The 114084-nt window shown below is 71.0% G+C and carries 93 protein-coding genes, 1 tRNA gene and 20 pseudogenes (1 of these 114 cut by a window edge); 51 read left to right on the forward strand and 63 right to left on the reverse strand.

Going from position 1 to position 114084, the window contains the following annotated elements; all coding sequences use genetic code 11:
• The 11 genes and pseudogenes from WJ438_RS04225 to wrbA form a co-directional block, all read right to left on the reverse strand.
• On the reverse strand, positions 1–620 hold the 5' portion of the coding sequence (locus tag WJ438_RS04225; protein WP_406724011.1) for a glucose/sorbosone family PQQ-dependent dehydrogenase. 883 nt of this gene lie to the left of the window's left edge; only the first 620 of its 1503 coding nucleotides appear in the window; it begins with the start codon at positions 618–620; its stop codon lies off the left edge, out of view.
• 298 nt (positions 621–918) lie between these two features.
• Positions 919–2009: pseudogene (pqqE, locus tag WJ438_RS04230) on the reverse strand (pyrroloquinoline quinone biosynthesis protein PqqE).
• Between the two features lie 21 nt (positions 2010–2030).
• A complete protein-coding gene (pqqD, locus tag WJ438_RS04235; RefSeq protein ID WP_406724012.1) occupies positions 2031–2306 on the reverse strand; it encodes a pyrroloquinoline quinone biosynthesis peptide chaperone PqqD in 276 nt (91 codons plus the stop codon).
• Positions 2303–3027: pseudogene (pqqC, locus tag WJ438_RS04240) on the reverse strand (pyrroloquinoline-quinone synthase PqqC). Before pqqC ends, pqqD begins: the two are co-directional and overlap by 4 nt.
• On the reverse strand, positions 3024–3929 hold the full coding sequence (pqqB, locus tag WJ438_RS04245; protein ID WP_406724013.1) for a pyrroloquinoline quinone biosynthesis protein PqqB: 906 nt from the start codon (positions 3927–3929) through the stop codon (positions 3024–3026). The pseudogene pqqC and the gene pqqB overlap by 4 nt, the downstream one beginning before the upstream one ends.
• 9 nt (positions 3930–3938) lie before the next feature.
• Complete coding sequence (pqqA, locus tag WJ438_RS04250; RefSeq protein ID WP_406724014.1) at positions 3939–4061, reverse strand: pyrroloquinoline quinone precursor peptide PqqA; 123 nt, start codon at positions 4059–4061, stop codon at positions 3939–3941.
• Between the two features lie 238 nt (positions 4062–4299).
• Positions 4300–5706 (reverse strand): dihydrolipoyl dehydrogenase family protein, encoded by a 1407-nt coding sequence (locus tag WJ438_RS04255; protein WP_406724015.1) that lies wholly within the window; start codon positions 5704–5706, stop codon positions 4300–4302.
• A 53-nt stretch (positions 5707–5759) separates the two neighbouring features.
• Positions 5760–6086 (reverse strand): GNAT family N-acetyltransferase, encoded by a 327-nt coding sequence (locus WJ438_RS04260; protein ID WP_406724016.1) that lies wholly within the window; start codon positions 6084–6086, stop codon positions 5760–5762.
• Positions 6083–6606, reverse strand: a pseudogene (locus WJ438_RS04265) (carboxymuconolactone decarboxylase family protein). The gene WJ438_RS04260 and the pseudogene WJ438_RS04265 overlap by 4 nt, the downstream one beginning before the upstream one ends.
• Positions 6603–7556, reverse strand: a complete 954-nt coding sequence (locus WJ438_RS04270) for a pirin family protein (RefSeq protein WP_406724017.1) — start codon at positions 7554–7556, stop codon at positions 6603–6605. Before WJ438_RS04270 ends, WJ438_RS04265 begins: the two are co-directional and overlap by 4 nt.
• 253 nt (positions 7557–7809) lie before the next feature.
• Positions 7810–8430 carry an NAD(P)H:quinone oxidoreductase gene (wrbA, locus tag WJ438_RS04275; protein WP_406729586.1) on the reverse strand — a complete coding sequence of 207 codons (621 nt, stop codon included), beginning with the start codon at positions 8428–8430 and terminating at the stop codon, positions 7810–7812.
• A gap of 593 nt (positions 8431–9023) precedes the next feature.
• Between wrbA and WJ438_RS04280 the strand changes: the two genes are divergently transcribed.
• Positions 9024–9434 (forward strand): hypothetical protein, encoded by a 411-nt coding sequence (locus WJ438_RS04280; protein ID WP_406724018.1) that lies wholly within the window; start codon positions 9024–9026, stop codon positions 9432–9434.
• A gap of 320 nt (positions 9435–9754) precedes the next feature.
• Here WJ438_RS04280 and WJ438_RS04285 read toward each other — a convergent pair.
• From WJ438_RS04285 to WJ438_RS04310, 6 genes and pseudogenes are all read right to left on the reverse strand, one after another.
• Positions 9755–9886, reverse strand: a pseudogene (locus WJ438_RS04285) (XRE family transcriptional regulator); the annotation flags it as partial.
• Between the two features lie 422 nt (positions 9887–10308).
• The gene (locus WJ438_RS04290) at positions 10309–10815 is read right to left on the reverse strand and encodes an alpha/beta hydrolase family protein (RefSeq protein WP_406724019.1); all 507 of its coding nucleotides are present in this window, start codon (positions 10813–10815) and stop codon (positions 10309–10311) included.
• Positions 10815–11090, reverse strand: coding sequence for an alpha/beta hydrolase family protein (locus WJ438_RS04295; protein WP_406724020.1), 276 nt, complete (start codon positions 11088–11090; stop codon positions 10815–10817). Before WJ438_RS04295 ends, WJ438_RS04290 begins: the two co-directional genes overlap by 1 nt.
• 122 nt (positions 11091–11212) lie before the next feature.
• Positions 11213–12757 (reverse strand): FMN-binding glutamate synthase family protein, encoded by a 1545-nt coding sequence (locus WJ438_RS04300; RefSeq protein WP_406724021.1) that lies wholly within the window; start codon positions 12755–12757, stop codon positions 11213–11215.
• Between the two features lie 553 nt (positions 12758–13310).
• Positions 13311–13727, reverse strand: a complete 417-nt coding sequence (locus WJ438_RS04305) for an SsgA family sporulation/cell division regulator (protein ID WP_406724022.1) — start codon at positions 13725–13727, stop codon at positions 13311–13313.
• Positions 13728–14035: 308 nt separating this feature from the next.
• Positions 14036–14299, reverse strand: a complete 264-nt coding sequence (locus WJ438_RS04310; RefSeq protein WP_406724023.1) for a hypothetical protein — start codon at positions 14297–14299, stop codon at positions 14036–14038.
• Between the two features lie 496 nt (positions 14300–14795).
• On the opposite strand from WJ438_RS04310, the gene WJ438_RS04315 reads away from it, so the two are divergent.
• From WJ438_RS04315 to WJ438_RS04325, 3 genes are all read left to right on the forward strand, one after another.
• Positions 14796–15941, forward strand: a complete 1146-nt coding sequence (locus WJ438_RS04315) for a hypothetical protein (RefSeq protein ID WP_406724024.1) — start codon at positions 14796–14798, stop codon at positions 15939–15941.
• A 163-nt stretch (positions 15942–16104) separates the two neighbouring features.
• On the forward strand, positions 16105–16524 hold the full coding sequence (locus tag WJ438_RS04320) for an ATP-binding protein (protein WP_406724025.1): 420 nt from the start codon (positions 16105–16107) through the stop codon (positions 16522–16524).
• 278 nt (positions 16525–16802) lie between these two features.
• Complete coding sequence (locus WJ438_RS04325; protein ID WP_406724026.1) at positions 16803–17939, forward strand: PP2C family protein-serine/threonine phosphatase; 1137 nt, start codon at positions 16803–16805, stop codon at positions 17937–17939.
• Positions 17940–18091: 152 nt separating this feature from the next.
• Here the strand turns inward: WJ438_RS04325 and WJ438_RS04330 are convergent.
• Positions 18092–18720: pseudogene (locus WJ438_RS04330) on the reverse strand (IS6 family transposase); the annotation flags it as partial.
• Positions 18721–18965: 245 nt separating this feature from the next.
• Between WJ438_RS04330 and WJ438_RS04335 the strand changes: the two are divergent.
• The 5 genes and pseudogenes from WJ438_RS04335 (at position 18966) to WJ438_RS04355 (ending at position 23897) form a co-directional block, all read left to right on the forward strand.
• Complete coding sequence (locus tag WJ438_RS04335) at positions 18966–19820, forward strand: SCO6745 family protein (protein WP_406724027.1); 855 nt, start codon at positions 18966–18968, stop codon at positions 19818–19820.
• Between the two features lie 73 nt (positions 19821–19893).
• Positions 19894–20359, forward strand: a pseudogene (locus WJ438_RS04340) (hypothetical protein); the annotation flags it as partial.
• 492 nt (positions 20360–20851) lie between these two features.
• A complete protein-coding gene (locus WJ438_RS04345; RefSeq protein WP_406724028.1) occupies positions 20852–21421 on the forward strand; it encodes a histidine kinase in 570 nt (189 codons plus the stop codon).
• A 104-nt stretch (positions 21422–21525) separates the two neighbouring features.
• Positions 21526–22155, forward strand: a complete 630-nt coding sequence (locus WJ438_RS04350) for a hypothetical protein (protein WP_406724029.1) — start codon at positions 21526–21528, stop codon at positions 22153–22155.
• 524 nt (positions 22156–22679) lie between these two features.
• Entirely contained in the window at positions 22680–23897 is a 1218-nt protein-coding gene (locus tag WJ438_RS04355; protein ID WP_406724030.1) for an IS110 family transposase, read from the forward strand.
• Here the strand turns inward: WJ438_RS04355 and WJ438_RS04360 are convergent.
• Complete coding sequence (locus WJ438_RS04360; protein ID WP_406724031.1) at positions 23881–24201, reverse strand: transposase; 321 nt, start codon at positions 24199–24201, stop codon at positions 23881–23883. The two genes, WJ438_RS04355 and WJ438_RS04360, sit on opposite strands and share 17 nt — an antisense overlap.
• A 149-nt stretch (positions 24202–24350) precedes the next feature.
• Here WJ438_RS04360 and WJ438_RS04365 point away from each other — a divergent pair, with 149 nt between their 5' ends.
• The gene (locus tag WJ438_RS04365; protein WP_406724032.1) at positions 24351–24830 is read left to right on the forward strand and encodes a general stress protein; all 480 of its coding nucleotides are present in this window, start codon (positions 24351–24353) and stop codon (positions 24828–24830) included.
• Positions 24831–25186: 356 nt separating this feature from the next.
• On the opposite strand, the gene WJ438_RS04370 is transcribed toward WJ438_RS04365, so the two are convergent.
• Positions 25187–25600, reverse strand: a complete 414-nt coding sequence (locus WJ438_RS04370; RefSeq protein ID WP_406724033.1) for a hypothetical protein — start codon at positions 25598–25600, stop codon at positions 25187–25189.
• Positions 25601–25953: 353 nt separating this feature from the next.
• Between WJ438_RS04370 and WJ438_RS04375 the strand changes: the two genes are divergently transcribed.
• On the forward strand, positions 25954–26961 hold the full coding sequence (locus WJ438_RS04375; protein WP_406724034.1) for a TerC family protein: 1008 nt from the start codon (positions 25954–25956) through the stop codon (positions 26959–26961).
• Between the two features lie 394 nt (positions 26962–27355).
• On the opposite strand, the gene WJ438_RS04380 is transcribed toward WJ438_RS04375, so the two are convergent.
• From WJ438_RS04380 to WJ438_RS04390, 3 genes are all read right to left on the reverse strand, one after another.
• Complete coding sequence (locus WJ438_RS04380; protein ID WP_406724035.1) at positions 27356–28078, reverse strand: potassium channel family protein; 723 nt, start codon at positions 28076–28078, stop codon at positions 27356–27358.
• Positions 28071–29423, reverse strand: a complete 1353-nt coding sequence (locus tag WJ438_RS04385) for a TrkH family potassium uptake protein (protein WP_406724036.1) — start codon at positions 29421–29423, stop codon at positions 28071–28073. Before WJ438_RS04385 ends, WJ438_RS04380 begins: the two co-directional genes overlap by 8 nt.
• A gap of 248 nt (positions 29424–29671) precedes the next feature.
• A complete protein-coding gene (locus WJ438_RS04390; protein ID WP_406724037.1) occupies positions 29672–30868 on the reverse strand; it encodes a PP2C family protein-serine/threonine phosphatase in 1197 nt (398 codons plus the stop codon).
• Positions 30869–31405: 537 nt separating this feature from the next.
• On the opposite strand from WJ438_RS04390, the gene WJ438_RS04395 reads away from it, so the two are divergent.
• Positions 31406–31774, forward strand: a complete 369-nt coding sequence (locus WJ438_RS04395; protein ID WP_406724038.1) for a VOC family protein — start codon at positions 31406–31408, stop codon at positions 31772–31774.
• Between the two features lie 49 nt (positions 31775–31823).
• Here WJ438_RS04395 and WJ438_RS04400 read toward each other — a convergent pair.
• Positions 31824–33055, reverse strand: a protein-coding gene (locus WJ438_RS04400) for an IS3 family transposase (RefSeq protein WP_406724039.1) whose coding sequence is annotated in 2 segments (ribosomal slippage) — positions 31824–32791 and positions 32791–33055 — 1233 coding nt in all. Because the reading frame shifts where the segments join, the coding sequence is not laid out codon by codon here.
• A gap of 250 nt (positions 33056–33305) precedes the next feature.
• Between WJ438_RS04400 and gndA (WJ438_RS04405) the strand changes: the two genes are divergently transcribed.
• Positions 33306–34757 carry an NADP-dependent phosphogluconate dehydrogenase gene (gene gndA / locus WJ438_RS04405; protein ID WP_406724040.1) on the forward strand — a complete coding sequence of 484 codons (1452 nt, stop codon included), beginning with the start codon at positions 33306–33308 and terminating at the stop codon, positions 34755–34757.
• A 587-nt stretch (positions 34758–35344) separates the two neighbouring features.
• Positions 35345–36235 (forward strand): annotated as a pseudogene (gndA, locus tag WJ438_RS04410) (NADP-dependent phosphogluconate dehydrogenase); the annotation flags it as partial.
• A 464-nt stretch (positions 36236–36699) separates the two neighbouring features.
• On the opposite strand, the gene WJ438_RS04415 reads toward gndA (WJ438_RS04410), so the two are convergent.
• From WJ438_RS04415 to WJ438_RS04430, 4 genes are all read right to left on the reverse strand, one after another.
• Positions 36700–37338, reverse strand: coding sequence for an aspartate/glutamate racemase family protein (locus WJ438_RS04415; RefSeq protein ID WP_406724041.1), 639 nt, complete (start codon positions 37336–37338; stop codon positions 36700–36702).
• A 17-nt stretch (positions 37339–37355) separates the two neighbouring features.
• A complete protein-coding gene (locus tag WJ438_RS04420; protein ID WP_406724042.1) occupies positions 37356–37703 on the reverse strand; it encodes a GNAT family N-acetyltransferase in 348 nt (115 codons plus the stop codon).
• 44 nt (positions 37704–37747) lie between these two features.
• Positions 37748–38167: an aspartate 1-decarboxylase gene (gene panD / locus WJ438_RS04425; protein ID WP_406724043.1), complete on the reverse strand. Its 420-nt coding sequence runs from the start codon at positions 38165–38167 to the stop codon at positions 37748–37750.
• Between the two features lie 105 nt (positions 38168–38272).
• The gene (locus tag WJ438_RS04430) at positions 38273–38548 is read right to left on the reverse strand and encodes a lysoplasmalogenase family protein (protein ID WP_406724044.1); all 276 of its coding nucleotides are present in this window, start codon (positions 38546–38548) and stop codon (positions 38273–38275) included.
• Between the two features lie 8 nt (positions 38549–38556).
• Between WJ438_RS04430 and WJ438_RS04435 the strand changes: the two genes are divergently transcribed.
• Positions 38557–38763: a hypothetical protein gene (locus tag WJ438_RS04435; protein WP_406724045.1), complete on the forward strand. Its 207-nt coding sequence runs from the start codon at positions 38557–38559 to the stop codon at positions 38761–38763.
• Positions 38760–39377: a hypothetical protein gene (locus tag WJ438_RS04440; protein WP_406724046.1), complete on the forward strand. Its 618-nt coding sequence runs from the start codon at positions 38760–38762 to the stop codon at positions 39375–39377. Before WJ438_RS04435 ends, WJ438_RS04440 begins: the two co-directional genes overlap by 4 nt.
• Before the next feature lie 156 nt (positions 39378–39533).
• Here WJ438_RS04440 and WJ438_RS04445 read toward each other — a convergent pair whose 3' ends face one another.
• Positions 39534–40907: a mucin-1 gene (locus tag WJ438_RS04445; RefSeq protein WP_406724047.1), complete on the reverse strand. Its 1374-nt coding sequence runs from the start codon at positions 40905–40907 to the stop codon at positions 39534–39536.
• A 207-nt stretch (positions 40908–41114) separates the two neighbouring features.
• Here WJ438_RS04445 and WJ438_RS04450 point away from each other — a divergent pair, with 207 nt between their 5' ends.
• The 4 genes from WJ438_RS04450 (at position 41115) to WJ438_RS04465 (ending at position 45498) form a co-directional block, all read left to right on the forward strand.
• Positions 41115–42137: a LacI family DNA-binding transcriptional regulator gene (locus WJ438_RS04450; protein WP_406724048.1), complete on the forward strand. Its 1023-nt coding sequence runs from the start codon at positions 41115–41117 to the stop codon at positions 42135–42137.
• 96 nt (positions 42138–42233) lie between these two features.
• The gene (locus WJ438_RS04455) at positions 42234–43577 is read left to right on the forward strand and encodes an ABC transporter substrate-binding protein (RefSeq protein ID WP_406724049.1); all 1344 of its coding nucleotides are present in this window, start codon (positions 42234–42236) and stop codon (positions 43575–43577) included.
• A gap of 78 nt (positions 43578–43655) precedes the next feature.
• Positions 43656–44648 (forward strand): carbohydrate ABC transporter permease, encoded by a 993-nt coding sequence (locus tag WJ438_RS04460; RefSeq protein WP_406724050.1) that lies wholly within the window; start codon positions 43656–43658, stop codon positions 44646–44648.
• Positions 44649–44655: 7 nt separating this feature from the next.
• Complete coding sequence (locus WJ438_RS04465) at positions 44656–45498, forward strand: carbohydrate ABC transporter permease (protein ID WP_406724051.1); 843 nt, start codon at positions 44656–44658, stop codon at positions 45496–45498.
• Positions 45499–45632: 134 nt separating this feature from the next.
• Here WJ438_RS04465 and WJ438_RS04470 read toward each other — a convergent pair.
• The 4 genes and pseudogenes from WJ438_RS04470 to WJ438_RS04485 all read right to left on the reverse strand — a co-directional run.
• Positions 45633–45898 (reverse strand): annotated as a pseudogene (locus tag WJ438_RS04470) (glycoside hydrolase family 6 protein); the annotation flags it as partial.
• Positions 45899–46427: 529 nt separating this feature from the next.
• A pseudogene (locus WJ438_RS04475) lies at positions 46428–46870 on the reverse strand (GNAT family N-acetyltransferase); the annotation flags it as partial.
• On the reverse strand, positions 46867–47034 hold the full coding sequence (locus tag WJ438_RS04480) for a hypothetical protein (protein WP_406724052.1): 168 nt from the start codon (positions 47032–47034) through the stop codon (positions 46867–46869). The gene WJ438_RS04480 and the pseudogene WJ438_RS04475, both read right to left, overlap by 4 nt.
• A gap of 388 nt (positions 47035–47422) precedes the next feature.
• Positions 47423–47860, reverse strand: a pseudogene (locus WJ438_RS04485) (transposase); the annotation flags it as partial.
• Positions 47861–47985: 125 nt separating this feature from the next.
• On the opposite strand from WJ438_RS04485, the gene WJ438_RS04490 reads away from it, so the two are divergent.
• Positions 47986–48279, forward strand: coding sequence for a hypothetical protein (locus WJ438_RS04490; RefSeq protein WP_406724053.1), 294 nt, complete (start codon positions 47986–47988; stop codon positions 48277–48279).
• A gap of 700 nt (positions 48280–48979) precedes the next feature.
• Here the strand turns inward: WJ438_RS04490 and WJ438_RS04495 are convergent.
• The 6 genes from WJ438_RS04495 to WJ438_RS04520 form a co-directional block, all read right to left on the reverse strand.
• On the reverse strand, positions 48980–50065 hold the full coding sequence (locus tag WJ438_RS04495) for a DUF6461 domain-containing protein (RefSeq protein WP_406724054.1): 1086 nt from the start codon (positions 50063–50065) through the stop codon (positions 48980–48982).
• A gap of 349 nt (positions 50066–50414) precedes the next feature.
• Positions 50415–50798, reverse strand: a complete 384-nt coding sequence (locus tag WJ438_RS04500) for a hypothetical protein (protein ID WP_406724055.1) — start codon at positions 50796–50798, stop codon at positions 50415–50417.
• Positions 50799–50865: 67 nt separating this feature from the next.
• On the reverse strand, positions 50866–51255 hold the full coding sequence (locus tag WJ438_RS04505) for a hypothetical protein (RefSeq protein ID WP_406724056.1): 390 nt from the start codon (positions 51253–51255) through the stop codon (positions 50866–50868).
• Positions 51252–51536 carry a hypothetical protein gene (locus WJ438_RS04510; RefSeq protein ID WP_406724057.1) on the reverse strand — a complete coding sequence of 95 codons (285 nt, stop codon included), beginning with the start codon at positions 51534–51536 and terminating at the stop codon, positions 51252–51254. The genes WJ438_RS04505 and WJ438_RS04510 overlap by 4 nt, the downstream gene beginning before the upstream one ends.
• Positions 51537–51757: 221 nt before the next feature.
• Positions 51758–52147: a hypothetical protein gene (locus tag WJ438_RS04515; RefSeq protein WP_406724058.1), complete on the reverse strand. Its 390-nt coding sequence runs from the start codon at positions 52145–52147 to the stop codon at positions 51758–51760.
• 118 nt (positions 52148–52265) lie between these two features.
• Positions 52266–53843, reverse strand: a complete 1578-nt coding sequence (locus tag WJ438_RS04520) for a S8 family peptidase (RefSeq protein ID WP_406724059.1) — start codon at positions 53841–53843, stop codon at positions 52266–52268.
• A gap of 817 nt (positions 53844–54660) precedes the next feature.
• Between WJ438_RS04520 and WJ438_RS04525 the strand changes: the two genes are divergently transcribed.
• Positions 54661–55251, forward strand: coding sequence for an SMI1/KNR4 family protein (locus WJ438_RS04525; protein ID WP_406724060.1), 591 nt, complete (start codon positions 54661–54663; stop codon positions 55249–55251).
• An 84-nt stretch (positions 55252–55335) separates the two neighbouring features.
• Here WJ438_RS04525 and WJ438_RS04530 read toward each other — a convergent pair.
• Both WJ438_RS04530 and WJ438_RS04535 read right to left on the reverse strand, forming a co-directional pair.
• Positions 55336–55760: pseudogene (locus WJ438_RS04530) on the reverse strand (transposase); the annotation flags it as partial.
• Positions 55761–56151: 391 nt separating this feature from the next.
• A pseudogene (locus WJ438_RS04535) lies at positions 56152–57134 on the reverse strand (LuxR family transcriptional regulator).
• 238 nt (positions 57135–57372) lie between these two features.
• Here WJ438_RS04535 and WJ438_RS04540 point away from each other — a divergent pair.
• The 3 genes from WJ438_RS04540 to WJ438_RS04550 all read left to right on the forward strand — a co-directional run bounded on the left by WJ438_RS04540 (position 57373) and on the right by WJ438_RS04550 (position 60420).
• Positions 57373–58785, forward strand: a complete 1413-nt coding sequence (locus WJ438_RS04540; RefSeq protein ID WP_406724061.1) for an aminopeptidase P family protein — start codon at positions 57373–57375, stop codon at positions 58783–58785.
• A gap of 902 nt (positions 58786–59687) precedes the next feature.
• Positions 59688–60023 carry a hypothetical protein gene (locus WJ438_RS04545; RefSeq protein WP_406724062.1) on the forward strand — a complete coding sequence of 112 codons (336 nt, stop codon included), beginning with the start codon at positions 59688–59690 and terminating at the stop codon, positions 60021–60023.
• 322 nt (positions 60024–60345) lie between these two features.
• Positions 60346–60420, forward strand: a tRNA-Trp gene (locus WJ438_RS04550).
• A gap of 182 nt (positions 60421–60602) precedes the next feature.
• Here WJ438_RS04550 and WJ438_RS04555 read toward each other — a convergent pair.
• Positions 60603–60920 carry a hypothetical protein gene (locus WJ438_RS04555; RefSeq protein ID WP_406724063.1) on the reverse strand — a complete coding sequence of 106 codons (318 nt, stop codon included), beginning with the start codon at positions 60918–60920 and terminating at the stop codon, positions 60603–60605.
• A 20-nt stretch (positions 60921–60940) separates the two neighbouring features.
• On the opposite strand from WJ438_RS04555, the gene WJ438_RS04560 reads away from it, so the two are divergent.
• Both WJ438_RS04560 and WJ438_RS04565 read left to right on the forward strand, forming a co-directional pair.
• A complete protein-coding gene (locus WJ438_RS04560; RefSeq protein WP_406724064.1) occupies positions 60941–61171 on the forward strand; it encodes a hypothetical protein in 231 nt (76 codons plus the stop codon).
• Positions 61172–62723: 1552 nt separating this feature from the next.
• Positions 62724–64289: an SMI1/KNR4 family protein gene (locus WJ438_RS04565; RefSeq protein WP_406724065.1), complete on the forward strand. Its 1566-nt coding sequence runs from the start codon at positions 62724–62726 to the stop codon at positions 64287–64289.
• Positions 64290–64546: 257 nt separating this feature from the next.
• Here the strand turns inward: WJ438_RS04565 and WJ438_RS04570 are convergent, their stop codons facing one another.
• Together WJ438_RS04570 and WJ438_RS04575 are read right to left on the reverse strand one after the other, a co-directional pair.
• Entirely contained in the window at positions 64547–64789 is a 243-nt protein-coding gene (locus WJ438_RS04570) for a DUF5302 domain-containing protein (protein ID WP_406724066.1), read from the reverse strand.
• Positions 64790–65003: 214 nt separating this feature from the next.
• Positions 65004–65438: pseudogene (locus WJ438_RS04575) on the reverse strand (RNA helicase); the annotation flags it as partial.
• Between WJ438_RS04575 and WJ438_RS04580 the strand changes: the two are divergent.
• A complete protein-coding gene (locus WJ438_RS04580; RefSeq protein ID WP_406724067.1) occupies positions 65437–65829 on the forward strand; it encodes a transposase in 393 nt (130 codons plus the stop codon). The pseudogene WJ438_RS04575 and the gene WJ438_RS04580 sit on opposite strands and share 2 nt — an antisense overlap.
• Positions 65830–66471: 642 nt before the next feature.
• Here the strand turns inward: WJ438_RS04580 and WJ438_RS04585 are convergent.
• Positions 66472–66883: pseudogene (locus WJ438_RS04585) on the reverse strand (transposase family protein); the annotation flags it as partial.
• A 593-nt stretch (positions 66884–67476) separates the two neighbouring features.
• On the opposite strand from WJ438_RS04585, the gene ltrA reads away from it, so the two are divergent.
• Entirely contained in the window at positions 67477–68940 is a 1464-nt protein-coding gene (ltrA, locus tag WJ438_RS04590) for a group II intron reverse transcriptase/maturase (RefSeq protein WP_406723623.1), read from the forward strand.
• 167 nt (positions 68941–69107) lie between these two features.
• Here ltrA and WJ438_RS04595 read toward each other — a convergent pair.
• A pseudogene (locus tag WJ438_RS04595) lies at positions 69108–69442 on the reverse strand (transposase family protein); the annotation flags it as partial.
• A 31-nt stretch (positions 69443–69473) separates the two neighbouring features.
• Positions 69474–69596: pseudogene (locus tag WJ438_RS04600) on the reverse strand (hypothetical protein); the annotation flags it as partial.
• 53 nt (positions 69597–69649) lie between these two features.
• Between WJ438_RS04600 and WJ438_RS04605 the strand changes: the two are divergent.
• Positions 69650–69862 (forward strand): annotated as a pseudogene (locus WJ438_RS04605) (hypothetical protein); the annotation flags it as partial.
• A gap of 62 nt (positions 69863–69924) precedes the next feature.
• Here WJ438_RS04605 and WJ438_RS04610 read toward each other — a convergent pair.
• Genes WJ438_RS04610 through WJ438_RS04620 form a run of 3 tightly spaced genes read right to left on the reverse strand, consistent with a single transcriptional unit; the run spans position 69925 to position 73458 of the window.
• Positions 69925–71112, reverse strand: a complete 1188-nt coding sequence (locus WJ438_RS04610; protein WP_406724069.1) for an MFS transporter — start codon at positions 71110–71112, stop codon at positions 69925–69927.
• Entirely contained in the window at positions 71102–72409 is a 1308-nt protein-coding gene (locus tag WJ438_RS04615; protein ID WP_406724070.1) for a DegT/DnrJ/EryC1/StrS family aminotransferase, read from the reverse strand. The genes WJ438_RS04610 and WJ438_RS04615 overlap by 11 nt, the downstream gene beginning before the upstream one ends.
• Positions 72403–73458: an NAD-dependent epimerase/dehydratase family protein gene (locus WJ438_RS04620; RefSeq protein WP_406724071.1), complete on the reverse strand. Its 1056-nt coding sequence runs from the start codon at positions 73456–73458 to the stop codon at positions 72403–72405. Before WJ438_RS04620 ends, WJ438_RS04615 begins: the two co-directional genes overlap by 7 nt.
• A gap of 346 nt (positions 73459–73804) precedes the next feature.
• On the opposite strand from WJ438_RS04620, the gene WJ438_RS04625 reads away from it, so the two are divergent.
• Positions 73805–74998 carry an FAD-dependent oxidoreductase gene (locus tag WJ438_RS04625; RefSeq protein WP_406724072.1) on the forward strand — a complete coding sequence of 398 codons (1194 nt, stop codon included), beginning with the start codon at positions 73805–73807 and terminating at the stop codon, positions 74996–74998.
• 35 nt (positions 74999–75033) lie between these two features.
• Here the strand turns inward: WJ438_RS04625 and WJ438_RS04630 are convergent, their stop codons facing one another.
• Positions 75034–75417 (reverse strand): VOC family protein, encoded by a 384-nt coding sequence (locus WJ438_RS04630; RefSeq protein ID WP_406724073.1) that lies wholly within the window; start codon positions 75415–75417, stop codon positions 75034–75036.
• A 103-nt stretch (positions 75418–75520) separates the two neighbouring features.
• Here WJ438_RS04630 and WJ438_RS04635 point away from each other — a divergent pair, with 103 nt between their 5' ends.
• Positions 75521–75904 carry a VOC family protein gene (locus tag WJ438_RS04635; RefSeq protein ID WP_406724074.1) on the forward strand — a complete coding sequence of 128 codons (384 nt, stop codon included), beginning with the start codon at positions 75521–75523 and terminating at the stop codon, positions 75902–75904.
• An 86-nt stretch (positions 75905–75990) separates the two neighbouring features.
• Here WJ438_RS04635 and WJ438_RS04640 read toward each other — a convergent pair whose 3' ends face one another.
• On the reverse strand, positions 75991–77370 hold the full coding sequence (locus WJ438_RS04640) for an FAD-binding oxidoreductase (RefSeq protein ID WP_406724075.1): 1380 nt from the start codon (positions 77368–77370) through the stop codon (positions 75991–75993).
• A gap of 95 nt (positions 77371–77465) precedes the next feature.
• A complete protein-coding gene (locus tag WJ438_RS04645; RefSeq protein WP_406724076.1) occupies positions 77466–78686 on the reverse strand; it encodes a cytochrome P450 in 1221 nt (406 codons plus the stop codon).
• 143 nt (positions 78687–78829) lie between these two features.
• Between WJ438_RS04645 and WJ438_RS04650 the strand changes: the two genes are divergently transcribed.
• A complete protein-coding gene (locus WJ438_RS04650) occupies positions 78830–80023 on the forward strand; it encodes a cytochrome P450 (protein ID WP_406724077.1) in 1194 nt (397 codons plus the stop codon).
• Positions 80024–80476: 453 nt separating this feature from the next.
• Positions 80477–80989: a winged helix-turn-helix domain-containing protein gene (locus WJ438_RS04655; RefSeq protein WP_406724078.1), complete on the forward strand. Its 513-nt coding sequence runs from the start codon at positions 80477–80479 to the stop codon at positions 80987–80989.
• A 38-nt stretch (positions 80990–81027) separates the two neighbouring features.
• Here WJ438_RS04655 and WJ438_RS04660 read toward each other — a convergent pair whose 3' ends face one another.
• Genes WJ438_RS04660 through WJ438_RS04675 form a run of 4 tightly spaced genes read right to left on the reverse strand, consistent with a single transcriptional unit; the run spans position 81028 to position 84647 of the window.
• Positions 81028–81774 carry a tryptophan 2,3-dioxygenase family protein gene (locus tag WJ438_RS04660; protein ID WP_406724079.1) on the reverse strand — a complete coding sequence of 249 codons (747 nt, stop codon included), beginning with the start codon at positions 81772–81774 and terminating at the stop codon, positions 81028–81030.
• 4 nt (positions 81775–81778) lie between these two features.
• Positions 81779–83020, reverse strand: a complete 1242-nt coding sequence (locus tag WJ438_RS04665) for a pyridoxal phosphate-dependent aminotransferase (RefSeq protein WP_406724080.1) — start codon at positions 83018–83020, stop codon at positions 81779–81781.
• Positions 83021–83055: 35 nt separating this feature from the next.
• A complete protein-coding gene (locus WJ438_RS04670; RefSeq protein WP_406724081.1) occupies positions 83056–83802 on the reverse strand; it encodes an SDR family NAD(P)-dependent oxidoreductase in 747 nt (248 codons plus the stop codon).
• On the reverse strand, positions 83799–84647 hold the full coding sequence (locus tag WJ438_RS04675) for a thioesterase II family protein (RefSeq protein ID WP_406724082.1): 849 nt from the start codon (positions 84645–84647) through the stop codon (positions 83799–83801). Before WJ438_RS04675 ends, WJ438_RS04670 begins: the two co-directional genes overlap by 4 nt.
• A gap of 173 nt (positions 84648–84820) precedes the next feature.
• Between WJ438_RS04675 and WJ438_RS04680 the strand changes: the two genes are divergently transcribed.
• Complete coding sequence (locus tag WJ438_RS04680) at positions 84821–86026, forward strand: cytochrome P450 (RefSeq protein ID WP_406724083.1); 1206 nt, start codon at positions 84821–84823, stop codon at positions 86024–86026.
• 2 nt (positions 86027–86028) lie between these two features.
• Here the strand turns inward: WJ438_RS04680 and WJ438_RS04685 are convergent, their stop codons facing one another.
• Positions 86029–87990 carry an amino acid adenylation domain-containing protein gene (locus tag WJ438_RS04685; protein ID WP_406724084.1) on the reverse strand — a complete coding sequence of 654 codons (1962 nt, stop codon included), beginning with the start codon at positions 87988–87990 and terminating at the stop codon, positions 86029–86031.
• 206 nt (positions 87991–88196) lie between these two features.
• Here WJ438_RS04685 and WJ438_RS04690 point away from each other — a divergent pair, with 206 nt between their 5' ends.
• The 10 genes and pseudogenes from WJ438_RS04690 (at position 88197) to WJ438_RS04735 (ending at position 104473) form a co-directional block, all read left to right on the forward strand.
• Positions 88197–88793 carry a condensation domain-containing protein gene (locus WJ438_RS04690; protein ID WP_406724085.1) on the forward strand — a complete coding sequence of 199 codons (597 nt, stop codon included), beginning with the start codon at positions 88197–88199 and terminating at the stop codon, positions 88791–88793.
• Positions 88694–89455: a condensation domain-containing protein gene (locus tag WJ438_RS04695; protein WP_406724086.1), complete on the forward strand. Its 762-nt coding sequence runs from the start codon at positions 88694–88696 to the stop codon at positions 89453–89455. Before WJ438_RS04690 ends, WJ438_RS04695 begins: the two co-directional genes overlap by 100 nt.
• Before the next feature lie 13 nt (positions 89456–89468).
• Positions 89469–92909 (forward strand): amino acid adenylation domain-containing protein, encoded by a 3441-nt coding sequence (locus tag WJ438_RS04700; protein ID WP_406724088.1) that lies wholly within the window; start codon positions 89469–89471, stop codon positions 92907–92909.
• Between the two features lie 19 nt (positions 92910–92928).
• On the forward strand, positions 92929–96033 hold the full coding sequence (locus WJ438_RS04705) for a non-ribosomal peptide synthetase (RefSeq protein WP_406724089.1): 3105 nt from the start codon (positions 92929–92931) through the stop codon (positions 96031–96033).
• Positions 96030–96176, forward strand: a pseudogene (locus tag WJ438_RS04710) (hypothetical protein); the annotation flags it as partial. The gene WJ438_RS04705 and the pseudogene WJ438_RS04710, both read left to right, overlap by 4 nt.
• 222 nt (positions 96177–96398) lie before the next feature.
• Positions 96399–99846, forward strand: a pseudogene (locus WJ438_RS04715) (condensation domain-containing protein); the annotation flags it as partial.
• A 330-nt stretch (positions 99847–100176) separates the two neighbouring features.
• Positions 100177–101535 (forward strand): phosphopantetheine-binding protein, encoded by a 1359-nt coding sequence (locus WJ438_RS04720; RefSeq protein ID WP_406729587.1) that lies wholly within the window; start codon positions 100177–100179, stop codon positions 101533–101535.
• Positions 101420–102550 carry a saccharopine dehydrogenase NADP-binding domain-containing protein gene (locus tag WJ438_RS04725; protein ID WP_406724090.1) on the forward strand — a complete coding sequence of 377 codons (1131 nt, stop codon included), beginning with the start codon at positions 101420–101422 and terminating at the stop codon, positions 102548–102550. Before WJ438_RS04720 ends, WJ438_RS04725 begins: the two co-directional genes overlap by 116 nt.
• Positions 102547–103662, forward strand: a complete 1116-nt coding sequence (locus WJ438_RS04730; RefSeq protein ID WP_406724091.1) for a Gfo/Idh/MocA family oxidoreductase — start codon at positions 102547–102549, stop codon at positions 103660–103662. Before WJ438_RS04725 ends, WJ438_RS04730 begins: the two co-directional genes overlap by 4 nt.
• Positions 103663–103690: 28 nt before the next feature.
• Positions 103691–104473, forward strand: coding sequence for a thioesterase II family protein (locus WJ438_RS04735; protein ID WP_406724092.1), 783 nt, complete (start codon positions 103691–103693; stop codon positions 104471–104473).
• On the opposite strand, the gene WJ438_RS04740 is transcribed toward WJ438_RS04735, so the two are convergent.
• Both WJ438_RS04740 and WJ438_RS04745 read right to left on the reverse strand, forming a co-directional pair.
• The gene (locus WJ438_RS04740; RefSeq protein WP_406724093.1) at positions 104450–105169 is read right to left on the reverse strand and encodes a 4'-phosphopantetheinyl transferase; all 720 of its coding nucleotides are present in this window, start codon (positions 105167–105169) and stop codon (positions 104450–104452) included. The genes WJ438_RS04735 and WJ438_RS04740 overlap by 24 nt on opposite strands.
• A 13-nt stretch (positions 105170–105182) precedes the next feature.
• Complete coding sequence (locus WJ438_RS04745) at positions 105183–106808, reverse strand: (2,3-dihydroxybenzoyl)adenylate synthase (RefSeq protein WP_406724094.1); 1626 nt, start codon at positions 106806–106808, stop codon at positions 105183–105185.
• A gap of 220 nt (positions 106809–107028) precedes the next feature.
• Between WJ438_RS04745 and WJ438_RS04750 the strand changes: the two genes are divergently transcribed.
• Genes WJ438_RS04750 through WJ438_RS04765 form a run of 4 tightly spaced genes read left to right on the forward strand, consistent with a single transcriptional unit; the run spans position 107029 to position 109903 of the window.
• Positions 107029–108444, forward strand: coding sequence for an AMP-binding protein (locus WJ438_RS04750; RefSeq protein ID WP_406724095.1), 1416 nt, complete (start codon positions 107029–107031; stop codon positions 108442–108444).
• Positions 108342–108683, forward strand: coding sequence for a hypothetical protein (locus WJ438_RS04755; protein ID WP_406724096.1), 342 nt, complete (start codon positions 108342–108344; stop codon positions 108681–108683). Before WJ438_RS04750 ends, WJ438_RS04755 begins: the two co-directional genes overlap by 103 nt.
• A 26-nt stretch (positions 108684–108709) precedes the next feature.
• Complete coding sequence (locus WJ438_RS04760) at positions 108710–108988, forward strand: hypothetical protein (protein ID WP_406724097.1); 279 nt, start codon at positions 108710–108712, stop codon at positions 108986–108988.
• Between the two features lie 33 nt (positions 108989–109021).
• Complete coding sequence (locus WJ438_RS04765) at positions 109022–109903, forward strand: alpha/beta fold hydrolase (protein WP_406724098.1); 882 nt, start codon at positions 109022–109024, stop codon at positions 109901–109903.
• Between the two features lie 76 nt (positions 109904–109979).
• Here WJ438_RS04765 and WJ438_RS04770 read toward each other — a convergent pair whose 3' ends face one another.
• Both WJ438_RS04770 and WJ438_RS04775 read right to left on the reverse strand, forming a co-directional pair.
• Entirely contained in the window at positions 109980–110990 is a 1011-nt protein-coding gene (locus WJ438_RS04770; protein ID WP_406724099.1) for a methyltransferase domain-containing protein, read from the reverse strand.
• Positions 110991–111183: 193 nt separating this feature from the next.
• Positions 111184–111534, reverse strand: coding sequence for a VOC family protein (locus WJ438_RS04775; RefSeq protein WP_406724100.1), 351 nt, complete (start codon positions 111532–111534; stop codon positions 111184–111186).
• 179 nt (positions 111535–111713) lie between these two features.
• On the opposite strand from WJ438_RS04775, the gene WJ438_RS04780 reads away from it, so the two are divergent.
• Positions 111714–113270: an MFS transporter gene (locus tag WJ438_RS04780; RefSeq protein ID WP_406724101.1), complete on the forward strand. Its 1557-nt coding sequence runs from the start codon at positions 111714–111716 to the stop codon at positions 113268–113270.
• A gap of 63 nt (positions 113271–113333) precedes the next feature.
• Here the strand turns inward: WJ438_RS04780 and WJ438_RS04785 are convergent.
• Positions 113334–113474, reverse strand: a pseudogene (locus tag WJ438_RS04785) (multicopper oxidase domain-containing protein); the annotation flags it as partial.
• Between the two features lie 319 nt (positions 113475–113793).
• Here WJ438_RS04785 and WJ438_RS04790 point away from each other — a divergent pair.
• Entirely contained in the window at positions 113794–113991 is a 198-nt protein-coding gene (locus WJ438_RS04790) for a DUF397 domain-containing protein (RefSeq protein WP_406729588.1), read from the forward strand.
• Positions 113992–114084: the final 93 nt, after the last annotated feature.

The raw sequence follows: 114084 nt of genomic DNA on the forward strand, positions 1-114084 counted from the left end.
CCGAGCTGGTTCGCGCCCTGATCGCCGATGGTGTAGTACAGCTTGCCGTCCGGGCCCAGGCGCAGCCGCGCCGACTGGTGGTCGTTGCCGGACGGCAGGCCGGCGATGACCGCCTTCGGGCTGTGCAGCCGCTTCCGGTCGGGGTCGTAGGTGTACCGCTCGATCTTGGTGCGGGCCTGCACGACCGGGCCGGGGTCGATGTCGTAGCTGTAGGAGATGTACGCGTACACCTCACCGCTCTTGCCCGCTTTCTCGATGGCGAGGCCGAGCACGCCGTCCTGCCCTGCCTCGGTGTGGACGGCCTGCGGCAGGCTGAGCAGGGTGGTCTTGGCGCCGGACTTCGGGTCGACACGGGTGACCTTCTTGCCGGTCTTCTCGGTGGCCCACAGGGCCCCGTCGGGAGCCCGGAGGACCTCGTAGGGGTTGTTCAGCCCGGTGGCCACGACGCGCTTGGCGAACGTGCCCGAGGCGGGCGGCATGCTCGTGTCGGCGGGAGGGGAGACGGCGTCGGAGTCGGAGGTTCCGGAGGGGTCTCCACCGGTGACAGCGGCGCCGGTGAGGGAGGCGCCGAGGGCCAGGACGACTGCGGTCGTCACCGGCCCGCGCAGTATGCGGTGCATGCGATTCCTTCCGAAGTCGTGTCCCCCCCGTCAGAGCATTGCGCTCGGTGAGTGATTCGGCACTCTGAGTACTGTGGCGCTGTGCCATTCAGGTGAAAGAAGGGCCGTGACCGGGAAGCGGGACACGCGCGGACAACCGCCCCGACGGCGTCAGGAAAGGCATGAAGCACCTTTTAGGACTGAGGAGTTGAGGGAAGCAGCATTGCTTTTCCGGGCGGGGGTCACAAGGTCGCCCGCATGGCTGCGTGCCTGCGGCCCGCGGTCCGCGGCCTTGCCGTACCCCGTACGGTGTGCTCGGTCACCCCGTAGGGCCGGGGCGCCGCCGTGCGCGGCGGCCCGCCCGGCGGTAGACCCCCGGCTCCGGAGCCCCCTCCTCGGAGTGTTTGACCAGTGAGCGGACCAGGCCGTGGTCGGGGAGAGCCGGCATGCCGGATCGGTGCGGGTGACGTCGCCGATGAGCGCGTACGCCTGGCAGCGGCAGCCGCCGAAGTCCTGCGTGCGCCTGTCGCAGCTGCGACAGAGCTCGGCCATCCAGCCGGTGCCGCGGGAACGGTTGAACGCCGGGGAACGATGCCAGATCCAGTCCAGCGTGTGGTCACGGACGTTCGGCGGATCGAGGCCCGGCAGGGAGGCCGCCGCCGGGCAGGGCAGGACGGTGCCGTCGGGGGTGACGGTGAGGGAGACGGCTCCCCATCCGCCCATGCAGGGCTTCGCCACGCCGTCGAAGTGGTCGGGAACGACCCAGACCAGTTCCGGCCGTCCGGACAGTCCGGCCCGCCGGCGTGCGACGGTGTCCCGGGCACGGGCGAGCTGGCCGGGGGTGGGCAGCAGCGCGGTGCGGTTGAGCAGGCCCCAGCCGTAGAACTGGGTGTTGGCCAGCTCGATCCGGTCCGCGTCCCAGGCCACACCCAGGTCGACGATGGCGTCGATCGCGTCGAGGTTCTCGCGGTGCAGGACGACGTTGAGGCCCAGCGGCAGCCCCGCGTCGCGGACGAGGGCGGCGGCCTTCTCCTTGGCGGCGAACGACGACGGGCGTCCGGCGATCCGGTCGTTGGTCCGCGGGTCGGCGGCCTGCACGGACAGCTGGACACTGCGCAGCCCGGCGTCGGCCAGGGCCGCCAGCCGGTCCGCGTCCAGGCCGACGCCGCTGGTCACCAGCTGGGTGTAGATTCCGGCGGTTTCCGCGGCGGTGGTGATCTGCTCGAGGTTGGGGCGCAGCAGTGGCTCACCACCTGACAAGTGGGTGTGGACGACGCCGAGTTCACCGGCCTGGCACATCACCCCGGCCCACTGGGCGGTCTCCAGCTCGCGAGAGCGACGCGTCAGTTCCACCGGGTTCGAGCAGTACGGGCAGTGGAGCGGGCAGGCGTGGGTGAGCTCGTCCAGCAGGGCCCAGGGGCGCGGGGACGCTCACCGCAGACACCCTTCCCGGCGCAGGCCGTCGAGGAAGACCGGGACCTCGTCGGCGACCGGTGCCCCGGGAAAGCGGACGGTCAACTCCTCGACGATGGCCCGCACGGTGCGGGTGCCGTCGCACAGACCGACCACCGCCCCGCCGCGGCCCTGCAGGACGACGACGCGTTCGGGCAGGACCAGCAGGTCCGCGCCGCGCGCGGGATCGTGCCGCAGCACCGCGGCCGGGACCAGGGCGGGGTGCCAGTCGGCCACCGCCGGCTGCGTGCTCATCCCCGCTCCCGCTGTCCGGCGGTGTGCACGGCGTCCAGCAGCGCCCCCAGGACGTCGCACTTGAAGGCGAGTGCGGCCACGGCCCGCTCCTGCTCGGCCGGGGTGCGGGCCCACTCCAGGACCAGACCGAGCGCCTCGGAACTGTCCCGCCGCCCCTGGTGGACGCGGCTTCGGAAGTAGGCGAGGCCGTCCGGTTCGATCCACCGGTAGTGGCGTTCGAAGGCGTCGATACGGGTGCGCATGAGGTCCGGGGCGGCCAGTTCGGTGAGCGAGGCCGCCACGGCCTCCAACGGCGTACGCAGCCGGCAGAAGTTGACGTATCCCTCCACCGCCAGCCGTACGCCGGGCAGCACCGTCCGTCCGCCCAGCAGCGTGCCGCGGTCCAGGCCGGCCGCCTCACCCAGCCGCAGCCACCGCTCGATTCCGCCCTGGCTCCCGCTGTCCGTCGTGGTCCTCGATGCGGCGCATCCACATCCGGCGCAGCTGCGGAGAGTCCAGCTTGGCGAGGATCAGGGCGTCCTTGACCGGGATGTGGCGCTGGTAGTGGAAGCGGTTGGTGATCCAGCGGTTCCTCGGGGCCGAGGTCACCGTTGTGCATGCGGACGTTGAAGGGATGGCGGTCGTGGTAGCGGTCCCGCGCCACCTCGCGCAGGCGGCCCTCGAGCTCCGCCGGACTCCAGGGCTCCGTGTGCTCGGTGAGCGATGTGGTCCCGGTCGTCACAGCTGGATCACCATTCCGTCGTGCGCCACTTCCAGGCCCAGCCGCGCGAGCTGCTTGTGCTGCGGCGCGTCGGGGTCCACGAGCGGGTTCGTGTTGTTGAGGTGTGTGTACAGACAGCGGGCGGTCAGCGGGGCGAGGAGCGCGGCGGTGCCGCCCGGCCCGGCCACCGGCAGATGCCCCATGCCGGTGGCCGTATGGTCACAGACGCCCGCACGGCGGGGTTCCTCCTCGTCCCAGAAGGTGCCGTCGACGATGACGCAGTCCGCCTCGGCGGCGGCCCGGTGAAGGTGGTCGGGCCAGGCGGCCAGGGCGGGAGCGTAGAGCACGGACGCGCCCGTGGCCGGGTCGTACAGGCGCAGCGCGACGGCCCACTCCTCGTCGTCCGGCTCCTCGGCCGCGTACCGCGGCCGTTTGCCGGACACCGGAAGGGCACTGCCCCGCAGGCCCTCGCCGCCGTCCGCGGCACCCAGCGGGGCCGATCCCCGGACCGGCAGATCATGCCAGGCCACATCGGTGTACGGGGCCAGCACCGTGTCCAGGCGCAGCCGGTCCCGGATCGCCTGCCGGACCGGAGCGGTCGCGAACACCTCCAGCCCGTCGTGCGCCTCGCGCAGCCGGGTGAGGCCCGTGGTGTGGTCGAGTTCGGCGTCGGTGAGAACCAGCCCGGCCACCGGGGTCTGCCGCCGCCCCGGGCCCGGGTGCAGAGCCGGGTACGCCTCGATCTGGTCGCCGAGGTCGGGCGTGGCGTTCACCAGGTACCAGCGGCCCTCGCCGGTCCGGACGGCGAGCGAGGCATGACGACGGCGCCAGTGGAACTGCGCGTGCCCCGGAGCATCCGGGGCACGCGCAGTTCCACTGGGGATTCCGCTGCCCGCCGCGGTGCCGAGCACCTGCAGCAGCATGGCGGCGGGCTAACGGGTTGCGAGGGAGTAGGCGGTGACCTCGAGTGCGGTCTCGACGATCACGAACTCGGGTGTCTGCCAGCCGGTCTCCTCCACGGGACACGGCGGGGCCTGCTCGGTGTGCTCGGCCATGAGGCGTACCTCGCTTTTCACTACGACGGCCGGGACGGCCGTACCAAGGAGACCTCCCTTTCCGGAAGGGAGGTTCCAGACGTCGGAGAGAGCTGCCCGACCTCCCCTTGGGGTTTCGGTGGCGCCCCCCGGGGCGCGCCACTGGCGTTTACTCGATCGGAGTACAAGGGGCGCGCCCGCCTCGTGGCTCGCCCGGTCGGCGGGACCCGTGGGAGGCCTGGCATCGGACCCCGTTCGGTCACCCGTGAGCTGTGTCGTCGTCCAGGGTGTCGAAGAGCAGGTTGAGGCCCTCCCCCATGGTGGGGTGGGTGAAAACGGCGTCGCGGACCTGCTGGTAGGGCAGCCGGCCGAGCATGGCCATCTGCACGGCGGAGAGAACCTCCCCGGCATGGTGGCCCAGCAGGGCGACGCCGAGGATCTGGTCCGTCCCGGCGTCGACGACGGCCTTCCAGATGCCGGCCTTGTCGTGCAGGGTCTTGGCGCGCGGGATGGCGGCGACCCGGAGCCGGGCCACCTTCACGTCGTGCCCCTGCGCACGGGCCTCGGTCTCCGTGAGTCCGATGCGGGCGAGTTCGGGGGTGATGAAGACGGTGTAGGGCACGGTCCGGCCGCTGGTGACGGCGTCGCCGCCGGTGAGGTTGGCCCGCAGGATGCGGAAGTCGTGCCAGGAGGCGTGGGTGAACTGCGGACTGCCGGCGACGTCCCCGGCGGCCCAGACATGGTCGGCGGTGGTGCGCAGGTGGTCGTCGACGGCGACGAACCCGCGGTCGGTCAGCCGCACGCCCGCCGCCTCCAGCCCGAGGCCGGCGGTGACCGGTGTCCGGCCGGTGGCCACGAGCAGCTCCTGCCCGCAGACCTCGGAGCCGTCGTCGAGGGTGACGACGACGTCACCGCGGCCCTCCTCGCGGCGCACGGCACTCGCGCGCGCCCCGAGCCGCACGTCGACGCCCTGGTCGGTGAGCACTCGGGCCACCTCGTCGGCGACGTCCCGGTCCTCGCGCGGCAGCAGCCGGTCGCGGCCCTGCAGCAACGTCACGCGCGTGCCGAAGACGGCGAACATCGAGGCGAACTCGCAACCGACGTACCCTCCGCCCAGGATCAGCAGCGTCTCGGGCAGCCGCTCCAGGTGCAGGATCGTCTCCGAGTCCCACACCTGCGCGTCGGCGATGCCGGGCAGGTCCGGCACGGCCGGGGTGGTTCCGGTGTTGATGACGACGTCCCGGCCGCGCACCGTCCGGGTGGCACCGTCGGCGGTGGTGATCTCGACGGTCCGTTCCCCCGTGAACCGGGCGGTCCCCAGGACGAAGTCCATGCCGGAGTCGGCGAACAGCTTCGTGTGGGCCTCCACCATCCCGCCCACCACGTCCTCCTTGTGCGCACGGAGCGCTGCCAGGTCGACGGCGGGCTCGGAGCCGATCTCGACGCCCATCCGGGCGGCGTGGCGTGCGGCGAGCAGGGTGCGGGCCGAGCCGACGAGCGCCTTCGTGGGGATGCAGGCGACGTTGATGCACGTGCCGCCGATCTTGTCCCGCTCCACCATGGTGACCTTCCAGCCTGCCTTGGCGCGGTCCATCGCCAGCGACTTCCCCGCCTTGCCGCCGCCGATCACCAGCAGGTCGACGTCCTGGACGTCCTTCTCACTCATGGGGCCTCCCTCTGATGATCGGCATGGCTTCTTCCGCGCGGCGACGCACAGAGTTACACCGTCTCTGCGGAAGGAAGCCCGACACGGGCCCGGTCCTTCTCGGGGACGAGGTCCAGGTATGTGTCGGTGTCCCGGGCGATGACCTTGCGGACGTAGGGGCAGTACGGCAGGACGGCGAGGTTGCGGCGCCGGGCGTCGTCGAGGGCCTCGGCGACCAGCTGCCCGGCCAGGCCCCGGCCGCCGAACTCGGGAAGGGTCTCGGTGTGGGTGAACGAGATGCTGCCGTGGGCGAGTTCGTAGACGGCGAAGCCCGCGAGACGGCCATCGTCGTGGATCTCGTAGCGGTGCTCGGCGGGGTTGTCGCGGGTGGCGGTGCTCATGTCAGGCCCTCCTGTGCGGTGGCCGCCCGGGAGGTGCGCGGTGCGGTGGCCGTCTGGGGCGGTACGGGGTGGCGGCTGACGATCGACACGCGGTTGAAGGCGTTCATGGTGAGGGCGACCCAGGCGACGGCGGAGATCTCCTCCGGTGTCAGGTGCCGGGCGGCTTCGGCGTAGTCCTGGTCCTGGACGCGGGCGTCCGGGAGCACGGTGACGGACTCGGCGAGGGTGAGCGCGGCCCGTTCCCGGTCGGTGAACAGGCCGGCGTCGCGCCACGCGGGCAGGACGGCGAGGCGCTGCGTGGTCTCCCCCGGCGCAGGGCGGCACGCACGTGCAGGTGCAGGCAGGAGGCGCAGCCGTTGATCTGGGAGACACGGATGTTCACCAGCTCGACCAGGGTGCGGTCGAGTCCGGCCGCGCGGGCGGTCTCCCGTACCGCCTTCGCGGTCTCGCGCAGGGCCCGGTACGCCTGAGGGCTCTGCCGGTCGATCCACACCCGGTCCCCGGGCGGTGTCGTGCTCAGCGGGTCCCCGGGGCCTGCTGCCAGAAGGGGGCCTCGGCCGGAATGAGGGGGAGCGCGGAGTCCACGCGGCCGAAACGGTCGTCCTGGCGGGCCCAGGAGGCATAGGCGGCGTCGATCTCCTCGCGGTCGCGGCCGACGAAGTTCCACCACATGAGGATCGGCTCGGGGAAGGGCTCACCGCCCAGGAGCATGACCCGGGCGGGCTCGCGGACCTCCAGGGGGAGCTCGTCGCGTCCCTCGCCGAGGTAGCCCAGGCGCCCGGGGCGCAGGGGCTGGTCGCGGACGGCCACGGCCCCCTGAAGGACGACGAGTGCGTACTCCCAGTCCGGGCGCAGGGAAATGGTGGCCGGGGCCCGCAGGTCCAGCTCGACGCCGACGAGCGGGGTGTCGTGCCGGGCCGGGCTGCTCAGGCCGCCGAAGTCGCCGATCAGGACGGTCGCGGCGCCGGCCTGGCCGTCGAGGTCGGCCCGCGGCAGTTCCGCATGGTGCTCGAACGCGGGTGCGCCGTGCCGGGTGCTGTCCGGGAGGGCGGTCCACATCTGGATGCCCTCCAGGGTGCCGCGGTAGTGGCCGGTGGCCTCCTCCGCGTGGGAGACGGCGCGGCCGGAGGTCATCAGGTTGAGCTGGCCCGGCTTGATGACCTGCTCGGAGCCGAGGCTGTCGCGGTGCAGGACCTGGCCGTCGGTCAGCCAGGTGACGGTCTGCAGGCCGATGTGGGGGTGCGGCCCGATGTCCAGGCCGCTGTTCTCGGTGACGTCGGCCGGCCCCATGTGATCGGCGAAGCACCAGGCCCCCACCGTGCGCCGGCCCCGGCGCGGCAGGGCCCGGCGCACCCGGATCGCGCCGACGGTCGCCTCCCGGCTGTCGCTCACCTCCAGGCAGGGCGGTTCGGGATGGCCGGTCTCGGCCTGATCGGCGGGCGCATCGACCGTACTGACCGGTCCGCTCATCACAGGACCTCTTTCCTCGTGTGCCGGTGTCTTCTGGTGACCGGACCGCCAGGGGACGCGGCTTACTTCCGGCGTGTCCACGGGCGCTTGTGTCCACCATGACGTGCAGTCCACGGTGGAAGTACCCGTTTGCGCGTGCGACAAAAGGCGACCCCCGCCAGGCGGGGGTCGCTCGGACCAGCGACGGTCCGTCGGCCGCACCCCGGGGTGCGGCCGACGGACCGTCGCTGGTCCCCTCCTGGACAGGGCCGGGTCAGGCGGCGGCGAGGCCGGCCCTGAGGCCGGACGCGATCCTGACCACGCGCTCGGCCTGGATCCGGGCGGCGGTGCGGGTGGTGTCGTCGACCGGGTTGTTGCCCTGGGCGTCGACGTGGGAGGTGCCGTAGGGGTTGCCGTCGGCGAACTTGGCGGGGTCGGTGTAGCCGGGGGCCACGAGGATGCCGCCGAAGTGGTGGACGGAGTGGTACAGCGCCAGCAGGGTGGACTCCTGGCCGCCGTGGGCGGTGGAGGTGGCGGTGAAGCCGCTGTAGACCTTGTCGGCCAGCTTGCCCTGGGCCCACAGGCCGCCCAGGGTGTCGATGAACTGCTTGAGCTGCGAGGCGATGTTGCCGAAGCGGGTGGGCGAGCCGAAGATCACGGCGTCGGCCCACTCGATGTCGGCCGGGGTGGCGACGGGGATGTCGGCGGTGGCGGCGGCGTGGGCGGCCCAGGCCGGGTTGGAGTCGATGGCGGCCTGCGGGGCCAGCTCGGCGGCCTTGAGCAGGCGGACCTCGGCGCCGGCCTTCTCCGCGGCCTGGGCGATCTCCTTACCGATCTCGGCGACGATGCCGGTGGAGGAGTAGTAGACGACGGCGAGCTTGGTCGGGGTGCGCACGGCTGCGGTCTCCGTTCGGTTGGTGTCGGGGGTGCGGTGACGGCTGAAGATGCCCATGACAGCTTTCGTTCTGGTGCTGAACACCCATCGACGGGTGTTGGTTGAACCGTAAACCATCATGTGGGCGTCTGTACTTCCAGGGGTGGGTGGCAGGTCAGCGCATGACCGCAGCGCAGGCTGGCCAGACCCCGCGTGCAGCCCGGCTCGTCTGCCACTCTGCAGCCACCGTTCAGGGAACCGGCGCCGTCGGGATGACCGGATCGCCGTCGCCGACGGCCCGCAGCTCGCCCTCCTCGCTGCCGACGCACACGCATGAGGTGCGGTTTCGCCCAACGTGGCTGCGGGCCGGCCGGGTTGCTGCCCGCGAGATAGAGCGAGGGGGGCGGATGTCTCGACCTGCCGCTCGAGAACCGGCTCCCAACGGCGGGTCTCGGAGGAATATTCCGACGCACCGACTTTTGCCGGGTGGCGGACCTCACGCCCCAGGTAGTTCAACGCTCAACCAAATGGGCTACTGTCTCAAGTGCCCGAAGGCAGGCGAATATCCGCGAAGCGATCCATTCGCATCGCCGGATGAGCAGGGAGGAGGAATCATGTCAAACCAGACTGCGCGCCGGGCCGCCGCCGCGATCACTTCTGCTGCCGTCGCGGCAGCCGGCCTTCTCGCCGGTGGCGGCGCCGCCTCGGCGGCGGCGTACCCGAGCAGCAGCCACTCGGGCGCCGTATCCGCCGTCCGAATCTCCGACCATCACAACGGATACCGGCACCCCCACAGCGGGGACCGACGCAGCGCATTCGACGGCCGGGGCGGTGACGATTACGGCTACGGGAAGCGGGATCACGACGGAGGCCGCTCCTGGATCCGGTACGACGACCGCGACGGTTACCAGGCGCGGATCGACGAAGGCCGTCGTCAGTGGGTCCTCGACCAGCTCCGCTGGGCCGAGGAGCACGGACACGCCCACCAGGGCAGCCCGCAGCACCACGACCGGTCACACGGCTGAGGACCGCGGGCACCGAGGCCGCCACCGCTCGGGCTGCCGTATACCGGTGGGCAAGTGACGCGGCCTGAGCCGCCCCCTGCACCACATGCGGGCGGGCGTCACAGGGCAGCGGGGGTGGTATGCGGTGGCATGACCGCTTAAGGGACAGCAGCGGTCATGCCACCGCATACCACCCCCGCGACCCGCACCCCGCGCGGAAGTTCCGCAGCCGCCGCTGTGGCTTCGTTCCCTTCTACCCTCGTGAAAAAAGCCACCTCTCGCCCTCGGCGGCCGTGACCTCCACCACCGCAAATCCCGGCTCCACCACATGTGCGCCGTTGCGGGGCCGGCCGGATCCGGCCCTTCACGTACCGCTCCACGGTGCGCTGCGAGACGCCCAGCGCGCCAGCCACCGCCCGGGTGCCCTTGAACTGCCTGACCAGATACCACATCTGCGCGCCAGCTGCTGACGGAGTATGAGGAGAGCGGGGAGGAACCGGTGCTGTCGCTGGCCGCGACGATTTTGGAGTCCGAGGAGCCCGAAGTACGGCGGTATCCGATGCTGCACCATCATTTCAGGGCTTACAAGCCGCTGGACAACGCGCTGGCTGTGCTGCGCAGTGCCGGTCTGGCGGCCCACCGACGACGAGAAGGTGCGAACCCACCGCTGCCTCTACCGCGGCAACAAGATCCCCTCGCCCTGGCCCAATGGGACCACGATCGCAGCGGCCGTCTGAGAGGGCTTGTGGAGAGCCGGATGCCTGGAGAGCGGGCACGTCGGTTCGGGAGGCGGGCCGGGGAAACCCACCGACGGCAACGCCGGCAAGGCGCCCCGGCCCGACCTCACCAACTGTCCGAGTACGCGGGCGACATGGCCCCGTGGCCATACCCTGATTCATGACACTCCCACTCCGGGCCGTGACGCGTGGATGTACTGGTCGGCCCAGGCGCTGATGATGTGGGCGGCTCGCTGTGCTTGTCCTCGGGCGGTCAGGAGGTGGTCTGCTCCGTCGAGCGCGACGAAACTACGCGGGTGTCGTGCCTCGTAGAAGATCTCCCCGGCGTTGGCGATGTCGACGGTGTTGTCGGTAGGCGAATGCAGGACGAGTAGTGGTAGGCGCAACTCGCGTATCCCGGCGCGCAGGCTGGCATGGTGGACGTCCTCGACGAAGGCACGCTTGAGGACCAGGGTCCTCCCGCCGACGAACCACTCGTGCGACCCTTCACTGAGAACGCGATCTATGACCGCGTCGTACTGTCCCTCGACGTGGCTGGGGTCGACAGGCGCCCCGATCGTGGCGACCGCGCGGACGCCGGTTGCCTCGGCCGCCGCGGCGATGGCGGCGGCGCCTCCCCACGAGTGCCCCACCAGCAGGTCTGCTGGAGTCCCTCGCTCCGCCATCAGAGTTGCTGCACGGACGGTGTCCTGGACCTTGATGGTGAAGGAACCGTCCCCCAGTCGCCGTCGGAGCCTCCGATCCCGAGGTTGTCGTAGCGCAGCATTCCGATCCCCTCGCTTGCCAGTTGCTTGCTGACGCGCGAAGCGGCCGGCGAGTTCTTGCCGAGTGTGAATCCGTGGACGAAGATTCCCCAGCCCCGGATCTCGCCGTCTGGCAGGTCAATTACTCCGGCCAGTTCGGGGCCGACGATGCTCTTGAATCTCACTTCCTCAGTCATGTTGTGATCACCTCGGCATGGGCTGTTCGTGGGGTCGGGGAGGTGAGGGCGACACCGGCTGTTGCCACGCGCGGGCTCCGCGCAGGAGAGCGGTGAGCGCGGTGCCTGTCGCTGTCGGCGTGTCAGGCGGTCGGCTTCTGGACGAAGGTCGGCTTGATGGCGAGTAGCGCAGTGATCTCATCGGCGAGGCGCGGGCCGAGCCTGCCCCAGCCGTCCTTGTAGCCGTAGACGCCGGCCAGGGTGCGGGCGTCATAGTCGCCGCTCATGATCTCGATGTCGGTGGCTGTGATGAGTGCCGGGTGGGCGACGCCGATGGCCGACGAGACCTTCATCAGCTCCTTGCGCAGGGTGCGCAGGTAGGCAGCGGCCCGGGTGGCCTTCGAGGTCGGGTCGAGGCCGCGGGCCAGCCACGGGTTCTGGGTGGCGACGCCGGTGGGGCACCTGTCGGTGTGGCACTTCTGCGACTGGATGCAGCCGATCGACAGCATCGCCTCACGACCCACGTTGATCATGTCGGCACCCAGAGCGAAGGCGACTGCGGCGTTCTCGGGCAGGCCGAGCTTGCCGGAGCCGATGAAGGTCAGCTCGTCGGTCAGCCCCAGCTCGGCGAAGGCGCCATAGACCCGGGAGAAGCCCATCCGGAACGGCAGCGACACCGAGTCGGTGAAGATCAGCGGCGCCGCCCCGGTGCCGCCCTCGCCGCCGTCGACGGTCACGAAGTCGACACCACGGTCACCACGCGCCATCAGCGCGGCCAGCTCCTGCCAGAAGTCCAGCTCGCCCACCGCGCTCTTGACCCCGACCGGCAGACCGGTCTCGGTGGCGAGCAACTCGACGAAGTCGAGCATGGAGTCGACGTCGCTGAACGCGGTGTGCCGCGACGGGGAGGCGCAGTCCTTGCCGGGCGGGATGCCGCGGATCTCGGCGATCTCCGGGGTCACCTTCGCGCCCGGCAGCATTCCGCCCAGCCCCGGCTTGGCGCCCTGGGAGAGCTTGATCTCTATCGCCTTGACCGGGGCGCTGGCGACCACATCCTTGAGCTTGTCGAGATTGAAGGTGCCGTCCTCGTTGCGGCAGCCGAAGTACGCCGTACCGATCTGAAGGACGAGGTCGCCACCGTTGCGGTGGTACGGCGAGATGCCGCCCTCGCCCGTATTCTGCATCGTGCCCGCCAGCGCCGCCCCTTTGTTGAGCGCCGTGATCGCCGCGCCGGAGAGCGATCCGAAGCTCATCGCCGAGATGTTCACCACGCTCGCCGGTCGGAACGCCTTGGCGCGCCCGCGCGGCCCGCCCAGCACCTTGGCCGAGGGCAGTGGGGCCTGCGGGTCCTGCGCGTCGGGCAGCGTGTCGGCGAACGTGCGCTGCTTCAGGTATGCGTGCCCCTGCACGTGCTCGACGTCGACGTCAGTTCCGAACCCGAAGTAGTTGTTCTCCTCCTTCGCCGACGCGTAGATCCAGGTGCGCTGGTCACGACTGAACGGGCGCTCCTCCTCATTGGTGGTCACGATGTACTGCCGCAGCTCCGGCCCGATCGTCTCCAACAGGTACCGGGCGTGCCCGATCACCGGGAAGTTCCGGAGCAGTGCGTGCTTCTTCTGGAAGAGATCGCGGGCGGCCATCAGTGCCAATCCTGTTGCGGCGGCCGCGCCGATACTCCGGGCGTTCATGAACGTTCCTCTCCTCGATGCTCGACTCCACCGCTATGCGGTGGAGTCGACGTGTCGTGTTGGGCGTTGGGCGACGGGCACGGCCCAGCGGGGGTGAAGAAATCGAGAACATCGTCCGGGCGAACCGCCCCACCGACCCCGGCCAGGCAGCCGAACGCACAGCCCGACCGTAAACTCGCGCTCCGCACAACCACCGACGCGAACCACCGACGGGCCCACCGCGCCTTCCACCTGCGCGCCGCGGGTGCCAGAGCCAGGGGTCCGGTACGGGTGGACGGCGATGAGCACCCGGGCAACGCGGCGTGTTGCACTCGCGGCGGGGCGTAGTCCTCCGCCGTCTGCGCGGCGGCCTCCGCGCGGCCCTCTCCCGGGCGGTCGCGGCTGCGGCGAGCGCCTCGGCGGCCCGCTGCTCATCGAATGCACGCCGCGTGGCGGGACGTCTGCGTCTGCGCCTTGAGGCGCCTCGCCTCCGCCCCCAGCGGCCTCGTCGCGGGCCCGGGGCGCGGCCGGGTGTTCGCCGGCGGTCTTGATGTTCACCCGGTGCATGCGGACCTCAGGCGCTTTCGCCGAGCAGTCCGCACAGTTCTTGTTCCACATCGAGCAGCCGCGTCTCGTGGCCCGGGGGCACCAGTCGGTAGGTCCGCTGCAGCCACCGCTCCACCACGGCGGACGGGGCCTGGAGCAGGGCCTGCCCGTCCGGGGCGGCCAAGGCAAGACACAGCATGCGGCGCGCCCCGGTACCGGCAGGCCAGGTCCGCACGTCGCCCTGCCCACAGGGCCCGAACGCGCCCTGGGCCAGCAGTTCGCGGGCGAACACCCAGGTCACCGGGGCGTGCAAGCCGGTGTGGAAGTCGACCTGGACGGCGTAGGGGTCGCGCGGGTCGTAGGACAGTCGGGTCGCTACACCGATGCTGCACCCCGGCGCGACCAGCAGGCGCATCTCGCACTCCTGCTCGACGAAGTTCTTCACGGGCTTTCTCTTGTCTCTCGATCCGGACGGCGCCCGCGGGAGGCTCTCCGGACGGTTCTTTCGGCGACCTTGATGCGGGTGCCGTGTTCCGGCCGCCGCCCGGCGTCGGACGACGACATGCCCGGGGCGGGGTGCGGCGCGCCTGCAGTCGCACTGCACCCCGCCCCCGGTGATATGGGCGCACCCCGTCCGGTCACCTGCTGCCGGTCTCGGCCGCGGTCGCTCATACGCGACGTCGTTGTCGGACATGAGCCATGCGGACGGTGCGTACGTCTGATCAGCGGACCGGTGGTTCCGGCCCCCCGCCGTCAGCGGCGATCGTCCCCGCGGTCACGGTCATGCCGGTCACGGTCACGGTCCCGGTCGTACCGGTCACGGTCCCGGCCCCGGTCGTACCGGTCACGGTCCCGGTCGTGCCGGTCGTTGTCCGTGGCGTAGGAGCCGGTGACAACGCGCTGGGCGTCGGAGTGGGGCGATGCCGAGGCTGTACCGCCCGCGGCGAGCACAGCGCCCGCGGCGACAGCCACCGAGGCGGCCGCAGTGGCGATCCGCCTTCCGAATATGCGACTCATGATCACTCCTCCTTGAATGCCATGCCGACGTTCCGCCCCGCGGGACGTCGGACGGTGCCCCGAGGTGGTGGGACACCGCCGAAACTACCCCGAGATGGTTGAAGGATAAACTTTCCGCTGTGTGGGCTATTTCACCGACATCGCCCCCCGCAGAGGGAAATAATCTGACCTCCCCCGACCTTCGCGCGGCCGGGATCAACCGCATCGACGGGCACGGAGAAACCACCACCGGCCGGGGCGGAACGGCAGCCCGCCCCGCCGGCAGGGACGCCAGCACGCGCCGACGACCGCCCCCGAGCACATCGACCCGCCGACACACCGCTCGCGGCGCCGCGCCCGGCCCACCGCGACCCGTCCTGCCGGACCGCGGGGACACGACTGGTCAAACCCGGCGGAAAATGGCATTCTCCATTTTGTGCAAGATTCAACTAATTCGGAGGAGAGGCCGCCCACCCCGCCTCCCGGATGGCCGGCGCTGGCGCGTCTGGTCAAATCCGTGGCCGCCCGCCAGGGCAGGCACATCCTGTCCCACGGCGGCAAGAATCTGACCGCCGCACTGCTCGCCTGGCAGGCGAGCGCCCCGTGGGGGCCGGGACGACCCCAGTTCCTGGCCGTCGCCACCGCCCTGCTCGTGGTCAACACCTCGACGGTGCACCACTCGGTGACCGAGGCCGCGCGCCGGATCGCCGTCCAGGCGGCGGGGGCCGCCCTGGCCATCGCCACGGCCTGGTGGCTGGGCCCCACCGCCGGAAGCATCATGGTGGTCCTCGCCGTCGTCCTGGCCACCCGCGGACGCCGGATGTTCGACGACCAACTCCAGGTCGCCTCGACCGCGCTGCTCACCCTGGCCGTCGTAGCGGCGATGCCGGTGCGCGACCTCGTCCTCCTGGCGCTGGCCACCGCGGCCGGGGCCATCGTAGGGACGGCGGTCAACGCCCTGATCCTGCCCCCGGTGTACGTGGACGACTCCCGTGCCGCGGTGCGCCGGCTGGCCCGGGCCACCAGCGCGCTGCTGCGCGACATGGGCCGCGGCCTGCACCAGCACCAGCGGCCCAGCCACGCGCGGGTCTGGCTGTCGAGAGCGCGGCAACTCGAGGAGGAGATCGCCGAGGCGCAGGACCAGGTGCGGCTGGCCGAGGACAGCCTGCGCTGGAACCTCCGCTGCTCCGTGCACGGGCCCCGGCGGCCCGGAACCGGCGGCCATGCGCTCCTCGTCCTGCACGGGATATCACTGCAGGTGCGAGGGATCGCCCGGACCCTGGCCGATACCCTGGACGCCCCCCGGGACGACTTCCGTCTGGGGCGGTTGTTCACCGACCAGTACGCCCGGACGCTCGAGCTGGCCGGACAGGCCGTGGAGGACTTCACCGCAGGGAGCCGGGCCGCCGAGCCGGAGCACACCGCCGCCGGCAAACGGCTGTGCACCGCGCTTGACCAGGCCCAGAGCTGGCATGACCGCATGACCGAACTCGTGGCACGCGGCGCCCTGACCGAACCCGGAGCCTGGCACATCTACGGATCGCTGGTCACCGACGCGGAACGGCTCCTGTCCGACCTGGACCGCGCCGGGACCTCGGAGCCGATGGCACCGGTGACGCCGCTGGCGAAGAGCGCGCCCACTGCCCGGTTCCCCCGCTCCTGACCGCCCGGCCCGCCGCCGGCCCAACCCGTCGAGCGCCTTCTCGAACACAGCCCACGAGTGCCGCCGTCCCCACCAGTCGAGTATGTTGAATATTGAACAAATATCCCGGGTCGTCCGCGCCGCCCGCCGCGGCGGGCGGCGCTCCTCGCGAAAGGCCCTCCCCATGACCACTGCCATGACGCTCTCGCCGGCCCGCTCCCTCACCTGGTCGCTGCCCTGCACCGCCGACGCCCCCGCCCGGGCCCGACAAATCACCCGCCGGCTCCTGCACGACTGGGGCCTGACCGGCGAGTACACCTGCCGCACCGAGGTCGTCGTCGCCGAACTGGTCGGCAACGCGCTCACCCACGCCCGGCCCGGCGTCCGCGTCACCTGGCGGCTCGTCCGCGACACCGAACAGCCCGCGGTCCGCGTGGAGGTCACCGACGGGGGCCCCACCCGCTCCCCCGCCGACACCGACCGCGACACCGACGAACACGGCCGAGGACGCCTGATCGTGGCCTCCCTCGCCTCCCGGTGGGGCACCTACCGGCGCCCCGACCGGCACGGACGCACCTACTGGGCGCAGATCGCTCCAAACTGATCCGGCGGCGCGGAACGCCCCCTGAAGACATCACGTCCGCCGGACGGCCGGCCACCGAAGTCCTCGCCCCCGCAAGGCCGCGACCGCCCGGCGGCGGCCCCCTGCCCCGTACGCCTCCACCGCGGAAGCGGCCCCCCACCGGACCCCGCGAGCACAGGCCGGCCCACCCGCATGGAGGCGGGCAGGGCCCTCTCTGCCGATCGGTTATGCGATCGCCCTCGCGAAGGCTGCGACGAAGACCGGGAACCGGCCCTTCGATTGATCCTTAGAGGAACGCGGTGAAACGCAACCGTGATGCTCCGTACTTCTCGGCAGACCGGCGCCGGCCGTTGCCCGCCGCGCTGATCGCCTGCGCACCCCTCATCGCATACGCCACCTCGAACACCATCAGCGTGTTTCCCCTGCTGGCAGCCACCCCGATGGTGGCCGCGCCCCTGCTCTCCCTGACGGGCACCATCGCCACCGGAGCAGCAGCAATGCTCATGGGGCCGCTCCTGGTTCTTCTGTACGGCGGCCCGTACACCATCACTCACCACGTCGCACTGCCGAGCATGGCCCTCCTGACCGCCCTGGCCGCTGGCATCAACCGGATACTGGCCCACGAGCGGCAGCAGCTGAAGTCGGCCCGCGACGTTGCGGAGACCGTCCAACGCGCCGTGCTCCCGGACCCACCCAGCCGCATCGGCCCCCTGGCCGTGGCCGCCCGGTACCAGGCCGCCGAGAGGAAAGCAGCCATCGGCGGTGATCTCCACGCGGTCCAGGAGAGCCGGTACGGCACCCGGCTGCTGATCGCGGATGTCCGCGGCAAGGGAGTGGGCGCGGTCAGGACCGTCAACGGACTGCTCGGCGCCTTCTACAAAGCCGCCGTCCGGGTGCCGGACCTGCCGGATGTGGTGAACCGCCTGGAGGAGAAGATGCAGCGGATCAACACCGACCAGAGCGGTCCGGGAGCATCCGAGGCGTTCGCCACGGCCGTCATTGTCGAGATCCCGACCGACTGCCGCACCATACGCGTGGCGAACCGGGGACATCCGGCACCCCTGCTGGTCGACGACGGCCGGGCGCGGCTCCTGGAACCGAAGTCGCCGTCGCTGCCACTGGGCCTGGCCGATCTCCCCGCCCTGAACACTCCCGTCCCCGTCGACCTGTTCAAGCTTCCCCCAGATGCCACCCTGGTGCTGTTCACCGACGGCGTCACCGCGGCCCGCGATCCGCGCGGCCTCTTCTACGACCCCGTCCCACAGCTGTCACGCCCCACCCCGCCCGGGCCCGACGGCCTGCTGGACGCCCTCATCGCTGATCTGTCCCGGTACACCAGGGGGCGCCAGGACGACGACGTCGCACTGCTCGCCGTGACCCGTACCGCAGGAGCAGACCGTCAGCCCGCCCCGGGCCCGGGAACCCGGGAGCGATAGAGCCCGAACGGTCCGGGGCGGTGAGGGAGCGAGCGATGGGCGGTCGTGATTCTTTCCTGATCGGGTGGAGGTGGCCGCTGCCGTCGGTGCCGGGGCTGCCGGAAGCGAAGGAGCCGGCCGCACGGGAGACGGTCGAGCCGGTCCGGGAGGCGGTGGCGTCGGGGGCGGAGGTGGGGTGAGATGCCGCTGAACGCGGACAGGAACCGCTGCGCGTGGCCCGGCGAGGTGAAGCGTTTCATCGCCCATTCGCGCCGGCGGGTCGGCTGGTGCCAGTTCTCGGCCCGGTTGTTGATGTACTTCGAGGTACGGTGCTCCACGCCCGGCATAACCCGGCGGTGGGCCGCGCCGCAGGAGCGGGGCTTGCCGGTGACCACCACCCGCGGCATGTACTCCAAAACCTTCAGGAGCCGGCGAAAAAACCGGACAGCCGCCTGCATGTCGCGTCGGGGCTGGACCAGGATGTCGAGGACGGTGCCGCCAGCGTCGACGGCCCGCCACGGTACGTCAGCTCCCCGTTGATCCTGACGAACACCTCGTCCGGGTGCCACGTGTCCCCGGGCCGGGGCCGCCGGCGGCGCAGGAGGTTGGCGTACTGCTGCCCGCACTTGCCGCACCAGCGGCGGACCGTCTCATGGGAGACGATCACACTGCGCTGCAGCATCAGCTCTTCGACCTCGCGGAAGCTGAGTGGGAAGCGGAAGTACCGCCACACGCAGTGGGAGATCACCTCGGCCGGATACCGATGCCCCCTGTACGACGGCGGCGCACTCTCTACGGTGATCTCCTCCCCGCACGGCCAACCCCAAGATCATCCCACGCGCCAGCCAACGTGACAGCGCCCGCGTGGCTGGCCGACAACACCATCGAGAGCCGGGTGGCCCCGGTGGCCAACGGCGTGATCACCGCATGGGAGGCGTGGCCTCCTCGCTTTCCGCTCCCCCACCCGAGGTTTGGCGTCCGCCCCACCGCGGGCAGCACCCGAAGGAATGTCCCTGAACAGCCGAAGCCCGGCGAGGAGGTGGCGCCGTGGAGGACCCCGAGCGGACGGCCCGCACGCTGTGGGCCCTGATCGAGCCGGTGCACGCGGTGACCTACTTCGCACCGCAGGCCCGGGCCGCCTTCGCCGAGGCGGGGCTGCGCGGCTTCTGGCGAGGGTACTTCGCCGGACGCGCCGCGCCGCTGGGGGCGGTCGGCCCCGGGCCGGTCACGGCCGCGTTCTTCGGCTTCGCCCTGGCCATGGTCGCCCGGGCCGTGCCCGATATCTGGACCAGGGCGGCGCCCGAACGTGCCCTGCGGGCCCGGCAGAACGGCGCCGGCGCGGCCCTGAAACACTTGCTGTCCGGCCACGGCCGGCAGGTGGAGGAGGCCGCCGCCCTCTTGGCACCCGTGGCCGAAGGGTTGGACTGCGCCGGCCGGGTGCTGGCCGCCGCCAACCAGGACCTCCCGACACCACAGGGTGCCGTCGACCGGCTGTGGCACGCGGCGACCGTCCTGCGGGAGCACCGTGGCGACGGCCACGTCGCGGCCTGGGTCGCGGCCGGGCTGGACGGCTGCGAGACCCTGGTGCTGCGGTCGGGCATCGACCTGCCGCGTACCGAGCTCCAGCCCCACCGGGGGTGGAGCGACGACCAGTGGCAAGCCGCCCGGGCCCGGCTGATCGCCCACGGATGGCTCGCGCCCGACGGGACGGCCACCTCGGAGGGGCGCCGAGTGCACCGCACGGTGGAGGAGGCCACCGACCGGGCCGCCGCACGCCCCTGGCAGGCCCTGAACCCCGCCGCGGTCGACCGGCTGCATCGGCTGCTCGCCCCACTGGCCCACGCCTGCGCCACCACGCTGCGCTTCCCCAACCCGATGGGACTCCCGGCCCCGACCGAATGAACTCCGCCGTCTTCCACCGCCCCTGTGCCGCTCGAAAAGTCATCGCCGCTGGCGGCAGCGATGATGTGGCGCCGGCCCCAGCATGGCCTGTCAGACGTGCGGGCCGAGCAGGATCGACGACTGCTCGCTCTGGCAGGCGGTGTGGCTCGCTCCAGACGCCGTGCGCCGCCTCCTCGTTGACGATGTCGCGCAACACCACTGTCCTGGGAGGAGCTGTTGGAGGAAGGGAAGAGCACGGCCCCGTTCGAGCCGATCGCCACATGGGGGCCAAGGCTTGGGTCGAGTCACTACTGGTCGTGGAGCTCGCAATGGGAGGCAGCGGCCGGCCAAGCGCTCGCCCACCTGCTGGCAGCTTCCGAAAGGCGGCCGGTGAGGGTCCCGAACGGCCTGATCGAGGACGTGTTCCAACGCGCCCTCGATGCTCTGCTGGCCGTGGGACCGCCGGAACGGCACGCCGTCCTTGCCGGGCCGGGACAGCCTGCCCCGACGCAGACGTGGACATCCTGCTCGTGCCGGTCCATCCGCAGACGGGGCGGACTCGCACGGTCTTCCACCTCCACCCGGTCAGACGGCGCCTCGTGGCGCACCCAGCTGTTCTTGCGGCCGACCGGGCCGAGCAGGCCGCGTACGTAGTCCCGCATCCGCCGGCGTGGCTTCACCCGCGCGAAGCGGGCTCCGGTCCGCAGGAAGAGTTCTTCGAGCTCCAGGTCCCAGGCGTTCGTCGGCACATCGTGGATCACGACAACGAACTGCTCGTCGCGCTGTCATGACATGCGGCGCGGGCACCCGTTGGTGGGACGGCCCGCCCAAGACCGTCCTACGCATGCCACGCCCCCGCTACACTCCCCACCGCCAGGCCGTTGACCAGGGAAAATACAGAAGTCCGGCTGGAGTACTAACGGCCGCCGCCCCGCGTGGCCATGCGGAGGCATACGGCCCACTGTAGGTTTGCGGTGGTTTCTCCTGTCGCCAGAACTCGGCGGGCCCGCGCCACCGGGCCCGGCCCACCGCAGTCATGTAAGGAGTCCGCCATGGCCTGGAACGCCAAGGTCATGTTCTTCCGCTTCCCCGACCCCGCCCGCACCTACCAGGCCTTCTCCGAGGTCAGGCAACTGCCATCGGTGGGCCGGGCGGCGATCCTGGAGCGCGCGGAGGACGGCACCCTGTCCGTGCCCGAGAGCTACGAACCCGGCGCCGGCAGCACCACGGCGGTCGGCGGCGTCGTCGGCGCGCTGGTCGGGGTGCTCGGCGGGCCCATGGGCATCTTTCTCGGCTGGGGTGCTGGAACGCTCGTCGGCATGGCCTCCGACGCCGACGACGCGGCCGAGTCGGTGGACGCACTGACCGTGCTCAGCCGCGGCGTGGACGAAGGCAGCAACGTCCTGATCGCCGGGGCGGAGGAGGACGACCCCGGGCCCGCGGACGCCATCGCCGAGCGACTGGGCGGGACGATCGTGCGGGTGCCGGCTGGGGAGGTCGAGGCCGAGGTCCGCTCGGCGCAGAAGGCCGCGGAAGAGGCCGTGGCCCAGGCTCGGCGACAGCACCGCGCCGAGCGGCGGCAGGAGTTCTCCGACAAGCTCGGAACCCTGTTCCACCGCTAGCCCGCGGCCGGACCGGCGGGGGCGGGCCCGCACGCAGCGGGGGCACGCCGATGAGGCAGGCGCTGGGACTGCGGTGATGCGGCGGACCGCGAGAGGAGCCGACGATGGGCGAGGGGGACCGGGGCGACCGGGCACTCGATCGTGTGCGCCCCGCCGGCCTGGTGGACGTCCCGGCCCTGGTGCGCCTGATCACCTCGCGCGCCGCCGACACGCCACCGGCCATCGACCGCGATGCTGAGCAGGTCCAGGCCGTCCTGCGGCTGCTGCTGGCCCACCATGCCCTTGAGGAGGGTCACCTCTGGGTGGCAGAGCAGCATACCGACGAGCTCATCGCCGCCGCCGTGTGGTTGCCGCCGGAAGCCGATCGGGACGTCAGCCGCTTCCACGGCCTGATCGCCCGAGAACTGGAGGTTCCGCCCGGCCTGCTGGCACTGGGCAGGGCAGACGGTGAGGCGCTGGAGGCCGCTCGGGCAGGTACCCGGGACTGGCTCCTGCTGGTGGCGAGTCGCGACGGCGACTTCTCGCACGCGCTGCTCGACCGCGTCCTGGCACCAGGTCTTCAGGCCGTGGACCGGCAGAGCGGCACGGTGGTCGCATGGACCGCATCCATCCCCGAGGCCGGTCGGCTGGAGACGTTCGGCTTTCGAGACACCCGCAAAGTGACGCTGCCGTCCGGCGGGCATGTCTGGCTGACCCGGCGTCCTCCGGCGACGGCTGGTCAGCCCCGCCCCTGACCGCCTCGGCAGCAGCCTCGCACTCCCTGCCCGCCGACGGCGTTGCCACGTCGGCGGACCGGCCTGGGACGATCTTGGAGTTGATCGCGCCGAACAGGGGTTCGCTCGTGTCGTCCGCGCCGCCGTCGTACCCGGGCCACCGGTACCCGGTCGAGGTGATCGCGCACCGTGTGCGGCGGTACGTCCGCTTCCCGCTCGGCCTCCGCGAGGCCGGGGAGCCGATGCCCGGGCGCGGCGTGCTCGTCTCCCACGGGACGATCCGGCGTTGGTGTGCGACGTCCGAGCAGGTGTACGCCAGCGGCCTGCGCTTGCAGACATCGCGCCCTACCTTCTTCTCGGGTCTGAACTGGTCATTCGTAGGATCGGTGGACCCAGGGGCTCCGGGTATGGCTCACATCGCGCTGCGCCGTCGGATGGTTCATGGAGCCTGGCCGCCCGGAGCCCCGCGACGACTCGACCGCCAATTGGGAACTGCGACTCGATCGCTGCGTAGGGCAACGCCGGCGAGGTCGTCTGCGGGATCGATGTACGACGTACTGACGGAGGTGACCGTGCCTGAGACATGGGCCGGGGTGGACATCGGTAAGACGCACCACCACTGCGTGGTGATCAACGCGGAGGGTGCGCGACTGCTGTCCCGCCGGATCCCAAACGACGAGAGCGAACTCCTGGCCTTGATCGGGGAGGTCCTGGAAATATCGCGTGACGTGCTGTGGGCCGTCGACCTCAACCACGGCGGCGCCGCCTTGCTGATCGGGCTGCTGGCCAGCCATGAGCAGCCCGTCGCCTACCTCACCGGACTCGCGGTGCACCGTGCCTCAAGCACCTACCGGGGCGAGGGCAAGACGGACGCCAAGGATGCCTTCGTCATCGCCGACCAGGCCCGTCTCCGCCGGGACCTCGGCCTGCTCCGGCCCGGCGACGAAATCGCCGTCGACCTGCGCACCCTCACCAACCGCCGCCTGGACCTGGTCTTCGACCGCACGCGGCAGATCAACCGACTGCGCGCACAACTACTGGAAGTCTTCCCCGCCTTGGAGCGGGTCCTGGACCTGACGGACAAGGGCCCGCTGATGCTGCTGAGCGGATACCAGACTCCGGCAGCCATCCGTCGCTCCGGGGTGAAACGGATCGAGACCTGGCTGAAGAACCGCAAGGTCCATGGCGCCGCCACACTCGCCAAGACCGCCCTGGACGCTGCCCAGGCCCAGCACACGGCGTTGCCGGGCGAGAAACTAGCCGCCGCTATGGCGGCCCGCCTCACAAAGGGAGTGATGGCCCTCGACGAGGAGATCGCCGAGCTCGACGCCCAGATCGAGGCCCGGTTTCGCGAGCATCCGCATGCCCAGGTGATCAGCACCCTGCCTGGGATGGGGCCCAAGCTCGGCGCCGAGTTCCTCGCCGCGCCCGGCGGCGACATGGATGCCTTCGGCACCGCGGACCGGCTGGCCGGCTTGGCCGGGCCGGCGCCGCAGCCACGCGACTCCGGCCGCGTCAGCGGCAATCTCCGCCGGCCCCGGCGCTGCCATCGCGGCCTCCTGCGGGTGATGTACCTCTCGGCCATGGTCAGCCTGCGCTGCTGTCCGGCCTCCAAGGCGTACTACGACCGCAAACGAAGCGAGGGGAAGGGGCACAAGCAGGCCCTCCTGGCCCTCGCCCGCCGACGCATCAACGTCCTATGGGCCATGATTCGTGACGGAGAGTTCTACAAAACGCCACCCTCTGTCACTGCCGCGGCTTGACCTCCTGATTGGGAAGCTCCATCTCCAACTTCCGGATGCGCTTGCCCTTCTCCCGCGCCTGCGCCCGCAGGCGCTCCAGCTCGCCTCGCTCCGTCTCCCGCGACCGGCCCGTGCCGGAGGCGACCGGGACCCGATCCGAAGTCGGCGAACCCGTCCGGCGAGCCCTCGACACCCAGCTGTGCAGCGCCCCCGGATTGATCCCCAACTCCCGTGTGACCTCCGGGATCGGCTTCCCGGCCTCGGTCACGATGCGTACAGCCCCCTCCCGGAACTCAGCATCGAACCTCCGCTTCCCCGACGCCATGACGCCCCACTTCCCCTTCCGCCACGGTGTCTCCACGGTACGAGGGGGCCATGCCGCTGCTCCTGTGTCGCCTGGCCGTTCACTGCCCGGGCCTGTTGCCCGACACGTGGCGCGGGTACAGGCTGCTGAAAGACGAAAGGAGTCCTTCGATGAGCCAGCACCCGCCCACCCCGCAGGTCGACCGTCCGATTGTCGGCTCGTATTCGTCATACGACGGCGCCCAGCGCGCGGTCGATCACCTGTCCGACAACAGGTTCCCGGTGGAACGCACCGCGATCATCGGTTCCGACCTGCGCATGGTCGAGACCGTGCTCGGCCGGCTCACCCGCGGCCGGGCCGCCCTGGCCGGGGCGGGCAGCGGAGCCTGGTTCGGACTGCTGATCGGGCTGCTGCTGTCGGTGTTCGCCGCCGGTGACCACGACGTCCTGGTCCTGATGCTGAGCGGACTGGCCTACGGCGCCCTCTTCGGTGCGGTCTTCGGCTTCGTCGGCCATGCCCTCAGCGGCGGCCGCCGCGACTTCGCCTCCCGCAGCCAGATCGTGGCCGGCCGCTACGACGTGGTGGCCGACACCGAGGTCGCCGACGAAGCCAAGAACCTGCTGATCAAGCTTGCCTGGCGGGAAGACTGACCGCAGCCTGCCCCGCCCAGGCGGGCAGGGCGTGGATGCCGCCGTCCGAGCACACACGGACGGGGCGTAATTACGGCCCGTGAAACCCGACTTCATCAGTAGGCAGGCACACGTAGTCGGCGGATTCGTGGGGTGGTCTGTTGACCCGGAGGTTGTCGCGCACGTCCTGGTAGCGGCCCTGCCGGCGAATGCGGTAGCGGCCTTCTTGCTGGTCTCGCGCATCTTCACGCTGGTGAGGCAGTGGCCGCCGACGCGGGTGAGGTAGGCGAGGTCGGCCTCGGAGGAGAAGCCGGAGTCGGCGACGGTGACCACCCGGCCCAGCCGCCAGGAGCGTAGATCGTCTTTGACCTGCTCGATCACGGGGGTGTCGGAGGCGTTGCCGGGCCAGCCCCAGCAGCGGACCGGGATGCCTTCGCGGGTGACCGCGAGCCCGATGATGATCTGCTGCAGGCCTTGGAGTGCCCGAACCGGCGAAACGCCTCATCGCCCGCCTCTTCGTCCTCGCCGTCACGCTCGAAGCAGGTGCTGGTGATATCGAAGAAGCGCAGGTCGACTTCGAGGTTGAGCACGTGGGCGGCGGCGAAGAACACGCACTCCTGCGCGGCGCCTTCCGCCTCGCTCTCGACGAGCAGGCCCAGCGCCCGCAGGGCCTGGCTGCTGCCGTCGAGTCCGGGCAGATCGGGCACGACCACGTCGCGGCTGGCCCACTCGCCCGCGGCGAGTTTGGAACCCGACGCGATGGCGCGGGTGGCGACCAGCGCGAACAGCACTCACTCGACTGCAAAACCGGCGCCCGTCCAGGACCTGGGCGAGCGCGGTGTCGATGCCGAGCAGCTTCCACAGCTGATCCAGCAGCCAGCCCCCGCCCATCGGACGGGAGGATTCCACCCGCAGCGGGCCGGCCTTGGCACCCAGAGGCGTGGTGACGTCGTCGTCCTCGCCGAGGTAGCGGTTGACCGAGGCGCCCAACCGGCGCAGGGCCTCAAGGCCGAGCCGGTCCTCGGCGGGCGAGCCGGCGCCTTCCCACACAACACCGGAGGTCGAACCGTCCTGATCGTGCGCGTTTCCGCGGCCCCTGCCAGTACAGTCGCCGCAAGGTGCGGCTGGAGAGGCAGGTGCGGGAATGCTCGAGATCAGCGGGGGCACCTGGGCGGCGACGCTCGCGGTCATCGTGGGACTGCTGGCCCTGGACCTGACGCTGGGATGGGTGAAACCGCACCGCGTCGGCTTCCGGGAGGCCGCCGCCTGGTCCGTGTTCTACGTCGCGGCCGCTGTCGTCTTCGGCGTGTGGTTCATGAGCGCCCACGGGGGCACGTACGGCACCGAGTACTTCGCCGGTTATCTGGTGGAGAAGAGCCTCTCGGTCGACAACCTGTTCGTGTTCGTCATCATCATGACGACGTTCACCGTGCCGGAGGAGCACCAGCAGAAGGTGCTCTCCTTCGGCATCGTGCTCGCGCTCGCCATGCGTGCCGTCTTCATTGCACTCGGAGCCGCGCTGATCTCCGCGTTCTCCTTCATGTTCCTGCTGTTCGGCCTGCTGCTGATCTACACGGCCGTCCAGCTCTACCGGCACCGGGACGAGGATCCGGACGTCGAGGACAACGGCGTGGTGAGGGCGGCCCGGCGACTGCTCCCGGTCACCGAGGGCTACGTCGACGGCCGGATCCTCACCCGGGTGGAGGGGCGACGGATGGTGACGCCGCTGCTGATCGTGCTCATCGCGATCGGCAGCGTCGACCTCCTGTTCGCGCTCGACTCCATCCCCGCGGTCTTCGGCGTGACCGAGGAGCCCTACATCGTCTTCGTGGCCAACGCGTTCGCCCTGCTCGGCCTCAGGGCGCTGTTCTTCCTCGTCAAGGGGCTGCTGGACCGGCTCGTCTACCTGTCGACGGGCCTCGCGGTGATCCTGGCCTTCATCGGGGCGAAGCTCGTCCTCCACTGGGCGCACGAGGACATCTCGCACGGCGTTCCGGAAATCTCCACTCCGCTCAGCCTCGTCGTCATCGGGGTCGTGCTCGCCGTCGCCACGGTGGCCAGCCTGGTCAAGACCCGCCGTGACCCCACCAGCAAGGCGCACGCCGGATCGCTCAGGGCCCACCGGCCCCGGCCGGAGCAGGACAAGGACTGAGGCCGCCGGCACCCGCCACGAAGATTGCGCCGCATGCCGGGCTGACCGTTCAGGGTGCCCGGCCCGCGCCCCGGCACCGAACATCCTGCGGTTCAGCCTCCCCAAGGTCGCCGGCCTCTCCGCCTGGGAGCTCGGTCGCCCTCACCCGCCGCGCGAAGCCGCAGGTGCCCGCCGTGCAGGCCATGCCCGCGTTCCGGCACCGCGGCATCGCCCGCGAGCCGGTCGTGGTGATCGACTCCACCGCGGCCCACACCGGCCGCCCGGTCGAACTCGACGCCGCGGCCGACGCCGCCTGCATCCGCGTACCCGACACCTGCGGGCCGGCCACCTTCACCACCGAGGTTGACCCGGTTGCGGAAGCAGAGACGGCAGACCACCACGTCCTGGGGGCGGTTCAGGGCAGTTCGGCGAAGCGTTCCACGGCTTGGGTGCGGCCGGTGACGACGAGGATGTCGCCGAGCTGGACGACGGTGTCGGCGGTGGCGTGGGTGAAGGCCTCGCCGGCGCGTTTGACGCCGACGACGGTCACGCCGTGGCGGGCCCGCAGCTGGCTCTGGCCCAGCGGTTTGCCGACGGCTTCCTGCGGGGCGACGGTCTTGATCAGGGCGTAGTCGTCGTCGAACTCGATGAAGTCCAGCATCCGGCCGGTCACCAGGTGCGCGACGCGCTCGCCCATCTCGTACTCGGGCAGCACTACGTGGTGGGCGCCGAGGCGTTCGAGGATCCGGCCGTGCTGGCGGCTGATCGCCTTGGCCCAGATGTGGGGGATGCCGGCGTCGACGAGGTTGGTGGTGATCAGGATGCTGGCCTCCAGGTCGGTGCCGATGCCCACGACCACGCGGGGGTACTCGGTGACACCGAGCTGCTCCAGCACCTGGGGGGCGGTGCAGTCGGCCACGACGGCGTGGGTGAAATCCTCGCTGAGCTGCTGCACGAGGTCCGGATCGGTGTCCACGCCGAGGACCTCCCAGCCGTGACGCATCAGTTCCAGCCCGAGAGAGCGGCCGAAGCGGCCCAGCCCGATCACGGCGATCCGGGTGTCGCCGCTCGATCGCCCGACCGGGGCGGAGAGTGGGCGCGTGAGGCGCCGGCGCAGGGGGGTGAAGTGGTCAGCCAATGACGGGTCGCTCCTCGGGCAGTCGGTAGCGTCGCGCAGGTTCGTGCAGGGCCAGCGCGGACGCGAGGATGACCGGCCCCACCCGGCCGGTGAACATCAAAGCGATCAGCACCAGGTGGCCGCCGGTGGGCAGGCCGGCGGTGATACCGGTACTCAGTCCCACCGTGGCGAACGCCGACACCGCCTCGAACAGCACCGCCTCCAACGATGCGTCGCTCACGGTCAGCAGGACAAGCGTGCCGGCCATGACCAGGCCCACGCCGAGCAGCGCCACGGCCAGGGCCTGCCGCAGGGCGGCCTGCGGGATCCGACGGCCCATGACCTCGGCCGCGGGGCGGCCGCGCACCTCGGCGAAAATGGCGACGGCCAGCACGGCGAAAGTAGTGATCTTGATGCCGCCCGCGGTACCGGCGCTGCCTCCGCCGATGAACATCAGCACGCAGCTGCCGAGCACGGTGGAAGAATCGAGCGCGGCCACATCGACGGCGTTGAAGCCGGCGCTACGGGTCATGGCCGAGTAGAAGAAGCCGTTGAGGAGTTTGCCGCCGACGCCCATGGGGCCGAGGGTGCCGGGGTTGCGCCACTCCAGGAGGCAGGTCATCGCGGTGCCCGCGGCCAGCAGGACCAGGGTGCCCAGCGCGGTGAGCCGGGTGTGCAGGCTGTAGGGTCGCCGACCGGTGGTGCGGGTGCGGCGGTGGTGGCGCAGGATCTCGAGCAGGACGGGAAAGCCCAGGCCGCCCAGGATCACCGCGGCCGCCACCGGCAGGGTCACCCAGGGATCGTGGGCGTAGCCGACGAGGCTGTCCGCGCGCAGGCCGAAGCCTGCGTTGTTGAAGGCCGATACCGCGTGGAAGACGCCGCCGTACACGGCATCCTGGAGGTCCTGCCCGTAACCGAGCCGGAACCGCAGCACCAGCAGGGCGGCGGTCACCACCTCCACGGCCACCGAGGTGGTCACGATGCCGAGCAGCACCTGGCGCACCTCACCCATGCCCAGGCTCTTGGTCTCCGCCTGCGCGGTCAGCCGCAGCCGCAGCCGCAGCCGTCCCGACACCAGCAGGGCCAGCAGCGAGGCGAGAGACATGATGCCGAAGCCGCCGACCTGGATCAGGGACAGGAGCACGCCCTGGCCGAAACCGCTCCACTGGGCCCCGGTGTCCACCACCACCAGCCCGGTCACGCACACCGCCGACGTCGCGGTGAACAACGCCTCCACCACGCCGGAGCCGGTGCCGTCCCGCGAGGCGGCGGGGAGCATGAGCAGCAACGTCCCCACCGCCACCGCCACCGCGAAGGCCGCCACGACGGCCCGCGCCGGGTGCAGGGCGAGTCTCTTCCACTCCACCCGGCCAGCAGCCACCACAAGCGTTCCCTTCCACTTCCACGGCCGGTGTCTGGCCGGCTGCAGCCGGCGAGAGACCGGGACGGCCAGCGCGCGGATACCAGGAGACGAAGTCCTCGTCGTCCCAGAGCCCGTCGAGGTGGTCACGTACCCACACGGCCGTGCTCCCGCGGGGATTCCGGCCCGCGCCATCCGAGCCGTGAGTTCTGGCCCTACCGCACCGGACAGGGGACGAACTGACACTGACCACCCTAGGAAGACAGGACTGCACCGAACCACCCAGAGCGTCCCGTAACGACCAGCAGCCCTGTCCCTGGAACCTCAAGATTCCCGGCAGAGTCCCTTCCTGACTCGGTCGTTGAGGCTCCGCCGCCGTCGCTTCTATGCTCCACCGGCCTGCGGTGCGGCAGCCGGGTTTCGTCCCACGTCGCCGGCCGGGACATGTGTGATCGCGAGGGCCGCGGCATCGTCGTCGAGTACTTCGGCGTGCCGGGACAGAGCGGTGAGCATGGCGTCCAGTACGGCCCCCGGGTCTGGGGGGAGGGGCCGGCCAGCGAGGGGATGGGATCGAAGAAGACACCATTTCGGTCACGGGCCTCGATGATGCCGTCGGTGAACATCACGAGCGTGGCACCGGGGGGCCACTCGAACCGGTCCACCGGGACTTCAGGCCCGGCCAGGTCCCCCAGGCCCAGCGGCAGTGCCGGCTCCTCCGGTTCCAGGACGGTCACTGTGCCTTCGTGGACCATCAGCGGCGCCGGGTGGCCCCGGTTCGCCGTGCGCAGCACGGAACGCTCGGGGCAGATCTCGGCGATGACGGCGGTGACGAAGCCTTCGTCCGGCGCGTCGGTCCGGCGGCTCTTGACGTCCTGCAACTGCACTTCCACGCCGCGGACGACGTCGGGCAGCTCCGGCAGCTGAAGGGCCGCCGCGTGGAAGGTGCCCAGCAGGGTGTTGACCATGCTGACCGCCTGCATACCTTTGCCGCGGACGTCGCCGATGACCATGCGGAGGCCGTAGGGGGTGTCGTGGACCGCATAGAGGTCGCCGCCGATCAGGGCCTCTTCCTGGGCCGCCCGGTAGCGGGTGGCGACGGCCAGCCCCCGGACACGGTCGGGCACGGCCGGCAGCACCGCGTACTGGACGGCCTCCGCCACCTGGCGGGCCGTTCTCAGTTGTTCCCGCTCGCGGGCGAACATCCGGTTGAGGAACGCCGCGACGGCGGTCAGGACGGCGATGGTCGCGAGCCCGAGGAAATCCGAGCGGGTGGAAAGAGCCTGGCCTTCGCGGAGGGCCAGGAGCGCCCCGACCAGGCAGGCCGCCGCCCCACTGGCGATCGTCCAGGCCAAAGAGAGCATCGGGGCCGCGATCACGGAGACCGCCGCCAGGAGGGGAAAGGTGTTGACTTCTGGCCAGGCGAGGTCTATGCCGACCGCGGCGAGGAGCACGGCGGCAGGCAGGCACCGGGACCACCGCATTCGCCTGGAGGCGCGCTTGTACCGGTATCGCTCCATCCCTGGTGGGCTCCGGGTCGTCCTGTGGTGAGCTGGTCTCCAGTCTCCGGTAGGTCCTTGCTCGAGGCGACCGCTGGGCCGTCTTCGGTGGTGCATAGACAGCTGAGTCGGTGCTCACGACCGCATGCCCCATGCGTGCCAGAACAAGCGGTCCGTCACGGTCGACGAGGGCGTCGGGACGCAGGGGGCCCAAGTTCCAGCCGTACCCAGGAGGCGGACCCGGTGACCAGCGGGGGACGGCCCCACAGGTCACCACCCGGCCCGTCACGTCCCCGTATGGGACCCGTATACGGAAGCTGCGCCATCTTGAAGTAGCTGGTCAGCGGGGTGGTGTGACCGCGTTTCGGGGTGCTCGTGCTGGTCGTGGGCAGCAGTCCAGGGTGTAGATCGTCTGGCAGGGCGGGTTTGCCGATGAGTTCACCGTCCTCGAACGGTCTACCCAGTGACATGACCGTTCTCGACAGGAGTGCTATGTCCACCATCCAGCCAGTGATCATCACTGCCGACCAGGACGTCCTGCTTGGCTTCTATACGAAATTGTTCGGCGCCGAAGAGATCTTCCGGGTGCCGGAGGAAGGCCCGGCCTTCTACCTCGGCTTGCGCATCGGCGACACCGACCTCGGCTTGGTGGCCAAGGAGAATCCGGGGACCGAGGCGGCGCCGCGGATCCTGCTCAGCATCGGTGTCGACGACGTCGACGAGACGCTCGGCCGGGTGACGGCGCTGGGCGGCTCGGTCCGCGGCGGCCCCAACGACATGCCGTGGGGACAGCGCGTCGCCCACATCCAGGACCCCGACGGCAACCCGGTGAACCTCACCCAGCCGACCCCGGCCCGGTGACGCCGTTCCGGGGTGCTGAGGCTGCCCCCGGAGAGTGGACACGAGGGCTTCATGCGACGAGCGTCATCTTACCGGTCGCCAGGTGCTGCTGTTCGAACTCCGTGGGTGACAGGTAGAACAGGGCGCTGTGCCGCCTTCGGGTGTTGTACCAAGTGATCCACTGGAACAACTCCAGTCTCGCCTGGCTCACCGTCAAGAACCGCTTCTCGTACATCGCTTCTCGCTTCAGCCCCTGCCACAACGACTCCGCCAGGGCGTTGTCGTAGCTCGAGCCGACCTTGCCCATGCTCCTGCGAATGCCGTACCGGTCACAGGCTTCGGCGGAGGCGGCGGAGGTGTACTGGGCGCCCCTGTCGGAGTGGAAGACGACCCCGTCGACCGACCCGCCGCGGGCCCGGACGGCCGCCTCCAGGGCGTCGGTGACCAGCTCCGCCCGCATATGGGTGGCCATCGAATACCCGATCACCCGGCGTGAACAGATGTCGATGACCGAGGCCAGAGAGAGCCACTGGCCGTCGCCGACGGGTATGTACGTGATGTCGCCGCACCAGCGCTGATCAAGACTCTCGGCGGTGAAGTCGCGCCCGAGCAGGTCCGGGGCCGGCGACGCGGCCGGGTCGGGGACCGTGGTGCGGGTGGCCCGCCGCAGGTGCCGCCCGACGATGTCGTTCCCGGACATCAACCGGGTGACCCGCTTGTGCTTGACGGTGTGCCCGAAGGCACGGAGCCCGGCATGGACGCGCGGCGCCCCATAGGCACCCTTGGACTCGGCATGGATCTCCCGGATCTCCTCGACGCGCGCGTCTTCCTCGGCCTGGCGAGCCGCACGCGCCTGGGTGCCTGCGATCCACCGGTAGTAGCCGGACCGGGACCCCTCGAGCACCCGGCACATCCGCTTGATGCCGAACCGCTCGGCATGGGCGGAGATGAAGCCCCAAGCGGGGGCCTTCACTTCATCTCCCGGGCGAAATACCGGGCCACCCGGCGCAGGATCTCCCGCTCCAGCTGCCACTCCTTCTCCGCCTTGGCATACCGCGCGTTCTCCTCCCGCAACCGCGCCGGCTCCGCGTCACGCCCGTCGCCACCCGCGCGGCCGCCGGAATCAACGCCGGCCGCACCAGCTCGGCGGCCGTCATCGGCCCGCACCCAGTTACGCAGCGTCTCACCGCTGATGCCGACATCCGCCGCGACCGCCACGTACGTCCGCTTCCCACCCGCCGCGCGGTACAGCGCCAGAGCATCCTTCTTGAACTCCGCCGTATACGGAGACTTGCGTCCCACTAGGACATCCTTCCTCGGATCAACAAGATCCATTGTCAGGGTGTCCACATCCCGGGGGCAGCCTCAGAGCCTCCGGTTTTTGTGAACGGCTTGTCTTGGTCGACTGCCAGTTCTACCGGGGCTCCGCTCCTCATGTCCGCGAAACCACAGTTCACGGCCCCTGGACAACCCCACCCGGCCCGCAAACTTCACGGCCTTGCCACTAGTGTCGGAAACCACGGGGCGCAACAACCGATCGAAAGAGGTCCGGATGAAGACCAGTGGAGCCGCCAACATCGGCGTCGTCGGACTGGCGGTGATGGGATCGAACCTGGCTCGCAACCTCGCCTCCCGCGAGGGCAACAGCGTCGCCGTCTACAACCGCACTTATGCCCGCACCGAGAGCCTCGTCGCCGAGCATCCGGAGGCAGGCTTCATCGCCGGTAAGTCGATCGACGAGTTTGTCGCATCGCTGGCCAAGCCCCGAACGGCCATCATCATGGTGCAGGCCGGAGCGGGCACGGACGCCGTGATCGATCAGCTCGCCGAGCGGTTCGAGCCGGGCGACATCATCGTCGACGGCGGCAACGCCAACTTCCAGGACACCATCGCCCGGGAAAAGCGGATCGCCCCCACCGGCATCCACTTCGTCGGTGTCGGCATCTCCGGTGGCGAGGAAGGCGCGCTCAAGGGGCCGTCGATCATGCCGGGTGGTTCGGAGGAGTCCTACCGGACCCTCGGCCCCATCCTTGCTTCGATCGCCGCAGTCGTCGCGGGCGAGCCCTGCGTCACGCACGTGGGCACCGACGGCGCCGGGCACTTCGTCAAGATGATCCACAACGGCATCGAGTACGCCGACATGCAGTTGATCGGAGAAGCCTACGATCTGCTGCGGACGGTAGGGGGCCTCCAGCCGCACGCTGTCGCCGACATCTTCGCCCGGTGGAACGAGGGCCCGCTGGAGTCCTACCTCGTGGAGATCACCGCTGACATCCTGCGCCACGTCGACCAGGCCACAGGTCAGCCGTTCGTGGACGTCGTGCTGGACCGAGCCGGTTCGAAGGGCACCGGCGTGTGGACCGTGCAGAACGCCCTCGACCTGGGCGTGCCAGTGGGAGGGATCGCGGAAGCCGTGTTCGCGCGCGCCGTTTCCGGAAAAGCTGAGCAGCGCGCCGCGGTGCGCCGGCTGGTCACCTCCCGGCCGGAAGTGCAGAAGGCTTCCTCCTCGTTCGCGGAGGACGTGGCCGCAGCTCTCTACGCCTCGAAGATCGTCGCATACGCGCAAGGCTTCGACGCCATCACCGCGGGCGCGGAGAAGTACGGCTGGAACATCCACAAGGACCAAATCGCCAAGATCTGGCGCGGGGGCTGCATCATCCGGGCGCGGTTCCTCGACCGCATCACTCAGGCGTACACCGAGAACCCGGACATCACCACGCTGCTCGAAGCGCCGTACTTCGCGCAGGCCGTCGCCGATGGGGAGGCCGCCTGGCGGCGTGTGGTCGCCACCGCCGCCCTGTCCGGCGTACCCGTACCGGGCTTCAGCTCCGCACTCAGCTACTACGACTCACTGGCCGCCGAGCGCCTGCCTGCCGCGCTCGTCCAGGGGCAGCGGGACTTCTTCGGCGCCCACACCTACCGGCGCACCGACAGAAGCGGCGTCTTCCACACCCTGTGGTCCCGCGATCGTACGGAGATCCAAGTCGATGGGGACGGCCACTAGTCTTCCGGGCCAGGCATGCTGTTCGGATGTGCAGGGTTGCGGGGCGGCCGAAGGCCGAGTTGATCCTGGCGGACGCGGAACGGGCTGCGCTGAGAGGTTGGGTGCGGCGCCGTTCCACGCCGTCGGCATGGACTCAGCGGTGCCGGATCATCCTGGCCTGTGCAAGTAGGGCGTCGAACAAGGACGCGGCCGCCACCGGCCCACCGCATGCGGTGGGCCGGTGGCGGCCCGGTTCATCTTCATCGAGCACTGGATCGCCGGCCTGGGCGACATGCCGCGGTCCAGCGGGCCCAGGACGGTCACCGACGAACAGCCCGCCACCGTAGTCAAGGATCCCTGCTCCTGCACATCGCCTTCGCAACCGCAAGGCCGATGCTGCCGCCAGCAGCACCTCAGGCGTCTCCTTTCCACCCTTTCCCAGCGAACTGACGGTCCATCACCGAAGTCAGCATCGGGTCAGCAAAAGCACCGCCGACACCTGCCCCTGAGCGCCATGGACCGCCAAGATCTATTAGTCGGCCCCAACCTCTCTGACCTGCTGAAACACAGGTCACGGGCCTGTCTGCTAACCTCAGCGGAAGGTACCCGTGAGGATGGTGCACAACGGCATCGAGTACGCCGACATGCAGCTGATCGGCGAGGCGTACCAGTTGCTGCGCGACGTCGCCGGGTACGAGCCCGCGCAGATCGCGGACATCTTCCGCACCTGGAACACCGGCCGGCTGGACTCGTACCTGATCGAGATCACGGCCGAGGTGTTGTCCCACGTGGACGCCGCCACGGGCAAGCCGTTCGTCGACGTGGTGGTGGACCAGGCGGAGCAGAAGGGCACGGGGCGCTGGACCGTGCAGATCGCGCTCGACCTGGGTGTGCCCGTGTCGGGCATCGCGGAGGCGGTGTTCGCGCGCTCGCTGTCCGGTCACGCGGCGCTGCGGGAGGCCTCCCGCGGGCTGGCGGGCCCGACGGCCGCGCCGCTCGGCGAGGCGGAGGCCGCCGCGTTCGCGGACCGGGTGGAGCAGGCGCTGTACGCGTCGAAGATCGTGTCGTACACGCAGGGCTTCCACGAGATCGCCGCGGGCAGTGAGGAGTACGGCTGGGACATCGACCTCGGCGCGGTCTCCTCGATCTGGCGCGGCGGGTGCATCATCCGCGCGGCCTTCCTGGACCGCATCCGTGCCGCCTACGACGCCCGCCCCGACCTGCCGAGTCTGCTGTCCGACGAGACGTTCGCCCAGGAGATCGCGGACGCGCAGGACGACTGGCGCGAGGTGCTGATCGCCGCGACCCGCCAGGGCGTGCCGACCCCCGGCTTCGCCGCGGCCCTCGCCTACTACGACGCCCTGCGCGCGGAGCGCCTGCCGGCCGCGCTCACCCAGGGGCAGCGCGACTACTTCGGCGCGCACACCTACCGGCGCACGGACCGCGACGGGTCCTTCCACACGCTGTGGGGCGACGACCGCTCGGAGGTCTCGGCGTAAGCGGAGGACGGGGACGGGCGCCCGCCGACGTGGTCGGCGGGCGCCCGCGTGCTGTGCCAGGCCGTCAGGTGAGCGGCGGGCCCGGCTCCGGGTTGGGTACGGGTTCCGGACCAGGCGGAATGGGCGAGGGTGGCGGTCCGGGCGGCCCCGGTGGGGGCGGCGGCTCCGGAACGGGCGGCCCGGGAGGGGGCGGGACCGGATCGGGGGGCGGGGGCGTCGGTACCGGGCCGGGGGGCGGGACCGGATCGGGGTGGGGCTGCGGAGGCTTGGGATCCGGGCCCGGAGTGGGCCCCGGGGGAACGGGGTCCGGGGTGGGGCTTGGCGGGGCGGGATCCGGGGGCGGTTGCGTCATGGTGGTGTCCTCCAGCCAGTCGGTCGACGTCGGCTCTGGACTACTCCCCCGCCTACCCGACGGCCGCGTCCCCAGTCACTCCCCCGTATGACGACGAGGGACCCAGGTGGTGCTACCGTCCGCCGGACGCCGCCGCGCCCGCCGCGAGTCCGGGGCGGGGGCTGGACAGCACCGGGACGGCGGTCGTCGTAAGCCGCTCCGCCAGGGCCATCGAGGCCTGGGCGAGCACGATCACGTCGGCGCCGGTGACCGCGTCGGCCGCGTCGGCGACCCGGTGGACGTACGCCGCCGTGTCGCCCGCCTCGAAGTGGGCCCAGGCGCCCTCGACCAGCAGGGCGCGCACCTCGACGGGGCGGCCAACCCGGCGGGCCTCCTCCTCGACCAGCGACGCCGTCGGCCCGAGGGTGCCCTCGTAGGCGGCGAGGACGACGACCCGCGGCCCGGCGGCCACGGCGGCACGCGCCATCGGCCGGTCGACCCGCAGCACGGGAACGCCGACCTCGGCGGCCGCCTCCTCCGCGACTCCACCGATGGTCGAGCAGGTGCACAGCACCGCCCGGGCACCATCGGCGACGGCCTCCCGCACCCTCGCCCGCACCTCGTCGACGACCGCCGCGAGGCCCTCCGCGCGGACCCGGTGCAGCAGCCCCTCGGCGACGAGGTGCCGCAGCTCCAGGCCCGGATGGGCGTCGTCGCGCAGGGTGTCGAAGACGGGGACGTGGACGGGCGAGGTGTGCAGAAGGGCCAGCACGGGGGCGTCCGACGAGGTCAGAAGCGCCCGGGGTGCGCCGCCAGCCACGCCTTCGCCGCCTGGAGGAGGTCCGGGGAGGCCGCCGGGGCCTGGTCGGGGTGCCGTTCGGCCCACTTGACGACGTACGGGCAGAGCGGGGCGACCGCGATGCCCTCACGGGCGGCCGTGGCGTACAGCTCGCGGGCCAGGGAGCCGGCGATGCCCTTGCCCTCATGGGCGGGTTCCACGACGGTGTGGACCGGAACGCTCGCGCGCTCGGGCGATTCGAGCACGAAGTACTCGATCCGGCCGACGACCTCGCCGTCGCCCGCCACCGCTTCCAGACGGCCCGCCGCCCGGTCGTCGCGGATCTCGATGTCGCTCACGGACGCATCACGCTCCTGCCTCTGCCTGCCACCGTCCGCGCCGGTCAGGCCTTGACGGCCTGCGGGCTGCGCTGCTGGTCCGACCCCGGCACCGGCTCGGACGCGTCGGCACCCAGGGCGACGATGCGGTTGTCGCGGTCCACGTGCACCACCCGGGGTTCCAGCGCCCGCGCCTCGGCGTCGGTCACTTGAGCGTAACTGATGATGATCACCAGGTCACCGGGATGGACGAGATGCGCCGCGGCCCCATTGATCCCGACGACGCCCGAGCCCCGCTCCCCCTCGATGACGTACGTCTCCAGCCGGGCCCCGTTGGTGATGTCGACGATGTGCACGAGCTCACCGGGCAGCAGGTCGGCGGCGTCGAGCAGATCGGCGTCGATCGTCACGGATCCCACGTAGTGCAGGTCGGCCTGGGTGACGGTGGCGCGATGGATCTTGGACTTGAATACTGTACGAAACATGGAGATGCTCCCGGTTTTTCTGCTCTCTGCCTGCTTCTTGCAGGTCAAAGGCACCTTCTGGAGATTACAACGATTCGCACGTGCGGTCAGCTGTCTCCTGGTGTTTCAGGACTCACACTGACTCGATGCTGACTTTCTCAACGAACCGTCAGACGTTCGAGGACTCCGCCTGGCGGGGTGCGCCGTCCCCTGCACCGCAGGGGCGCGAGCGCACGCGTCGACGAGGAGGAACTGAGCGACCACGTAGGTGGCCGTCACCAGGACCTGACGGCCGGCGAACTCCGCCCCGGCCGCGCCGAGCCCGACCAGCAGGTCGGAGCCCAGGAACAGCACCCCGCCCCGCGCCGCCCTCGGCCCCGTGACGCAGGCGGTGGCCGACATGGTCACCAGTGCCGCGCTGCAGGGAGCCACCGCCCAGGCCAGGGGACCCACACGACGCGCGTGACGCCTTCGGCTCCCGGATACCCGCCCTCGTCAAGTCGTCCATCTGCGGGAAGGACTACGACGGGCTCAAGGGCACGAACCCCGGCTCGGCCGGCGACCTCGTCGATGCGATCCGCGCTGAAGGGCTGACCGTCCTCAACGGGGCCCGGTGACGGAGACGGCACTCACCGCCCGGTGGCTGGAGACCCATGTCCCGCCGATCCCTCAAAGGTCCGCGCCATCACCCAGCGGACCGTCAGCAGCCCCGGATGCTCCGAACAAGTACAACCGCAACAAGGACCGTGCCGCCTGCTCCTACCCGCACAACATGGCCGCCGACGGCAAGATCGAGCTCATCGAGGTCGGCGCCGCCGGGCAGAAGTTCGCGGACCGGGCGAAGCGCTCCTGCGAGACCGACAACACCGTCCCGGACACCGGACGGGGCACGTACCTGCGGGTCAAGCGCACGTCCGACGATGCTCCGGACCTCTCCGACGCCTCCACCTTCCTGCTGATGAAGACCGGCGGCCTCGCGGGCTGCACCACCGACGGAACCGCCGGCACCAACTTCGACGAGGCCCACGGACAGCTCTGCGACTACGCTCTCACCCCGCTGCCGCCGGGCGACGTGGTGCCGGGGCCGTTCACCAGCGCGCTGCCCTGGTGGACACCGGAGGGCATCGAACTGCCGGGACGTGTCCTGTCCGTCCTCGGCGTCCAGGCACCGACCCTCCACCCGGAGAGCCTCGCACCGATCGAGGTACGGCGGACCGCACAACGGGCATAAGGCGCCGTGCGGGGTCGGCAGAGCAGCGGTCGTCCGGCCGCCGCCCCCTCAAGTGACCTCACCGGCCCACCGGGGTCCCACAGCAGCGGCGGGTCGGCTCCGTGGTCGCGGCGCGGCCGCCTTCGGCCGCGCCGCGACGACCTCCGACCCCCGGTTTCACCGTAGGCTGGCGGCGGCCGCGGTCGATGCCGTCGGACCGGGCCACACGGCCGAGGCGTCGTCCCGGCACGGGTCGGGCAGGCGCATCGGACGGACAGGGACCGGGCTGGCACCGTTGCCGGTGACCGCCGTCCAGGGGACAGCCCGACCGGAGTAGCACAGAGCGGTCAGCGCGAAGGCGTCGTCGGCGTAGACCTCGACGTACTCGCCGACCGTGAGGATGCGCAACGCGCCGGGGAGACTCGACAGAACGGTCTGCGCCAGCACCCTTCCGCCGGACCCGGTGACCCGGAGGTCCTTGCCGTCGCAGGCCACGGCGAGGGCGGCACGGTCATTGCCCGGATCTTCGGCGCGCAGAACGACCTCGGTGCGGCCGCCGACGTCGACGTGGCCGACCGCGTGCAGGGGGGCGTCGTACGTCTCCTCGCCGAGCCAGGTCTCCAGGCCCGGCCACCATTCCAGGCGGGGCCCCGAATCCGCGGACATGACCAGGGACTTGGGCTGGGCGAGCATGCCGCGGCAGGGGTCGCCGGTGTCGGTGAGGCCGACGCGGCGCGGGGTGGTGTGCAGTACGACGCGGGAGCCGTCGGGGGCTGCGACAACACGCGGGGCGTACGCGCCCGTCGGCCCGAGCGGACCGTGACGGGACCACGGGCCGCGAAGGCGGGGCGCGGTCCACGCCTCGAAGCCCCGGGTGGCGCCGATGGAGCCGAGCAGCAGCCAGCTGCCGTCGTCGAGGCGTTCGAGGACGGGGCACTCCAACTCGTCGACGTCGCCGGGGGCGACGAGCGGCGGGTGGACGGTCCAGTGCTCCAGGTCGTCGGAGGTCGCCCAGGCCACGCAGCCGCTGACGTCGACGGGCAGCGAGGCGTCGGCGGCACAGAGGACCATGACCCAGCCGTCGGACTCGTCGTCGCGCACGACGAAGGGGTCGCGCCAGCCCATGCGTTCGCCCGTGCGGTACCAGCGCGGGTCGGCCTCGGCGACCGGCCCCGTGCCATGGCGGCGCCAGCCGGTGCCGTCGGTGCGCTCGGAGTACGCCAGGCCGACCGACTGCAGCGGCCAGCCGTCCGGGGTGAGGCCGGAGACGGCGGTGTAGAGCATCGCCATGCCGGTGCCGTGCGGGAAGGCGTGCATGGTCCACACCGCCTGCTGGTCGAAGCGGCCCGGCAGGCCGTTGCCGAAGGCGCTGCCCTGCGGCTCCCAGTGGACCAGGTCGGCGGAGGTGGCCCGGCCGTAGGAGGTCTCCATGCGCAGGTGGTCGAACTCGGCCGTCCACGGGCCCTGCAGGTGCAGCACGGTGTAGGTGCCGTCCGCATGGCGCAGGAGGTCGAAGTCGTTCACGCAGAGGCCGGGCGGCGCGTATCGCATGGACAGGTCCTGTCTGCCGACAGTCGCACTCAAGCGTGTGCGCTGTTCTCTGGCTGGTGGGAGTTCCTCTGAGAATTAGCCGAAGTAAAACTGAACGCAAACGCTTGCGCAACTGGGTGGACGGGTTTACGGTCTCGTCACTCCCCCTCACGCCGACGTGCTGCCGGGTCCCGGCCACGCGGTGTGCACCCGTCCAAGGAGCGTCCCGTGACGGTCAGCATCACCGACGTCGCCGAGGCCACCGGTGTCTCGGCGTCCACCGTGTCCCGCGCCCTGCGCGGCCGGCCCGGAGTGTCGGAGGAGATGCGAGCCCGGATCGTCGCGGCCGCCGCCGAATTGGGCTACACCGCCTCGCGCTCGGCGTCCAGCCTGGCCAGCGGGCGCACCTACACCATCGGCGTCGTCGTCCCGTACGTCGGCCGCTGGTTCTTCGGCACCGTGCTGGACGCGGCCGAGAAGGTCTTCAGCGCCGCCGGCTACGACGTCCTGCTGTACAACCTCGGCTCACCGGAGGTACGCAAGCGCTTCTTCACCAAGCTGCCGATCCGCAAGCGGGTCGACGCCGTGTTGTCCCTGCTGATCCCAGACCCGGAGGAGGCCTCCGCCCTGCGCTCCCTGGACGTGCCGCTGGCGACCACGGTCGGCGGCGCCCGACCCGGCTTCACGGTGGTCGGCATCGACGACCGGGGCGGTGCGGAAAGGGCCGTACGGCACCTGGTGAACCTCGGCCACCGCCGGGTCGGCATGATCATCTCCGGGGCCAGCGAGCCGTTGCACTGGACCACGCCCCTCGACCGCCGCCAGGGCTACCTGGACGTGCTGGCCGACGCCGGGATCGAGCCCGACCCCGCCCTGGAGTCGGACGGCGGTTACACGGTCGAGGGCGGAGAGCGGGCCATGACCGAACTGCTGGCGCTGCGTCACCCGCCGACCACCGTGTTCGCCCAGTCCGACGAGATGGCGATGGGTGCCCTGCGCGCCCTGCGCCGACACCGACTGAGGGTTCCGGAGGACGTGTCCGTCGTCGGCTTCGACGATCACGAGCTGTCCGAGGCCGTCGGGCTGACCACCGTGGCCCAGCCGGTCGCGGCCCAGGGCCGGGAAGCGGCCCGGCTGCTGCTGGCGCGGCTGGACGACCCGGACGCCGGGCCGCCGCACCCCGTCGAGATGCCCATCCGCTTCATCCTCCGCGAGACCACCGCTCCGCCGCACAGCCGCCGGCAGCGGTAGCCCACCCACCTCGTCAACCGCCCGCTTCCGGAGGGCCGTTCCCGCCCCCGGCCTCACCGTCCACGCACCCACCGCACACCGCTCGGAGGCACCACCATGACCAACGGACCCAGAAGACACCGTCGTACGGGCCTGACCGCCCTCGCCCTGCTGCCCCTGGCCGCGCTGGCCGCCTGTGGCGGCGGGGGCGGCGCCGGCGACACTTCCGCCGAGGAGGGCAGCGGCAAGGGCACCATCAGCGTCTGGGCCCACCAGGGCCAGGCGAGCGAGACGGCCGCGCTGCAGAACGCCGTGAAGACCTTCAACTCCTCGCAGAGCGACGTCAAGGCCGAGCTGAAGCTGATCCCCGAGAACGACTACACGAAGACCATCACCGCCACCGACCCCGCCGAACTGCCGGACGTGCTGGAGTTCGACGGCCCGACGATGGCGAACTTCGTCTACAACGGCAAGCTCGCCCCGATCGACGACCATGTCTCCGCCAAGACCCTCGGCAACGCCACCGACGCCGTCAAGGCGCAGGGCGAGATCGACGGCAAGCACTACGGCCTGGGCATGTTCGACGCCGGGCTCGGCATGTACGCCAACAAGAAGCTGCTGGACGCGGCCGGCGTGAAGTACCCGACGCGGGTGAACGACGCCTGGACGGCCGAGGAGTTCGGCAAGGCGCTCAAGGCACTGAAGGCCGAGGACTCCGACGGCAAGGTCCTCGACATATCGGAGCAGTACGGCCTGGCCACGGAGTGGGGCACCTTCGGCTTCTCCCCGATCCTCTGGTCGTCCGGCGGAGCCCTGTTGAAGGACGGCAAGGCGGAGGGCGCCCTCGACAGCCCGAAGGCCGTCGCCGCGATGAAGACATTCCAGTCCTGGAAAACGTACGTCGATCCCAACACCGACGGCAACGCCTTCGCCAAGGGCAAGGTGGCGCTGAGCTGGGTCGGCCACTGGATGTACCCCGCCTACAGCGAGGCCCTCGGCGACGACCTCGTCGTCCTGCCGCTGCCCGACTTCGGCAACGGCCCCAAGACCGGGCAGGGCTCGTGGGCCTGGGGCATCGGCGCCGGCAGCAAGAACGGCAAGGCCGCCGGCACCTTCCTGGACTACTTGCTGAACGACACCAACGTCGGCGCGATGACGAAGGCCAACGGCGCGGTGCCCGCCACCAGGACCGCGCTCGCCAAGAGCGAGCTGTACAAGGAGGGCGGTCCGCTCCAGCTCTTCGCCGACCAGCTCGCCCGGCCCTGCGGCGACAGCGACATCAACGCCTCCTGCGTCGCCGTCACCCGGCCGGTGACCGCCGGATACCCCACGGTCACCGCCAAGTTCAACACCGCCCTGAACTCGATCTACGGCGGTGCCGACCCCGAGGAGGCCCTGCGCAAGGCCGCCCGAGCCATAGACCGGGACTTCACCGACAACGCCGGCTACGAGATCCCGTAACCCGCAGGACGCATCGGCCGGGGCGGGCCGTCGGCGACGTACCGACCGCGCCCGCCCCGCCGGAAAGAGGACCCTCCCGTGAAAACCGTGGAACCCGCGCATGCCGCGCCCCCAGGCCGGGCCCAGGCCGCCTCGTCCGCGCCCCCCGCGAAACCTTCGCGTCCCTCGCGCGGCCACCGTGACCGGCTGCACGGGCTGCTGATGTCCGCCCCGGCCGTCGGTGGGCTGATCGCCTTCGTCGGCATCCCGTTCGGCTACGCCGTGGTGCTCTCCTTCTACAACGTCCGCCTCGGCTCCCCGCTGGAACCCGCCTTCTTCGGCGTGGAGCACTACCGGCGGCTGTTCACCGACCCCGACCTGTCCGGCCCGTTCCTGCGGGCGCTGCTGAACAACCTGACCTTCGCCGCGGTCGTCGTACCGCTCCAGACCGGCCTCGCGCTCGCGCTGGCGATCCTGCTCAACCGCAAGCTGAAGGCCATCGGCCTGTTCCGGTCCTTCTTCTTCATGCCGGTCGTCTTCCCGATGGCGCTGGTCGCCGTGATCTGGCGGCTGATCCTCGCCCGCAGCGAGCAGGGCATGCTCAACTCCCTGCTGGACGCGGTGAGTCTCGGCAACTGGGGCGCCTTCGACTGGCTCGGTGACAGCCTCACCGCGATGGGCTCGATCATCGTGCTGTCGGTGTGGCAGGGCGTCGGCTTCCAGATGGTCATTCTGCTGGCCGGCCTCCAGCAGATCCCGGGCGAGCTCTACGAGGCCTCCCAGCTGGACCGGGCCTCGCGCTGGCAACAGTTCCGGCACGTCACCCTGCCCGGCATCCGCGGCACCCTCGTCTTCGTCGCGATGCTGATCTCGGTGCTGTCCTTCCGGGTCTTCGACCAGGTGTACATCCTCATCCGCGGCGGCGGCTTGGACGAGGACGCCACCCGGACGGTGATGTACCAGGCCGTCACCACGGCCTTCGACCAGAACGACATCGGGCAGGCCTCGGCCGTCACGGTGGTGTTCTTCCTGATCGTCGTCGCCCTGACGATCGTCCAGCGCCGCGTCGTCCGACCCGACCACGAGGACTGACTGCCCCATGGCCATGACCCGTACGCCCGTACGCCGCGTCCTCGACTACACCGTCCTGAGCGTCCTGGCGTTCGTCTTCGCCCTGCCCGCGCTCTACCTCTTCCTCGGCAGCCTCAAGCCGTCCGACGAGGTCCTGAACGGCCTGTCCGGCTTCCTGCCCACCCACCTCTCCTTCGACAACTACGCCGCCGTCCTCGACAGCCTCAGCTCCGACAGCACCGGCTACTTCTGGCAGTTCATGGGCGTGTCCGTGCTGTTGTCGTTCGTGGTGGTGACAGGCGGACTGATCGTCAACTCGATGGCCGCGTACGGGCTCACCCGGCTGAAGTGGCGCGGGCAGAACGCGGTGTTCACCCTCGTCCTGCTGCTGATGCTGATCCCGTTCGAGTCGGTGGCGGTGCCGCTGTTCTACATGTTCAACGGCCAGCGCAACACCCTGTACATCCAGGCGCTGCCGTTCGTCGCCAACGCCTTTGCGATCTACCAGTTCCACACGTTCTTTCGGAAGATCCCGCCGAGCATCGAGGAGGCGGCCCGGCTGGACGGCGCGGGGCCCTGGCGCACCTTCTTCGCGATCATCGTGCCGATGTCCAGGCCGGTGTTCGCCTCGGTCGCGATCCTCACCTTCCTCATCCAGTGGGGCTCCTTCCTGTGGCCGGTGCTGATGGTGTCCGACCCGTCGGTGCGTCCCCTCCCCCTGGAGATGAGCGTCTTCCAGGGGCAGCAGCCCCCTGACTGGGGGCAGATCCTGGCCTTCGGTGTCCTGCTCGTCCTGCCGGTTCTCGCCGTCTTCGGCTTCTTCCAGCGCTGGTTCGTCCAAGGGGTCGCCAGTTCCGCCGTCAAGGGCTGACCGCACCCGTACGGGGCGGCGGCGAGGGCTCGGAACTCCTCGTCGCCGCCCCGCACGGGGCCGCGTCGGCCCACCCGGGTTCTAGGCAGCGGCGGGTGGGCGTTCTTCATCAGCTCGTGGAACCGGGCGGAGAATCAGTGTCCGGAGATCGGGGCGTCGGGCAGCGCTTCCGACATGTTGTTCCGCGGGTTACCGGTGTACGTGGGGTCGCACATCCGGTCGAAGCCCTTACCCTCGTCATTCGGTATGGCTTTGTCCGACCCGTCGGACTCGCCCGGGGACTTCATCCACACGTAGGCGTCGCTCCCGGGCTTCGGGACGCCTGGGGCCACTCGCCGAGTCCGGCTCCCGACTGGTTGCACCAGTTGCCGATGTGGATGCGGCGGTCGTAACGGCCACCGGGGGCCCTGGCGGTACAGGAACCACTCCTCACCGATCCGCACTTGGCGAGCGGCGCGGTGCCGGCCGCGACGCGGGGACGGCCCGATCCGGTCGGCGACGCGCTGGCCCGCGCCGAGGCCGCGTACACCGAGACGGGCAGCCGACTGCCGCTGGAGTACGAGGCGTTCGTACGGATGATGCAGAACCTCTCCCCCAGGGCCCTGGCGGACGAGGACGCGGCCGCGGAACGGCTGGACCTGTTCGAGATCGCCGTGCTCAGCGGTACCTCTGCCGCCGCGCACCGCCCGCGCCCGCCCGCCTCCGACCGGCTGGCCGCGTACGCACGGATCACCACGCCCCTGCTGGTGGTGGGCTTCGCCGACGACGTGCTGGCTCCCGCCCACCTGAGCCGTGAGGTGGCCGCGGTGATCCCCGGCGCCCGCCACGCGGCTGACGGCCTTCCTGCCGGAGCCCGCCGCGGGCGGGTCCTGCTCGCCGTACCCGGACCAGGTCACCTGGGAGGAGGCGATGCGCCGCTCGGACGTCGTTCGGTACGCGTGGATCGCGGGCGCGTTGATGTTGGTGACCTCCAGCCAGAGGTGCCCGGCGCTCCGCTCACGGGCGAACTCCACCGCGAGCCCCATCAGCGCACGCCCCCGCCCCCGGTGCTCTGGGGCGATTTCGATGTCCTCGACGGTCAGTCGGCGGTTCCACCCGGAGTACGAGACGGCGACGAACCCGGCCAGGTCGCCGGCGGCCCCGTGGGCGACGAAGGTACGGAGTCCGCGTCGCCCCCGTCGTGCTCGTCCTCGGGGAACACCTTGGTCAGGGGCGGGTCCACCGCGATCTCCCGCAGGGCGAACCCGTCGTCGGCGCCGGTCACCTGGAAGACCGTGCCGGTGGTGAAGGAGCCGTCCAGGGCCCCGACGGCCTCGGCGTCCTCGGGGACGGCGGTGCGGTACCGGTAAGCGGTGTTGTCAGCAGCGGTCACGGCACGACGCCAAGGCCGCTCGAACCACGACAGGACGGCTTTCGGCCGACCATGCCGGCGCCCTCGGACCTGGTCCAGGGCACAGGGCACGCCGGGTCGGCGGCGGTGCCGTGCTGGTGGATGACGTACACGTTCCGCCCCGCCACGACCGCGGTGGCGGTCACCAGGTCAGCGAGCCGGGACAGCTCCGCGCCCGATGCTGACCGTTTGCTGACCCGAGCAGCCTGACCATGCCCCTGACCTGCACAAATGCCCAGATGCTAGAGCTTGGCTTGAACAGAGTACGCAGCACTTTGGACTCCTGGAAGACGGCTCCCTGCCAGCTTTGTGCAGGTCAAGGGCTTTCTTCACTGTACACCGGCACGCGTCGGACTCGAAGATTTCGAGGAACATCGGTTCACTCCGAGGAGAAGGCTCCCCGCCTGCGTTTCCGTGCGAACCTGGCTGTTGTGACGCCGCTGATCTGGCGCCTGTTCGGGCAGCCATTTCGGGAAGACCGGGGATTGATGCTGATCAGATGCCGACTTACCTGACGAAACATCAGGTGTATGAGTGGGCACAGGACGACTCGTTTCCCTTGGGAGCACCCAAGGCTTCCTCGCCGTGATCAAGTAGCTGGCCACCCTTGGGGGCGGGCTGCACTCTCCGCTTCCGGGCCAGTTGCAGCGTCGAAGTGTCCGGCACGACGGTGTAATCGACCGACACGGTCCAGCCAATGCCATCGACGGCATCCGCTGCCGCGAGGATGGCGGCGAGGATCTTCTCCCAGGTTCCGTCGATGGCTCATCCGCTCAACCGCTTGTGAACGGTCTGAAACGAGCCGAGCTCGTCGGGGAGGCCCCGCCGGGGCGAGTTGGTTCGGTACTTCCATGCGATGGCCTCGAGCGTGCGGCGGTGGTCGGCCCGTCATCGTCCCCGGACCGGATCGGCCGGCATCAGTGGTTCGAACCGGCCCCACATCGCATCAGTGATCACTAAGCGGACAGACACATCCGATCAACTCGGTCGGACACCGTCGCCCTCGTCGGCGATGTCGGCTGGCTCCGTCGTTGGTCTCGTCGATGAGGAAGCCGTGATTCGGCGTCAGCCTGCCGCGGTGATCGTAGGATGCCTGGATGCCGAAGCCGATAGGGACGAGCCGCCGCATGTGGGTTGCCGCCTGGGCGGTGCTGTGTGCGGCTGGCCTCACCGTCACCGCCGAACCGAACGCCTCCTCGGCTCCGGACCCGGAGCCTGAGAAGCCCGTCAGCGCCGAGTGCGCTGAGTACGTCGCGGACATCGAGATGCGGCTGGCCAAGGCCAAGCAGGAAGGCAAGGACGACGGAGTGCTGACCTTCTCGCGCGCCCAGGTCGGCACCGAGGACGACTGCAGCAAGGCGCTCCGCAACCACTTCGGAGGCGATCGGTGAGCCGGGGTACCTGGCTCGCCGCGATGGCAGGGCTGACCATCGTCGGTGCCGGGGCAATCATTGCCGTGGGCGCTACGTTGGAACCGGAGCCGCGGCCCACGCCGCCACGGGTGTACTCCTCCTGCCTGGCGGCGGACACCAAACCGATACCTGCGGATGACGACCCGTGCGACGGTCACTGAAAAACGTCTGTGCGATTGGCCGTTGACCGGCTGTTCCCTGTCCTTTCATGGGGTCGATCGGGTTCGAACAGGGGTCTGGTTCGGGTGAGTCGGCCGGTGCGGGTGCGTGGAAGAAGGGCCTCTTGGTAGCTCGTGGTTTATGCGACATCCCGCGGGTTCGTCCTGGCTGTGATCTCCCGTCGCCGCTGGTCAGCCCGGCAGACGGGGTTGCGTCCTGGGAAGTGGTGTACCGGTTCCCACCTGATCCGGGCGTTTGGCCCGGCGTCGGAGTGAGTGTCCGGATACAAGAACGGCCACCGGCCGATCGAGTCAGAAACCGACGACACCGCCCTGCCCACCGGACTCACCGCATAGCCTCAAAGACGAGATCGCCGAGTGGCCGTCGATACACCCCCTCGGCGGACGTGACCGCCTGCGGGCACGGGCGTCGAGCTCCTGCGCACAGGCCAGCAGAGCAGATCCAGGACAGTTGCGGCTGACAACAGGTCAGCGCGCCTCCGCTGCGAGGCGTGGACGGCTCAGCCTCGACGGGCCGCGTCGTGGAGCCGGTGCAGCAGGCGGAAACGGGCACGGCGGTCGGCGTCGCCGGCCATGACCGTGCCGAGTCGACCGAACTGATCGCCGTCGCCGACGACATAGTCCGCAAGCGCCCAGAACACGATCGCCTGCTGGAAAGCTACCTGTGAGGGGCGCTCCCACGCAGGCCCGTCGTCCGCTTCCGTCCCAGCCTGCGACTCGCGGGCGCGCAGCTCGTAGGACCGAGCCAGAGCCGCCTGATGCGCGGCCTCCAGGTCGGCCCATGGCCGATCACGGCCATCGGCCGGACCGTCGGTGCCGGCGGACAGGGCGGCAACGGCCAGCGGATCCTCTGCGAGGCCTGCCTGGGTGACGGCGAGCGTCATGGCGTACCGCTGCATCTCCGGGAGCAGGTACGGGCCGAGCCCGGCCAGATAGCGGTCGAACGGCGCCTGCGCCAGCAGCGGCGAGTCTTCAAGGCCCTGCGGCAGCACGGCCTGGGGCACCGGTTCAATCTCGAGGACGAGGTGTGGGCCGGCCGCCCAGCTTGCGTCGAGCCTTGCGGCGGTCGCCCGCTCGATGGCGGTGAGGCCGGCGCCCCAGGTGCGCTCGGGTCCGAAGCCCAGCCCGTCGAGGTACGGCCGCCATGCGTGCGGAGCGGCGCCGTGCGGCTGGTCGGGGCGGTACAGGTCGAAGGCGGACTGGACCAGACCGTCCTCGGCCAGGCTGAGTTGTGAATTGGCGTTGACGTTCCAGAAGGCGCTCGCGGCCCGACCGAGCCGGGACAGCGGGCGCAGCACTTCCTCGCGCGAGCCCTGGAACTGGTTGCCCTCCACGACCACCACGGTGGTGCCGCTGCGCGAGACCGCGATGCGCTGCTTCTCACCGTCCCAGCCGTCCTTGGTGTCCGACAAGGTGCCGGGGCGGGCCTGGGCGGGGTCGCCGCCGAAGCAGCGGATCACGTCATCTTCGTCGTCCGTGCAGATGGCCGTGAAGGTCGCGGCGATGGACAGGCCGAGGTCGGCGAGGAGGCGGTCATGGTGGGCGGCGGAGTTCATGCCGCCCACCATGACCGTCGGCACTGACACGCCGAGGGAGTCCTGGGCGCCTGCCGCCACGAGGCATCCGGCGGTGCACGCGGCGCGGTTGAGCTTCCTTCGAGAAACCGGCTCAGCGACGGTGGCGCATGCAGCAATCTCAGCGAGTACGGCGGCGAGCGTGTGGGGGCTCGGTCGCGACCACCATCCGTGGTGATGACGGCCTGCAGCGCATGGGAGGGGACCGCGTGGGGTTGGGACCTTCGGGGCGGGAAGGTGCCCGGTCTGCAGCGGCGGCGCCCGGCGCCGACCGCGCGGCCACTTACGGTGACCGCGAGCCCTCACCGGCCACGGAATACGCGACTTCCGATGACGAGAGGCGCCAGTTCCGAGGGCCTGGTCAGCCCCAGTCGCCGTTGATCCACGCGAGCAGGCGGGCGCGCTTCTTGTAGGAACAAGGAGCGTAGACGGCGCCGGACGTGGCGTACGTTTCAAACCCGCCCCGCAGGTTGTGCCCGTAGTCGCTGGGGCCGTACTCGCCGTCGCGGCGGCCGTCCATGTCGTCGGCCCAGTCGAGGAGACCGAAGTCGAGGTCGAGGCTCTCGAGGTACCGGGCGGGGTCGGCCGGTTCTACCGGTGTGGGACGACCGTTCGCCCCGGCGGCGAGCCGGTCTTCCAGGCAGCCGTCGGAGCGCACCGGCTGGCCCAGCCACCACCCGGCCAAAAACACGGCGTACACCGTGGTGGCGGCGCCGAGGCGGCGCAGGGTAATCCAGGCAGGCATCCGGGGAGTGTCGCACGATATGAGGCCGGCGCCCGCGTCGGCAAACACCCCGGGCCACCCCGCCTCTCTACCGCCAGTGGCCCTGGAACCACGCTCGCATGCGGGGGCGTTCGCTCGTGTCGTTGGTGCAGGCGACGGCGTAGGTGGTGACCGTGAACGTCCGGGACCACCTGGCGTCGGCGCCCCCACGCAGGGTGTAGGGGGTCTTGGAGGCCGGGTCCGGCGTCGGGTCGAGCGGGAGGGGGGACTTCGAGGCGTACCGTGACGGGTACCCCGTCGGCGTGGGGGTGGGGGATGGTGCGGTTTCGTACTCCTCGGCGATCCGGTCGAGAGCGGCCCGGTCGACGCGGCATTCGGGGGTGACGGGCTGACCCAGGTACCAGCCCGCAACGAACACGCCGTAGAGCGCGGCGGCGGCGCCGAGGCGGCGCGGGGTGACCCGGCGGGGGGTGTTCACCGGCGGCCCCGTGCCGGCACACGGGCGGCGTCCCACAGCGCCCGGACGGCGGCTTCGGCGTCCGTGGCCCGGCCGTCCCGGAGGAACCGGCAGGCGGTCGAGAGCGCCTCCTTGCGCAGGGCGGCCTCATGGCCCAGGGCCGCAAAACCGCCGGTGCCCACGCCGGGCAGCGGGTTTCCGGTCCTGGACCGGGCCCCGGTGCCGTGGCGGGGGCCGGCCGAGTGCTCGACGACGAGGTGGTCCGGGTCCGCGCCGCCGCTGGGCCGGCGGCGCGGGTGCATCCGGCGCCGAACGCGGCGGCGGTGCGGGCCGCCCCGGTTCCGGGGGCGGCGCGGAGGCTGACCCGGCGTGTGTCGGGGGGTGTTGTGCTCATGCCGAAGGACCCTATCCGCAGGTGCAGACCTCTCTGCCGGTCTGCGTGTCCCTCGATATGCGGCCGGCGCGGGTGTCGCGGGGAACAGACCGCGCGGGGCTGAACGGCAGGCGTTCGCGCTGCGCACGATCACGGAGGCGAGGGCAGGCGCGGGCCGAGTCGAGGAAGCCGTAGCTCTACTGGATCGGACCGGGGACTGTGGGGCGAGGACAGGCCGTTGCGGACAGCGTCGAGATCACGGCGGAGGTTGCGAGCGAAGGACGCCCGCGGGGCTGGGGTGTCCTGCTCGGCGTCGGCGATCCAATTCTCGAGACGGTCGCCGGGGCGCCCGGTCATCATCACGGCGAACTTCCTGCCGTGGCCGGTGAACCGGTCCAGCTCGGGATCACGCTCGCGCAGACGGTGCAGCCTGTCCGCGTCCTCGCCGACCTCGTCCACACCGACGGCGAACCGGCCCCGAGCGCGGACGCGCTCGGGCATCTCGCGCCCCCGGATCGGGGGCATGTCCCCGCGGCCCATACGAACGTGGTGTCTCCGTGGCCGCATGATGTGCGGCCACGGAGGCACCGTCAGGTTGTGTCCGGGTACCGGCCCGGTCCGGCACGGCATGGCCGGGTCCGATCGGCTCCGGGGCGGATCAGAACTGCAGCGCCCAGGAGTCGATGTATCCAATGTCGCCGGCGTAGGCGTCGGTGACCTGGAGTTTCCAGGTGCCCATCGCCTTCTCGGAGGAGGCGTCGACCGGGAACGTGCCGATCACGTTGTCGGCGCTGCCGCCGGTGCCGGTGTTCTTCAGCCGGTAGGCGGTCCCGTCGGGTGCGATCAGCTCCACCTGCAGGTCACCGCTCCAGGTGTGCTTGATGTCCACCTCCACGTGGAGGTTGGCGGGAGCGTTGTGGGGAACGCCGGTCACCCTGATCTGCGACTCGGCGACCGACCGATCCGGGACTCCGTAGTCGGTGGTGTTCTCGAACCGCTTACCGCTCGGCGCCGGCGCGGGCTCCGGAGCGCCTCCGCCGTCCTCGCCGACGTTGAGCAGCAGGTTCGGCGAGCCGGGGCCGGGGTCGGTGACGGCAGCGTAGGTCGCCTTGCCCGCCAGCGCGGAAGCGACCTCCTCCGGGGTGGCGGTGGGGTCGTCCGCCAGGTGCAGCGCGGCGGCGCCGGCGACGTGCGGCGCGGCCATCGAGGTACCGGAGATGGTGTTGGTGGCACTGTCCGAGGTGTGCCAGGCCGAGGTGATGGAGGAGCCCGGGGCGAAGACGTCCAGCACCGAACCGTAGTTGGAGAAGTAGGACCGGGCGTCGGTGTTGGTGGTGGAGCCGACGGTCAGCGCCTCGGTGACACGGGCCGGCGAGGCGCTGGAGGCATCCGTATTGGAGTTGCCCGCAGCCACCGCGTAGGTGACGCCGGAGGCGATGGAGTTGCGCACGGCGGTGTCCAGGGCGATGTCGGCGCCGCCGCCCAGGCTCATGTTGGCCACCGACGGGCCGGAGGCGTTGGCCGTCACCCAGTCGACACCGGCGATGACGCCGGCAGTGGTGCCCGAACCGGAGTCGTTCAGCACCCGCACGGCGACGATGTCGGCGTTCTTGGCGACGCCGTGGGACGCGCCGGCGATGGTGCTGGCCACGTGGGTGCCGTGGCCGTTGCCATCGTCGGCGATGGTGTCGCCGTCGACCGCGTCGTAGCCGTACCGGGCGCGTCCGGCGAAGTCGCTGTGGCTGATCCGCACACCGGTGTCGATGACATAGGCGGTGACGCCCTCACCGGCGGAGTCCGGGTAGGTGTAGGAGCCGTCCAGCGGGAGGGGTGCCTGGTCAACGCGGTCCAGGCCCCACGATGGCGGGGCGGGCTGGGTGCCGGTCGCCTGGACCGTCTGGTCCTGGACGACGAACTTCACCGCGGGGTCGGCGGCGAGCCGCTCCGCCTCCTCCTGCTCCATGGAGATGGCATAGCCGTTCAGAGCGGCCGTGTAGGTGTGGGTGATCTCGCCGTCGAACTTCGCGACCAGCGCCTTCCCCTGCCGGGACGCGGCGCCGAAACCGGCCGCCTCCTTGAGGACGACGATGTAGCTGCCGTCGACGGCGCCGGGGCCGTCCGCGTTCAGGACCACGCCTTCGGCCGGTGCCGCGGCCGCCGGGAGTGCCGCCACCGCGCCGAGTGCCACGGCCGTGAGTATTGCCGTGCCGACACCGGCGAGTCTGTGACGGGTCATGCGTCTGTCTGTCATCCGAGGGGTCCTCCTCCTACAGGTACACGGGTGCACGGCGGGTACCGATGCCGACCGGGGTGACCGGTCGCACCGGAGGACGGTGCCGCCCTGGCACGGGCAGCGCGAACAAGCCGGATCATTTATTCATGCTCATGACAAATAAAGCCGTCTCGCTGCCGCCTGCCGCACCGAACCGCCGTGACACAGCATCACCACTCGATGACACTTACATAAGAACGCCTTTGACGGATCGCAAGTGCCGCATCGCCTCCACAACCCCTTCACGCATCACAAGAACCGGTGGCGGCACGCACCGGCACCACCGAATCCCGCCGGCGGCGTTGTCGACTTGAGTGCGTCGCCTCGGAGCTGGGATGAGCGTCGGGTTCGGTGATCGCTTGAGAGAGGTCGGGGTGGGGGCCGAGGCGCCGTCGTACAAGGGGTTCCGGTTCCCGGCGGGGATCATCGCGCATGCGGTGTGGCGGTGCCACCGCTTCCCCTCAGCTACCGCGAGGTCGAGGAGCTGCGGCTCGTCCGCGGGATCGTCGAAGTGACGCGGGGCCTCGCTGACCTGCGGCCTCCTGAGCGGCCAACGCTGTGACCTGCGGCTCAGCTGTCGACGGTTGTCAACGTTGGTCGCCTTCGGCCGCCTTCGGACGGCTTGCAGACGGCCCGGCGGGGCCTGCCCGAAGCTGCCTGGTGCTCTGACCCGGATGGTTCGCCGGTTGGAAGGTTCGCACCGGCGTCGGCCCTTCCCTTTCTGCAGGGAGCGTGATCGCGTAGGTTGTGGCTTTTCGAAGATGTACGTGAAGGAGTGGAAGTGGGCGGGACCCCCGGGATAGCGGCGCTCGCGCAGGTCGTGTCGACGACGCACGGCGTGGACGAGCGGATCGACTGGAGTGAGCTCGAAGAGACCTGGGGGACCCGGTTTCCGGCCGACTATGTCGCCTTCATGGAGGTGTACGGGGCAGGGGAGCTCAGTGAGGCGATCGGCATACTGCTGCCGGTTCCGCGGCCCGACGCCTACTCAGACGGGTCCGGGCTGAAGGACGAGACGGCGAACGCCCGCGGTACATGGGAGATGTACGGCGGCAGGGCGGCCCTCGACGTGGACCCGGACTCCATCCTGGCTTGGGGCGTCACCAGTGGCGCAGACATCTATTGTTGGCTGACCACGGGCGACGATCCCGACCTGTGGCCCGTGCTCGTATGCGGGCGGCACACGAATCCCCACTTCCAGGTCCACCCCTTCGGAATGGCGGAGTTCCTGCGCAGACTGCTCACAGATGAAGAATTCCAGGAGGAGACGATCAGTGTCGTCCTTCCGGGAGAGCCCTCTTTCGTCAACTGGCGTGAGCAGCAGCGGTGTTTGGAGGCGGGCCTCGACCCGTCCACAGGGGAGCCCTGGTAATAGCAGCTACTTTGGAGCGGCTGACGGGACGCCTTGACCGGGCTCGGGATCAATGAGCCCGCAGAGATCACCGTTCGCGGCTGGTTACGCCGCCTTCAACGGCCGCCCACCCCAGCGGATGCCTTTCTCGCTGCGGATGCGGGCGCGTTCCTCGCGTTCGGCGGCCAGGACGTCGCGGTGGCGGGCGTTGGCGTTGCGCCGGCGCAGGTAGGCGTGCAGGGCCCGGGTCTGCACGGTGTGGTTGGGGTGGTGGGAGTTGGCGAGGGTGAACTGCCGCAGCGGCCCAAAGTGGGCCTCGATCGGATTCGCCCACGAGGCGTAGGTCGGGGGAAGCACAACTCGACCTTGTGCTTCATCGCCCAGCGCCGGATGTCGAGGCCCTTGTGGGCGGACAGGTTGTCCAGGATCGCGTAGATCGGTGCGCCGTCGGACCGGGCGGCGCGGATCGACTTCAGCGCGGCCAGCGTGTTCCCGGCGCCCTTGTGCCGGCGGTCGACACCCCAGAGGGTGACTCCGATGAGCAGTGATCGTGCGCGCTTCGATAAACGTATGGGTGGCATAGGAACGTGTGCCACCCGCCCAGGCGGCCAACTCCTCCCGGGCCGCGCGCAACAGGGCGACGGAGGGAGCGGTGGCGCCGCTGGTGACGAGCGCCACCTGCGGGCTTGGGGTCGTCGCTGTGCGCAGGAGGCGGCGGGCGTCGGGCCTCCGGGTTCGGGTGCGACGGCCGAGGACTTCCGGACAGGAACACCCGGGCCGTCTCATCCCTGGTGCCGGCGTCGGCCTGTTCGCCGCCGATGACGAACTCTCGGGGCTGGGTGACGATCGCGTGGGGGCCACAACGAACCGTTCTCCGCTGGAGCCGGGCGAAGCCGTCGCAGGGGGCTCCTGGGCACCCGGTCACAGCCAGCCGGAGCGCTGCGCCAGCAGGGCCATCTGGAAACGGTTCGCGGCACCGAGACGGGCCATCAGGATCTGCAGGCGGCGGAACAGCGTACGGCGGCTGATGCCCAGTTCGCGGGCGATGACGTCGTCGGTCGCGCCGCCGGCGAGGAGCCGCAGCAGGCGACGGTCGGCGGGCGGGAGGCCGACGGGGCCGGCAGGGAGGCCGTGGAGGGGGAGGGCGTTGTGCCATGCCTGCTCGAACAGGGCGGCCAGCGCGGAGAGCAGGCCGCACGGCTGCACCACCAGCATGGTGTTGTGCACGTCCGCTTCCTTGATCGACAACGACACCAGGGCGTACGCCTCATCGATGATCAAGAGCTTGACCGGCACCGACGGCAGCACCCTGGCCTGCTCGCCCGCCTCGATGCAGGGTTCGACGACGTCCTTCAGGTGGCCGGGGTGCTCCAGTGACTCCCGTGAGTAGACGACGCGCTGCGTCACCCCGCGGGCCAGCGTCGCCAGGGCGTCGTCGGTGGCGCCGGCCAGGGGGACGTACGGCGGGGACTCGAACTGCCGGATCTGCTCGCGGCGCCGGCCCACGCGTGGCGCATCCTGGGACCGACGGCTTCGCCGGTGACGACCTCGACGAGGTCGTCGTTGTAGGCGGCGAGCCGCCGGCGCTGGAACGACTCGAACGCGCCGGTGACGGCGATGCGCGACTCCTCGAGCTCGGCCGCCCGGCGCCGGGCGAGGATCTCCAGGCCCGCGGCGGGCGGCACCGGGGCCACCACGTCCCCGTCCCCGGCCGCGGTACTGGCCAGACCGGCGTCGACCAGTTCGCCGTACGCCGCGGCGAACTCGCTCCCGCCCAGCCCGGCCGCCGCAGCGATCGCGCTCAGCGGAGCGGGGGCCAGTTCCAGCAGGGCCAGGTAGACCCGGCACGCCGTGTGATCGAGCCCCAGCAGCCGGAGACCCGCGCCGAGTTCCGCGTTCGCCATGGGGCACATTATCGATGCTTTCCGTCCGGGACCGTGGCCGATCTGTGCCACTGGCACTGTTCGGCCCCGGCGCCCACCGCGCGGCGGTACTCTCCGGGAGCCGCCGCCAACCGGCGGCAGCGAGGGAGCCCGGGACCCCACCGGGCGGGGCGCCACCCCGCCCGGACGGTGCGCTTGCCCGCCCTCGCCGCCGACACATGGAACCCCATGAAAGCTCCGACGGAAGAAGGTGCACGCCGTGGCGAAGCGCCGGAAGAACGGCCTCTACCCGGAGATCTCCGCAGAGCTGTCCGCCCTCATGCGGACGGGCTGGGCGGACACCGAACGACACGACCTCCAGCTCGCCGAGCAGGCCCCGCACGCGGCCCGCCGCCGCGCCGCGCTCTCCGCACGGTTCCCCGGCGAACGCCTCGTGATCCCCTCGGGGAACCTCAAGGTCCGCTCGAACGACGACACCTACCCCTTCCGGCCGTACACGGGCTACGTGCACATGGCCGGCGACCAGGTCCGGGACGGCGCGCTCGTCCTCGAACCCCGCGCGGACGGCGGCCACGACGCCTACTGCTATCAGCTGCCACGGGACAGCAGGGACGACGACGAGTTCTGGACGGGCGCCCACGCGGAGCTGTGGACGGGCCGGCGCCGCTCACTCGCCGAATCGGGGCGCGTACTCGGCCTGCCGTGCCGCGACGTGCGCACCGCGGCCGCCGACCTGGCCGCCGCCTCCGGAGCGCCGACCCGGATCGTCCGCGGGATCGACCCCTCCCTCGAGGCCGCCGTCACCACCGACGCGGAGCGGGACGCCGAACTCGAGGAGGCGCTCAGCGATCTCCGCCTCGTCAAGGACGCCTGGGAACTCGGGGAACTGCGCAAGGCCGTGGACTCCACCGTGCGCGGCTTCACCGACGTCGTCGCGGAGCTCTCCCGGGCGATCGCCTCGTCGGAACGGTGGATCGAGGGCACCTTCTTCCGCCGGGCACGCCTCGAGGGCAACGCCGTCGGCTACGGCTCGATCTGCGCCGCCGGCGAGCACGCCACGATCATGCACTGGACGGACAACGACGGCCCGGTGCGCCCGGGGGACCTGCTGCTGCTCGACGCGGGCGTGGAGACGCACTCCCTCTACACCGCCGACGTCACCCGCACGCTGCCGATCAGCGGCACCTTCACACCCCTGCAGCGCGAGATCTACGACGCGGTGTACGAGGCCCAGGAGGCCGGCATGGCGGCGGTCAAGCCGGGCGCCCCGTACCGCGACTTCCACGAGGCGGCCCAGCGCCACCTGACGGCCCGGCTGGTCGAGTGGGGCTTCATCGACGGTCCCGTCGACCGCGCGTACGAGCTCGGCCTGCAGCGCCGCTTCACCATGGCCGGCACCGGCCACATGCTGGGCCTGGACGTCCACGACTGCGCGCAGGCCCGCACGGAGGAGTACGTCGACGGCGTGCTGGAGCCGGGCATGTGCCTGACCGTCGAGCCGGGCCTGTACTTCCAGGCGGACGACCTGACGGTGCCCGAGGAGTGGCGCGGCATCGGTGTCCGGATCGAGGACGACCTGGTCGTCACCGACGAGGGCCACGAGAACCTGTCGGCGGGCCTGCCGCGCGCCGCGGACGAGGTCGAGGCGTGGATGGCGCGCTTCTCCGGCTGAGTGCGGCGGTGGCGTCGCCGGTGCGCCAGTGCGCCGGGGGTTCGCCGTCGCCCTCGGCGAGGCAGCGGTCCCTGGGAACGTCGCCGGTGGGGCCCGCGGCCGCGCCGAGACCCCCACCGAGTCCCGGTGACTCCCGCTCGACACCGTGCGGACCCACCTGCCTGGGGCCCGATGCGCTCACCCGCCACGTCCGGTCATCCGCGGCCGTGCCCACCGAGCACCGGGTCGAGCGGCTGCCGGGAGCGGCTCGACGCCGTCCCGGCAGGACGACCTTCCCGCCTCCACGCCCACGCTGGCCGGCACCGCCCGCGTGAGGCGGCCGTCGTCGGCCTGACCCTGCCGTGAACTCAGCTCGGTCATCCGGCGTTGCCGGGGCCGCCACTGCTTCGCGTATTCCGCGACCGTCTGCTGCCCGAGTTCGCGGCGGGCCTCAGCAACGTATGGCGCTGTTCTCCTTCTCTCCGCATAGATCTGCGTGAGGCGTTCGATCGCGTCGTCCTGCGTGCCGAAGCCGCCTTCCTCACACTGTTTCCCCAGCCCGTTCCGGAAACGGATCGTGTACGGGTGCGGGCACCCGGGTCGGCCTGAAACAACCACACTCCTTGAAAAAGGACCCAACCCCACGGGCGAGCTGTCGAGCCACGTATCAAGCCTTCCGAGCAGGGCGCCGGGCGGGGCAGCAGATCCCTGCCCCGGGGGCAGGTCAGCAAGCCGGACACCGTCCGGCCCGATGCTGACCGTTTGCTGACCCGGAGGCGACGATCAGGGCTCTGACCTGCGGAAACACCTAAACGCTAGATCTTGGACTTGAACAGAGTACGAAACACTCGAAACTCCCTGAATACGGCTCCCTGCCTGCTTGTCGCAGGTCGAAGGCGTTCTTCACTGTACAACGGCACGCCTTGAACTCGAAGATTGCAAGGAACATCGGTTCGCTCTGGCGAGAAGGCCCCGACGAGGAGCACGTACCGGTCGAGTTCCGGATCGACTTGACGCCGGTACCGGACGAGGTGGAGCAGGGGTGGGAGAAGTACGGCATGGTCGACGCCGACGACTACCTCGGAGGTCGGCCCGCCTATCCCGACTGGGCCGGTGTCGAGGCCCCGTGGCGCTTCTTCTTCCGCATGGCGGACCCCGTCGAAGACGGGCCGTACTCCCTGAACTTCGCCCACGGTGCCGGCTACGCCTACCTCAGCCCGGACCCCTTGGAGGATCGCTTCGGCTGGGAAGCGGCGTAGCCCATGTGCCACCGTCTCAGTTTCCTTCTCATTCAGCGCCGTGCACGGCCGTTCAGGCGGGACCCGAAGCCGTCCAGGCGCCGACGACCAGCCGACTATGAGCCCAGGTGAACGCCCACGCACACAGCCCAACCTCCCGCCAACACAGTTGGAAAGAGTGTTGGTCTCCGTCTGCGGTTGCACCGGAGTCACCACCTACTGAGGCAGCTAGGTTGAAGTCGTGGACGATGACGCGATCTTCGGCTGTCTTTCAGCCCCGCAGGCCGGGAGTGCCGGAAGCCGGGTCTGTCCGAAACGCGGTGGGCTAGGATCCCCGCCGGGCGAAGCCGTAGCGCAGAGGTCGTCGCGCGCGGTCTCCAAAATCGCGAGGACGCCGGTTCAAATCCGGTCGGCTTCGCCCGCCCCAGCTGCGCGCCCGGGTGGATTCCCCGGGACACCCGAAGCCCCGTCGACCCTCATGCAAGGCGGGGAACCCGCAGGCCAGCCCCTTGATCACCCAACCGCTCTCCTAAAGAGAGGATACGCGCGGCTGATGCCGTCTGTGGCAGGAAACATCGACCGGTACTGACCGACGACACCTCAGTCTGCCCATGGGGCCAGCCTGAGCAACTCGCCCATGCCGTACGGGTACAGCCATGGGCTATGGTGACCGGCTCGGAGTCGATCGACCGCGATCAGCGCGTCGGCTGCGGTCTTGCAGCGCGGATGCCGCGTGGCGAAGGTGGCGATGCGGGCTCGCTGGGTGGGCAGCCAGGCGGCGATCACCTGAGGGTCGCCGTCGTACCACCACGTGAACCGGAGTTCCTCCCAGAGAAGGTTGGTCGCCCAGTCGAGGGCGAGGCGGACGAGCCCGGCGTCCGCCTCGGGCCGGCAAGCCCAGCAATGTGCTCCAGCCACGGCTTCAGACCACCCGTCGCATGGGCGATTCCCTCCAAAAGGTCAGCGATGTCCGAAGGGGGCCGACCGTCAACCAGAGCGATCGCCAGCAGCGCTCGAAAGGCCTGTTCCACAACGGCACGTTCGGGCGCAGACCAGTCAACGAACTTGGCCCCGCGCCGACCGAGATGACCGATTTCCCCGGACGGATCGGCGCCATGGCCCTCCGGCCCCCAGTAGCGCAGCGCACGGGGGATGAGACGACGCCATAGGACGGAGTACTGGTCCGTTTCCCAGTGGCTGACGACCTCACGCATGAAATGCCCGAGGAGATCGTCTGGTACGGCAGCGGGGTCGCCACCGAGAAGGCGCAGCTCCGACTCCGGGGTGCAGTAAGTGCAGCCGTCCACCGGGCGGTCGAGTTCGGGAGGTGACGCGAAGACCCGGTCAGCCTCGGCCAGCGCGTGCTGCCACTTTGTGTACGGATCGGGGTCAAGAGGATCGGACATGGTATGACCTACCGCGGGGACTCCGCGCAGGGGAACCTGGCGAAGAGCGGGACTCTACCACCGGGCGATGTCCGAGGCCTCGGTCTCGCCCTGACATCCAGGCTTGGCATCAGCGACGCCAGACAGCAGCAGCCATGAACGGCCCGCGACGGCTTTGCGTCTCACGTCCCTGAGTGCCGTGGCGCCCCTCTGATCGAACTCCTGAAGTGGTTGTCATCGCAGCGAGTCGAGTCGTTGCCTCCTCTACCGGCCGAGCTTCCTGAGTAGCTGATCCGTGGGCCAACAGCACGTCCATACGGCCCAGTTCGTCGTCACGAAGTATGCGAGCGTGACCCAGCCCTCTTCCTTGCATATCAGCGCTCTGCCGGTCTGGTGGACACGGCGTAGGTACAGCTGCCGGAGTGGCCCCCCGGTAACCAGCAGAACCGGTGATGCGGCCAACGCAAGCACCGTTACAGCAAGGCGGAAGGCAAGGATCTGGGATCTGTTCTCCACACGCATGAGAGCAGTGTGAGGCACCGGAGCTGGGCCGCCTCTGGACCGTCCGAGGCCGCTCAGTGAGGGCCAATGACGACCAACGTCGACCGCTCAAGCAGCTATCGGCACCCCCGGGACCTGTGAAAACCCAGCTCCCCAAGATCCCCGGCAAGACCCGACACTTCTTGACCGTCGCGAACACATTGATGCGACGACACAAGGTGATCATGGTAGGGCGTGAGTACAACCCCGCGAGAAGTGCACCGAGAGCTGCAAGAGCGCCCGAAGGCCCTTGTGTACGTGTTCCTGCCGGGCAAAAACCATGGCGGAGGAGGATGGATGACCGGCTGGTCGGTGGCCGGCGAGTTCGGGTCCATGGCCAAGGGCAACCCTTGGCACTGGATCGTGGCCAGTACGGCTTGAAACGTGCCGGTCGGGCAGGTGGGCACCGTCATGGTGACCGTCTCGCGCACAGTCAACCGGTCTCTTCCGCTGCCCCGGCGTCTCCGGTGCCCGCACCCCCACGTCGACCGCAGCATCCGTCGTGCATCAGTACCGGTAGGACGCGCGAGAGCTGTTCGCCGTCCGGAACTCCGGCACGAGCGAGCAGCAGATGGTGCCTCACCCGTGCACTGGGGCACACCTGCTTCCGGGACGGGGGTAGACGCGCCCACGGCCTTGGCCCGCCTTCACCGACATGGGAGTTCGCCGACTTCTCCATCGCCCGAGCAGGGCGCGAGCACGCCGGCACAGCCTGCCGGGCTGGTCGCGTACGCGAGGGTCCTTGGCCGCGGCAGGCAGCGGAGCACTGTCAGTGACGGGTGGCAGCATCGGGCGCATGACGGACACCACGACATTCGACTGGCGGCCCTTCCTGCTCGGATGGAGCGAGGAGTGGGCAGGTTCCCTGCCGGATGGTGAGACGCGGGGCCAGGACGACGAGGCCGCCCGGCGGGCGCGGTGGCTGGGGTTCCCACCCGCGTCCGAGGAGCGGATCGCCGCCATGGAGGAGCGCCTCGGCCGGCGGATACCCCCGTCGTACCGGGAGTTCCTCAAGGTCAGCAACGGGTGGCGGCACGCGGGCGGGTTCGTGTGGCTGCTGGCGGGGAGCGCGGAGGCGCGCTGGCACGACGACGAGTCGGGACTCGCGGACATCTTCGAGGAGGACCTGGACGAGGACGCCGGGCCCGAGGAGCGGCGGGAGGCGGACCTCTGGCGACGCGGGCTGCAGCTCGACGTCGAGTCCGACAGCACCTACGTCCTCATGGATCCCAAGGACGTGGACGAGGACGGTGAGTGGGCCGTGTACACATGGGCGGGCTGGCGGGCCGCGCCACCGGAGCGGCACGCGAACTTCCTCGAGTACATGCGGGACATGCACCGGGAGTTCCACAGCCTGCGGGCGCGCCGGAGCGACGGGGAGCCGGTGTTCGTCAACGACACGACGCGAAAGCTGGACGCCCTGGTGGAGGAGGCCCGGCTGGAGGCGCTGCGCGGTGGCTGGGAACGGGCCGTGAAGGCGCTGGACGAGGCCAAGGGGTACGGCAGGCCGCGGGCCGCCGGGCTGGGCGACCAGATACGCCGCCTGCTCGGACAGACCTCCATGGTGTACTTCGAGCACTTGGTGACGGACCCGCGGTACGCGCCCGAGCTGCTGCCACCGCTGGTGGCCGAGCACGCGGCGCACTCGTACCGGGACGACTCCACGCTGAGGTTCCACCTGCGGGGCGCCGACGAGGACCTGGTGTCACTGGCTTACGCGACGCTGGAGCAGGTGCGCAGCGGCACGTACCGGTACACGGCGGCCGGACCGTTCGGGGAGGCGGTGGAGCGAGCACGGGAGCTGGCGCGGTGGGGGGACACCGACGGGGCCTGGCGGACTCTGATGGACGTCCTGCCCCTGTGGGAGCCGCTGGGACCGGACCTCCTGGCGCCGCTGGGGTGGGTGGCCGACCCGGTGCTCGGGCCGCTGCTGACCCCGGAGCGGGGCCGCGAGCTGCTGTCCACGCCGAGGGGCGGGCAGGTGGGTGAGGCACCGGGGCCGATGGCCGGGCTCGACCCGGGTGACCTGGCGTGGCTCGCGGAGCCCGACCCGGGCAACCACCGCACGTCCTACCGTTTCGTCCTGGTGGAGGGTGTGGAGCCAAAGGAGTTGCCCGGACGTCTCGCGGACGGGGACGGCCCCGTGCTGAACGAGCCCATGACCCTCTGGGAGGCGCGCCACAGGTCGCTGGACAACCAGAGGGAGTTCTCGTCCTACGACGACAGGGCTCTCGTGGCGGTCGGCCGGGCCGGCCCCGGTTGGAGCTTCGCCTTCGACGGCGACCCCGCCCCGTTCGACCGGCAGCGGTTCGTCTCCCCGGCCGCGGCCGCCGCCGCGGGCACCCGCGCGGTGGTGCTGTGAAGCGGCCTGAAGGCATGTCACGGGGAACCGTTTTCCACCTTTCGGTGGGCGGCCGGACGTCCGCCGAGAATGCCGGTGCGGCGGCGCCACCGACCCTCGCTGGCCTCAGTTGGGCCCTCCCGCAGGCGATACCGCCGACTACGCCTCGCCCGCAACGCGCACACGGACATGCGCACGTTGCGAGCCACGGCACCGGGCGCGCGAATGGATAGCGCGCAGAGTGCCGGTGAAGCAGCCGGACCGCGGGACTGATCGACTCAGCCGCCGCTCTTACGCCTGAACGACCGCTGGCTCGCAGCCGGGCCGTGCGCCGCACGCACCTTCGACGCATTCGGGTTGGCGGCAACATCGGCCGCGTCCGCCTGCGCACCGCGCTTGCGCGCCAGGGCTTCACGGAACTTGCGCTTGAGGTCATAGTTGCCGTCGTTGTCCGGCGCCAGAGGGGACGTCTCGGGGGCAGCCGGCTCCGAACCTTCCGTAGTTGCGGGCTCTGCGGTCATGGTGACCTCCTGGGTTCGGGGAGTGGGCAAGCACAGCTTGTCATGCCGGGCGCAGTGCGGGGCGCCGGCAACATCATCCTGCTCCGTTTCGGCGGGTATCCCTCTCGCGGTCGAGGGCGTTCGCTTCGTAGGTGGGGGGCGCAGGACGGGCTTCGGGCCGGGCCGAGGGTTGTCGATCCCGTGGCCAGGAGATTCGCTGCCAGGGCAACGGCTCTCAGCCGTTGCGACGCACGAGGGCGGCCTTGCGGGCCCTCGGCGAGCTCGCGGACCTCGCCGGCCTTTCGGGACTTGCCGCCGGCGCCGCGGGAGGTGTCCTTGCTGGTGCCGAGGCCGCGGAAGCGGAGCGTTGGTGTCCTTGCTGGTGCCGAGGCCGCGGAAGCGGAGCGCTGGTGTTCTTGGGCCGGGGAACGGCGGGCCCGCCGTCGAGCGGGGTGCCCGAGGGAGCCTCGGCGCCGGTGATCCGGCTCAGCTCCGCCGCGCCCGAGCGCACCTTGGTGACGGTCGGCTCGATGCCGGCCCCGGCCATCATGCGGCTCGTCTCGCGGCGCTGGCCCGCCAGCACGAGCGTGACCACGCTGCCGGACTCACCGGCGCGTGTCCCTCCCCTCGTAGCGTGGATTCCGTGATTGCAGGGGAAGTCGAGATTCATGGGGTCCAAGCAACGGGCGTATACGCCTGAGTTTCGCGAGGGTGCTGTACGCATCGTGATCGAGACGGGCAGGCCGCTCCCGGAGGTCGCCGAGGAGCTCGGTGTCCACTACGGAACGCTGCACAGCTGGGTGTCGCGGTGGCGGCGCCGCCGTCCCGGGCCGAAGGCCAGGTCCAAGTGGCTGACCGGTTCGATCCACGACACCGCCGCGCAGGTCGTGGCCGCCGCCTTCGACCAAGCCGAGCACCGCGACCCCGAACACCGCCGGTGCTGGGTCGTGCTCGTGGACGGGGCCCGCCACCAACTCGACCTCGTTACCGCCGAAGCCAAGCGCCGGGGCGGGAAGGTACACATCGTCATCGACCTCATCCACGTGCTCGAATACCTCTAAAGCGCGGCCTGGTGCCTGCACGGCTCCGGCGATCCGGCCGCCGAGGCATGGGTCGCCCGCCACGCCCGCGCCATCCTCGGCGGCGGTGCCGAGCAGGTCGCCGCCGCGCTCCAGGCGGCCGCCCGCGCCGCGAAGCTGGAGAAGAACCGCCGCAAGGGAATCGACGACGCCGTCGGCTACCTGCGCAACAAGGCTGACTACCTGCGCTACGACATCGCACTCGAACGCGGCTGGCCGATCGCCACCGGCATCATCGAGGGCGCCTGCCGCCACCTGGTCAAAGACCGCCTGGACATCACCGGAGCCCGCTGGGGCCTGTCCGGCGCTGAGGCCGTGCTCAAGCTTCGTGCCCTGCGCACCAACGGCGACTTCGGCACCTACTGGGCCTGGCACGAGCAGCAGGAGTTCGCCCGCAACCACCAGGCACGCGACCGACTCAAACTCGCGGCCTGATCAACAACACCCCGATTGGATCTGCACCCTTGTTGTTTCACCCGCGCGGTGACGCTTGGCGGTAGCACGCGTCGGGCGCCACCAGCTCCTCAAGAAACCGATGTCGAGCCGAAGTCCCCATTGAGTTTCCGGTCGGTATCAAGGAGCAAGCCGACCTTGAGGCCACAGAACGCTGAGCCTTTTCCATGCTCAGTCCGAGCTGGTCAGATGCAGGCAGAGGACCGCCTGAACGAGGCTGGTGATGCGGGGTGGTCGAGCAGCGGAGCTTACGGAGGATCCGCCAGGACTTGAGGGTGGCGACGGCCTGCTCGACGAGGGTCCGGATCTTCGCGTGGGACCGGTTGACTGCCTGCTGGCCTGACGAAAGCGCCTCCCACCGGCCTCAGTGGGGGACACGGACCGTCCCGCCGGCACCGCGGTATCCCTTGTCGGCCCGGCACGGGACGCCCGCCTGGGCGAGAGCGTCGATGATGCCGTGCTCGCGGGCCGCGCGGATGTCGTGGCCGGCCCCGGGCAGGGCCGGTGAGGCCCACAGCAGTCGGCCGAAGGGATCGGCGATGACCTGCACGTTCATCCCGTGTCTCTTGTGTTTGCCGGAGTGTGCGCCGTGAGGCGCTTGTTGTTCGAGTGGAGGTGAAAGACCGCCGCCGCCGTCCTGTCGCAGCAGGACGGTTGAAGCTGAGGGCAGCCTGACCCGGGAGGTGCCGGGGAGGGCGGGAAGCAGCCCTGACAAAGCCGGGACGTGCCAGTACTGCCAGATGGGGCGGGTTCGGCAAGCGAGACGGAGAGGAGTACGCGAGGAACCGGCGTCTACGCCTCCTTAAGGCACGCCAGCTCGAACCTGGTGGATGAGGGCTGGATGCGGTGCGTCCCCGCTGGATATTCGGCCGGCGGGGAACTTTCCGCGCGGTCTACTTCGGTCGCGCGGGGAGGCCACGGTGAAGTGCTGCGGGGTAGCCGTGGCGAGGCCGCGGGGGCATAGCCGGGCTCCTACTCCGACGATCGAACAACGAGCGAACACGGGAACCGTCCCGGTCCCGCCCTCCTGCCGCGTGTCCAGCACGGCGGGAGGGCTGGGTCCACCGTCGGCCGACCGGGCCGGGGCGGGGCGGAGCCACCGTAGTACTCCGAGCCGGGGAGAGCCTGGCACATGGGGAAGGGCGGCAGCGGTTTCGAGAAGGGAAGGAGGCTGCAATGCCGAAAGACGCGCTGCTGAACAGCAGTGCTCCTGAGGCCCCGCGGGGGTCTCACCAGCGGGTATCGGGGATGCAGGCCAAGCTTCACCGTTGGGCGGCGGCCGACCGTGGCCGCAGGTTCGACGATCTGTTCAACCTCGTATGCGATCCGGCGACGCTGCTCGTGGCGTTCGAACGGGTCGCGGGCAACAAGGGAGCCCGAACGCCGGGCGCGGACGGCCTCACCGTCGTCAACGTCGAGCAGGAACTCGGCCTCCCGGGCTACCTGGAGGACCTGCGACGCGTACTGAAGACGGGTGAATTCCGCCCGTTGCCGGTACGCGAACGCAAGATCCCCAAGCCCGGCGGGAGCGGGAAGGTGCGCAGGCTCGGCATCCCGACCGTCTCCGACCGGGTGGTCCAGGCGGCCCTCAAGCTGGTGCTGGAACCGATCTTCGAGGCCGACTTCCTGCCGGTCTCCTACGGCTTCCGGCCCCTGCGGCGCGCACACGACGCGATCGCCGAGATCCACCGCTACGGCACCCACGGCTATCGCTGGGTGCTGGACGCGGACATCGAGGCGTGCTTCGACTCCATCGACCACACGGCCCTGATGGACCGGGTGCGCGCAAGGGTCAAGGACAAGCGCGTGCTGCGGCTGGTCAAGGCGTTCCTCAAGGCCGGTGTCCTGACTGAGGGCGGCGGTCGCGAGGAGACCTTCACCGGCACCCCGCAGGGCGGCATCCTCTCCCCGCTGCTGGCGAACATCGCCCTGTCCGCGCTCGACGAGCACGTGATGGAGCCGTGGGAGCCGGGCGGGCGGATGTCCACCAGAGGCAGGCGGGCACACCATCGCCACCACGGCCGCGCGAACTGGCGCATCGTCCGCTACGCGGACGACTTCGTCGTCCTGGTCGACGGCAGTCGTGACGACGTCGCCCGCCTGCGCGAGGACATCGCCGACGTACTGCACCCTCTCGGGCTGCGGCTGTCACCGGCCAAGACCCAGATCGTGCACATGTCGGACGGGTTCGACTTCCTGGGGTTCCACATCCAGTGGCGCCGCAAGCGAGGCTCGAACAAGTGGTACGTCTACACCTTCATCGCCGACCGGCCCATCCGGCAGCTGAAGGACAAGATCCGTGCCCTGACGAACAGAACGTCGCAGCAGGACCCGGGGACCGTGCTGAAGAGGATCAACTCGATTCTGCGCGGCTGGGTCAACTACTTCAAGCACGCGGTATGCAAGACCACGCTGAAAGCCCTGGACCACTTCGTATGGCGACGGGTGACCAGCTGGTGGATGGTGCTGCATCGCTGGAGGTGGAAGGACGTCCGCCGACGCTTCACCGACCGCAACGGCCGGTGGCACAAGCTCTCGGCGGACGGGATCGAACTGTTCCCCATGGTCTCGATCGCGGTCACCCGCTATCGCTACCGGGGCAACACAATCCCCAACCCCTGGACCCTCAACCACGCCTGAACGACAGAGACCGTGGAGAGCCCGGTGCGGTGAGAGCCGCACGCCGGGTTCGGCGAGCGGCACGGAGAAACGGACCGATGGCAACATCGGCACCGCGCTCCGTGCCGACTCAACAGAACGGCCGGTCTGCGGCGATCTCCCCGGCCTTCGGCCGGGAGGTGCCCCCAGTCGATGGGCAGCAGCGTGCCGTCGAGGAGGACGAACGCCTTCGTCGAGGCGGCCCGTGCCACCTCGGCCAGGGCAGCGGCGAGGGCGCCAGGAGATCGACGGCCTCGGCGACGTAGCGGTAGACGGTGGTGGTTCCGACGCCGAAGCCGGCTGCGAGCCGGGCGTGCGTCTGCCCGCCGCGGAGGTGGGCGAGGGTGAGCAGGGCCTGGCGGCCCGCGGTCAGCCGCCGCCATCGGGTCTCGAGCATGCGGCGGTGTTCCCGCAGTCGTCGGGCGAGGAAGCGGAGGGCAGAGCTGGACACGTCGACGCGATGGGGCCTCCCCTGCTCCGCCACGGGCCTTGTCGTCGCGGATCCACTTCCGCAGCGTTTCCGGAGGGATGCCCGGACTCTGGGCGATATCCGTGAAGGACCGGTCCGCAGAGGAACGCGCCGGCTCCACCGCATCCCGCTTGAACTCCTCGGGGTGGTTCTTCCGCTTTGCCGCCATGGACCACTTCCCCTGGATGACGAAGCATCCAGCGTCCAGGTGCCGGAATTTCGGGGGGCACTCCACGCCACCTCGACACCCTGCGCGCCCACGGCCTGCGCTTCTGCGGACACGACGAGGACGTGCACGTCCGCATCGCCGAACTGCCCGGCCGTCCCTTCTTCCTCGCCTCGCTGTTCCAGCCGGAACTGGCGGGCGACGGCTCGCGCCCGCACCCGTTGGTCCGGGCACGGGCGCGAGCCGCCGTGGAGCATGCGACGCGGCAGGAGCGCGAGCCGCGTCGGGAAACCGAAGTTCAGCTCGTGTGCCCCTCCGTTGCGAGGCCGGGTCAGCCTCTGGCCCGCGTGGTGTCCAGCCGCCGGACCAGGAGCGTCATCGCGACCATGAGCACGACCGGGATGAGCATCGCGACGCGCAGACCCCCGACCTCCGCGAGCGCCCCGATGACCGGCGGGCCGGCGAGGAAGCCGCCGTATCCGACGGCGGAGACGGCGGCGATCGACGGGCCCGGCCGGTCCGGGTGCTGCTCGGCCACGTGGCTGAAGACGACGGGGACGACCGCCGCCAGGCCGAGGCCGAGCAGCGCGTAGCCGAGCAGCCCGGACGCGGGGGCGGCCACGGCCACCGCCACGGCAGCACCGAGCCCCGCGACCAGCCCGCAGGCCAGCATGAAGCGGACGGTTCCGGTGCGGGCCCGGATACGGTCGGCGGCCAGCCGCCCGGCGACCATGCCAGCCGAGAAGACGGCGAAGCCGGCGGCGGCGGTGCCGGTGCCGGCTCCGGCGGCGTCGTGGAGGTAGACCGCTCCCCAGTCGTTCAGCACCCCCTCGCCCATGAGCGCACAGAACGCGATCAGGCCGGGGATCCACAGCCCGCCCTTGGGCAGCGCCAGGGCCGGTCCCGGGTCCGTGGCGTCCGGCGGATCCGGGAACAGGATCGTCATGGCCGCGAGAAAGGCGACCGCCGCCACCAGCCCGGTGACGAGGAAGTGCGGCCCGGCGCCGACTCCGTGGCCGGCGGCCACGCTCCCGGCGGCGGCGCCGACGATGCCGCCGAGGCTGAACATCGCGTGGAAGCCCCCCAGGACCGGCCGCCGATAGGCCCGCTCCACCAGCACGCCTTGCGTGTTCATGGTGACGTCCACGGCGGTGTTGCCGCATGCGAACGCCGCCAGGGCGAGCGCCAGCAGGGGCAGGTTGGGCGCCACGGCGAGCACGGGCAACCCGCCCGCGTACAGCACGGCGCCGACCAGCAGCACCGGCCGGCTGCCGTACCGCGCCACCAGGCCGCCCACGACGGGCAGCGCCGCCACCGCGCCGACGCTGAGCCCGACGAGCGCGAGCGCCAGCGCCCCGGCAGACATGCCGAGCCGCTCCTGGACGGCCGGCACCCGGGAGGCCCAGGTGGCGAAGACGGTGCCGGTGAGGAAGAACACCGCGGCGACGGCGGCCCGCGCCGCCCGCACCTGCCGGGGAGGCGAGCCGTGCCGCTGCTGCTCGGCGGCTTCAGCCGACACGAGCGGCTTCGTCACGCGCCAGGCCGATCAGGGCGTCGCGCTCGTCGATCAGTACCTTCGTGAAGACATCGGCGAATGTGGCCATGGTGTCCAGTCCGTTGGGCGGCCCGAGGGAGCTGAAACTCTGCCCGAGTACGAGCCGGCGTTCGCAGACGTCCTGGGCGACCGGATACTCCTGGGCCCGGTATTCGCATCCGGGCCGGGTATGGCCGCAGGTCCACGGACATCCTTTTCCGTAGCCGCGCCTTTCCTGGAAAAGCGTCTGCGCGGGTACCGGCTGATGCTGCCAGCGCATGATTCCCAGTCCTTCGGCACTCACCGCCTTCAGCACGGCGTCACGGAACGCCGCCACGGGAATCTCGGCCACTCCGTACTCCTCGGGATCCACGAGAATCGGGTAGAAGAAATACACGTGGGTACGGTCGTCCGGAACCGTCTGCGGCCGTAGGCCCGGAATTTCCCGGAGTGCTGCGGTGAGCGCGGCGCCATTGGCCTCGCGTACGGCCGACATCGCGGGGAGCCGGGTGAGCTGGGAGCGGGCGAAAGCGGCGGCGAGCACGTCGATGCGGTAGTTCCAGCCCATGATGCGCGCATTGTAGTCCCGCCCCTGTCCGGCAAGTTCCTCGCCGAACATCAGGACCCGGCTTGCCAGCCGGTACTCCTCGGCGTCGCGGGTCGCGAAGAGTCCTCCCTCACCCAGGGCGGACAGGGGCTTGGAGCCGTTGAGGCTGGCGGCGCTCAGGTCGGCGAGCGCCCCGACCGGACGGCCGCGGTAGGTGGCGCCGTGCGCCTGGGCGGCGTCCTCGATCAGCGTCAGCCCGTGCCGGTCCACCACTTCGCGCAGCCGATCGTAGTCGGCCGGAAGCCCGTTGAGGTCGACGGCGATGACCGCCTTCGTGCGGTCCGTGACGCGCTCGGAGATCTTCTCCGGGTCGATGTTCAGCGTGACCGGGTCGGTGTCCACGAAGACCGGGACGGCGTTGGCCTGCAGCACGCAGGAGGCCGTGGCCAGGAAGGTGTCGGCGGGCACGATCACCTCGTCGCCCGGCTCCACACCGGCCGCCGTCACTGCCATGTGCAGGGCCGCGGTACCCGAGTTCGCCGCCAGCACATGGGGCATGCCGGTGGCCTCGGACCAGGCCGCCTCCAGGTCCTGCACGGTGCCCATGGGCCAGTGCCACGGCGTGGCGTCGTCCATGGCCCTGAGCACCGCGCGGCGGTCCTCCTCGACGATGTACGGCCAGGGTGCGACATCGCCCTCGGCCATGACCGGCTTGCCGCCCTTCGCCGCTAGCACGCCGTGACCTCCGCCCCGGCCTTCGCGGGCTCCTCAGCCGCCGGTCCGCCGGCGGCCGGTCCCCTGCGGAAGACGGCGGTGACCGACGGCAGTTCGGGGTGCGGCCCGAGATGCTCCGCCAGGCCGCGCAGTCCGGAGGCGAGGTCGTACTCCGGCTTGAAGCCGAGCCCGCTGAGCCTGGAAACGTCGGCCACCAGCCGGAAGCTGTCCTCCAGCCGGGTGGTGTCCGCCTCCAGCCGCGCCGGGCGGCAGGTCGCCTCGGCCACGGCGTCGGCCAACTGCTGCATGGACACCTCACGGCCGCTGCCGAGGTTGTAGATCTCTCCGTCCGTGCCCGCCTCCGCCAGAGTGATCAGGGCCTGGCACAGGTCGCTGACGTGGATGAAGTCGCGGGTCTTGCGGTCGCGGTCCCCGACGAGCGGGATCGGCAGGCGGTTGAGCTGCCAGCGCAGGAACTGCGAGACCTCGCCGCCGGCGCGCCTCGGGTCCTCGCCGGGTCCGTAGACGACGAACGAGCGGCCGATGACCACGGGCAGCCCCAGGGCGTCGTGCAGGCTGCACAGGGCCAGCTCGCCCGCGAGCTTGGAGGCGCCGTACGGGAGGAACGGCCGCGTGGGGTGATGCTCCGTCATCGGGGTGTGCTGCGGCGTGCCGTAGACGATCGCCGAGGACAGATAGACCAGCTTGCGCACTCCGAGCAGCGCGGCCGCGTTGCCGATATTCGAGGTGCCGACCGCGTTGACCTCGAAGTCGAAGCGGGGCTGCTCCACCGACAGCGTCCCGCTCGCGTTGCCGGCGAGGTGGAAGACGGTGTCGGTGCCCTGCAGGGCCAGCAGCACGTCGCCGAAGTCTCGCAGATCCGCTTTGGCGTACCGCACTCCCGGCAGGTCGAGGATTTCTTGTCGGGGGACGGATAAGTCGACGACGACCACCCTTCGGCCACACTTGCTCAGCGCCCTTACCAGATGACCGCCGATAAATCCGGAGCCTCCGGTGACGGCCACTTCCGTAGCCGTCGCGAAACGTTTCCCCTCGGGCGACAGACTCACGGTGGAATTCCTTTCCCTTACTGCTGGGTTCGGGCACGATTCGGGATCTGTTCGACCGTTGCATGACGTCTCGACGGCTTGGAGTGGGTGTCTTCCCATCGTGCCCAAATTTCCTCGATGACCAGGAGCGATGTCGAGGAAATTGCCACAGAGTTCATGCGGTGGGCGCGCCGGCAGGCCGCCTCGAAGGGTTTTCCGGGGTGGCGCTGTTTCCTCAACCTTTGCGGCGGCTTCGCCGCGTCGGGGGCACGCCGAAAGATTCGCGACAACAGTCGGCTTGCGGTTGCCGCGAGTTCCTACGCTGACTGTCACCAGTGCTGAGACGATCGGCGGCGAGGAGCCCGACATGAGTGGACCTGGGACCGGCCGGAATGTGGCTGTCGTGGGAGGCGGGGTGGCCGGACCGACATGCGCGGTCGGCATGGCACGCTCGGGATACGACGTGACGCTCTACGAGGCCTACACCAAGCGGGTTCAGGACGTGGGCTCGTTCTTCAACCTGGCCCCGCTCGGGCGGGCCGTGCTGGAGGAGCTGGGGATCGCGGACGCCGCGCTCAAGACCGGGACGGTCTGCGACGGCATCACCTTCCGCAACCACAAGGGCCGCTGGCTCGCGAACAACCCGGAGAGCACCACGAACATCATGCGCGGCGAGCTGAGCGCCGGGCTGCGCGAGGCGGCCGTCGCCGAGGGGGTGGAGCTGCACCTGGACAAGCGGCTGAAGTCGCTGCGGGAGCGGCCCGACGGCAGCTGGCAACTGGGCTTCGCGGACGGATCCGAGGCGGAGGCGGACATCGTGGTCGGCTGCGACGGGGTGCACTCCGGCGTCCGGCCACACGTACTTCCGGAGGCCTCGCCCCCGCGGTACGCCGGCGTGGTCGGCTCCGGCGGTCTGTCGGAGGTCTCCGACCACTACAAGGTGGACGGCCTGTTCCACATGACCTTCGGGCTGCACGGCTTCTTCGGCTACCAGGTCATCCGCCCCGGGCAGATCCTCTGGTTCGAGAACCACTACGAACTGCAGGAGCGAACCATCGGCGAGCTCGCCGACCTCCCCAACTCCGCGTGGATCGACGCGCTGGTCGAACGCCACCGCACCGATCCCAGGGAACTCGGCGAGATCATCCGGGCCTCGGTGGGGACGGTGTGGCGCTGGCCGGTGTACGAGGTGCCGCTGCTGGAGCGCTGGCACCGCGGCACCGCCATCGTGATCGGGGACGCCGCCCACGCGATCCAGCCGCACCTCGGAGTGGGGGCGACGCTGGCCCTGGAGGACGCGTACGAACTCACCGCCGCCATGCGGCGGGAGCCCGACGCCACCGCCGCGTTCACGGCCTTCCAGGCCGACCGCCGCGCCCGCGTGGCCAAGATGTTGAAGCAGGCACAGCGCATGGGTTCCGTGATGACGCCGCGGCACTGGTGGGAACGGATGATGCGTGACCTCACCCTGCCGATAGCGATCAAGCAGGGGATCAAGAAGAGCGAGCAGGGCTTCGGCTACCGGCTGGCCCCGTGGCCGCCGACCGACCAGGCCGCATGAGCCGGCGGCTGGCCCGGCTCACCAGACGCCCCGGCTCACCTCAGCTCGCCGGTGAGGATCCACAGGTGGCCGAACGGGTCGCGGATACGGCCCGAGCGCTTGCCGTAGGGGCGGTTCTCGATCGGCACGATCACTTCGGCGCCGCCCGCGGACATGCGTTCGCCGACGGCGTCGGGGTCGTCGGCCTCCAACTCGATGAGGACCGGCGATCCGCCGATGTCACTGGGCGCGAGCCACCCCCATTCCTTGACAGCGGGTGAAACCCTGAGAGTCGTGCCCTCGATGCGGTGATCGATGACGCTGGGCCGGCCGTCGTCGAGCGGCGGGGCGCGGAACACCTCCTCGGCGCCGAGGAATTCCTGGTAGAACGCCGAGGCCTGGTCCGGATCGGGAACGATCAGGCGAGGAAACATAGGCATGGCCGCCATGCTAGTCACGAGATCCGCTTCCGGGGGTTGCGGATCGCCAGATCTGCCGCGGTTCTGTCACATGAATTCACCCCGGCTGGATAGAGTCGTGGGCATGGTGGCACTCGCAGTGACTCCGAAACTTGTCGTCAACAACGCCCGCCAGGCCCTCGATTACTACGTGCGCACGCTGGGCGCGCAGGTCGAGGAGCGGCACGAGGACGGCGGCCGGATCGTGCACTCCCAGCTGCGGCTGGGGCCGACGGCCGTACAGGTCAAGGACGCCGACGCGGTCGACGACGACCCGCTGCGGCTCGGCCGTCCCGGCGTGCTCCTCCAGCTCATCGTGGCAGACCCGGACAAGGTGGCCCGCGCCATGGTGGACGCCGGCGGGGAATACGTCTTCGAGGTGGCCGACCGCGAGTACGGCGCCCGCGCGGGCCGCGTGAAGGACCCCTTCGGCCACGAGTGGCTGGTGCAGACGCCCAGAACGGCCTGAGGCCGCGGTGGTCTCGGCCACCACGGCCTCATCCGTACGACGCGTCCGACACACCCCGGCGTCCGGTGACGCCGGGGCCCCCTCACTCAGAGGGCGGGCTTGATGTTCACGTTGGTGTGGAAGAAGTTGTCCGGGTCGTAGACCGACTTCAGCTTCGTCAGCCGGTTGTAGTTCTGCCCGTACGCCTCGGCGACCCGATCGGCGGCGTCGACGCCGAGGTGGTTGGCGTAGACGCCGTCGGTGGTGTACGGCAGCAGCTCGGCGTAGACACGCTCGGTCCACTCCACCGACTCCTCGTCCTTGGCCGGGTCGGTCCAGGACGGCAGGATACTGGTCAGATAGCCGTCGCGGTGCGGGAACGGCGTCTCCTCCGGCCCGACCTTCAGCATCGCTCCGCCCATCTGGGCGCCGCCCACCAGGCTGCGCTCCGAGGGGGTGCTGACGAACCCGTCGGCAAGGACCTGCATCGCCTCCTCCCGCAGCGACGGCAGCAGGAACGAGCGCGGGTAGTAGCGGTGCCCGGCGACCGTGTTCTCGTCGAGCAGCCGCTGCACCGCCACGTACGGCATCACACCGCAGTGGTCGAGCACGAGGTTCGTGCCCAGGCCGCGCATCTGCTCGATCAGTCCCTCCGTCTTCTCGTCGGGTGCGGCGTGGCAGAAGCCGATGCCGACGGCCGGTTCCCCGTTGGGGGCGACCAGGAAGGCGAACGAGGTGGTCAGCGCATCCGGGGCGGTCCGGTTGAACTCGTCGATGCGGCGGGTCACCGCCACCGTCTGGTCGATCGGGAACCCGAGGATGCCGGCCGCGCACTCGCCCTGCGGGTGGAGCTGGAACTCGAAGCGGGTGGCGACGCCGAAGTTGCCGCCGCCACCGCGGATCGCCCAGAACAGGTCGGCGTCGTCGTCCGCGCCGGCCCGCACCAGTTCGCCGTTGGCGAGCACCACGTCCGCGGAGATCAGGTTGTCGACCAGCAGACCCCGGTAGCGGGCCAGCCAGCCCAGGCCGCCGCCGAGCGTCACGCCGCCGATCCCGATGTACGACTCCTGCGAGCCGGTGACGGCCAGGCCGAAGCTCTGCGTCTCCGCGTCCACGTCGCCCTGCAACAGGCCGGGTTGCAGCACGACGCGGCGGCGCCGCGGATCGACGTGGATACCGCGGAGGTTGGAGGTGTCCAGCAGCAGGCCGCCCTCGACCGTACCCGTGCCGGCGAAGCAGTGCCCACCGCCCTTGACGGCGAGTTCGATCTCGTTGTCGCGCGCGAAGTTCACGACCTTCATCACATCCGACGCGCCATCCACCCGCACGATCGCACCAGGGTTCTTCTGGAAGTATCCGTTCCAGATCAACTTGCGTTCTTCGTAGTTCGGATCGCCCGGTTTGATCACCTCGCCGCGGATGGCACCGCGCAGATCCTCGAGCGCGGCGTCCTTGACGGCATTTCCGGCTGCGTTGACGAGTGCCACGGCAGTCCTCCTGAAGGGAACGGTGTGCGGCGAACGTAGTCCTTTGGAACCGAGCGCTGTCCGTGCATGAAAGGGTGCCGACAGGCCGGCGGCGGTCACGTCGGCCGGGCAGTGACAGGAATCTTCTCGAACGCCCAGTACGGGAACCGGAATCCGCCGCCGCTGGGGTTCCAGCGGGCCGGTCCGGCCGATTCGACACGGGAGAAGCGCGCCATCAGCCGCTCGAAGACGACCGTTCCCTCGATCCGCGCCAGCGCCGCCCCCAGGCAGTGGTGGACGCCGCCGCCGAAGCTCACATGCGGATTGGGTGACCGGGTCAGATCCACCCGGTCCGGGTCGGCGAAGGCCGACGCGTCACGGTTCGCCGAGGCCAGCAGCAGCACCACGACCCGTCCGCGGCGGAGGGTGTGGCCGGCGATCTCGATCGGCTCCAGCACCAGGCGCGACGTGGTGTGGATCGGCGCGTCGTAGCGCATGAACTCGTCGACGGCGGTGCCCATGACGCCCGGGTCGGCGCGCAGCTGCCGCTGGATGTCGGGCCGGGTGACGAGCAGGTTGCCGCCGGTGGCGATCATGTTGGTGGTGGTCTCGAAACCGGCGTAGTACACGAACAGCGCGTTGTCGACGATCTCCTCGTCGGTGAGCGGTTCGGTGCCGTCGCGCACCGCGGTGAGCATCCGCGACAGCAGGTCGCCCCCCGGCCGACGGCGGCGTTCTCGCAGCAGGTCGACGAAGTAGGCGCGCAGCTGGGCCACCGCCTCGTGCGCCTCGTGCCGCTTGTCGTCCGGGATGAACACGGCGAAGGCCTGCGCCAGCGAGGTGGACCAGCGGGCGATCATGTCGCGGTCGGCCGCCGGGATGTCGAGCAGCTCGCTCATCACCGTCATGGGTACGGGCACGGCCAGGTCCGCCACCAGGTCCCACTCGTCGCGCTGCGCCAGCGGGTCGAGTATCCGGTCGACGGACGCGCCGATGGGCCCGGCCAGCGAGCGCACCATCGCCGGGTTCAGGGACTTGATCAGCAGGCGCCGCAGCCGGGCGTGCGCCTCGTCGTCGCGGTTGATGACGATGCGCTGCAGATAGTCGTTGGCCGGGCCCTCCCCGATCGACAACGCCTGGTACCGCTCGGGGTATTCACGGCCCAGGCGCCGGTCCCGCAGCAGCGCGCTGACCTCGGCGTGCCGCGGAAACACCCACTGGCCCGGGCCGCCCCGGCACATCGGCCCGTACTCCCTCAACTGCTGGTAGGCCGGGTACGGGTCCGCTGCCTTCTTGGCGTCGTCGAGCACGTACCGCGGCATGTCCGTCAGCATCATGCACCTCCAACCAGCGACGAGATTAGGGCCGCCGCCGAGCCGCCCAGCCGGGTCCGAAGGTTGGCTGACAGGTTCACCGCCGAGCCGCCGGTGCTCTGCGAGGCTCGGTGGCCGGACTGCAACGGTGGAGGTGGCAGACGCGGATGCGACAGCTTCCGGTGAAGTTCGACTCCCGCGACCCACGCGTGCTCGACGACCCCTACCCGGTGTACGCCGAACTCCGGGCGGCCGGGAGGCTCGCGCGCGGCTCCGCGGGGCAGTGGGTCGTCTCCCACCACGCGGACGTCGCGAAGCTGCTGAAGGACCGCCGGCTGGGGCATCGGTATCCGGCCGAGTATCACGAGTTCTCCAACGGTTCCGGGCCGGCGAACGACTTCCTGCAGCGGATCGTCCTCGACCAGGACCCGCCGACGCACACCTTCTGGCGGCGCATCATGCAGCAGTCGTTCAGTCCGCCCCTGATGCGGCGGCTCTACGACTACGTGGCCGGGCAGGTCGACGAGCTGATGGCCGCGGCGATGGAGCGCGGGCGCCTGGACGTGGTCGACGACCTCGCCTTCCCCCTGCCGGTGACGGTGGTCTGCGAGCTGCTCGGCATCCCCGACGTCGACCGGGCGGCGGTGCGCCCGCACGCCGTGGAGCTCGCCAAGGCCTTCGCGCTCTACGTGCCGCCCGAGGATCGGGAGGGCGCGCACGCGGCGGTCACGTGGCTGCGCGGCTACATCAGGTCCCTGATCGACGAGCGTTCCGTGCGGCCTTCCCACGACCTGATCGGCAATCTGCTGGCCCTGGAGCGCGAGACCCCGGAGCTCGACCGCGAGACCCTCGTCGACAATGTCGTGTTTCTGTTCTTCGCGGGCTTCGAGACCACCACCAACCTGATCTCGACCACGTGGTCGGCACTGCTCACCCACCCCGAGCAGTTCTGGCTGCTGCGCGAGCGGCCGGAACTGGCCGAGCGCGCCGTGGAGGAGATGCTGCGCTACGACGCCCCGATCCAGGCCACCGCCCGCTATGTGAAGGAACCGGTCGAGATCGGCGGCCGGACCATCCGCGCCGGCCGGATCCTGGTCCTGCTGCTCGGCGCGGCCAACCACGATCCGGAGTGCTTCGACCGGCCCGAGGAGGTCGACATCACCCGCGACCCCAATCCGCACGTCAGCTTCGGCGGCGGACCGCACCACTGCCTGGGTGCCGCCCTGGCGCGGGTCGAGGGGCGCGCCGTCGTCCACTGGCTGGCCGGCGCGGCCGAACGCCCGCAGCTGGCCGGTGAGATCGTCCGGCGGCCCAGCGTCACCTTCCGCGGGTACCAGTGCATCCCCGTCTCCCTGCGGTGAGGTGGGGGGTTGCCGGCGTGGAGCGAGCGCCGGCCCGAACTTCTTCGATCGAGTGACGACCGACCCCTTTTCGTAGCGGTACTCACCCTTTACGGTGAAGCAGTGACCGACGGAATGTTTGAAGGTGATGACAAATTTCGAACTGAGTTCCGTGTGGCCCGCCGCAACGGCGGCCTTACCGGCCCGAGGATTTCCCGGCATGTCCATCGACGCGTATTCCGCTGCCTTCGGGGATTCCGCCGTGGACTGACACCATGCGTTGACAAGATGTATGGGCCATCGACAGACAGGCAGATCAGAAGCGATAAAACGCCAGCGCAACGGCGATACGGGGGCAATCATGCCGAATGTTCGGGAAGTCACTGCCACTGTTCAATTCCGTCCTGGCCGAGTGCCGCACAACCGATTTACCAGTCGATTGCCCGGAGGAGGTGCTACCCGGCAGGAGGCGTTATGAGCCACCGGGACGTCGTGTTCCTGCGGTGGCCGGCTCAGGGCCACGAACGAACGCGGCTGCGCGAAGCCGGAGTGCCCGCCTTACTGGTCGTGGAGGGGGGCGCCGTACCGCCGACCGATGTCGCACCCAGCGAGGACTGGATACGCCCGCCGGTGGCGCGTTGCGACGTCGAGGCCCGGGTCTCGGTGCTGCGGCAGCGCACCGCGGACGCCGTGCCCGTACTCGATCCGACCGGAGTGCTCTACTACGGCGGCGAGTCGGTTCCCATGTCCAACGCCCAGGTGGCGCTGATGCACCGCCTACTCGACGACTTCCGCCAGGTGGTCCGCCGCGAGCAGCTGAAGCAGGCGCTGGCCGACATCGACGTGGGTTTCTCCAATAACGCCCTGGATCTCCACATACTGCGATTGCGTAAACGCATCGAAAAGGTCAGCCTCGAGCTGCGTACGGTGTGGGGTCGCGGTTACATCCTGGAATGGGCGGACTCGGAACCGCAGCATTCTGTGTGAGCGAAAGGAAACGCTTACACCCGCGGGCCGGAGCGTCCTCAGTCGGAAGCTGAGGCGCCCCGGCCCGCCGTGGTTCCGGCCACGCCGGACTTGCGCTGATGCACCCGGCCGCGCAGCGCCCGCAGTTCGGCGAACGGCAGGGTCGCCCGGTCCATCAGATATCCGACGCCCGCACTTCCGCCGGTCCCGGTGTTTTCGCCGAGCATCCGGCTGGTGAGGCCCACGTGTCCGACTTTCCACCGCATATAGCCGTTTCCCAGGTGCAGCAGCCCCTCGACGATGCGGTGCTCGGTGCCCGCCGCGACGCCGGCCTCGACGATGGCGGCCACGGTGCCGCCCGTGCGTTCCACTCCCTGGGCGAACGCCGTGTACAGGATGCCCGTGCGGGCGGCGTTGCCGAGCTTCCGGTCGAGCTGGTGGAATTGGGTGGACTGGACGCCGCTCGCCGAGCCCAGATACCGCCGGAAGTTCGCGAAGTCCTCCAGCGGCAGCCGTTCCATCGCCACCAGTTGCTCATGCAGCAGCCGCAGCAGGTCGCCCACGCGGTACAGCAGGTCGGCCGCGCGCTCCAGGTCGGCGGTGCGCATCGTCAGGAACGCTTCCTCGACGGCGGCCAGGTCCACCAGTATCTGCTTCAGCCACAGTTCGCACGTCTGGTGGCAGACGATGAAGAAGTGCTCGGACAGCACCGTGTGGTCGGGGCCGTCCTTGGGGGCCCTCGGCTGCTGCAGGGACAACAGCTCGTCAAGTCGCAGGTACTCGTGGTAGGAGTCCTCGGCGTCCATCAGTTCAGTCCGTCCTCTTCCGGTCTACCAGAGCCACGATGCGTTCGACCCCGGTGGCCAGTTGCTCGGGGTCGACGCAGAATGCGATCCGTACCAGCCCGCCGGCGATGCCGCCGGGGTGCAGCGGACGCAGCGTCCCGTCCGCGCCGAACTCGGGACGGGCGGAGAACCCGCTGCCGGGCACGACCACGACGTCCTCGGTCCGCATCAGTTCGGCGGCGAACTCCTCGCCGGTCAGGCCGCTGGGCGAGACGTCGACCATCGCGTACCAGCCTCCTCCGGGCAGGGCCGGCAGCAGCCCGGCGTCGACCAGCGCCGGCAGCACGTTGTCCCGGTTGGCGCGCACGAACTTGTGGTTGGCGGCGAGCGCCTCCCCGGCCTGCAGCGCGCTGAGGCCGGCGTACTGGATCGGGGCGGACGGCGCGATGATGCTCGACTCCTGCACCATCCGCATCGCCTCACACACCTGAGGGCGGGCGACCGCCACGTAGCCGAGCCGGTATCCGGTCATCGCCAGTCCTTTGGAGAACGTGAACACACTGTGGACCCGCCGCTCGGACGGGAGCAGGTCGCGTTCGAGGGCGGCGATCGACACGTGCGGTGCCGCGAAGTCGAAGTCCTCGTAGGCCTCGTCACTGACGATCTGCCAGCTCTGCTCGGCGGCGAGCTGGTACAGCCGCTCCTGGGTGTCGCGGCCGAGCAGCGCGCCGGTGGGGTTGGCGGGCGAGTTCAGCAGCAGTATCCGCGTGTGCGCGGTGGCCGCGGCACGGATCGACTCCGGGTCGGGTGCGTACGTCTCGTCGAGCCCATAGAACACCGGGCGCAGGCCGGCCAGCAGGGCCTGTTGCAGATGCACCGGCCAGTGGATCTCGGGGAGCAGGATCTCGGCACCCGGCTCGGCGAGGCTACGCAGGAGGGCGGCGAGGCCCTGGCAGGAGCCCGGGGTGACGAAGAGCTGGTCGACCGGGGCGTCGATGCCGTTGACGGTGTCGAGTTTGACCCTGATGGCCTCGCGCAGTTCGAGCAGCCCCTGCACGTCGATGTAGCGGGTGCGTCCGCCGAGCGCCGCCTCCGCGAGGCCGCGGGCCACCGATTCGGGCGGCCCGAACGCGGGCTCGCCGACGTGCAGTTTGATCAGGCCGCCCGGCATCCGGCGCTCCCGCTCGGCGGCGAGTCTGAAGGAGTTGTACAGCCAGGAAGCGGGGATCGAGGAGGCCACCGGAAAGACCGGATTCGGATGAGCCATGGTCGTCACTACTCCTGAGCTCGAGGGGATGTGATTCAGGCGGTGCGGCCGCCGTCCACGGCGATCAGGGAGCCGGTCATCCAGCCGGCGCTCTGCGGGTCGAGGAGGTGGCACACCCAGGTGGCGACCTCGTCGGCCGCGCCGAAGCGCCCCATCGGCGTGCCCGCGATGATGCTTCGGCGGAGCGCGGCGACGTCGTCGCCCGCCGCCTCCTCCCACAGCCTGGTGTCCACCGGGCCGGGCAGCACCGCGTTGACCCGTACGTCGGGGGCCAGCTCCACGGCCAGCGCGCGGGTCAGGGCGTTCAACGCCGCCTTGCTCGCGCCGTAGTACGCCCGGCCGGGCATGGCCAGCACCCCGCCGACCGAGGAGACGTTGACGACGCTGCCGCGGTTGGCGCGCAGCTCCGGCAGCGCCTGCCTGATCAGCTCGGCAGCCGCTACGACGTTGGTCTGCAGCATCCGGCCGAACTCCTCCGGATCGGCGTCCTCCAGCGGCGCGAACCGGGCGTGCCCGGCGTTGTTGACGACGGCGTCGACCCCGCCGAGCTTCTTGCACGCGGCGGCCACGATCGCGGCGGCCGCGCCGGGCCGGGTCACGTCGCAGGCGTAGGCGTGCACGTGCGGGCCGCCGCGGTCGGCCACCCGCTCGAGCCGGCCGGCGTGGCGGCCCACGGCCACTACCGCGGCGCCCAGTCGGGCCGCCCGGAACACGATCGCCTCACCGATGCCCGAGCCGCCGCCGGTGACCACGACGCGTTGCCCCGCCCAGGGGCCGCTCACGCCCACACCGCCTCCTCCGTGCCGGTCCCGGCGGGCTCGGCCAGCAGGTCCGCGAGCAGTTCGCCGGGCAGATCGAAGAGATGGAAGTGTCCGCCGCGCCGCGCCCGGACGACGGTCCGGCCCGTGGTACGGGCCGCCCACCCCGGGGCGGCGGCTGCGGGCGCGAGCGGGTCGTCCGCGCCGACGTAGCACCGGATCGACGTGCTGATGGGGGCGGGCGGCGGGGCGGACACATAGCGCTCGTGTGCCGCGATGTCGGCGCGGAGCGCGGGCAGTACCAGGGCGCGCAGCTCGGGCTCCGCGGCCACCAGCGGATGGAGTCCGCCGAGTTGCGCGATGCGGCGCCACAGCTGCTCGTCGGGAAGGGCGGCGTCACCGAGCCGGACCGCCGGATCGCCGGGGGCCCGTGCGCCGCTGACCGCCAGCACGGCCGGCGGACGGCCGGCGGACTCCAGCCGGCGGGCCGTCTCGTACGCCACCATCGCGCCGAAGCTGTGTCCGAAGAGCAGCAGCCGCGCCGGGGGCAGAGCGGTCAGCTCCGCCTGGACGGCGTCCGCGATGGCGTGGACGTCCGCGGTCGGCCGCTCCGCGCTGCGGCCGCCGTGCCCCGGATACTGGACCGCGAGGAGGTCGACGCCTCCACCGCCCGCCTCGTCCCCGAGGCCACGGAGGTGGTCGCGCCAGGGCAGGAAGCTCTCCGCCCAGCCGCCGGAGTGCGGGCAGCAGACCAAGCGGGTCCGGCGCGGCCGGTCCGCACCGAGCCGGCCCGCGCCGGTGGCCGGCCCTCGCCGGCCACCGGCGACATCGCGCGGATGCAGACGCCTCAGCCAAGTGCGCGATTCCATACGCCCTCCGATCGGTGGTCGCGTCTCGACGATGGCACGCGCCGATGGCGGGCTCGCGGAATCCTTCTGCTTTCATTCAAGGCGCCCGCCCCGGCCCGCGACCCTTGCCACGATCGGCCGGTGCGCCCCTGTAGGGAGGCGTCGTGCGCTCCTAGGCCCAGGAGGACGAGACAATGCCGGAGACCCCCGCATCGGTGTCGGCGCTGGATCTCACCGATCCCGCCGCCTTTGTGGATCACGACCCGTACGCGTACTGGGACCGGATGCGCGAGCAGGCGCCGGTCGTGTGGCACGAGTCGCCGTACGGCACCGGGTTCTGGTCGGTGGCCAGACACGCCGATGTCGTCGCCGGGTACAAGGACGCGGACCGGCTCAGCTCCGCCCGCGGCACGGTGCTCGACGTGCTGCTGCGCGGCGGGGACTCCGCGGGCGGCCGGATGCTGGCCGTGATGGACCGGCCGCGCCACCGCGACCTGCGCCGGCTGCTGCTGCGGGCGTTCTCACCCCGGCTGATCCGGCAGGTGGAGCAGCAGGTGATGGCCCGCGCCGACGCCCTGGTGGGGCGCGTCGTGGGGGCGGGCCCGTTCGACTTCGCGGCCGAGGTCGCCGAGGTGCTGCCGATCAACACCATCTGCGATCTGCTGGAGCTGCCCGATGCCGACCGGCCGGACCTGCTGGCCTGGAACAAGCGGGCCCTGTCCGCCGGCGACGCCGAGGCCGATCCGGTGGACGCCCTCGAAGCCCGCAGCGAAATCCTCGCCTACTTCGTCGAGCTGGTCCGCGAGCGCCGGCAGCGGCCCGGCGACGACGTGATCAGCATGCTCGTCGGCGCACGCGTCGAGGGCGAGCCGCTGTCCGACGACGACATCGCCCTGAACTGCTACAGCCTGATTCTCGGCGGCGACGAATCCACCCGCATGTCCGCCATCGGGGCACTCGACGCCCTGGGCCGCTACGGCGACCAATGGCGGCGGCTGTCCTCGGGGGACGCCTCGGCCGCCACGGCCGTCGAAGAGGTACTGCGCTGGGTCACCCCCGCCATGCACTTCGCCAGGACCGCGACGAGCGACCTGCGCCTGGGCGGGCGGGACATCCGCGCCGGGGACATCGTGTGCCTGTGGAACATCTCGGCCAACAACGACCCCGCCGTCTTCGACCGGCCCCGGACCTTCGACGTCGGCCGCGCCCCCAACCCGCACGTCGCCCTGGGCCACGGACCGCACTTCTGCCTGGGCGCCTTTCTCGGCCGGCTCGAACTCACCGCCGTACTCACCTCGGTCGTCCGCCGGGTGCGCACGATCGAGCCGCTGGCGCAGCCGCGGCGGGTGTACAGCTCATTCCTCTTCGGATACGAGGATCTGCGGCTGGAGCTCCGCTGAGCTCAGGCGCCCGGGAGGTGCTTGCACAGGTCGGCCATCGTCGGGCCTTCGATGACCGCGCGGACCGGGAGGTTCATCCCCCACTCGTCCCGTACACGGTGTGACAGCCGGACGGCGAGCACCGAGTGACCGCCCACGTCGAAGAAGTTCTCGTGCGGCTCGATCACGTCGACGCCCAGCACGTCCGCCGCCAGCGCGCACAGCGCGTCGATGCGCGAACCGGCGGCGGGCGGCTCGGCACCGCGGCCCGCGGCGGCGGGCGGGGTCCCGGAGCCGGCCAGCTCCGCGAGGACGCGCCGGTCGACCTTGCCGTTGCTGGTCACCGGCAGCGCGTCCAGGAGCACGATGTCCTCGGGCACCATGTGCGCGGGCAGCTTTCGCGCCAGCCGGTGCCTGAGGTCGCCGATGTCCGGGCTGCCGCCCCGACGGGCCGTGACGTACGCGGTCATGCGTGCCGTGTCGAGCGCGCCGGTCACCACCACCGCGCTGAGCACCACTCCGGGGCAGGCGTCCAGCGCCGCCTCGACCTCGCCGAGCTCGATGCGGAAGCCGCGCAGCTTGACCTGGCGATCCGAGCGGCCAGCGTAGAACAGCTCGCCGCCCGCGGTGCGGTGGCCGCGGTCGCCGGAGCGGTACATGCGCGTGCCCGGCGGGCCGTAGGGGTCGGCGATGAACCGTTCGGCGGTCAGAGCCTGCCGGTTGAGGTATCCCAGCGCCTCGCCGGAGCCGACGAGGTAGAGCTCGCCCTCCACGCCGGGCGGGCAGGGGCGCAGGTCGTCGTCGAGCACCCGCACCTCGTTGCCCGGCCACGGGATGCCGATGCTCACCGGGTCGCCGGGTGCGATCGGTCCGGCCATCGTGACGCCCACGGTCATCTCGGTGGGGCCGTAGCCGTTGTACATCCGCCGGCCGGGCGCCCACTTGCGCACCAGCGACGGCGGGCAGGCATCGCCGGTGGACAGCAGCACACCGCCGTCGAGCACGCCGGTGTCGTCGGTGAGGGTGAGGGTGACCGGAGGGAGCACGGCATGCGTGATGCGCCGCTCCCGCAGGGTGCGGCGCAGGTCGTCACCGGGCAGCACGTCCCGCTCGTCGGTGATGACGAGGGTGGCGCCGGAGAGCAGAGCCAGGGTCATGTCCCAGAATCCGGCGTCGAAGTTGAACGAGGCCCACTGCAGCACCCGGTCCCCGGGCCCGGCGCCGATCCACTGCCGCTGCGTCGCGACCAGGTCCCTCACGCCCGTGTGCGCCACGACGACGCCCTTCGGCACGCCTGTCGAGCCGGAGGTGTAGATGACGTACATCGGGCAGTCGGCCGTCAGCGGTCGCAGCCGCTCCTCGGGCGCGATGGGATGCGGCGCCGTGGCGGACAAGAGACGCTCCAGTCCAGGATCGTCGAGGTCGAGGACCGGGGCCTTGTTCGTCACGGCGCCGTGCGGGCCACTGTGCAGCAGGCAGTCCAGCGCGGCATCGCCCACCGCGTGCTCGATCCACTCGGCCGGGTAGGCCGGGTCGAGCGGCACATACGCGGCACCGGCCGCGGCGACCGCGAGGGCGGCGACCGGCAGCCGGCGACCCCGGGCGACGGACAGCCCGACGAGGTGGCCGGGGCCCAGGCCGCGGGCGATCAGCACCCGGGCGAGCCGGTTGACCCGCGCCGCCAGCTCGCCGTAGGTCAGCACGCCCCCGTCCGCCTCCACCGCGGGCGTCTGCGGATGGGCGGCGGCGATCCACTCGAAGTACTCCGGCAGCGTGGGCAGGGCGGTGACCGGCCCGCCGACGGCGCGTACGTCGGACCACACGGTCTCCACGAAGGCGCTCGCCTCGGACCGTTCGACCGGGCCGTGCTCGACGATCCAGCCCTCCGGCACCTGGTACTCCGCAGGCCACAGTGAGCGCTGGCCACGGTCGTTGCGCAGCACGACGCAGCTCTGCCTCTCGCGCTCGAACGGATTCCGGCTCATCGCTGACCTCCGAGAACTCACGCGGGCGACGGGCGGACGCGCGGCGCGCACCCCGGTCCACGATGGAGCCTCGGCCAACGCGGCGGGCCGGTCCGCGACAGGTTCGTGAAGGCGGCGGGCCGCGGGGCCGGCGCCGCCCCGGGGTTTCTCGCAGCTTTCTTTCAAGGTCCGCCGGCGCCGGACGTTCGTGTGGCTACGTTGCCGACGTGGTAGCCGAAACCCAGCCTTCCGTTGGACAGATCCTGCTCTGGTTCCTCGACCGCTACCGTGGTGAGGAAGGGGCGCTCAACTGCCCGACCCTGTGCCGCCTGCGCGGGCCGGTCGACAAGGCGCGACTGCGCCGTGCACTCGCCGAGGTCTTCGCCCGGCACGAGGCGCTGCGGACGACCTTCACCGGGGGCGGACGCCGGCTGAAGGCGCTCATCGCCGACCGCGTCTCGCCCGAGCTGCACGAGGTCGACCTCTCCTCGGTCGAGGACCCGCGGGCGGCGGTCGAGGACGCCATCGCCGTCGAGCTGGGTACGCGCATCGACCCCACGGAGAGCGGGGTACGGCTCACCCTGTTCCGACTCGCCGCCGACCATCACGTGCTCTGCTTCAACATGCACCACATGGTCACCGACGCCTGGTCGTGCCGCGTGATCCTGGAGGACCTGTGTGCCGCGCTGGACCGGCCCGAGGGCGAGCCGGCCCGGAGCCGGCCGTGCCCTACTCGGCGTTCGCGGCTGAGCAGCGGCAGACCCTGGGCTCGGCGGCCGGCAAGCGGCTCACCTCGTTCTGGTCCCGGCAGCTGCGCGGGCTGAGCCTGCCGCCGCTGCCGATGACGCGGGCCACACCGGGAGCGGCCCGTAACACCGGCCTGGTGCAGCACGTGCTCGACGCCGGCACCGTCAGGGCGCTCGACGAGGTGGCCCGCGGCGAGCGCAGCACGCTGTTCGTCGCCCTGCTGACGGCCTACTACCGAAGCCTGCGCAAGGTCAGCGGCAGCGACGACCTGACGGTGGCCACGCTGTTCGCCAACCGCACACCGGAGCACCAGCGCACCGTCGGGTTCCTGGCGAACATGGTGCTGCTGCGCACCCGGCTGCGGCCCGGGGCGGATTTCGCCCAGGATCTGCGCGCCACCCACGCCACCGTGATGGAGGCGTTCGTGCACCAGGCGATGCCGCTGCACTTGCTGCCCATCACGCCGACCGACACCACCCGGCGGCCGGACGACGTGGTGTTCCAGATGATGCCCGACCCCGTCTACAGCACCCGGGCCGGCGGCCTGGACGTGGAGGTGCTGGTACCGGACGGGGTCGCGACGCGCTTCGAGCTGGAGCTGGTGGCGGTGCCGGCCGAGGACACCGTTCGCATCCTGCTGTTCTTCAACCCGGACCGGTTCTCCGCCGAGTTCGTCCGCGAGCTGCTCGCCACCTACGTCGAGATGTGCACGACACCGACCGGCCACGCCGTGGCCTGAAGGAAAGGTCCGCATGATCGAGCGACACATCGACCGGATCACGCGACCCCGGGTGCTGTCGGCGGACGGCATCCGGGCGGAGGTCGCCGCGAAACTCGGTATCCCGGTCACCGACATCGGGCTGGACGACGACCTCGTCGTGCTGGGCCTCGACTCACTCGGCGTCATGACGCTGGCGACCGCCTGGCAGGACGCCGGCGTGGACGTCACGTTCGGCGACCTGATCGAGGAGGCAACGGTCGAGGCGTGGGCGCGGCTGATCAGTGACAGCGGCTCCGCGGCCCCGGCGGCCGGGGCGGCGAGCGGACAGGCCTTCGCGCTGGCCCCCATGCAGCACGCCTACTGGTCCAGCCGCCGGCCCGGCATGCCGATGCGGACCGGCTCGCACTTCTACTTCGAGTTCGACGCCGACCTCGACCCGGACCGCCTCGACCGTGCCGTACGGGCACTGCGCAGCCGCCATCCGATGGTGCGCACGCAGGTCGACGGTGACGGCATCCAGCGCGTGCACCCCGAACTCCGGGGCCTGGACGAGGTGGTGGACCTGCGGGCGCTGGACGACGACGCACGGCAGCGGCGGCTGGCGGACATACGGGCACGGCTGTCGCACCAGACGCTGCGCATCGAGGACGGGCGCGGTCTCGACGTGCGGCTGGCCCGTGTCACGGACAAGGCCTGCCGACTGTTCATCGACATCGACATGATCGTCAGTGATGCCGGGAGCTTCCGCATCCTGGTCTCCGATCTGGCGCGGCTGTACACCGATGACGGTCTCGACGCGAAGCCGCTGGACCTGAGCTATCCCCAGTACCTGGCCCTGGTGGAGCGGTCGGCCCGGCGCCGGGACCGCGATGTCACGTACTGGCGCGAGCGCGCCGAGTCGCTGCCCACCGCGCCCATGCTGCCCTTCGCCACCGCCCCGGAACGGCTCGACGAGGTCGTCACCGTACGGCGTCATACGTGGCTGCCCGGCGAGACCCGCGACCGGCTGTCCCGGCACGCCCGCGACCACGGCGTGACGCTGTCGATGGCGCTGGCCGCGGCGTACGCGGATGTGCTGGCCGCCTGGAGCGACAACCTGCACTTCCTGCTCAACCTCCCGGTGCTCAACCGTCTTCCGGTGCACCCGGATATCGACCGGCTGGTGGGCGACTTCACGGACCTGCTGCTGCTGGAGGCCCGGCCGGACGGCAGCCGCCCGTTCGCCGAGCGCGCCCGCACCCTCCAGGACCAGTACCGACGAGACGCCGCCCACTCCAGCTACGGCGGCACCTCGGTGCTGCGCGACCTGGCGCGCACGACGACCGGTCCCGCCAACCGCACCGGGGTGGTGTTCACGAGCGCGCTGAGCATGGGCGAGCTGTTCGAACCGCCCGCGCTCGAGCTGTTCGGCCAGCCCGTCTGGATGAGTTCACAGACTCCCGGCGTGTGGATCGACCTGCAGGTCATGGAGCAGGACGGCGGCATGCTGATCAACTGGGAGACCTCGGAGAACCTGTTCAGCGAAGGCGTGCCGGCCGCCATGTGCACCGCCTTCGTCGAGCGGGTGCGGCTGCTGGCCGAGGACTCGGCCGCCTGGTCGCGAGAGCTGCCCGTACTGCTCCCGGCTGATCAGGCGGTGGTCCGGGCGGAGGTGAACGCCACCGAACGCGCCGGGCAACCCCACCTGCTGCACGCACCGGTCTTCGCACACGTGCAACAGACACCGGAACGGGTCGCGGTGACCGGCGAGGCCGGCTCACTCACCTACGGCGAGCTGGGCCGACGCGCACTGGCGGTAGCCGGATGCCTGCGCGACAGCGGCCTGCAGACCGGTGACCCGGTCGTGGTCTCCCTCCCCAAAGGCCCCGACCAGATCGTGGCCGTCCTCGGCGTCCTGGCCGCCGGCGGCTGCTACGTCCCCATCGGCACCGACCAGCCACCACGCCGCCGCGACCGCATCACCCACACCGCCGGCGCCCGCCTGGCCCTGACCACCGGCCACCACACCGACTGGCCCACCACGGTGGCCACCATCCCCCTGGACACAGCCACCCACCACACCCCCCTGGACACACCGGCCCAGAGATCACCACAAGAACTCGCCTACATCATCTTCACCTCAGGCTCCACCGGCGAACCCAAAGGCGTGGAGATCACCCACGCCGCCGCCGCGAACACCGTCGACGACATCAACCACCGCTACCACATCACCGCCGACGACGCCGTCCTGGCCGTCTCCGCCCTCGACTTCGACCTCTCCGTCTACGACATCTTCGGCCTCCTCGGCGCCGGCGGACGCGTCGTCACCATCACCGAAGACGCCCGCCGCGAGGCCACCACCTGGACCCGCCTCGTCAACCAGCACCACGTCACCGTCTGGAACACCGTCCCCACCCTCCTCGACATGCTCCTGACCGCCGGCGAAGACCACCACCCGCTCCCCTCCCTCCGCGTGGCGATGGTCTCCGGCGACTGGGTCGGCCTCGACCTCCTCGACCGCCTGCACACCACCGCGCCCCGCGCCCGCCTCGTCGCCCTGGGCGGCGCCACCGAAGCAGCCATCTGGTCCAACGCCCACGACGTCGACCACATCGACCCCGCCTGGGCCTCCATCCCCTACGGCCGCCCCCTGGCCAACCAGCGATTCCGGGTGGTCGACCCCTACGGCCGCGACCGCCCCGACTGGGTGCCCGGCGAACTCTGGATCGGCGGCGCCGGCCTCGCCCGCGGCTACCGCGCCGACCCCACACGCACCGCCACCGCCTTCCTCACCAGCGACGACGGCCACCGCTGGTACCGCACCGGCGACCGCGGCCGCTACCACCCCGACGGCACCCTCGAATTCCTCGGCCGCACCGACCAGCAGGTCAAAATCCGCGGCCACCGCATCGAACTCGGCGAAGTGGAGCGGGCCCTGGAACGCGCCGACGCGGTGCGCGAAGCCGTCGCCGTGGTTGTGCCGGAGCTGCACAACACCCTCTGCGCCCTGGTCGTCGCACACGACGGTGCCGACGTCTCGTCGGCCCGGGTGCGGGACGCCACCGCGGAGCACCTGCCCGACCACATGGTGCCGACCCACATCGAGGTCGCCGCCGCGCTGCCCTTGAACGCGAACGGCAAGGTCGACCGTGCGCGGGTGCGAGCGGATCTCGCCGTGCGGATCGCCGCCGCGGCGGACGCGGAGTCATCGGCGGACGCCGTGCTGACCGGAACGGAGGCCACCCTGGCCGCCGTCTGGGCCGAGTTGCTGGAAGTCCCCTCCCTCACCGCCCAGTCGAACTTCTTCCACCTCGGCGGCGACAGCCTGCTGGCCACCCGTATGCTCGCGGCCCTGCACCGCAAGGGACTCTCCGGCCGCCTGGGCGACCTGTTCGACGCCCCGACCGTCGCCGGCTTCGCCATGGCTGACCCGGCTGAACGGCTCCCCGGGCGGCACTCGGACGATCACCGCCGACCCCGCGCACCGGCATGAACCCTTCGACCTGACCGATGTGCAGCGGGCCTACTGGCTGGGGCGCCAGGAAGACCTCACCCTGGGCGGCGTCGGCTCCTGGTGGTACTGGGAGTTCGAGGCCGACTCCGTGGATCTCGGCCGCCTGCAGGCGGCGTGGAACGAGGTCGTCAGGCGCCACGAGATGATGCGCGCCGTCCTTGACGACGACGGCCACCAGCGGATCCTGGAGGCCGTGCCGGAGTTCCGGTTCAAGGTTCGTACCACGACCGCGGACGACCATGACGAGGCAGTTGCCGAGCTGCGCCGTATGGACAGCCGGATACTGGACGTCACCAAGTGGCCGCTGTACGACGTGCGCGCCGTCCAGCGCGACGACGGACGCACCGTGCTCGGCATCGGGTTCGACTACGTCGTCCTCGACGCGCTCAGCATCGTCACGGTCCTGACGGAGCTCTCGGCCCGCTACGACGACCCGGATACCGAGCTTCCCGAGCTGGAGCTGTCCTACCGTGACTATCTGCACAGCACCAAGGCTGGTGCCGACGTCCGGCAGCGGGACGAGGAGTACTGGCTGCAGAAGCTGGAGCAGCTGCCCCCGCCACCGGCCCTCCCGGTGCAGACCGAGCCCGAGCAGGTGGGCCGGCCCCGCTTTGTCCGCCGTGAGTTCCGGATCGAGCCCGCGCGATGGCGGGCACTGCGCCGGCGGACCGTCGAGTACGGACTGACCGCCTCGACCGTCGTCGCGGCCGCGTTCGCCGAGGTGCTGGCCGCGTGGAGCGCGGAACCCGCGCTGACCCTCTCCCTGACCGTGTTCGACCGCCAGGATCTGCATCCGGAAGTCAACGAGGTGGTGGGCGACTTCACCTCCCTGATGCTGCTGGGACACGACAGCGACCCCGACGAGCCGTGGGCGCAGACCGTACGCAGGCTGCAGGGCCAGGCCTGGGAGGGCATGGAGCACAACGGCGTGTCCGCGGTCTGGGTGCTGCAGCAACTGGCACAGCGCCATGGTGCCGCGCACATGCTCATGCCCGTCGTCTTCACCTCGACCCTGGGGGTCGCCGGGAACTTCCCCGACCTGGAGCTCTCGTTCGGCACCCGGACCCGCGGACTCTCCCAGACGCCTCAGGTCACCCTGGACTGCCAGGTGATCGAGCACGGCGGCGGGCTCGACATCAACTGGGACTACGTCGAGGGGCTGTTCGCCCCCGGAGTCATGGAGGCGGCCTCCGACGCGATGCGGAGCCTGCTGGAGCGCCTGGTCGACCACGACTGGGACCGGCCGCTGCCGCGCGTCGTGCTCCCGGCTGATCAGGCGGTGGTCCGGGCGGAGGTGAACGCCACCGAACGCGCCGGGCAACCCCACCTGCTGCACGCACCGGTCTTCGCACACGTGCAACAGACACCGGAACGGGTCGCGGTGACCGGCGAGGCCGGCTCACTCACCTACGGCGAGCTGGGCCGACGCGCACTGGCGGTAGCCGGATGCCTGCGCGACAGCGGCCTGCAGACCGGTGACCCGGTCGTGGTCTCCCTCCCCAAAGGCCCCGACCAGATCGTGGCCGTCCTCGGCGTCCTGGCCGCCGGCGGCTGCTACGTCCCCATCGGCACCGACCAGCCACCACGCCGCCGCGACCGCATCACCCACACCGCCGGCGCCCGCCTGGCCCTGACCACCGGCCACCACACCGACTGGCCCACCACGGTGGCCACCATCCCCCTGGACACAGCCACCCACCACACCCCCCTGGACACACCGGCCCAGAGATCACCACAAGAACTCGCCTACATCATCTTCACCTCAGGCTCCACCGGCGAACCCAAAGGCGTGGAGATCACCCACGCCGCCGCCGCGAACACCGTCGACGACATCAACCACCGCTACCACATCACCGCCGACGACGCCGTCCTGGCCGTCTCCGCCCTCGACTTCGACCTCTCCGTCTACGACATCTTCGGCCTCCTCGGCGCCGGCGGACGCGTCGTCACCATCACCGAAGACGCCCGCCGCGAGGCCACCACCTGGACCCGCCTCGTCAACCAGCACCACGTCACCGTCTGGAACACCGTCCCCACCCTCCTCGACATGCTCCTGACCGCCGGCGAAGACCACCACCCGCTCCCCTCCCTCCGCGTGGCGATGGTCTCCGGCGACTGGGTCGGCCTCGACCTCCTCGACCGCCTGCACACCACCGCGCCCCGCGCCCGCCTCGTCGCCCTGGGCGGCGCCACCGAAGCAGCCATCTGGTCCAACGCCCACGACGTCGACCACATCGACCCCGCCTGGGCCTCCATCCCCTACGGCCGCCCCCTGGCCAACCAGCGATTCCGGGTGGTCGACCCCTACGGCCGCGACCGCCCCGACTGGGTGCCCGGCGAACTCTGGATCGGCGGCGCCGGCCTCGCCCGCGGCTACCGCGCCGACCCCACACGCACCGCCACCGCCTTCCTCACCAGCGACGACGGCCACCGCTGGTACCGCACCGGCGACCGCGGCCGCTACCACCCCGACGGCACCCTCGAATTCCTCGGCCGCACCGACCAGCAGGTCAAAATCCGCGGCCACCGCATCGAACTCGGCGAGATAGAGACCCGGCTGCGCGAGCTGGACGGCGTCACGCACGCGGTGGCATGGGTCGAGGAAGCCGGTCCGGCCAGGCGCCTCGTCGCCGCCGTGACCGGCGCGGACCCCGACCCGGAGGACGTACGCGCCTGGCTGGCCGACGCCGTGCCCGGCTATATGGTCCCGGACCACATCCGGATCCTGGACGAGCTGCCGCTCACCCCGAACGGCAAGGTCGACCGGACAGCCCTGGCCCGTACCACCGCTCCGGTCACCGACTCCCCCGCGGCGTTCACCGCCCCGCAGAGCGCGACCGAGCGCGCGGTGGCCGCCATCTGGCAGGAGCTGCTGCAGGTCGACGAGGTGTCCCGCGACGCGGGGTTCTTCGAACTCGGCGGCGACAGCCTGACCGCGATCCGCGTCGCGCAGCGCCTGGACCGGCGCTTCGGGGTCGAACTCACGCTGCGGCAGCTGTTCGACCGGCCCACGCTGTCCCAGGTGGCGGCCCTCATCGACGAGCTGGCCCTCTCGGCCGGTGATCACGACGCTCCCATCCGACTGGAAGAAGGTGTGCTGTGAACGCCAGCGGCATCATCGCCGAGCTCGAGCAGGCCGGCATCCACCTGTGGGAAGACGACGGGAAGGTCCGCTTCCGCGGGCCGGAAGGCGCCATGACGCCGGAGCGTCGCGACCTGATCGTCAGCCGGCGCGACGACGTGCTGCGCGCCCTGCGCGACCGCGACGGCCAGGTGGTGCGCCCCGAGCCCGAGGCGCGGTACGAGCCGTTCCCGCTGACCGACGTCCAGGCCGCCTATCTGCTCGGGCGGCGCGACGCGTTCGAGTACGGTTCGGTGCCCTGCCACGCCTACGGCGAGCTGGTCTTCGACAGCCTCCACCGCGACCGGCTGCAGCAGGCCTGGTCGACCGTGGTGGAGCGGCACGACATGCTCCGTGCCGTCCTCGACTACGACGGCTTCCAGCGCGTACTGAAGGATCCGCCGCCCTTCGAGATCACCTGGACCGACGTGCGCGAGCTGCCCGCGCAGGCCGGCGAGGCGCGGCTGGCCGCGACACGGCAACGGCTCTCCCACGAGTCGAAGGACGTGACCGGGTGCCCGCTGTACAGCATCGAGGTCACCGAACTCGATGACCGGGCCGTGCTGCACTTCTCCATCGACTTCCTGATCGCGGACTATGTGAGCATCTACCGGCTGCTGGACGAGTTCGGCGCGTACTACGAGAACCCCGACGCGAAGCTGCCGGCGCCGGCCATCGGCTTCCGCGACTATCTGCGGGCCGAGCGGCAGGTGCGGCAGGGCAGGCCTATGAGCGGGACCGAGCGTACTGGCTGGACCGCCTCGACGACCTTCCGGCGGCGCCGGAGCTGCCGATGGCCGCCCAGCCGAGCCGTTACGGGGCCGCCCGGTTCACCCGGCGGGAGCTGCGGCTGGACGCCGGGACCTGGGCGGCCCTGCGCCGGCATGCCGGAGCCCACCACCTGTCGGCGTCCAACGTGGTCATGGCCGCGTACGCGGAGGTGCTCGGGCGGTGGAGCCGGCAGCCGCGGTTCACGCTGGACGTGACGGTGCTCAGCCGGCTGCCACTGCACCCGGATGTGGCGAACATCGTCGGGGACTTCACCTCGGTGGAGCTGCTGGCCGTGGACACCCTGGCGGCCGAGGACTTCGCCGGCCGCGCCAAGAGCATGAGCGAGCGGCTCTTCGAGGACCTGGACCACCGCTTGTTCTCCGGCGTGGAGGTGCTGCGCGAGCTGAGCCGGCGCCGCGGGCAGCAAGGCAGCCTGATGCCCGTGGTGTTCACCAGCGCGATCGGGCTGGCCGGCGCGCCGGACGAGGCGAACCCCATGCGCACGCCGATCCGGCAGGGCATCAGCCAGACCCCGCAGGCCTGGCTGGACTGCCAGGCGATGGAGGCCGACGGCAGCCTGCAGATCAACTGGGACTCGCGCGACGGCGTGATCCCTCCGGCCGTACTGGACGACATGTTCACCGCCTTCGAGAAGCTGCTGCACGATCTGGCGGACGACGCCGCCGCGTGGTCCGGCGATCCGCTGGCGCTGCCCGCGGCCCAGCTCGCCCGGCGCGCCGAGGTCAACGACACGGCGCGGCCGCTGAGTCCGGCCCTGCTGCCCGACGCCCTGGTCGAGCAGGCCCTGGCGCGTCCGGAGAAGACGGCCGTCGTGGACGCCGGTGCCGTGGTCAGCTATCGGGAGCTGCTCGCCCGGGCCGCCGCGGTGGCGGACGCGCTCCGTGCGGCCGGGCACCGGCGCGGCGACCGCGTCGGCGTCCTCATGGAGAAGAGCCGGACCAAGTGGCAGCCGCGATCGGGGTTCTGCTCGCCGGTGGGGCGTATGTGCCGGTCGAGGCCGGCCAGCCCGAGGCCCGCCGGCAGCAGATCCTGAGGAGCGCGGGCGTCGGTCTGGTGCTCCAGCACTCGGGCACCGCGGCCGGCGCGCCGGAGGGTTGCCGCCGCATCGACGTCGACACCCTCCCCGTGTCCGACGAGCCGCCGACCCGCCCCCAGGGATCGCCGGAGGACAGCGCGTACGTCATCTTCACGTCCGGCTCCACCGGCACCCCGAAGGGCGTGGAGGTCAGTCACCAAGCGGCCGTGAACACCCTCGACGACGTGTGCCGCCGCTTCGCCGTCACCGCGGACGACGTCGTGCTCGGGCTGTCCAGCCTCGCCTTCGACCTGTCCGTGTTCGACATCTTCGGCGTGCTCGGCCGCGGCGGCACCCTGGTCCTGCCCGAAGCGGCGCGGCGCGCCGACCCGTCCCACTGGTCGCAGCTCATCGCCGAACACCGGGTGACCGTGCTCAACACCGTGCCCGCGCAGATGATGCTGCTCGACGACTACTGGCGCGGGGCGGACTCCGAGCGCGGCAGCGTGCGGCTCGCCATGATGTCCGGCGACTGGATCCCGGTGTCGCTGCCGGACGCGATCCGCGGGCACGTCCCCTCGATCGAGCTGGCCGGTCTCGGCGGCGCGACAGAGGCGGCGATCTGGTCGATCGTCCACCCCATCGGCCGGGTCGATCCCGCGGCGCCGAGCATCCCGTACGGGACGCCGCTGGAGAACCAGCGCTTCCACGTGCTGGACGGCGTGTTGCGCCCGCGCCCGGACCTCGTGGTGGGCGACCTGTACATCGCCGGGGCCGGTCTGGCCAAGGGCTATCTCGGCGATCCGGAGAAGACCGCCCGCTCCTTCATCCGACTGCCGTCCGGCGAACGCGCCTACCGCACCGGCGACCTGGGCCGCTATCTGCCCGACGGGACCATCGAGTTCATCGGCCGCGACGACCGCCAGGTCAAGATCCGCGGCCACCGCGTGGAGCTGGCCGAGGTCGAGTCCGCGCTGGCCGCCGACCTGGAGCTGGACGCCGTCGCCGTGACCACACAGGGCGAGCGCAACGACCGCAGGCTGGTCGCCTTCGTCGAGAGCGCCCGCACCGACACCCCCACCCGGCCGACCGACCCCGGGCTGATCGACGACGTCGTCGCGGCGGGCGAGGAGATCCGCGGCGGCGTGGACGTCGGCAAGGTGGTCGAGTTCGCCGAGGTACTCGACGACGCCGCCCTGCACCGCATGATCGACGTACTGCGCCGGTCCGGCCTGTGGCCCACGGGCGAGGCGCGGCACAGCACGGCGGAGATCATGCGGACCGCACAGGTCGCCCCGAAACATGAGCGCCTGGTGCGGCGCTGGCTGGCCGCCTGCACCGAGAACGGCTATCTGCGGGAGCATGACGACGGCTACGGCTGCCTGCGCCTGGTCGAGCCGGAGGACGTGGCGCGCGCCTGGGCGGAGGTGGAGCGGCTGCTGCCGCAGGCGCACGACCGCCCGGAGCTGGTGGAGTACTTCAGGACCGCGGCCGAGCACCTGCCGGAACTCATGCGTGACGAGCAGGACCCGCTGCAGCTGCTCTTCCCGGAGGGCGATCTCAGCATCCAGGAAGCGGCGTACATGGAGGGCTTCCTCTCACGCTATCTGAACCGGCTGGCCACCAGCACGGTCCAGGGCGTCGCCCGCCGGCGGCCCGGCGGCGCGCCGCTGCGGGTCCTGGAGATCGGCGCCGGCGTCGGCGGCACCAGCGCGGACACCATCCCGGCGCTGGACGGGGAGAACGTGCGCTACTCCTTCACCGACGTCTCCCGGTTCTTCCTCAACAAGGCCGCCGACCGCTTCGGGGAGTATCCGTGGGTCGACTACGCGATGTTCGACTTCAACGAGCCGTTCCGCGGGCAGGGGGTGCGCCCCAACTCGGTCGACCTGATCCTGTGCGGGAACGTCATGCACTACGCCAAGGACGCCCGCACCGTGCTGCGGCGGATGCGCGAGGTTCTGGTGCCCGGCGGCTGGCTGGTCTTCATCGAGACGACGCGGGACAACTACCAGGTCCTCACCTCGATGGAGTTCCTGTTCGACGCCACCGCCGGCGACTTCCAGGACGTCCGGCACGGCCGGGACCAGACCTTCATCGCCCGGCAGCAGTGGCAGGACCTGCTCGCCGAGGCCAGCGCGGAACTCGTCTACTGCCTGCCCGAGCCGACGGACGAGCTGGCCGGCATCGGCATGCATGTGTTCGCCGCCCGGTTCAAGCAGGACCGGATGGCGCTCGACACCGACGAGGTCGCTCGCCGGCTGGCCGCACGGCTGCCCGCGGAGATGATCCCGTCGGCGTTCCACGTGCTCGACGCGATGCCGCTGACCGGCAACGGCAAGCTCGACCGCGCCGCCCTGGCCGCCTGGGCCGAGCAGCGCGGTCTGGAGTCCGCCCGCAGCGTCGAGGGCGAGCAGCAGGAGGCGACCGAGCTGCACCGGGCCATCGCCCGGGTCTACGGCGAGGTGCTGGACAAGGCCGACATCAGCCACGACGTGAACTTCTACTCGCTCGGCGGCGATTCGCTGCTCGCCGCCCAGGTGGTGACACAGCTGAGGGAGAACGTCCCCGAGGCCACAACCGTCCTCTTCGACGAGCTGCTCCGGGAGCTGCTCGACGGAGCGTCGGTCCATGAGCTCGCGGCGTTCCTCGGCGACGGCGCGACGGCCGAAGCGGATACGACCGACAAGGAGAGTTACGTGCTGACCGGAGCCACCGAGGCGATCGGAAACCCCGTGCATGTCCTGATCAACGACGGCTTCGGCGAGGACGCCGTCCGGCTGGGCGAACTGCTGGGCGAGCGCGACCCCGTCGTGCAGATCCCGTATCTGGAGGTCGGCGAGGCGCCGGAGATCGACGAGCTGGCGCAGCGGATCGTGCGGCAGGTGCGCACGCTCAGCCCGGGGCCGTTCCATCTCGTCGGCGCCCGGGGCGGTGGCCTGCTGGCGCTCTCCGCGGCCCAGCAGCTCAGCGAGCTCGGGGTGCCGGTCTGCGGGCTGACGCTGGTGAGCAGCTATCCGCTGCCGGCCGTCATCCGCGACGAGGTCCTGTACGAGGCGATGTTCGTGCAGGGCGCGGGCGCCGACCCCGCGGAACTGGGGTACTTCGACGAGGCCGCGCTGGGCCGGGCGCTCGCGGAACTGGTGCCGGCGGCGAGATACCCGCCGGCGCGCTGGCCGGGCTCGCGGACCATCGGGACGCCGGGCTGCGGAAGGTGGCGGAGGTCGCCGCCGGGCTCGGCGCCCGCAGCCGCGACGAGCGTGTGGGGGCGATCGCCGGGCACCTCGGCTGGCCGGCCAAGGACATCGGCGACGCACTCGTCGGCACACTCGCGCTGTTCAACGCCGCGGCCGCGCACTCCCCCGGCGTCTACACCGGTGACGCCCGGCTGCTGGTGCACAGCGAGGAAGCTCCCATCTGGCCGACCATGGCCGCCGACATGCGCGCCTACTGGGGCGACATCTGCGTCGGCCGTCTCGACGTCGAGGAGATCCCGGGCAGCCACTTCAGCTGCTGCGCCGAGCTCACCCGCGACATGCTCGACCTGCCCGAGGAGGAGCAGTGACCGGCGTCGATCTCGCGGTGCTCGGCGGCTACGGCGCGGTCGGCGCCGCCGCGCTGCGGACCGTCGCCGAGCGCCGGCCCGGGGCGACGGTCCGGATCGGCGGCCGTCATGAGGCGCAGGCGGCAGCGCTGCTCGGCAAGCTCGGCCTGCGGGGCGAGGCCCGGCCGGTCGACGTGCACGACGGCCGGTCGCTCGCCGGCTTCTGCCGCGACGCCCGGCTGGTCCTCAACTGCGCAGGCCCGTCGTACCAGATCCTGGACCGGGTGGCGTGGGCCGCGCTGGCGGCGGGTGCCGCCTACGTCGACCCGGGCGGCGACGAGCCGGTGTTCGACGCGCTGCACCGGCCCGGCACGTTCACCGGCACCGCGGTGCTCACGGCGGGCATGCAGCCCGGCCTCACCGGCCTGCTGCCCCGACACCTGATCCGCTCGATGTCACATCCGCGCGCGCTCACCGCGTACGTCGGCACCATGGACCGGCTGACCCCGGCGGGGGCGGCGGACTACCTGCTCAGCCTGGGCGGTTCGTACGGCGAGGCCCAGGCGGCCATACGGAACGGGATCCGTGTCGAGCGGGAGCTGGAGCCGCGGTCCGGCATCGAGCCGCCCTACGCGGGCCGCCGGCTCGACGCCTATCCCTATCTGAGCTTCGAGGCCGAACAGGTGGCGACGGAGTTCGGGTTGTCCGACGTCGACTGGTTCAACGTCTTCGAGGGCGGCGCCCACATGATGAGCTGCCTGAGCCGGCTGCAGGGCGCCATGCGCGGCGAGTCCGACCTGACGCGGGCCGCCGACGAGCTGACCCGGGCGGCGGCGCTCGACCTGTTCGGCAAGGAGCCCTTCCAGCTGATGCTGTTCGAGGTCACCGGCAGCCACAAGGGCGAGCCGGCGGCCCGCAGCCTGGCCCTGCGCGGCAAGGACACGTACGCCCTCACCGGGCTGGTCGCAGCCCTGGCCGCACTTGATGTGCTGGACGGCCGCATCGGCCCCGGAATCCACTTCGCCGCCACGGGGCTGGACTCCGGCGCCATGCTGGACGCGCTGCGCGCCTGCCCGGCGGTCACCACGCTGGAGGTCCTCGACCAGCCCGTCCTCGGGCCGCTCCGGATGGAGGAGGGAGTGCTGTGACGGCCAGCGGCCGGGTCGCGGCAGCGGGGGCGCCGGTGCGGGTGGTGGTGGCCGGGACCGGCTTCGGGCGCGCCTATCTGGCGGCCTTCGAACGGCCGGACTTCCCGTTCGAGCTGGCGGGGATCATCGCCAGGGGCAGCGCCCGCAGCAAGGCCTGCGCCGAGCACTACGGTGTGCCGCTGTGGAACGGTGCCGACGACGTGCCCGACGACGTCGGCATGGCCTGTGTGATCGTGGGCGGGGCGATGACCGGTGGCCACGGTCCGCAGCTGTCACAGCAGCTGATGCGCCGCGGCCTGCACGTCCTGCAGGAGCACCCGCTGCACCCCGACGAACTGCTCGCCTGCCTGCGCACGGCCCGTGAGCAGGGCGTGGTGTTCCGGATGAACACGCACTACCCGCATGTGGAGCCGGTCCGGCGCTTCCTGGACTGCGCCCGTGCGGCGGGCAGTCGGCAGCGGCCGCTGTACGTCGATGTGACCTGCGCGTTCCAGGTGCTGTTCACTGTCTTCGACGTCCTCGCCGAGGCGCTGGGGGCGATCAGGCCGTTCGGCGTCCACGGGGTGCTCGAGGAACCGGCGGGCGGCGCCCCGCCGCCGTACCGCAGCCTCAGCGGTCGCTTCGCGGGCGTGCCGCTGACCTTCCGGCTGCAGAACGAACTGGTGCCCTCGGCCCCGGACAACCACGGTCATCTGATGCACCGGATCACCATCGGATACGACGGTGGGCACCTGACACTGGTCAACACGCACGGGCCGGTGCAGTGGAGCACGCGCCCGCACATGCCCATGGAGCTGCGGGACCTGCCGCGGTTCTCGGACGCCGCCGCGGCACATCTGCGGGTGCCGACCGTGCAGACCATCGGCCCCGCGGACGGCCCACCGTACCGCGAGGTGCTGGGCACCCTGTGGCCGCAGGCGACCGCCCGCGCGATGACGGAGCTGTGGCGGGAGGCGGTGGCCGGAGCATCGAACGAGGCGCATGTGCAGCGGCATGTCACGCTCACCCGGCTGGCGATGCGGGTCGCCGAGGCCTGCGGGCCGGTGCGCCTGCACCGGCCCGAGCCGCCGGAGCTGCTCAGCGCGGACGATCTGGCGGGAGGTGCCTCATGACAGTCGAGGCGACCGGAGGCGAAGCGTCATGACGGTGGTCTTCAATACGTGGCTGCGGGCCTTCGCGCCGCGTGCCGACGCCGCCCTCAGGGTGGTGTTCTTCCCTCACGCCGGCGGCTCGGCCAGCTTCTACCGGCCGCTCGCCCGCGCGCTGCCGGAGCACGTCGAGGCGCTGATCGTGCAGTACCCGGGGCGCGAGGACCGCAGCCGCGAGCAACCGTGCGGCTCGATGGACGAGTTGGCCGAGGCCCTGGCCAAGGTGCTGGAGCAGCTCGACGACAAGCCGGTCTGGTACTTCGGGCACAGCATGGGCGCCTCCGTGGCCCACGAGGTGACCCGCCGGCTCACCGCCGCCGACGGGGCGCGCCCCGGACAACTGATCGTCTCCGGCCGCCCCGGCCCGGCACGCCAGCGGCCCGACAACAAGTACCTCGACGACGACCGGCTGTGGGCCGACGTCTGCGCCCTGGGCGGCACGGACTCCCGTCTGCTGGCGATGCCGGAGATACGGGCCGTGGCGCTGCCGTCGCTCCGCGCCGACTACCGGCTGATCGGGACGTACGAACCCGCGCTCGGCACCGACCTGGACCTGCCGGTGACGATCTGCTTCGGCGACCGCGACCCCGAGGTCGGCCTGGACGACGCGGAGGCGTGGCGTGCGGTGACCACCGGCCCGTTCGCGGTGGCGACGTTCCCCGGCGATCACTTCTATCTGCGCGGCGACGGCGAGGGCGCGGTCGTCGGCTGGCTCGGCGAGCAGACCGCCACGCATGCGGCGGCGGACAGGTCAGCGCCCCCGCGCACGCGGTGAGCCGCCGTCCGGCAGCTCGTCCGCAGCCGCCGCGATGGCGGCGACCAGGATGCCGCGCCGCGCCACCCACCGCCCGCGCAGAGCGGGGAAGCCGGCGTGCTTCTCGGACCGTCCGCGCGCCGCTCCGGTCAGCCGCACGACGAAACGGCCGCCGCGGCCGTCCACGGGTCCCGCGCCGAAGGCGACTTCGGCGTCGCCGAAGCCCAGCGGGCCGCCCACAGCGGGCGACCACACCTTGTAGAACGCCTCTTTGGCGCAGAACAGCAGCCGGTCCCAGTGGACAGCGGGGTGGGCGGCCCGCAGCTCCGCGAGGTGCCGCAGTTCCCCCGCCGACGCGGTGCGCCGCAGCACACCGGGGCTCAGGGCCGCGTGCGGCTCGGCGTCGACGCCGAGCCCGGACGCGGCCGATGCGGGCGCGACCACGGCGGCCCGGTAACCGCGGCAGTGCGTCAGGCTCCCGACCAGCCCGTCCGGCCAGCGCGGCGCGCCGAACGGCCCGGGGAGCAGCGGCGCCTGCGGTCGCCGCAGGCGCCGCAGGCACTGCGCGGCGGCCCAGCGGACCGTGGTGAACTCCCGTACCCGCTCCTCGACGGCGCCCTCGACGAGCGCACGCTCGGCGGCGAAGAGCCGATGGGCGGCCACGTCCCCGAAGACGTCACGCGCGGCGACCTCCGGCCGTACCAGCTCCTCGATCACGCGCGGCCGTGGCTCAGCCGTCCGCGTCCGCCCGCAGGGCGGCCTTGTCGATCTTGCCGACCGGGGTCCGCGGCAGCTCGGCCACCAGCCGCAGGTCGTCGGGCAGCTTGAAGACGGCCAGACCCCTGCCCGACAGGTAGCGCTTGAGTCCGACCAGATTCACTCCTCCGTCGCCCTTCGGCACGACGTAGGCCACGGAGGCCTCGCCGAGCCCGGCGTCGGGCCGGCCCACCACGGCCGCGTCGCTGATGGCGTCGTGGCTGCGCAGGTGCTGCTCGACCTCCTCGGCCGACACCTTCTCGCCGCCGCGGTTGATGATGTCCTTCACTCTCCCGGCGATGACCACGTTGCCTTCAGGGGTCAGCCGCGCAAGGTCCCCGGTGCGGAAGAAACCGTCGGCGGTGAACGCGGTCCGATTGGCCTCCGGGGCGTTCCAGTACCCGCGGATGGTGTACGGGCCGCGGGTGAGGAGCTCGCCGACCTCACCGGGCGGCAGGTCGCGCAGCCCCTCGTCGACGATGCGCACCTCGTCGTGCTCCGACAGCGGCCGGCCCTCCGTACCGTGGATGATCTCCTCGGGGTCGTCGAGCCTGGTGTAGGTCAGCAGCCCCTCGCCGATGCCGAACCAGTTGCTGATCCGGCAGCCCAGCGCGCGCCAGGTGCGGTCGGCCGCGTCGGCGTCGAACTTCGAACTGCCCACCTGCAGCAGGACGTTACTCATGTCGACGCGTCGCTTGGCGCTCGCGGCCGACCACAGCGCGGCTACCGCGGGCACCACGGTGGTGTGTGTGACGCCCTCCCGTTCGATCAGCCCGAAGACTTCGTCGGGCGACGGGCTGGCCGCGAACACCGCCTTGCCGCCCACCATCAGCGCCCCCCACACGCCGGGACAGCCGAGGGCCGCGTTGTGGGCGGCCGGGTTGGCGGCGAGGTAGACGGAGTCGGGGGTGAAGCGGAGGGCCTCGGCGCAGCCGCGGATGTTGTACGCGTAGTCGTCGTGGGTGCGCGGAATCAGCTTGGGCTTGCCGGTGCTTCCCCCGGAGAGCAGCAGCAGGGCCACACTCGACGGGTCCACCTCGGGCAGGCGGCGGGCGGGCGCCTCCGCCCCGGCGGCGCGGACCGTGTCGAGGGAGGTCAGCTCTTGTGCGTCGCCGCTGATCACGCAGCGGAGGTCCGGCCGGCTCCGCAGCAGGTGGCGGGCGAGGGTGCGGTAGTCGAAGCCCTGGAAGCGGTCGACCGTCATATAGGCGACCGCCCCGGATGCCGCCGCGAGATGGTCGGCCTCGCTACGGCGATGGCCCGGCAGCGCGAGTACGGGGATGATGCCGGACCGCAGCAGCGCGACGGTCACCGTCAGGAACTCGACGACGTTGGGCAGTTGCACCAGCACGCGATCGCCCGGACGCAGGCCGAGGGCGAGCAGCCCGCGGGCGATCTCATCGGCTTCGGCACGCACCTGGCCGTGCGTGATCCGCCTGCGGCGGTCGACCCCGGCGATCGCGTCCGGGGCCGTGCCGGCCGCGGCGGTGAGGGCGTCGCCGAGCGGGACTCCGCGCCACAGGCCCGCCCGCCGGTAGCGGTCGGCGTCCTCCTCGGGCCAGGGCGTGAACGCTTCGGTCATCGCGGTCGTGTCGGTCATCGGCATCCTCCGCTGGGCGGCGTGGTTGCGCTCGCGGCGGCTTCCGCGCGTCGCGCGACGGCAAGGCTGCCGCCAGTTTCGGGGAGTTCGCACGGCCCCGGCCGCGCGACAACAGAGCCATGAAAGAGACGGCCGGCGGCATCTGCGCGTCACCTACTGTCCTGTTGACCGGCCCGTCGGCGTGCGGGCGGCCGTCCCGTCCGACGATCGAGGGGAATTCATGACCGGCACCGGCCCGGAGCATCCGCTGGACTGGCTGGATCGGCCGCGCACGAGTGCCGGCGTGGAGCTCTTCGACGCCGAGTCGGCCGAGCGCACCCCGTATCCCGAGATCGCCGCGCGCGCCCTGGGCATGGCCGGGGGCCTGGTCGTGGGCCGCGTCCGGGCCCGTACGGTCGTGCCTCTGCTGTGCAGCACCGGTCCCGAGCTGATCGCCGGCTTCTACGGCATCCAGGCGGCCGGCTGCGTCGTATCCGTGCTCGCTCCGCCCACCCGTATGTCGGGCGATGCGCATCGCGAGCGCATCCGGGAGGTGCTCGACGTTCTCGACGCCGAGGTGCTCGTGGTCGACGCGAGCCATGAGCGCTATGCGCGCGAGGTGGTCGGCGAGCCCGGCTTCGCGGCCCACCGCTCGGTGCGGCTGCTGAAGACCGACGAACTGGCGGCGGCCGATCCCGCGCGGCGCGGCCCCGCGGAGCTCGCGCTGGTCCAGTTCACCTCGGGCAGCTCCGGCCGCCCACGCGGCGTGCGCGTCTCCCACGACGCGCTGGCCGCCAACACGGCGGCGATCCGGGTGTGGGAGCGCGCCACGGACGACGACGCCTGGTGTTCCTGGCTGCCGATGCACCACGACATGGGACTGATCGGCTGCATGGTGGTCCCGGTGTCGGGCGGCAACAACGACCTCGCCGTGTGCACGCCCGAGACGTTCGTTCGCCACCCGCTGGCGTATCTGCGCCGCTTCGACCGCGGCGGCGCGTCCATCACCGCGACACCCGCCTTCGGGCTGCAGCGCATCGTCGACCGGATCCGGCCCGGTCAGCTGGACGGTATGGACTTCTCCGGCTGGCGTGCCGTGATCGTCGGCGCCGAGCGGATCGACCCGGTCCTCGTACGGTCCTTCACCGGCCTGCTGGCGGGCCACGGCCTCGCCCCGGGCTCGCTCACACCCGCCTACGGCCTCGCCGAGAGCACCCTCGCGGTGACCGGCGTGCCCATCGACCGGCAGCCGTCCAGCGTCCGGATCCGGCGCCGCGAGCTGGCCGTCGGCGCACCCGTGCGTACCGCCGCCGGCGGCGGTACGCACGACGCCGACGCCATCGACGTGATCAGCTGCGGGCGCCCGCTGACCGGCCTGGACGTCTGCTTGGTCGACGACGCCGCCGGCCCGTACCGCCAGGGCACCTCGGTGAGATCGAGGTCACCGGGACCTCGCTCGCCGACGGCTACCTGGACGACGCTTCCGCGGCCGGGACCACCTTCGAGGGCGGCCGGCTGCGCACCCGCGATGTGGCCTTCGAGCTCAGCGGCGAAGTGTATGTCATCGGCCGGCTCGGCGACTGCATCAAGGTCAACGCCCGCCATCTGTTCGCCGAGGACGTCGAGCTGCTGCTCGGCCGCGCCGGCCTGGACCTGAACCGCACCTGCGTGGCGCTCGGACAGGATGACGCGCAGGCCCATGCGTACGCCGTCCTCGAGGACCTCGACGCGGAGTGCGCCGAGATCGCCGACCGGGTGCTGAGCACCACCTGTCCGGGCGTCGAGCGCGAGGTCGTCCGGGTGCCCCGGGGCACCATCCCTCGCACCACCAGCGGCAAGAGCAGGCGCCGGGAGCTGTGGCTCACGCTGCGCAACCGGCCTGCACAGCCGGCCTGACCAACGTCGAGAACGGGAGAACGCGGATGCGCTACGCGGTGGAGGACGTCCGCGAGACGGTGCTCGGGATCATCGAGCAGCTCTCGCCCGAACCGGACCGGTTCGACCCGGCGAAGGACCTGCACCTGGTCAACGACCTCGGCTTCCACTCGCTGGCTCTGCTGGAGCTGGCCTTCGCGATCGAGGACGACTTCGACCTGCCGCCCATCGACGAAGAGACCGGGCGGGGCATCCAGACCACCGAGCAGGTCTTGGCGTACGTCATAGGACAGCTCGACGAGCAGGACGAACTCATCTCCTCCTGAGGCCGCGCCGGAGGGAACGCCGAAGGGAAACGCATGAAGATCAAACTGCCGACCGACGTCACCTTGAGCTACGACGTCTACGGACCTGAGGACGGGCCGGTCGTCGTGCTCGTACCCGGGCAGCATCAGGCGTCGCTGTTCGAGGACGTGCAGGTGCCACATCTGACGAAGGCGGGCTACCGCGTCGTGACCTTCGACCTGCGCGGCGTCGCGCCCTCGGAGGAGACCCCGCCCCCGTACACCGTCGAACTGCTCGGCGAGGACCTGGCCGCGCTCAACGAGGCGCTGGGGCTCGGAAAATGCGCCTACATCGGCTACTCCGTGGGCGCCATGATCCTCCTTGAGTTCGCCATGAAGCGGCCCGACCTGATCGGGCGCGCGGCCCTCATCGGCGTGCCGTGGAAGGCCAGCAAGCTGCAGGAGGCCATCCAGGCCGAGGCCGTGACGCGGCTGAAGTCGGACCAGCAGATCCCGGCGCTGCTGGAGGGCGTCTACCGGGCGATGTATCTGTTCGGCCCTCGGGCGCTCAACCGCGACGCGTTCATCGCGCCGTTCCTGGAGGGACTGCAGGGGTGGGCGGAATCCGGTGGCCACGGCGCGATCGGGCATGCGGAGGCGGCCCGACGGTTCCGCCCCTCGGAGGCGGAGGTCGCGAAGGTGCGGGTGCCGCTGCTCATCGTGGGCATGGAGCACGACATCGTGGCACCGCGGCACTTCGCGCGTGAGCTGGCCGCGCTGATCCCGACGGCCGAGTACACCGAGATCCGCAACAGCGGCCACGCGTCCCTGCTGGAGAAGCCGACCGAGGTCAACAACCTGGTCGGGGAGTATCTGCGCAGCGGCAAGGTGGGCACACCACGCGGCACCGCCCGTATGCGCGACCGGGCGGCGGCCGGGGAGACGCCGGCGGGCTGAGACGAGAACCGGGAGCCGGGCCGCCCACGACAAGGGGCGGCCCGGCTCCCGCTGTCCGCCCGGCCGGTACGGCCGTTCAGGCCGGCCGCAGCCGGTACAGCCGGTAGAAAAGGTGCCCCACGTCGATCACATCGGTTTCCAGCCCCGCCTCGCGTGCGTACGCGCGCACGGTGTCGGGGCGCATCACCGTGCCGGTCGCCGCCGAGGGGGTCTCGCTCATGCCGATCGGCAGGCAGTGCAGCACGCTGACCGCGTAATGGAAGCGCTCGCTGTCGGCGGGCTCGGTGCTGAACCGCTCCGCCACCGCGGGCTCCATCAGCAGGACGGCACCGCCCGGGGCCAGGAGCTCCCGGCAGCCGCGCAGCACCTCGACCGGCCGCGCCATGTCGTGCAGGGCGTCGAAGACGCAGACGAGCAGGCTGCCGCCCGCGAGTCCGGACTCGGCCGCGTCCTGGTTGCTGAAGCGCACGCGGTCGCCGAGACCGCTCGCGGTGAGGTTCTCACAGGCCTCGGCCAGGGCGTCGTCGTCGCGGTCCACGCCGTGCACCTCGGCCTGGGGGAACATGCGGGCCAGCGCGAGCGTGGAGAGACCGGCGCCGCACCCGATGTCCGTGATCGCGGCCCCCGGGAGGTGCAGCCGTGCTTCGACGTCCGGCAGGTGCCGGACGATCCAGTCCGGCAGGTGGTCACGGAAGACCGCGCGGTTGAGGTCCCGCCGACCGCCGCGCATGGCCTCGCCGTAGACGCTCTGGGGCAGGCCGACGCGGTCGGTGTACGCCGCCACGAGCTGCGGCAGTACCGCCGCCATACCGCCGAGGGGCATCACCACCAGGGGTGCGATGTAGTTCGGGCTGTCGGCGTCGAGCAGCGCCTCGGCGTGTTCCGGCGGCAGCTCGAAGCGCCGCTCGCCCGGCGGCCGGGCGGGATCGTCGACGCGCAGGATGCCCGCGCTCGCCTGCTGCTCCAGCCACTCCCGGATCATGCGCTCGTCAAGGCCGGCGCGGTCCGCGAGTTCGGCGGGCGTCGCGGGGCCGGCGTCGGCCAGCGCCTGGTAGGCGCCGATCTCCAGCCCGAGGTAGCAGGTCATCAGCTCGGCTGCGGCCAGCCCGGCGCCGAAGAACCGGATCGAGAAGCTGCGGGCGTCCGGGCCCGCTGGGATGGGCCGGGTGCCGGGCCGGTGTTGCGGCCGGGACGGCCAGGCCTGGCGACGGACGCGGGCGGTGGGGCGGAACGGTGGCCGGCAGGGCTGCCTCCTCTGGTCGTACCGGTCGGGCGGTGTTTCAGAGATGGGCGAGCACGTTGATGACGTTGCCGTCCCGGTCCCGGCAGAAGAACCGACGCACGCCCCAGTCCTCGTCGTGGAGCTCGTGGATGATCTCCATCCCGGCCTCCCGGACCGTTTCACAGACGGCGTCGACATCGTCGACCTCGATCGAAGCGTCCATGTTGACCGGCCCGGTGCGGTCCTTGGTGATCAGGCCGAGCTGGGCGTTCGGATGCTCCGGCGAGGCCAGGATGGCGATCCAGCCGTGGTCCATGACGACTTCCATGCCCATCGTCCGCGTATAGACATCGACGGCGGCGCCTAGGTCGGTCACCGAAAGAACGGACATCACGCGTCGCACAGCCATACCACAGACTAAGCGCACGCCGACGCGTGCCGGAGAAGCTCTGTCGGCACTCTTTCACCGGCGTACGGCGGCCGGCCGCAAAGGGCTACGGTCGCCGAGCGGTACCCGCGGCCAAGACGTCGGCTGACAGTGGCCGATCCGTCCACCATGCCCGCTTCCAGGACGTGAAAGGGGCTCTCGTGCACGACGAAGCGACCCAGCGGAGCGAGGACCAGCCGGCTGCCCAGGATCACGGTCCCCGGCACCCCGGCATGGCGCTCGTGCTGATCAGCACAGTGCAGCTGATGGTCGTGCTCGACGCGACCATCGTCACCATCGCGCTGCCGCGGTTGCGCAACGACCTCGGGTTCTCCCCGGAGAGCCTCTCCTGGGTGCTGACGTCGTACTCGCTGGCCTTCGGCGGACTGCTGCTGCTCGGCGGGCGGCTCGGCGATCTGCTGGGCAGGCGGCGCATCTTCATCCTCGGCTCCGCGGTGTTCGCGGCCGCGTCGCTGCTCGGCGGCGTGGCCGTCGGCCCCGAGTGGATGATCATTTCGAGGGCGCTGCAGGGCCTCGGCGCCGCGATGGCATCGCCCGCCGCGCTCGCGCTGATCACCACGACGTTCCCGGCCGGGCCACAGCGCAACCGCGCGATGGGTGTCTACGCGGCGATGTCCGGGCTGGGTTCGGCGGTCGGGCTGCTGCTGGGCGGCGTGCTGACGGAACTGTCCTGGCGGCTGACGTTCTTCATCAACGTCCCGATCGGGGTGGCGGTGGCGCTGCTGGCGACCTGGTACCTCGTCGAATCCCAGCCGAAGCGGGGTTCGTTCGACCTGCTGGGCGCGATCACCGCGACGGTCGGCCTGGCCGCACTGGTGTACGGCTTCACGCACGCGGGCGGCGACGAGACCAGCGGCGGCAGCCGCTGGTCGGAGGCCGAGACACTGCTCGCCATCGGTGTGGGGGTGCTGTTCCTCGGCGCGTTCATCGTCGCCGAGCAGCGTCCGCTGGACCCGCTGCTGCCGCTGCGGATCCTGCGCGACCGCACGCGCGGAGTCAGCTACCTGGCCATGCTGATCGTGGCGGCGGCGATGTACGCCTTCTTCCTGTTCCTCAGCCAGTACGCGCAGGACGTCATGGACTACTCCGCGCTGCAGACGGGCGTGGCGTTCCTGCCCTTCGCCCTCTTCATGATGGTGGCGTCGCAGCTCTCCTCGAGCCTCGTCTCGCGCTTCGACCCACGCTGGGTCGCGGGCAGCGGCGCGGTCCTCGGGGCCGCGGGGATGTACTGGTTCTCGAGGCTCGAGGCCGACTCGACCTACTGGACGCACCTGTTCCCGCCGATGTTCGTCGCGGCCTGCGGCTTCGCGCTGCTGTTCATCCCGCTGACCCTGACGGCGCTGTACGGCGTCGGGCATCGGGACCAGGGGGTCACCTCGGCGGTGCTGAACTCCATGCAGCAGGTGGGTGGTGCCCTGGGCATCGCGGTGCTGTCGACGGTGTGGGTACGCGAGATGCTCGACAAGCAGCAGGAGCTGCAGGCCCGGGCGCAGCAGTCGCCGCCGCCGAAGGGCGCCGACGCGGAGGCCGCACAGGACCGGCTGTACGAGATCGCGTTCACCGAGGGCGCCACGCGGGCCTTCCTGGTGGTCGGCCTGATGCTGCTCGGTGTGGCCGTCCTGGTCGTCCTCGGGCTGCGCATCAAGCATCAGGACCTGTCCACCGACAACAGCCAGCAGCCTTCCGCTTCCGCGTAGCCGCGATGGCCGGGGCCGCCCTCGAGGGCGGCCCCGGCCATCACTGAGGCGAGCGGGGCAGGCTCAGTGATCCCCGTGTCCGTGCCCGGCGGCGTGGTCGAACTTCAGCACCTCACGCGGCATCACGACGAAGGGCCGCATCATTCCCATGTCCTCGTGCTCCAGCAGAGGGCAGTGGTACTTGAACCGGCCGTCAGGTGCGTCAGCTGCCGTCGCCGCTCCCGAAGGGGCTCACCCCGAGGCCGTGACGTGTGCGGCTGAGTGGTGGTGTCAAGGCGGGCTGCTACAGGCAACGGAGTCCCTGTCAGAACAGCGTCGGCCGAGATCGCTGAAGTGCAGGAACTCCGTTGGGCACCCGATCTGTCCTCACCCGTGCCGTCAGCGTGGCCGGGGGACGGTTCGCGCCCGGCCACCTCGGTGAACTCACCCGGCTCATTGCGTTCAAGATGGTCGACGAAGCCCTGCGCGCGGCGGGAGGAGTCCGGGCACGGCTGCGGGACCTGCCCTCCCGGGTGTGCTCTACCTGGTCCTGGCCACGTGCCTGTTCCCGGAGACGGGGTGTCCGGCGTGTGGCGGGGACGGCGGCGAATGCGTGGAAGTCGCCGCCGGCACGACCGCCATACGCGTACGGGACTCCAAGGAACGCGGTGGCCCCCGGCTCGCGTTCACGCGGCGCGCATGGTCCGGGTTCGTCGCGGACCTCGGGCGGGACCGGGTCTGACCTGCTCGCCCGAAGCCACGGCACCGGCCGTCCCACGAGGCCCGCATGCCCTCCCGGATCCGGCCACGACCGGGAGAGGGACCGGCAGGCCAC

It is taken from the genome of Streptomyces sp. GD-15H (assembly GCF_045291515.1).
In the GTDB taxonomy this organism is placed as follows: Bacteria; Actinomycetota; Actinomycetes; order Streptomycetales; family Streptomycetaceae; genus Streptomyces.

Coding starts and splice junctions, on each gene's coding strand:
- WJ438_RS04500 (WP_406724055.1), bottom strand. CDS start 50,798: ATGCCTGCCTGGATTACCCTGCGCCGCCTCGGCGCCGCCACCACGGTG.
- WJ438_RS04375 (WP_406724034.1), top strand. CDS start 25,954: ATGCTCGAGATCAGCGGGGGCACCTGGGCGGCGACGCTCGCGGTCATC.
- WJ438_RS04280 (WP_406724018.1), top strand. CDS start 9,024: ATGTCAAACCAGACTGCGCGCCGGGCCGCCGCCGCGATCACTTCTGCT.
- gndA (WP_406724040.1), top strand. CDS start 33,306: ATGAAGACCAGTGGAGCCGCCAACATCGGCGTCGTCGGACTGGCGGTG.
- panD (WP_406724043.1), bottom strand. CDS start 38,167: ATGTTTCGTACAGTATTCAAGTCCAAGATCCATCGCGCCACCGTCACC.
- WJ438_RS04320 (WP_406724025.1), top strand. CDS start 16,105: ATGACCACTGCCATGACGCTCTCGCCGGCCCGCTCCCTCACCTGGTCG.
- WJ438_RS04775 (WP_406724100.1), bottom strand. CDS start 111,534: ATGGCTGTGCGACGCGTGATGTCCGTTCTTTCGGTGACCGACCTAGGC.
- WJ438_RS04310 (WP_406724023.1), bottom strand. CDS start 14,299: ATGAGTCGCATATTCGGAAGGCGGATCGCCACTGCGGCCGCCTCGGTG.
- WJ438_RS04655 (WP_406724078.1), top strand. CDS start 80,477: ATGAGCCACCGGGACGTCGTGTTCCTGCGGTGGCCGGCTCAGGGCCAC.
- WJ438_RS04270 (WP_406724017.1), bottom strand. CDS start 7,556: ATGAGCGGACCGGTCAGTACGGTCGATGCGCCCGCCGATCAGGCCGAG.
- pqqD (WP_406724012.1), bottom strand. CDS start 2,306: ATGAGCACGCAGCCGGCGGTGGCCGACTGGCACCCCGCCCTGGTCCCG.
- WJ438_RS04455 (WP_406724049.1), top strand. CDS start 42,234: ATGACCAACGGACCCAGAAGACACCGTCGTACGGGCCTGACCGCCCTC.
- WJ438_RS04685 (WP_406724084.1), bottom strand. CDS start 87,990: ATGAGCCGGAATCCGTTCGAGCGCGAGAGGCAGAGCTGCGTCGTGCTG.
- WJ438_RS04650 (WP_406724077.1), top strand. CDS start 78,830: ATGCGACAGCTTCCGGTGAAGTTCGACTCCCGCGACCCACGCGTGCTC.
- WJ438_RS04735 (WP_406724092.1), top strand. CDS start 103,691: ATGACGGTGGTCTTCAATACGTGGCTGCGGGCCTTCGCGCCGCGTGCC.
- pqqB (WP_406724013.1), bottom strand. CDS start 3,929: ATGCTGCTGCAGGTGCTCGGCACCGCGGCGGGCAGCGGAATCCCCAGT.
- WJ438_RS04630 (WP_406724073.1), bottom strand. CDS start 75,417: ATGCCTATGTTTCCTCGCCTGATCGTTCCCGATCCGGACCAGGCCTCG.
- WJ438_RS04760 (WP_406724097.1), top strand. CDS start 108,710: ATGCGCTACGCGGTGGAGGACGTCCGCGAGACGGTGCTCGGGATCATC.
- WJ438_RS04660 (WP_406724079.1), bottom strand. CDS start 81,774: ATGGACGCCGAGGACTCCTACCACGAGTACCTGCGACTTGACGAGCTG.
- WJ438_RS04430 (WP_406724044.1), bottom strand. CDS start 38,548: ATGTCGGCCACCGCCTGCGTCACGGGGCCGAGGGCGGCGCGGGGCGGG.
- WJ438_RS04465 (WP_406724051.1), top strand. CDS start 44,656: ATGGCCATGACCCGTACGCCCGTACGCCGCGTCCTCGACTACACCGTC.
- WJ438_RS04720 (WP_406729587.1), top strand. CDS start 100,177: ATGCCGCTGACCGGCAACGGCAAGCTCGACCGCGCCGCCCTGGCCGCC.
- WJ438_RS04255 (WP_406724015.1), bottom strand. CDS start 5,706: ATGAGTGAGAAGGACGTCCAGGACGTCGACCTGCTGGTGATCGGCGGC.
- WJ438_RS04395 (WP_406724038.1), top strand. CDS start 31,406: ATGTCCACCATCCAGCCAGTGATCATCACTGCCGACCAGGACGTCCTG.
- WJ438_RS04520 (WP_406724059.1), bottom strand. CDS start 53,843: ATGACCCGTCACAGACTCGCCGGTGTCGGCACGGCAATACTCACGGCC.
- WJ438_RS04635 (WP_406724074.1), top strand. CDS start 75,521: ATGGTGGCACTCGCAGTGACTCCGAAACTTGTCGTCAACAACGCCCGC.
- WJ438_RS04445 (WP_406724047.1), bottom strand. CDS start 40,907: ATGCGATACGCGCCGCCCGGCCTCTGCGTGAACGACTTCGACCTCCTG.
- WJ438_RS04750 (WP_406724095.1), top strand. CDS start 107,029: ATGACCGGCACCGGCCCGGAGCATCCGCTGGACTGGCTGGATCGGCCG.
- ltrA (WP_406723623.1), top strand. CDS start 67,477: ATGCCGAAAGACGCGCTGCTGAACAGCAGTGCTCCTGAGGCCCCGCGG.
- WJ438_RS04770 (WP_406724099.1), bottom strand. CDS start 110,990: ATGACCTGCTACCTCGGGCTGGAGATCGGCGCCTACCAGGCGCTGGCC.
- WJ438_RS04290 (WP_406724019.1), bottom strand. CDS start 10,815: ATGGCGGAGCGAGGGACTCCAGCAGACCTGCTGGTGGGGCACTCGTGG.
- WJ438_RS04350 (WP_406724029.1), top strand. CDS start 21,526: ATGGGCGAGGGGGACCGGGGCGACCGGGCACTCGATCGTGTGCGCCCC.
- WJ438_RS04580 (WP_406724067.1), top strand. CDS start 65,437: ATGGGGTCCAAGCAACGGGCGTATACGCCTGAGTTTCGCGAGGGTGCT.
- WJ438_RS04765 (WP_406724098.1), top strand. CDS start 109,022: ATGAAGATCAAACTGCCGACCGACGTCACCTTGAGCTACGACGTCTAC.
- WJ438_RS04560 (WP_406724064.1), top strand. CDS start 60,941: ATGGGCGATTCCCTCCAAAAGGTCAGCGATGTCCGAAGGGGGCCGACC.
- WJ438_RS04625 (WP_406724072.1), top strand. CDS start 73,805: ATGAGTGGACCTGGGACCGGCCGGAATGTGGCTGTCGTGGGAGGCGGG.
- WJ438_RS04300 (WP_406724021.1), bottom strand. CDS start 12,757: ATGAACGCCCGGAGTATCGGCGCGGCCGCCGCAACAGGATTGGCACTG.
- WJ438_RS04510 (WP_406724057.1), bottom strand. CDS start 51,536: ATGCACCCGCGCCGCCGGCCCAGCGGCGGCGCGGACCCGGACCACCTC.
- WJ438_RS04665 (WP_406724080.1), bottom strand. CDS start 83,020: ATGGCTCATCCGAATCCGGTCTTTCCGGTGGCCTCCTCGATCCCCGCT.
- WJ438_RS04745 (WP_406724094.1), bottom strand. CDS start 106,808: ATGACCGACACGACCGCGATGACCGAAGCGTTCACGCCCTGGCCCGAG.
- WJ438_RS04675 (WP_406724082.1), bottom strand. CDS start 84,647: ATGGAATCGCGCACTTGGCTGAGGCGTCTGCATCCGCGCGATGTCGCC.
- WJ438_RS04490 (WP_406724053.1), top strand. CDS start 47,986: ATGCCGAAGCCGATAGGGACGAGCCGCCGCATGTGGGTTGCCGCCTGG.
- pqqA (WP_406724014.1), bottom strand. CDS start 4,061: ATGGCCGAGCACACCGAGCAGGCCCCGCCGTGTCCCGTGGAGGAGACC.
- WJ438_RS04260 (WP_406724016.1), bottom strand. CDS start 6,086: ATGAGCACCGCCACCCGCGACAACCCCGCCGAGCACCGCTACGAGATC.
- WJ438_RS04295 (WP_406724020.1), bottom strand. CDS start 11,090: ATGACTGAGGAAGTGAGATTCAAGAGCATCGTCGGCCCCGAACTGGCC.
- WJ438_RS04360 (WP_406724031.1), bottom strand. CDS start 24,201: ATGGCGTCGGGGAAGCGGAGGTTCGATGCTGAGTTCCGGGAGGGGGCT.
- WJ438_RS04565 (WP_406724065.1), top strand. CDS start 62,724: ATGACGGACACCACGACATTCGACTGGCGGCCCTTCCTGCTCGGATGG.
- WJ438_RS04645 (WP_406724076.1), bottom strand. CDS start 78,686: ATGATGCTGACGGACATGCCGCGGTACGTGCTCGACGACGCCAAGAAG.
- WJ438_RS04345 (WP_406724028.1), top strand. CDS start 20,852: ATGGCCTGGAACGCCAAGGTCATGTTCTTCCGCTTCCCCGACCCCGCC.
- WJ438_RS04365 (WP_406724032.1), top strand. CDS start 24,351: ATGAGCCAGCACCCGCCCACCCCGCAGGTCGACCGTCCGATTGTCGGC.
- WJ438_RS04700 (WP_406724088.1), top strand. CDS start 89,469: ATGATCGAGCGACACATCGACCGGATCACGCGACCCCGGGTGCTGTCG.
- WJ438_RS04680 (WP_406724083.1), top strand. CDS start 84,821: ATGCCGGAGACCCCCGCATCGGTGTCGGCGCTGGATCTCACCGATCCC.
- WJ438_RS04570 (WP_406724066.1), bottom strand. CDS start 64,789: ATGACCGCAGAGCCCGCAACTACGGAAGGTTCGGAGCCGGCTGCCCCC.
- WJ438_RS04355 (WP_406724030.1), top strand. CDS start 22,680: ATGTACGACGTACTGACGGAGGTGACCGTGCCTGAGACATGGGCCGGG.
- WJ438_RS04515 (WP_406724058.1), bottom strand. CDS start 52,147: ATGGGCCGCGGGGACATGCCCCCGATCCGGGGGCGCGAGATGCCCGAG.